This window comes from Nocardioides sp. YR527 (assembly GCF_900101045.1).
Taxonomy (GTDB): domain Bacteria; phylum Actinomycetota; class Actinomycetes; order Propionibacteriales; family Nocardioidaceae; genus Nocardioides.
Genome location: NZ_FNFN01000003.1, coordinates 220,386 through 334,942 on the forward strand (window position 1 = coordinate 220,386; position 114,557 = coordinate 334,942).

The window sequence follows — 114,557 nt, forward strand, 5'->3', positions numbered from 1 at the left end:
GGCCGACTACTGGGGCAAGCTGATGGACAACGGCACCAAGGTCGTCGACGGCTGGGACCAGGCCTACTACTCCGACTTCACCCAGGGCGGCGGGAAGGGGACGAGGCCGATCGTCCTCTCCTACGACTCCTCGCCGGCCTTCACCGTCAAGGACGGGGCGTCGACGACGAAGGCGCTGCTGGACACCTGCTTCCGTCAGGTCGAGTACGCCGGCGTGCTCGAGGGTGCCGACCACCCCGAGGGCGCCCAGGCGCTGATCGACTTCCTGCTCTCGGACAGCGTGCAGAAGGCCTTGCCGGAGAGCATGTACGTCTTCCCCGTCTCCTCCGGCGTCGAGCTGCCCGCCGACTGGGCGAAGTTCGCGCAGCAGCCCACCGAACCGCTCTCCGTCGAGCCCGATGAGATCGACGAGAACCGGGAAGCGTGGCTGGCGACCTGGAGCGACACGATCGCGCAGTGAGCTCCACCCGTCGTGCTGTGACCCGGCGAATCGCGACCCTGGTCGCGCTCGCCGCTCTCCCGGTGGCCGTGCTGGCGGTCTTCTTCGTCCTGCCGGTCGTGGGGATGGTGCAGCGCGGTCTGTTCTTCGAAGGGTCCTTCGATCCGTCGGTCGTGTCCAGGATCATCGGGCGCCCGGAGATCCAGCGGGCGCTCTGGTTCACGCTGTGGTCCTCGGGGCTGGCGACGGTGCTGAGCGTCGCGCTCGGACTGCCGGCCGCGTACGCGCTCTATCGGCTGAGCTTTCCGATGCAGCGGGTCATCCGGGCGGGGCTCCTGGTGCCGTTCGTACTTCCCACCGTCGTCGTCGGGGTCGCCTTCCGCGAGCTCATCGGCGAGGCTGGGCTGTTGGCCGGGTGGGGGCTCGACGGGACACCGACCGCGATCATCCTCGGTCTGGTCTTCTTCAACGCCTCGGTGGTGATCCGCGCGGTCGGGGCGGCCTGGGAGTCGCTCGACCCGCGTCCCGGTGAGGCCGCTGCCGCGCTGGGCGCCTCGCCTTCCCGGGTCCTGTTGACGATCACCCTGCCGGCGCTGCGGCCCGCGATCGTCTCCGCGGCGTCGGTGGTCTTCCTCTTCTGCGCCACCGCGTTCGGGATCGTGCTCACCCTCGGCGGGGTGCGCTACAACAGCATCGAGACCGAGATCTACAAGCTGACCTTCACCCTGTTCGACCTTCCGGGCGCCGCCGTGCTGTCGGTGCTCCAGCTGGTGGTCGTCGTCGGGTTGCTGGTCGTGGCCGGCCGGCTGCGCTCGGTGCCGGACCCCGCGCAGTCCCGGGTCGTCGTACGCCGCCGGCGGGTCTCGGTGCGAGACATCCCGGCCCTGTTGTCGACGTCGGTGCTGGTCCTGCTGGTCGCCGGTCCGCTGCTCGCCCTGCTGCTCGGGTCGCTGCGGGTCGAGGACCGGTGGAGCCTCGGGAACTACGGGGCTCTACAGACTCCCGGGTTCGATCCGCCGCTGCCGGTGCCGGCCACGACCGCGCTGTTGACCTCGCTGGCGGTCGCGGTGCAGGCCTCGTTGGTCGCGCTGGCCCTCGGGCTGCTGGTGGCCTTCGCGGTGACGCGTCGGTCCCGTTCCGTGGCCGAGCGGCGGGTGCGTTCCGTCCTGGACGGGCTGTTCATGGTGCCGCTCGGGGTCAGCGCCGTCACCCTGGGGCTCGGGCTCTACCTGACCCTCGGGTCGGCCCCGCTCGACTTCCGCGACGAGCCGTGGCTCGTGCCGTTGGCGCAGGCGCTGGTGGCGTTGCCCCTGGTGGTGAGGACGTTGGTGCCGGTCCTGGGGTCGGTCGACGACCGGCTGCGCCAGGCCGCCGCCGGGCTCGGCGCGGGGCCGTTGCGCGCGGTCATGACCGTGGACGTACCTGCCATCTGGAAGCCCCTCCTCGCCTCCTCCGGCTTCGCCTTCGCGGCGTCGCTCGGCGAGTTCGGTGCGACCTCCTTCCTCGTCCGCGAGGAGAACCCCACCCTCCCCGTCGTCATCCTCCGGCTGCTGTCCCGTCCGGGCTCGGACAACTACGGCATGGCTCTCGCCGCCGCCTGCGTCCTCGCCGCCGCCACCGCTGTCGTGATGCTCCTCGTCGAGCGTCTCCGCGTCCCTTCGATCGGAGCACTGTGATCCGAGAAGTCACCCCCGTCGGCCGAGGCGTCACGTACGTCGGCCGAGACGTCACGACCGTGCCAACTCGGCCGACCGGGCTGACGCTTCGGCAGGATCGAGGTTGCGATGCTGTCGCTGCGTGAGGTGTCGGTGGCGTACGACGGGAAGGCGGCCGTCTCGGACGTCAGCCTGGAGCTGGCGGACGGAGGGGTGCTGGCGCTGCTCGGGCCGTCGGGGTCGGGGAAGTCGACGCTGCTGCGGGCCGTGGCCGGGCTGGAGCCGGCGGCGGGGGAGATCAGCTGGGACGGGCGGTCGCTGCGTGGGGTGCCGACACACAAGCGTGGCTTCGCGCTGATGTTCCAGGACGGGCAGCTGTTTCCGCACCTCAGTGCCGCTGACAACGTCGCCTACGCGATGCGGTTGCGCCGCATCCCGGCCGCCGACCGTACGAAGAAGGTCGCCGACCTGCTGGAGCTCGTCGGCCTGGGTGGCTACCAGGACCGTCTGCCGGGCACGCTGAGCGGTGGCGAGCGACAACGGGTCGCGCTGGCGCGGGCGCTCGCGGTCGAACCGCGGCTGCTGCTCCTCGACGAGCCGCTCTCCGCGCTCGATGCCGGACTGAGGGAACGGCTCGCCGGCGACCTGCGGCGGATCCTGCACGAGGCGGGCACCACGGCGCTGATGGTCACCCACGACCAGGAGGAGGCCTTCGCGGTGGCCGACCGGATCGCACTCCTGCGAGACGGGCGCCTGGTGCAGGAGGGGACCCTGCGGGAGGTGTGGGCGAGGCCGACGGACACCTGGGCCGCCCTGTTCCTGGGCTACGCCCGGGTGCTCGAGGGACCGGCGGCGTACACGGTCCTGAAGGCCGCCGGGATGGCACCGGCCGGTGCGGTGGCGCTGCGCCGTTCTGCCTTCGTCGCCGATCCGGCCGGACCGCTCTCCGGCACCGTGGTCTCGGCCAGGGCGACGCCGGAGCAGCACCGGCTCGTCGTACGTCTCGATGACGTCGGTGAGGTCGATGCCGTCGCCGACTCGGCGCCGGCGCCGGGGGAGTCGGTCACGTTGAGGGTCGAGCCGAACAGGTTGGCCATCCCGGAATCGTCAGAGCAACCACCCGCCACTTAGAATTAGCGGCTATGTATCGCCGCGCTCAGATCTTCCTCGTCAGCAGCGCGCTGATCTTCGGCCTGATCGCAGTCGTGACCGCGCAGATCGTCGACAAGCGCATGCTCGACCCGGAGGGCTTCCTCGGACCGTCCTGGCTCCGCCTTCCCCTCCTCGTCGGAGCTGCGCTCCTCGTCGACCTGGTGCCACGCACGCTGTGGTTGGCGAAGTTCAGGTGGAAGGACATGGGGCCGATCTTCAAGGAGCGGGTCCGCACCCACTGGACCCGTGAGCGGCTGACGCTCGTGGCGATGGGCATCGTCTGCTTCTACCTGGTCTACGTCTGCTACCGGAACCTCAAGTCGTTCCTGCCGTTCGTGGTGCCGGAGACCTACGAGTTCGACCACGAGCTGCACCTGATCGACAAGGCGGTGCTCTTCGGCTCCGACCCGGCGATCCTGCTCCACGATCTGCTCGGCACCGGCTGGGTGGCGTGGTTCCTCTCCTACATCTACATGTGGTTCCTGCCGCTGGTGCCGTTCGCGGTCGCCGGCTGGCTGGTGTGGTCGCGCAACCTCGCCTACGGCTACTGGTTCGTGAGCTCGCAGTGCATCGCCTGGATCCTCGGCACGGTCTCCTACTACTGCCTGCCGACGGTCGGTCCGGGCCTGCAGTACCCCTATCTCTACGCCGATCTGCCGGACACGCCCGCCAGCAGCCTGATGGAGTCGCTGGTCTTCACCCGACAACACGTCCTCTTCGACGTCGACGCCAACGTCGTGCAGTCGGTCGGTGGCTTCGCCTCGCTGCACTGCGGCATCACCCTGCTGGTGGCGCTGATGATCCAGGCCACGATCAACAACAAGATCGCCCGCTGGGCCGGCTGGATCAACTTCGGGATCACCGTCGTGGCGACCGTCTACTTCGGCTGGCACTACCTCGCCGACGACATCGCGGGCTGCATGATCGCGCTCGTCGCCTACTACGTCGGTGGCCTGGTGGCCAACCAGAAGTTCCAGCGCAAGGGCGTGCGGCGGCTCATCCCCGAGTCCGACGAGATCGCCGAACGCGAGGCGAAGGTCGCCCACGAGCTGACCTGATCCCGGCCCGAGGCGACATAGGGTGGCGGCGTGAACGCCATCGATGCCGCTGCACTGACTTCACTTCTCGACGGGCGATATGCCGGGGTCCGACAGGACGTACGCAAGGCCCTGGCCGAGCGCGCCGACTTCCTCGACGAGGTCGAGGAGCTGCCTCGGGCCGAGTACCGGGAGCGGGTGCGCGAGACGCTTCTCGACGTCTCCGCGACCGGTCTGACCGGGCTCGGGTTTCCCAAGGAGTACGGCGGTGGCGGTGACGTCGGCGCCTCCATCGCCGCCTTCGAGGAGATGGCCGGCGGCGACCTGTCGCTGCTGGTGAAGTCGGGTGTGCAGTTCGGGCTCTTCGGCGGCGCGATCCTGCAGCTCGGCACGGCACGTCACCACGACCGCTACCTCGCCGACATCGTGTCCGGGCGCCTGCTCGGCTGCTTCGCGATGACCGAGCACGGCCACGGGTCCAACGTGGCCGCGGTGGGGACGGTGGCGACCTACGATCCGGCCACGGACGAGTTCGTCATCGAGACGACCCGCGAGGATGCGTACAAGGACTACATCGGCAACGCCGCGGCTCATGGCGAGCTCGCGGTCGTCTTCGCCCAGCTCGTGGTCGGGGGCGAGGAGCGTGGCGTCCACGCTCTCGTGGTGCCGATCCGCGTCTCCGGCGAGCCTGCGCCCGGGGTCAGGATCGCGGACGACGGACCCAAGATGGGGCTCAACGGCGTCGACAACGGACGGCTCTGGTTCTCGGGCGTGCGGGTGCCGCGTACGTCTCTGCTGAACCGCTTCGCGGACGTCACCGAGGCCGGCGAGTACGTCTCCGAGATCGAGTCCGCCGGGCGGCGCTTCTTCACCATGCTCGGCACACTCGTGCAGGGACGCGTCTCGGTCGGCGGGGCCGGGATCCGGGCCTCGGAGGTCGCGCTGACGATCGCGGTCCGCTACGCGCTGCGGCGCCGGCAGTTCGAGGCTTCCTCGGACGCCGAGGAGTCGCTGCTCCTCGACTACGGCCAGCACCAGCGGCGGCTGCTGCCGCTGGTCGCGCGGACCTATGCGCTGCGCTTCGCGCAGGAGGTCGTACGCGACGACCTGCACGACGTCTTCTCCGGCGTCACGACCTCCGAGCACGCCCGGCGCGAGCTCGAGTCGCGAGCGGCCGGCACCAAGGCCCTGGCGACCTGGCACGCGACCCGGACGATCCAGGAGTGCCGGGAGGCGTGCGGCGGGGCGGGCTACCTGGCCTCCAACCGGTTCGCGGCCCTGAAGGCCGACACCGACGTCTTCACGACCTTCGAGGGCGACAACACGGTGCTGCTGCAGCTGGTCGCCAAGGGGCTGCTCACCGGCTACTCGAGCGAGTTCGAGGAGATGGACCAGCTCGACCTCGTACGCTTCGTCGCCGGTCTCGCCGTCGAGACCGTCCTGGAGCGGACCGCCGTGCACAAGCTGCTCGAGCGGGTCCGCGACGTCGTTCCGATCGCGGGCGAGCGGGAGCCGGACATCCTCGACGCCGACTACCACCTGGCGATGCTCCGCTTCCGCGAGGAGCACATGCTCGCCGGCGTCGCCCGGCGCCTGCAGTCAGGCGTCAAGGCCGGGCGCGAGCCCGGGGCGGTCTTCTCGAGCGTGCAGGACCACGTCATCGGCGTCGCCCATGCGCACGTCGAGCGGCTGATCCACGAGGCGTTCCGGGAGAAGGTCCGCGGGCTGCCGTCGGGGGCCGTGCGGGATCTGATGGACACCGTCTGCGACCTCAGCGCCCTCTCGGTCATCGAGGCCGACCGCGCCTGGTTCATGGAGCACGGCCGCCTCTCCTCCGAGCGCTCGAAGGCCATCACCGCCGAGGTCAACCGCCTCTGCCGCCAGCTGCGCCCCGACGCGCGGCTGCTCGTCGACGGCTTCGGCGTGCCGGAGGAGCTGTTGCGGTCGGGGGATCTGATCGGCTGAGGGCGGCGGCGGGGCGGATGCTCACCGAGGTAACTCGGTTGGGTCGCACTGACTTCGCGGAGTTCCGCGAAGGCAGTGCTCGTTCGCCGAGTTACCTCGGTGAGCATCCACCCGCACATGGTGCAAGACGTGGGCCGCTGGCAATCCACAGGCGACGTTCGGGACCGGGTTATCCACAGCGAGTCCATTTGCGGTCGGAAATGTCAGTGCAGGGACGAAGCCTGGACGCATGGACCCACTACGAATCATCACCGCCGGCGAAGGCTTCTTCACACGCCGCGAAGCGAAGAACGCCGGCTACGCAGACCGCGAGATCACCGCGGTCGTCCGTCAGGGTGCATGGCATCGGATCAGGCGCGGTGCCTACGTGTTCGCCGACGAATGGGCAGCGCTCGACCCGGTCGGACGCCATCGAGTGCGAGCCCGAGCCGTGCAGCGTTCGCTGGGCGGCAAGATCGCGCTGAGCCACGTGTCCGGCATGGTCGCTCACGGGATCGACTTGTGGGGCGTCGACCTTGCCAAGGTGCATGTGACCAGGCTCGATGGTGCCGGAAGACCGCTCGAGGGAGACGTCGTCCATCACTTGGGTGCTGTCCGGGAGGACGAGATCGAGACACGCGACGGGCTGCGTACGCTGCCTGCGGTTCGATGCGTGCTGGAGACGAGCCTGCAGGCCAACGACGAGGTCACTCAGTGTCTCCTCGACGCCGGGCTCAGAGCGAAGGCATTCACGAAGGAGGAGCTGATCGTCGAATACGAGCGGATGAATCAGTGGCCCTTCAGCCACCCGCTCGGACTCGCTGTCACTCACGCGGATCCGGTATCGGGATCGATCGGGGAGTCGCGGTGTCTGTGGCTGTTCCGCATCGGAGGCCTGCCGCGCCCGGAGCTTCAGGTACCTGTCTATCGAGCGGACGGTTCACTGGTCGGCATCGTCGACTTCGCGTGGCCGCAGTTCCGGTTGTTCGGTGAGTTCGACGGCAAGGTGAAATACGGAAAGCTGCTCAAGCCTGGTCAGTCGCCCAGCGATGCAGTGTTCGAGGAGAAGGTGCGCGAGGACGAGATCCGAGAGATCACCGACTACGGTTTCGTGCGCGTCATCTGGGATGACCTGGACAGCCCCCGCCGGACGTTGGGTCGGTTCGAGTCCCGGATGCGGATGGCCGGCTGAGCCCCAGCGGGTGGTTGACTGGCGACGTGGCCAGGCTGATCCTCATCAACGGAATGCCCGGGGTGGGAAAGTCGACGCTTGCCAGGTGTTTCGCGGCCGACCATCCCGGCACACTGGTGTGTGACATCGACATCCTGCGCACCTACATCAGCGGGTGGCGAGAAGACTTCATCGGCGCCGGCGCACGGATCAGGCCGGCGGCGCTGGGGCTGATCCGGGGCTACCTGAGCGAGTCCGGCGACGTTGTGCTTCCGCAGTTGTTCGCCAGAGTCAGCGAGCTCCAACGCTTCGAGAGGGCGGCGAACGACGCCGGCGCCGAATTCGTGGAGGTCATGCTCGAGGCTGTCGAGGACGACGCTCTGAGCCGTTTCCACGCGCGCGACGACGGCAGCGATCCATGGCACCCGATCGTAAGAGAGATCGTCGCGGAGTCCGGTGGCGACGAGCACCTCCGGGCGTACGCTGCCGGGCTCACCGACCTGGTGGCACAACGCCCCGCGACCAAGGTCGTCCAGAGCATCGCGGGCGAGGTGGACGCGACGTACGCCTTCCTGCGCGCCGCGCTCGGTGAATGCTGACCGAGTTACCTCGGTAAACAGACACTGCCTTCGTGGAACTCCACGAAGGCAGTGCGACTCGACCGAGTTACCTCGGTCAACATCCGCGGCCCGACCGAGTTGCCTCGGTCAAGATCCAGTAGGACTCAGTGAGCGGTGTTCTTGAACCGGTCGATGGAGGCGGCGATCTCCGACTCCGCGGCAGCCTTGCCGACCCAGTCGGAGCCCTTGACGGACTTGCCGGGCTCGAGGTCCTTGTAGTGCTCGAAGAAGTGCTTGATCTCGTTGAGCGTCCACTCGTCGACGTCCGCGAGGTCCTGGATGTGATCGAAGCGGGGGTCGCAGGGGACGCAGAGGACCTTCTCGTCCTGGCCCTTCTCGTCTTCCATGACGTACATCGCGACCGGACGGGCCTCGACCAGCACGCCGGGGAAGAGCGGGTAAGGGGTGAGCACCAGCGCGTCGAGCGGGTCACCATCCCCACCGAGGGTGTCTTCGATGTAGCCGTAGTCTGCGGGGTACATCATGGAGGTGAACAGCACGCGGTCGAGTCGAAGCCGGTTCGACTCGTGGTCCACCTCGTACTTGTTGCGGGATCCCTTGGGGACCTCGATCAGTACGTCGAACTCCTGCGTCACTTCTGCCTCCAGACAAACCCAAAACGGAATGCCGGACAGTCTGACACCGATCGGCGCCAGATCCGGCATCGAGGAGGATATCCGTGGAGCCCCAGAGCGCGCCGAAGTGGCCTTCCGAGGAGCCCGAGGAGGGCCGCGGAAAGCTCGTGGTCGTGCTGCCGCTGGTGCTCGCGCTGCTGGTGGGGGCCGCGGCGGCGGCGTACGCCTTGGGGTGGGTCCGCTACGCCCGCGGCAACGTCGCGCCGACGCCACCGCCGGCCCAGCTGAGCATCGCGGAAGTCAGCCCCGCGGCGGTCGCGGGAGAGCAGACCAAGGCCCCGGGGAAGCCCGATCAGGCCGCGCTGGAGCAGGTGATGCGGGAGATGGTCCGCGACAAGCGGCTCGGCAAGCACCTCAAGGCGGCGATCGCGCCGCTCGAGGGTGCCCCGCTGGTCACCCACGGCACCGGGGCCGCGACCCCGGCGAGCGTCACGAAGGTGCTGACCAGCGTCGCGGTGCTCGAGGCGTACGGCCCGGAGCGCAGGTTCGAGACCAGCACCACGCTCGAGGGGAGCACCGTCACCCTCGTCGGCGGTGGTGACGCATCTCTCAGCAGCAACGACCTCGACACCCTCGCCGCCGAGACGGCCCGGGAGCTGGGCGCCACCAAGACGGTGAGACTCGCCTACGACGACAGTCTCTTCGACGGCCCGACGATCAGCCCGGCTTGGCGAGCGACCTATCTGGGTGGCGAGGTCGGCGGGATCACCGCGCTCTCCGTCGACCACGGCGGCTCGCAGGCGACCGGCTACAGCCGGGACCCCTCGAGGCAGGCCGCCGAGCAGTTCAGGAAGGCCCTTGCCAAGCACGGGATCAAGGTCGCCGGCAAGCCGACCAGGGGGACGAAGGCAGGCGCCCAGCTCGCCGTGCACCAGGGCGACACCCTCCGAGAGATCGTCGAGTACACGCTGCAGCACAGCGACAACCAGCTCGCCGAGATCCTCGCGCGCCACGTCGGCGTCGCGGAAGGAGCACCGACGTTCGACGGCTCGACGGCGGCGATCACAGCCACGCTGAAGGAGCTCGGCATCGACACCACCGGCCTGGTCCTCCGCGACGGCTCCGGCCTCTCCCGGCAGAACCTGATCCCGCCGACCCTGCTGGTGAGCACGCTCCAGACCGCAGCCAGGCCCAACCGTCCCGAGCTCGCGCCGGCGCTGACCGGCCTCCCGGTCGCCGGCTGGGTCGGCTCGCTCTCGCGGCGGTTCAACTTCGACGCCGAACCGGGTCGCGGCCGCGTCCGGGCGAAGACCGGCACCCTCACCGGAGTCTCCGGGCTCTCCGGCATCGCGGTCGACGCCCGCGGCACGCCGTTCGTCGTCGTACTCATGGCCGACGGGTTCAAGCCGGAGCAGACCCTGGACGTACGCGACGCCCTCGATGACGCGATGACGGCGGTCGCGACGTGTCGATGCTCGGCATAGGTCGGGTCGGCTACGGTCGTACGCATGACCCATCGTGCTGAGGACCCTGCCCCGTCCGGAGCGACCATGGTCGACTGGGACCTGGCCGTACGCCTCGGTGCGACGGTCGCCGGAGACGGCCCGATCGTCTCGCGCAGCGAGGCCCGGCACGCGGTCGAGGAGCTGCGCGCCGACGCCGCCAAGGCGACCGAGTTCGTACGCGCCTTCACCGGGCTGGACGCGCCGCGCGACACCGCGCCGGTCCTGGTGGTGGACCGAAGGGGCTGGATCCAGGCCAACGCCGACACCTTCGCCCACGTGATCTCGCCGGTGGTCGACCGGATCACGGCGAAGCGTGCCCCGGGTGCCCTCACCCAGGCGGTCGGCTCCAAGATCAGCGCGGCCGAGGTCGGCGGTCTGCTCGGTTTCATGTCCTCGAAGATCCTCGGCCAGTTCGACCCGTTCTTCGGGCCGTCGGGACGGCTGCTGCTGGTCGCGCCCAACGCCGTCCACGTCGAGCGTGAGCTCGGTCTGGACCCGACCGACTTCCGGCTGTGGGTCTGCCTCCACGAGGAGACCCACCGGGTCCAGTTCACCGCCAGCCCGTGGATGCGCGACCACCTCTTCGCCCAGATCGAGGGCCTCTCCGAAGCGATGGACCCGGCCTCGATCTTCGACGGTGGGATGCAGCGCGTCACCGATGCGCTCAAGGGCAACGGCAGCATCGTGGACGCGTTCGCCAAGCCCGAGCAGAAGGAGATCATCGACCGGGTCACCGGGATGATGTCGCTGCTCGAGGGCCATGCCGACGTGGTCATGGACGACGTCGGCCCCGGCGTGATCCCGAGCGTCACCACGATCCGCAAGGCCTTCAACAAGCGCCGCCAGGGCATCGGCGTCCTCGACCGCCTGCTGCGCCGCCTGCTCGGGCTGGAGGCCAAGATGGCGCAGTACCGCGACGGCGCGAAGTTCGTACGCCACGTGGTCGACCGGGTCGGCATGGAGGAGTTCAACGCCGTCTTCGTCGGCCCCGAGAACCTCCCGACCAAGGCCGAGATCGTCGAGCCGGACGCCTGGGTGTCCCGGGTCCTGTGAGTCCGGCTTGAGCCTGCACCCCTCCCTGGCAGCCGTACGCCGCCCCGTCCGTGCCACGCTCGAACGGCTCGAGCCGGGCGAGAAGGTGATCGTGGCCTGCTCCGGGGGAGCGGACTCCCTGGCGCTCGCATCCGCCGCGGTCTTCGAGGGTCACAAGCTCGGGCTGCACATCATCGGCGCGACCGTCGACCACGGGCTGCAGGAAGGCAGCCGGGCACAGGCCGCGAAGGTCGTCGGGCAGCTCGCCCAGATGGGTGTCGACGAGACCGTGACCGCGACGGTGGAGGTCAAGGCCGACGGCGAAGGTCCCGAGGCTGCGGCACGACAGGCCCGCTATGCCGTCCTCGACCAGCTCGCCGAGCGCCTCGGCGCGAGCGTGATCCTGCTCGGCCACACCCGTGACGACCAGGCCGAGACCGTGCTCCTGGGCCTGACCAGGGGATCGGGCGCGCGTAGCCTCTCCGGGATGCGAGCCGGGTTCGACCGCTACCGCAGGCCGCTCCTCGACACCACCAGGATCGACACCGAGACCGCCTGCCAGGTCGAGGGAATCGACATCTGGCAGGACCCGCACAACCGCGACTTCGCCTACACCCGCGCGCGCATCCGCCACCGGGTCCTGCCGACGCTCGAGGAGGACCTCGGGCCGGGGGTCGCCGCCGCGCTGGCCCGCACGGCCGAGCAACTCCGTGAGGACGCCGACTTCATCGACGACATCGCCGAGGCGATGCACCGCGAGCTCGGCGGATCCCTCCCGGTCGAGACCCTCGCCGGGTATCCGTCCGCCATCCGCACCAGGGTCCTCAGGATCGCGGCGCTCGAGGCCGGCAGCCCGCCCGCGGAGCTCACTCGCGAGCACGTCAAGGCCGTCGACGAGCTGATCACCGGCTGGCGCGGCCAGCGCTGGATCGACCTTCCCGGCCACCTGCGGGCGCGGCGTACGGGCTCCTTGATCGTCTTCGAATCGGGCCCGTTCACGGGGAGCATTTAGAGTGACGTTCATGGACACCGAGTACGTCGGCGACGACCTCGTGAAGACCCTGTTCACCCACGACGAGATCCAGGCGAAGGTCGAGGAGATGGCCCGCCGGATCGAGAAGGACTACGAGGGCGAGGAGCTGCTGATCGTCGGCGTCCTGCGTGGCGCGGTGATGATCATGGCCGATCTCGCCCGCGCCCTGAACCGCCACGTCGAGATGGACTGGATGGCGGTCTCCTCCTACGGCTCCGGCACGAAGTCGTCCGGCGTGGTGCGGATCCTGAAGGACCTCGACACCGACGTCACCGGCAAGCACGTGCTCGTCGTCGACGAGATCATCGACTCCGGCCTGACCCTGACCTGGCTGACCTCCAACCTCACCAGCCGCGGCCCGGCGAGCATCGAGATCGCCACCCTGCTCCGTAAGCCCGAGGCGGTCAGCATGCCGGTCGAGGTGAAGTACGTCGGCTGGGACATCCCCGACGAGTTCGTGGTCGGCTACGGCCTCGACTTCAACGAGAAGTACCGCAACCTGCGCGACATCTCGACCCTCGCGCCGCACATCTACAGCTGAGCCTCGGTCAGGGCGTGCTTTCGCTGACGGCGGAACCGCTCAGGTGGGTTCGGGCACGATTTGGCGTGTACCGTCGTTCTAAATGACGTGCGCGCTGCCCTGCGTGCATATCTGACCCCGTACCGGTTGAAAGAAGCCTGTGAAGCGCATATTCAAAGGTCCCTGGCTGTGGATCATCCTGGCAGTGCTCGGTGTGATCCTGGCGCTGCAGTACCTCGCCCCCCGCAACGGAGGCGACGAGATCACCACGAGCCAGCTGACGTCGTACATCCAGGACGACAAGGTCAAGGAGATCACGTTCGTCGACGGCGACCAGGAGATCAAGGCGACCCTGGTCAAGGGCACCCGTGATGGCGGCTCCGAGGTCACGACCTCGTGGGTCGATGGTGACCAGGAAGCGCTCATCGAGATGGTGCGCAAGACCCAGGCCGAGGGCGACAACCTCGAGAAGTTCAACTCCGAGGTCGCCAAGCCGTCCGTGCTCGGCTCGATCCTGAGCTTCCTGCTTCCGTTCGTGCTGATCATCGTGCTGTTCCTGTTCCTGATGAACTCGGTCCAGGGCGGTGGCGGTCGCGGGGTCATGCAGTTCGCCAAGTCCAAGGCGAAGTTGATCACCAAGGACATGCCGAAGACCACGTTCGCCGACGTCGCCGGTGCTGACGAGGCGGTCGAGGAGCTCCAGGAGATCAAGGAGTTCCTGCAGGAGCCCGCGAAGTTCCAGGCCGTCGGCGCCAAGATCCCCAAGGGCGTGCTGCTCTACGGCCAGCCGGGCACCGGTAAGACCCTGCTCGCGCGCGCCGTCGCGGGTGAGGCCGGTGTGCCGTTCTACTCGATCTCCGGTTCGGACTTCGTCGAGATGTTCGTCGGTGTCGGTGCGAGCCGTGTCCGCGACCTGTTCGAGCAGGCCAAGGAGAACGCCCCCGCCATCGTCTTCATCGACGAGATCGACGCCGTCGGCCGTCACCGCGGCGCCGGCATGGGCGGTGGCCACGACGAGCGTGAGCAGACGCTCAACCAGCTCCTCGTGGAGATGGACGGCTTCGACGTACGCGGCGGGGTCATCCTGATCGCGGCGACCAACCGTCCCGACGTGCTCGACCCGGCGCTGCTGCGCCCGGGCCGCTTCGACCGCCAGATCCAGGTGGACGCTCCCGACCTCGCCGGTCGCGAGAAGATCCTGCAGGTCCACGCCCGCGGCAAGCCGCTGGCCGGCGACATCGACCTCGACTCGGTCGCTCGCCGGACCCCCGGGTTCTCCGGTGCCGACCTGGCCAACGTGCTCAACGAGGCCGCGCTGCTGACCGCCCGCAGCGACCAGAAGCTGATCACCAACAAGGCGCTCGACGAGGCCATCGACCGGGTCATCGCCGGCCCGCAGAAGCGCACACGTCTGATGAGCGAGACCGAGAAGCTCATCACCGCCTACCACGAGGGTGGCCACGCGCTGGTCGCCGCGGCTCTGCCGGGCCCGGACGTGGTCCAGAAGATCACGATCCTGCCGCGTGGCAAGGCGCTGGGCTACAACCTGGTCATGCCCGACGACGACCAGTACTCGCAGACCCGGTCCTCGATGCTCAACAAGCTCTCCTACATGCTCGGCGGCCGTGCCGCGGAGGAGCTCATCTTCCACGACCCGACCACGGGTGCCGGCAACGACATCGAGAAGGCGACCAACCTCGCCCGCGCGATGGTCACCCAGTTCGGTATGACCGAGCGCCTCGGTGCGATCAAGCTCGGCGAGTCCAACGGGGAGCCGTTCCTGGGCCGCGACATCGGTCACCAGCGCAACTACTCCGAGGAGGTCGCCGCCGTCGTCGACGACGAGACCAAGAAGCTCCTCGCCACCGCGCACCAGGAGGCCTTCGACATCCTCGAGGAGAACCGCGACGTCCTCGACAACCTGGTGCTGCAGCTCCTCGAGAAGGAGACGCTCTCCAAGCACGAGGTCGCCGAGATCTTCGAGCCGCTGCGTCGCCGCGACCCGCGTCCGGCCTGGACCGGCTCCGACACCCGCCGCCCCTCCGACCGCCCGGCGGTCGAGATCCCGCGGTGGATCGTCGAGCGCGACAAGGAGAACCTCGCCAAGGCGATCCGCGCCGCCGGGAAGCAGTCCGGCGCCCAGGCCGGTGCCCAGTCAGCCAACGGTGTCGACCTCGCCAAGCCGGCCGAGGCCGGTTCGCCCGAGGGCACCCCGCCCGCCTGATACTGAGCACATGTCCGACAATTTCGATGACGTAGCGCCCGTCCATGTCCCCGAGCGGGACGTGGCGGACGTACCGGTGTTCGACCAGAAGCGGGCCGAGGCGGCCGTGCGTGAGCTGCTCTACGCGATCGGGGAGGACCCCGACCGCGAAGGGCTGCTCGAGACTCCCGCCCGGGTCGCCCGCGCCTACCAGGAGGTGACCCGCGGGCTGCACCAGACGCCCGAGGAGGTCCTCACCACGACCTTCGACCTCGGCCACGACGAGATGGTCCTGGTCCGCGACATCGAGCTGTGGTCGATGTGCGAGCACCACCTGGTGCCGTTCACCGGTGTCGCCCATGTCGGCTACATCCCGGCGAGCTCCGGCAAGATCACCGGCCTGTCCAAGCTGGCCCGGCTGGTCGACGTCTACGCCAAGCGGCCGCAGGTGCAGGAGCGGCTCACCACCCAGGTGGCCGACGCGCTCACCGAGATCCTCGAGGCGCGCGGCGTCATCGTGGTGATCGAGGCCGAGCACCTGTGCATGACGATGCGCGGCGTCAAGAAGGCCGGCGCCCGCACGATCACCAGTGCCGTACGCGGCACGATGCGCTCCAACGCCACCACCCGGGCCGAGGCCATGGCCCTGATCCGGGGCGGGACCCGCTAGGAGCGACCCAGCCGGCGGCGAACCCGTCGGACGAAGCCGCGCAGGCCCGCTCGCTCCTGGTGGCGAGCGAGGTCTGCGCGCAGCTCTTGGATCAGGGTCCGCTGGCGGTCCAGGCGGCCGGCCTGCCGTTCGATCCGGGCCTGCTGCTTGCGGGTGGTCGACTCGAGAGCCGCGATGCGCTTGGCCTGGCTCTTCGCCGACGCCGTGAGCTTCTTCGACAGCTCCTTCTCCCGCCGCTTCGCGGCGGTGTCGGCGTGCTCGGAGGCGATCTTGAGGGCGTGGATCCGATCCTCGATACGCCGGATGGCGTCCTCGCCCGACCCGCGGAGGGTGGCAACGGGTGCCGCCGGCTCCAGCGCGGCGAGCTCGGTGTCATACGTGGCAGCCGACTGGTCGGGCTGCGCGACGTTCGCCAGGCCGGCGTCGTCCAGGAACGCGGTCAGCCGCTTCCAGCCGTCGGCCAGGCGGTTGTGGAAGTCGGTGTAGTCGGCCGCCTGGTACAGCTCGTCGACGGTGGTCTCAGGCGTGATCGAGTCGAGCATCGTGTAGGGCAGGCCGTGGTAGTCGCACAGCTCCAGCACGCGTGAGTCGTGAGCGACGACCATGGCCGGAGTCCCGGCGAGCACCGCGGCGACGTTGCCGTGGATACGCGTGCCGAAGGCGAACCGCTGGGTCGCCAGGAACCGCATCCAGGATCCGGCGTCGAGGAACATCCGGGTCCGGTCCTCGGCGTAGAGCCGGTGGTCGCGGTCGATACCCATCTCGGGCTGACGGTGTCGTCCCCACTGGAGCATCGCGAAGTCGTGGTGGGTCTGGCCGACGTAGGTCATGCCCGGGTGCCGGTCGGCGAAGGCATCGACGTACGTCTCGAACCAGGGCGCGGTCAGCGGGCTCATCGAGACGGCGATCGGGTCCTCGTCGGCGATCGGGGTGGAGCGCTCGTCGCGGACGGTGAACTCGGGGCCGTTGAGGTAGATCGACGGACAGCCGATGATCTCGACGTGCTCGTCGCCGTAGCCGAGCCGCCGCAGGTAGGCGGCGGTGATCTCGCCGCGTACGCCGACCTTCGGGGACCGTTCGAGGACGCTGTTCATGAACCGGCGGTGGAGCGCGGCCAGCTCGTCGTCGGGAGCGGTGTCGAGGTCGTCGAGGGAGAGCTGCGCGCCCATGCCGACGATGGTGGTCGGGATCGTGAGCTGCTCGATGAAGGCAGTCAGCCGGGTCAGGGGACGGGTGAACTCCGGCCGGAGGGCGTTGGCCAACGGCACCACGAAGTGGTCGTACGCATCGTTGGTCGCGGCGACCTCGTCGGCGGTGAACGCGCGTCGCTCATGGGCGAAGCGGTTCGCGACGATCTCGGTGCCGGGCACGCTGAGGAGCCGGTGTGTGGAGTCGGCGAAGAGAAGGTTCCCGACGTTCGTGCCGTAGAACCCGATGCCCCACGCACGCGGGTCGCCCGCCTCGATCACGTCGAACGGGTCCCTCGCTGAGCGGAGCAGGATCTTGGCCACGATGCCTCCCTGGGTAAATGAGTCGGCGGGCAGCCTGGCTGAGTGCGCCCACCCGGTCAAGTCTGCCCTTCCGGCGTCGCCGGATAGGGTCGTGACGTGCAGGTCATGGGAATCGTCAACGTCACGCCCGACTCGTTCAGCGACGGCGGACGGTTCTTGGCGACCGATGACGCGGTGGCTCACGGTCGCGCGCTCCTGGCGCAAGGAGCCGACCTGCTCGACATCGGCGGAGAGTCGACCCGGCCAGGGGCGACCAGACCGCTGGTGGCCGATGAGCTGGCCCGGGTGGTGCCGGTCATCGAGACGCTGGCCGGAGAGGGGGCGACCCTCTCGGTCGACACGATGCGTCCCGAGGTCGCGGAGGCGGCCCTGAAGGCCGGGGCGAAGATCATCAACGACGTCTCGGGCGGTCTGGCCGACCCGGGGATCCTGAAGGTCGCGGCCGACCACGGTGCGACGTACGTCGTGATGCACTGGCGCGCGCACGGCGCGGAGATGCAGCACGAGGACCATCTCGTCTACGCCGACGGCGTCGTCGCGACGGTCAAGGCGGAGCTGGAGCAGCGGATCGAGGCGGCGCGGGCCGCCGGGATCCAGGACGACAACATCGTGGTCGACCCAGGGCTCGGCTTCTCCAAGACGGCCGACGACAACTGGCGGCTGCTGGCGGGCGTGGAGGAGTTCCACAAGCTCGGCTTCCCGGTGCTCATCGGGGCCAGCCGCAAGACCTTCCTCGGGCGCCTGCTGGCCGCGCCCGACGGCACGCTGCGTCCGGTGACCGAGCGTGAGAACGCTCACGATGCGATCACCGTCTTTCTCGCGCAACGCGGTGTCTGGGCCACGCGTGTTCATGACGTACGTGCCGCCAGGGACACCCTCGCGGCGGCAGCGAAGCTGGAGACGATTCGATGAACCACTCGATGAACATTGCGGAACCCGCGGACGAAATCCAGATCCTCGGTCTGGAGTGCTTCGGCCACCACGGAGTGTTCGACTTCGAGCGCCGCGAGGGGCAGAAGTTCATCATCGACCTGGTCATCGGCACCGATTCCCGCAAGGCCGCGGAGACGGACGACTTGCAAGACACCGTCGATTACGGAAGTCTCGCAATGGCGGTCAAGACAAATGTTGAGCGCGACCCGGTGGACCTCATCGAAACGCTTGCCCAGCGGATCGCGGACATCTGCCTTGCAGACATCCGCGCACTTTGGGTACGTGTTACGGTTCACAAACCGGGGGCGCCTATCGAAACGACGTTCAAAGACGTCACCCTGACGATCACCCGGAGGCAGAGCACGTGACAGAGGTACCCAACCCGTACATCATCGACGCCGACACGCTCACCGGGGAGATGCGGCCGATCCGGCGGGCGGTGCTGTCTCTGGGCTCCAATCTCGGGGACCGGTTGGCAAACTTGCAGGACGCGTTGAACACCCTCGCCGAGACCCCGGATGTCTGGGTGACCACGATCTCGCCGGTCTACGAGACCGAGCCGGTCGACTCGCCCGAGGATGCCGAGCTCTACCTCAACGCCATCGTCCTCGCCGACACCACGCTCACCCCGACGCGCCTGCTCGAGCGTGCGCTCACCATCGAAGACGCGTACGGACGCTCGCGCAGCGGCATCTTCAACGAGCCGCGCACGCTCGACATCGACGTCATCTCGGTCGGCGACAAGATCCTCGAGGAGGAGTCGCTGACGCTGCCGCACCCGCGTGCGCACCAGCGAGCCTTCGTGCTCAAGCCGTGGCTCGACCTGGAGCCGAGCGCCGATCTCCCCGGCGTGGGTCCGATCGCCGAGCTGCTGGAGCAGTCCGACCAGTCCGGGATCACCCGCCGCGACGACCTCGCCCTCGAGCTCTGAGCCGGATCTGAGCCGGATCTGAGCACAGCACCCGAGGACCCCGACCAGGGTCCGGAGAAGGATCCCGCCGACGACGAGCGCCGGCTCCACCCGATGTCGGGCGGAGCCATCACGGCGTGGGCCGTGATCGGGATCGTGGGTGGTTGGCTGGCTCACCCCGTGCTGGAGTCCTGGCGCGGGGTGGCCCCGGTCATCACCTGGGCGCAGCCGGTCGTGCTGATGCTGATCGCGGCGGCCCTGGGCGTGACCGCCTGGATCACCCACCGCCAGCTGCAGGTGCGCGGCGAACGCATCGAGGCTCATCAGGCGGTCAACCGGCTGGTGCTCGCCCGCGCCTGCACCTTGGTCGGAGCGCTCCTCGCCGGCGGCTATCTGGGGTACGCGGTGAGCTGGCTGGGCTACGACGCCAATACTGCAGCGGGGGAGCGGCTGGTGCGTTCGGCCCTCGCGGCCGTGGCCGGAACCGCGATCCTCATCGCCGCTCGACTCCTCGAACACGCGTGCCGGGTCCGCAAACGCGATGAAAACTAGCCGTACCGTGGAAGCATGCCTTCCCCATCCGCAACTTCAGTCACACGCAGGCGTCAGCGCAGCACACGCCTGACGGTTGCTGTAGGCCTGCTGGCGCTGGCCGCCGTCACGATCACCGCCGCGGTGGCCTCCGGGTCCTGGCTGGTTGTCGTGCTGGCTGCCGTTCTCGGGCTCGCCTGTGGCGCTGCCGCAACCAAGATCACCCACTCCGAGCTTCTCCAGACCCGCCGCGACTGGGCGCGTGACCGTGCCGAGCAGGCCCAGGCCTTCCGTGTCGAGTCCGAGAAGCGGGCGGAGGAGAACGCCGAGTTCCGCGAGCACATGGATGCCAAGCTCGCCGAGCGCGTCCAGGCCGTGGAGGAGCTCGAGGGCGCTCTGGCCGCCGCTCACCAGCGTGCCGCCGAGGCCGTCCGTCGCCGCGGCGAGGAGGCCCGCCGGGCCGCCCAGGCCGAGCTGCGCGGCGAACAGCTCGAGGCGAGGCTCCAGGCCGTCGAAGCGGATGCCGCGGAGGCGGCGATCCGGGTCGCCGAGCTGGAGTCCGAGCTCGACGCCGTACGTGCCGAGCTGGAGGCCGAGCGCACCAGCTGGACCGGGGCTCAGTCCGCCTGACCCCTGACCGACAAGCAGATGTACGAACGGTGACGGGATTCCAACAGTCGTCACCACGGTCCGCGTGGGCACGCCTGGAAATGCGCCGTGACGCTCAAACAGGTACTCCGGTGGGTAACTGCAGGGGCACTGGCTCGTTATGATTTCCTGGAACGGGTAACGCGTCTGTCGCGTCCCCTCGATCTCTGGTGATGCTGCGACAAGGGTCGTCGAAAGGGGAAGCCGGTGACGTTGATCGCCGAAAGGGCAGTCACGATCACTGATGGCCTCGACCACCTGCGCGACCTGATGACCACGTACGCCAAGAGGGCACCGGTGACCTCGGTCGCCGTGCTCGGGAATGCTCCTCTGGGCCCCAGTGATGCCCGGGCGCAGGCGATCGACGAATCCGACCTGGTCATCCGGGTCAACAGCTTCGTGCTGGACCTGCCCGGCGAACCGCGCGTCCAGGGGTCGCGGGCGGACGTGGTGCTCTGGAACCGGATCACCCGCACGACGCGGTTCACCTTCGACCGCTACCGCGAGCGTCTCTACCTCCTCGCGGAGCCGATGCGCTTCCACGGCCGTCCCGAGGTGTGGCCGATGTCCTGGCCGCCCGACCTGGGTTTCGTGCCCATCCCGAACGCCGAGGTGCTCCCTCGTATCGGCGACGAGCTCGACATCCCCTGGCGCGCCGAGAAGCTCGCCCCGACCACGGGGTTCACCGCCGCATGGCTGGCGGTCAATCTGTTCCCGGAGTCCGAGATCCGGCTCTCAGGGTTCTCGTTCATCGACAATCCCGGGCAGAGGGAGTGGACCTACCAGGTCGGCGGCACCTCGCCGGTGGGTCCGGAGCATCGGATCGAGGCAGAGGCGCGTGTCATGACTGACTGGCTCAAGGAGGAACGGGTGTCTCTATGGCGTTGAACCGACTGCGCGGCGAGGTCATCAGAAAGGTCAGGTCCGCCGCCGACGCGGAGAGGGTTCGGGCCGTGATCGAGGAGCTCCGTGCGATCACGGACCGGCAGCGCGTCCGCATCGCCGACCTCGAGCGCGAGCTCGCTCGGGTCAGCCCGCAGGTCGCGGCCCTCGAGGCGCGTCTGGAGACGCTGCGCGACGCCGTAGAGCGGGGCAACGTCGCGACGGGCGCTGCGGCCGGCGGCAACGCCGATACCGCCGCGGTCTGGGCTGAGATCCAGCGGCAGCAGGAGCAGATTCGCGCCCGCATCACCGCTGCCACGCGTTTCGAGGAGCGGCTCCGACGTCTCGAGGACGGCAACCGCGTTGGCTGAGAGTGCATCGCAGGCTGCGCTGAGTATCGTCATCCCGTTTCACAACGTCGAGCCCTACTTCCAGACCTGCTTGGAGTCGCTTCGGACACAGACCTTCTCGGACTTCGAGGTGGTCATGGTCGACGACGCGTCCACCGATGGATCCGCCGAGATCGCGGATCGGTTCGCATCGCGCGATCCCCGGTTCCGGGTGCTCCATTCGACGAAGGTCGGTGTCGGTGTCGCACGGAACATCGGTGTCGAGAACAGCAGGGGCGACCTGCTCGCCTTCGTGGACGCCGACGACTACGTGCCGGAGTACGCCTACCAGCTGATGACGGACACGTTGGCGCGTTCGGGGTCGGACTTCGTCGCCGGCAACGCCCGACGCTTCGACTCGGTGTCGGTCTGGCAGTCGTGGTCGCACCGCCGACCGTTCGTCACCACCCGCATCGCGACCCACTGCAGCCGCACCCACATCCTGGGCATCGATCGCTACATCTGGAACAAGGTCTACCGGCGCGACTTCTGGGACTCCGCCGGCCTCGGCTACCCGGACATGCTCTACGAGGACTACCCGGTCGCCCTCGCCGCACACATCCGCGCCCGGCAGGTCGACGTCCTCGCCGACCCGGTCTACTACTGGCGGCACCGCGACGGTGGTGAGGCGTCGATCACCCAGAGCCACTGGAACCTCGACAACCTCGGCGACCGCGTGCGTTCGGCCGAGATGCTGTTCGAGATGGTCGACGAGCACGCCCCCTACCTGGCCGACCTGGTGAAGTCACACCTCACGGCGACGGACGTCCAGGTGCTGGCGCGGTCCATCGAGGACCACCCGGCCGAGGAGTCCGGGCGAATCTTCGACCTCGCGGAGCGCTACCTGGCGCACATCGACGACCAGATCCTCGACCGGCAGGGACCGTTCGAGCGACTCGTGTTCGACCTGCTGAAGCGCCGTCGACGTGATGCGCTGTCGTCGTTGACCCGGTATCGAGCCGAGAACGGGACCCTGGCGCCGCTGGCCCGCCGCAGGGACGGTTGGTACGCGAAGCTCCCGTCCTTCGAGGACGCCTCCGTGGGCGTCCCGGACTCGGTGTTCCGCCTGGCCCCCGCGTACATGAAGGCCAAGGCGGTGGCGACCGAGGCCTGGTGGAGCGGTTCCCGCGTCATGGTCCGCGTCAACATCGGCGTCAACACCCTCCCGTTCGCGCCCCGGACACGCTTCAAGGTGTGGCTGCAGAGCCCCGCCGGCACCAAGATCCCGGTGGACCACGTCGCGCGGCCACGGACGATCCCGTTCGGCCAGGTGGACCGATCCACGCTCGAGCTGAGCATCGATCCGGCGCGGTTGGCGGGGGATCGCCAGTGGCGCCTCATGATCAGCATCCGCAACCGCGATGTCCGCGACGTCATCCAGGTTTCGACGTCGGGAGACGGTCGGGAGCGGTGGCAGGGCTGGCGGCGCATCGGCAACCGCTGGTGTCGCCCAGGACGCCTCCCCGGGGGCTTCGGGGTCACCGTTCGCGATCTCCCGGACGCCTGGGTGGATCACGCCACGGACCTCGGCGACGAGATCGAGGTCCGGGGCGCCTTCCGAGGCGCTCCTCCTGAGCATGCGGAGCTGACGCTCACCGACCGCAGCGGCTCGGTGGTGACCCACCCGCTGACGATCGGCGAGCGGGGCGAGCGAGGCATCACCCCGTGGCGGTTGACGGTGCCCGTCGAGGCTGTCCTCGAGAAGTCCGGACTGGACATGCCCATGGAGGAGATCGTGCCGACCCGGGTGAAGCTGTCCCGGAAGGGACGTACGTCTCCGCTACCGGTGCACCCGGACTTCCTCGGGTCTCGATCTCTGCTGAAGGGACGCGCGGTGAACGCCACCCGCGACCCGAACGGTTCCTTCGTGATCACCGCGACGCCCGACCGTCCCGTCGTTCACGACGCGTGGTGGCAGGGTGAGGACCTGATCCTGCGTGGTCCGGACGGTCCCCGGCTGGAGTCCACGGGAGCGGTGCTCCGGACCTGGCCGACCCCGGAGAAGCCTCTCGACGTCTCCCTGGACGTGACCGACCGCGACGGCGTCTTCCTGATCACCGTGCCGGCGGCCGTGTTGCGGAGCACTGCGGCCGAGCACGATGCGTGCGAGACGTCGCAGTGGTCGTTGCTGGACGGCCGCGACCACAAGCCGCTCGTCGTCGCCCGTGAGCTCTCCGAACGGGTGCCTCAGCCCACCGCTGACGAGGCGGCGAAGCTCGAGTTCGGCTGGTCGGACGAGATCCACCTGCGGCTCGCGCCGCGGGTGCCCACCGACGTGTGACCGGCTAGCGCCCGGCCACGCGTCGGATCGCGCGGAGAGCCCTTCTGAGCAGACGTGCCGCGGGCCGGACACCGGGGACGCGTCCGAAGCCGGCACGTGCCCGCCCGGGGACGGTTGAGGCGCGCCTGGCGACCCGGTTGACGGCCGGGGCCTGCCGAGCGCTCAGCTGGTCCTCCAGCTCCTTGATGCGATCGTTCAGCGCAGCGACGTCGCGTCGGGTCGCTGTGCGTACCTCGTGGGTCATCGTCTGACGCTGACGCATCTGCTGCTTGAACCAGGTCACCTGGCCTTGCAGCGCCTCGTTCTCGTCCATCAGCCTGCGAAGCTCGCCCGGATCGGCGTCCTGCGGAGCCTGCCGCGGCGCGACCACGGGTGTCATGCCGGTCGAGGCCAGCGACGACTCCCGCTGCTGACGCACCGTGCGTACGTCCGCCGGGGTCACCGCGACATCGATGGTCGCCGCGAGTAGGACGGTGAGCTCGTCGCGGCCGCGACCGGCGGGCCAGGGGTGGCGCCATCCCGCCGCGCAGATGAACGCGGCGAGCTCGTCCAGCAGCCCCAGGAGGATCTCGTCGGCGGACTCGCCGAGCTTCACCGTCGACTCGTGAACAGGGACGACGCGGCCGGCGTCGAGGCCGATCTCGTCGACCTGCAGACCGCACCATCGCTCGGGCGCATCGGCCACGGCCTCGCGCAGCAGGCGTACGTGGCGGCGAAGGCCCGAGGCGTCCCGGCGTGCCGAGTCGCGCATCGCTTCGACCAGCCAGGACCGCTCGGCGGCGGTCCAGGAGGTCTCGTCACCGGTCCGATCGACACCGACGACAGCCGGGATCGGGTCCAGGCCCCGCGTGACCAGCCAACCGCCGGCAGCAGCCTCGGCCCCCAACGTGTCGAGCGTCCGACCCAGAGCGGGCTGGACTTCGCGCAGCGTGGGGGTGTCGGAGGGTCGGCCGTGAGCGACCGCGAGCGCCACCGAACAGGCTTCGGGAGCCGCGGCCAAGGTCGGAGAACCGACGTCGGGCCACAGCGTGTAGCCGCGACCTGCGAACCGTGCGCTGGCGTCCGCGAGGCTCGACGGGTTCGCACGATCGTGGACGGGGAACGACCAGTCGGCATCCTCGTTCGAGGCCTCCGGGGCGACGGTCCTGAGCTGGGCGAGCGGCGATGCCGGGTTGGGAACGACCACCGCCAGCCGCGAGTCGGGTGTCGCCAGGCCGACGACGTGCTCGGCGATCGCGTGCCAGTCCGTCGGGGCCGCATCGATCGTGGCGACCCGCCCGAACCCGTCCAGCGCGAGCACGGCGTCGGCCGGCCGATCGGGGGTCCAGGAACGCAGATCGCCGCAGACGACATCGACAGCCCTGTCGGCGTACCGCTCGGAGACGAGCTTCGCGTCGGGATGTGTGCGGAGGACGACGGTCGTCGTCGCGGCTCGGCCTATGGCCGCATCGAGCAGCTCGAGGTCGTGCGGGCCGACGACGAGGAGGTGCGAGGCGTCGCTCGCCGTCGCGACGGCGAATCGGGTCAGGACCGGTCCGCGAGGGAGCGTACGAGCGCCGACCATGTCGGACCAGTCGTACATGTCTCCCGAGACGACGCTGTAGGCGCCGATCTTCGAGGGCGTGTCGGTGTCGTTCATGCTGTGATCTCCCATCCGAAGAGCGCGCGGAGCTCAGCGGGTGACGCCATGGCGTCCAGCCCGAGCTCACGCACGGTCGTGGCGCGTACTTCCTCTGCATCGGTCTCGACGCCATGGAACTCGGGGAACAGACGTCTGGCCTGGTCGTTCCCGTCCCTGACGCTGGCGTCCCTGACGTCGGCGAAGGTCATCGGGTCGCCGTAGACCGCGACCTCGGAACCGACCGACGCGCCGTAGAAGATGGCGGTGGTCAGGCGGTTCGACGCGACCCGACGGTGGCGGATCTGCTCCGCGTACTGCTTGTGCAGGAAGCGGATGTCGGTGCCCTGACGCAGCGTGCCGCGCTTGCCGTGGCAGATGACCCGGAAGCCGGCGTCCTCGTAGCGGCGCCGGATCTCGGGCATGTCGTACTCGATCCAGTAGAGACAGACGGTCACCGGGCCCTCCTCGGTGTCCAGGATCTCCGCGATCAGCCGGTCGTGGTCGCCGTTGATCTCACCGTGGTCCCAGGTGTGGAACGGGTAGAAGATCGTTCCCTCGCGCTCGTCGGCCGGAGGGACGGGCTCGACGTCCTTCTTGAGCTCGAGCAGGTAGTTCCAGGGAGCGCCGATCACCGCATAGTCGCGCCAGCCGACCGCCTGGCCCCGGCGCAGGTTCGCGTGGGACCAGACGAACTTGGGGAAGCCGTAGGGCGGCTCGTGGCCCGGGCCGAAGCCGTGCAGAAGGTTCCAGCCGTGCTGGAGCACACCCCAGATCGGGCGCGGCTGCTCGAACGGGAGTCCGCAGTACTCCGAGAGGATGTGGGCGTGTCCGTACCAGTGATTGCTCGTGTCCAAGTCTTCAATCTCCACGGTCTGGCGAACGGTGACCGTCCCGCCATAGAAGTGTAAGCATTCTCAGTCGGCCTTGACCGCGGCGACCAGCACCGAGGACCCGAAGGGCAGATCGAGTCGTGGCAGCAGCCGCTCGTCGATGCGGGTGGCGCCGAGCAGGACCTTCTCGATCCCGGGCGAGACCTCGGGCAGCGGTGCGACGCCGCCGTCGGGAAGCTGTCGGGCACGGGCCGTGCCGCGCTCCTTGACCCGGGTGACCAGGCGTTGAGCGGCGAACATCGGAAACGTACCCGTGAAGCCGTACGTCGCTCGCACGGGCGAGAGCCCGGCTGCCGTGATCGCCGCGACCGCCCGCCGCAGGGTGTAGCGCCGGTGGTGGTGGTTGTGGTCGTCGTGGCGGGTCCAGGCCCAGTTGTACGCCGGCACGGACATCAGGAAGCGGCCGCCGGGGGCGAGGACCCGCTCGATCTCGGCGAGAGCGGCGGCCTCGGGCTCGCAGTGCTCGATGACGTCGAAGGCCGCGACCACGTCGAAGGAGCCGTCGGCGAACGGCAGCCGGGTCGCGGAGCCGCACACGCCGCCGTCGGCGAGGCCACGCGGGTCGACGTCCAGCGAGACGTGGTGCTCGGCGGTGCCCTCGAGCCAGGTGACGCTGGGTCCGTCGGCACTGCCGACATCGAGGAGGCGGCGTGGGGTCCCGACGTACGGCTTCATGACGGTCTCGAGGATCCGGGTGCGCGCTCGGTACCACCAGTAGTCGCTCTGCGCGATCGAGGGAGAGCCGCCCGTCGTGCTGCCCGGCAGCGTGCCCGTTTCGGTCATCGGATGGAGATCTCGCTCACGTGCGTCGGAGGTGCGGAGGTACCAGCAGCGTAGGCCAGCGCGATCTCATCGGCGATGCGACGCACGCCGACGGAGAAGGGCGTTTGTGTCCGTTTGTCGAGCTCTGGCCAGACGACGCTGCGGACCCGCAGGTCGCGTGCCTGGCCGGGGGTGCCGGCTCCCGGGATGCGCAGCCGTGCCCGCCGTCTGAAGACCCGGTTGATCTCGCCGACGACAGCCGAGAGGGTCGTGCCGGTGCCGGTGGCCAGGATCTTGACGACGGCGTTCGACTCGGCACCCCCGGCGTGCTCGTGGAGACCGTCGAGGGCGTCGACGACCATCTCCGCGCAATCGCCGACATAGAGGTAGTCGCGGATGGTGTCGAAGGAGACCCAGACCGGCAGTGGCGTGCCGCGCAGCTGGGCCAGGCACAGCTGAGAGACGAGGCCTTGGGGCTTGGAGAGCTTCTGGCCGGGCCCGTAGAGGTTGGTGATCCGGCCGAGGAGCGACACCGATCCGGTCTCGGCGCAGAACGCGGTCAGGGCTTCCTCCATGGCCAGCTTGGCCCTGCCGTACGCCACCAGCGGACGAGGCTCGGAGTGCTCGGTGAACGGGGGATCGGCCGAACCGGCGTAGACGCCACCGACGGAGGACGCGAAGAAGAACGCGAGCCGGGTCGTGGGCCGCAGGGCAGAACGCAGGTCATCGAGTACGCCGCGGAAGAGCGCCACCTCGGTCTCGAGCTCGTCAGCCGGGGTGGCCACCACACCTGCGCCGGCACACCAGGCGATGTTGACCCGCCCGTCCGGCGAGGAGTCGACGAAGGCGGTGAGGTCAGATCTCAGGACGGCGCGGGCGGCGACCGGGTCGTGCCAGGGCACCCTCACCGTACGCACGGACACCCCGGAGCGCTCGAGCGCGCTGCAGACGTGGCGGCCGAGCAGACCGCCACCACCGACGACGAGCGTGGGCGGTCCGGATGGGGACGGGTCCGCCGGTCGAGCCGCGAGGCCGCCCTCGACACGCCTCCGCCTAGCGGCTCCGACGGCTCGACCAGCGGGGGCTTGGACGTCGGTCACTCGGGCTGACCCGGCTGGGGCGTCTCGCGAAGCGGGCCGTTCGCGGGGTCGCTGACGATGACGTAGAGCGGCTTGCCCATGGCCATGTTGACGGAGACACCGAGGTATTCGGCGATCACTCCGAGGGTGAGCATGATGGTGCCGGAGCAGACCAGCACGGCCGCCATCAACGAGGTCCAGCCCTGGACCGGGACCCCGCCGGCCAGACGAGCGACGACCAGCACGACCGCGAGGACGATGCCGGCGGCGGCGAGCAGGGCTCCGCAGATGCTGACCGCCCGCAGCAGACGGGTGCCGCCGGTGAGCACCATCCGCCAGAAGTGGGACATCAAGGAGCGGTAGTTGTAGCCGGAGGGCCGCTCGCCCTCCTCGCGCAGCTCCACCGGGCACGTCGCCACGTCCGAGATCACCCAGCTCAGCGCGACGTCCAGGTAGACCCCGTTGGCGGCGTAGGCGGACACGCTGCGGCCGTACTCGCCCAGGATCAGCCGGAAGCTGTTGAACTGCCGGGCGCTGCCACCGGGCATGAGGCGGTCGATGACGACCTTCGAGCCGCGCGAGGTCAGGTTGCGCAGCGGACCGTGCGGCGCCGCGTTGGTGGGGCGGGCGTAGACGAGGGCGGCGCGCTCCCTGAGCGCGGTGTCGAGCATCGGCCGGATGTACGCGGGGTCGTGCTGGCCGTCCTCGTCCATCGTGACGATCCAGTCCGAGCCCGAGGAGGCCAAGCCGGCGAGGGTCGCGGCGTGCTGGCCGAAGTTGCGGCTCAGCCAGATCGGGCGAACGATGTCGTACTTCTCGGCGAGCTGCCGGATGGCGAGATCGGACGCGTCCGGGCCATGGTCGTGGACCAGGAGGATCTCGGTGACACGTCCCTGGTGCCCGTCCGGAGTGACGAACGGTTCCGCGAGGTCGGTGACCTCGCTCACCACTTCCGGAAGCGTCTCGGCACCGCGGTAGACCGGGATGACGACGGAGACGGTGTGGGTGAGGGACATCGCTAGGAAAATAGCGCATCCGGAGGGGCTTCGGTGTACTCCGTGTAGGCGTTTTGTTGGCATGATCGCCCGCGTGACTGCAGACCCGGCAACCGTAGGCGCCGCACCTGACGCGAAGCCTTCCTCGGACCGCACGCTCTCGGACGGTGTCTTCTCCGCAGGCTCCTGGTCCGGGCTGCTCCCGGGCGTGCTGGTCGTGGGCGTGACGCTGGTGCTCGCGATCCGCGTCGCCGGGGTCGACCTCGGCGACGCGCTGCTCTTCACCGGGTACGTCCTGGCGTTCCTCACCTTCCCGGGCACCGTGGTGTGGCGAGCGGTCGCCAAGCCGGGACCGAGCCTCGGCAACGACCTGGTGCTCGGCACGATTCTCGGGCTCGTCCTCGAGGCTCCGCTCTACGTGCTGTTGCGGCTCTTCGATCTCACCCACCTGATCTACGGGTATCCGGTCGCGGTGCTCCTCGGCGCGTTGCTGGTCGTCCGCCGCCGCCGACGGGCCGGTCCGGTGGTGATCGGGCGGGCGAGCCTGTGGTCGTGGGCAGGTGCGGCGGTGGCGTGCGTACAGATCCTTCTGGTGGCGAACCAGGTGTGGTCACAGCGACCGGTCGACGCCCTGCGGGCGCCGTACGTCGACGAGCCCTTCCACCTTGCGATCGCAGGCGATCTGCTGCACCACTTTCCCGCCCAGATGCCGTGGGTGGACGGCACCCCGCTCTTCTACCACTGGCTCGTCTACGTCCACCTGGCGTCGGCAGCGACGGTCACGCACATCGAGCTCATCGTGCTCATGCGCAGCATGTCGATCGCGCTGCTCGTCCTGCTCGCGGTCGGTGGAGCGTACGCCGCGGCCACTCGTCTCACGGGACGGAAGTGGACCGGGTTCGTCGCTGCCCTCGTCCTCGCGACGGGGGCGACCCCCGACTTCTTCGGCTGGACCAGTCTGGTCAGCCCCGCGCAGCTGGCCTTCGACTCCGTGACCCGCGCGTTCGACAGCCCGACGCACGCGTTGGTGATCCCGCTCCAGATGGTCCTGATGGTGCTGGTCCTGGAGATGATCCGGCGCGAGCGGTGGCGTTGGGGGCCGTGGTTGCTGACCGTGGTCGTCATGGTCGCTGTGGCCGGCGCGAAGTCTTCCGCCCTGCCGACGATCATCGCCGGCCTGTTCCTGGCGCTGGTGATCTCGGCCGTGCTGCGTCGCATGCGGATGGTCCGCACCCTCGGCGTCCTGCTCGGATCGGCTCTCGCTGTCTTCCTGGTCGCCCAGCAGCTGTTCTACGGCGGCGGCACCCGGGCGACCGGGATCGATCTCAACGGGAGCACCGTCCAGCGGCTGGGAATCCTGATGCTGCCGGAGGGCGAGACCCTGCCCGGGTCCGCGCCGTTGGCGATCTGGGTGTCCTTCACGGTCGGGTTCGTCCTCCTCGCGGTGCCGGTGATCGTGGCCCTGGTGCGTGGCGGCTGGCGACGGCCCGACTTCTTGTTCCTGGCAGGCACCTCGGCAGCCGGTGCCGGCGCGTTCATGGTCCTGAGCCATCCGGCGCTGAGCCAGGCCTACTTCCTCCTGGGCGCCAGCGGGTTCCTCGCCGTGGTCATGGCCGTCTCGTTGTCGGACATCGTCCCCGTCGACCTGTCGTTGCGCGACGGCGCCCGGATCGTCGGCTGCGCCGCTCTCGGCTGGCTCGTGGTCGTGGCCGTGAGACTGATGGTCGGCAGCGAGATGCCGGCCAGCAGGGAGGTCTTCACGCCGACGTTGCTGACCCAGCTCGCCATCGGCCTGCTCGTGCTCGCGGTGGCGGTCGCCGTCGTGCTCGTGTACGCCAGGCCCTCGACGATCGCGATGCTCCCGGCTGTCGTGGCGTTGATGCTGGGGGTCGTGCTCGCCGGGGCACCGCAGACCGTCGCTCTCGCAGTCACCGGCCCTTCGGTTCCTCGGGCTGCCGCGACCGACATCATCGGTCCGGGTGGGGTCGCGGCCGCACGGTTCGTCCGCGAGCACTCCCCGACCGATGACCTGATCGCGACCAACGCGCATTGCATCGGGCTGCCCGTGCCCGACTGCGACCGCCGGAACTTCTGGATCGCGGCGTACGCCGAGCGGCGGGTCCTGGTCGAGGGGTGGGCCTACATCGACCCGCTCGTGGTCGGGCTGCCGTCCACGGATCTCAACAACTCGGCCTACCTACCCTTCTGGGACCCAGAGCTGCTCGAGGCCAACGACGCGGCGATCACGCACCCGTCACCGGAGACGATCGCCACGCTGCGCGACGAGCACGGGGTCGACTGGCTCGTCGTCGACCGCCGCTACCAGGCCGATCTCCCGGGCCTACGCCGCGAGCTCGGCCAGCCGCGCTTCAAAGGTGGGCTGTATTCCGTGTTCGACCTGCGTTAGGTGCGGGGGCCGGTCAACGGCGCAGGAGGCGACGGAGCCGGCCCCGCTGTGAGGCCTCCGCCTCCCGCCGACGGGCGCGGGCGTCCTCGACTTCCTGCTGGATCTCCTCCGGAATCGTGTGCAGGCCCTGCATGACCAGCTTCACGACCTGCATCACCTCATCGCCCGGGATCTCGGAGTAGTCGCCGATGTTGTAGTCGGGGAAGGTGCTCTGCTCGATCATCTCGGTGAAGGAGAAGCCGCCGAGCTTGCCGATGAGCAGGTTGTCGTCGCGATAGTCGTCGAGAAGCTCCTGGCGGAACTCGGAGGTCATGTAGACCGCGCTGGAGTCGTTCCAGCCGAGCTGGGTGGCCCTGGTGACGAACTCCCCTCGGAGGATCTGGATCCACCTCAGCCGGGTGGCCTTCCAGGAGTCGACACCTCGGAGCCGGCCACGCATCGGTGCCGCCGCCACGATCGGCGCCAGGTGGCGCGCGGTCTCGACGGTCCGCCAGCCGGATCCGACATTGCTCGAACCGGCCCCGCTGCCCTGGATCGGGAGCTCGCACGTACGGAGGAAGTCCGCGACGGCGTTCCCGTCGAGGAGCTCCTTGCGGATGAAGGGGCGAAGCCGGAGGTCGACGTCGGGGATGGCGGTGGTGATGGTGTCCGCGAACTCTCCGTAGCGCAGGAAGCTCATGTCGAGCGGTGACCAGTCGCGGAACTCCTCGAAGGGGAGATCGACCAGCTCGGCGTGCTCGGGCCGCATCACCATCAGCCGCTCGACGTAGAAGGCGTTGTAGAAGGTGGCCTGATCGCGAACGTAGTGGACCCAACGGACCTTCGCGTCCGCCTGACGCGCGTAGTCGGCGATCGCGCTGATGTGCTCGGGCTTGAGCAGCGAGAACGACTCGCACGAGATCACCGTGGTCTCGGCGCTGCCGGAGGCGATCGACTCGACGAGCTGCTCCCAGGTGCCGAGGGCGGGCGAGAAGAGCACCTCGCCGAGGAGCTGGGAGTAGAGGTTCTGGTGCTGGACGCTGTGCGTGCCTCGACCGATCGTCGGGTAGGCGACCTCGGGCGGCAGCGTGCCCTCGCGGTTCGCGCGGGCAAGGAAGGTCTGGATCGCCGTGCTCCCGGTCTTGAACGTGCCGGAATGGACGATCAGAGTCTTCTGCATGCACCGCTCCAAGTGTCGCTGCTGGGATGGGTGCGGCGCGACGTCCCGCGTGGCACGAATCTTACCCGCCGGGGCTTATTGGCCGAGCTTCTTCTGCTCGATCTGAGCGTTGATCGCCACCAGCTCGGGATGGGTCTCCAGGAGGGCGACGAGACCACTGGTGTCGAGACGGTGGGCGTCGTGCTCCTCGATGAGGATCTGCAGCAGCCGCAGGTCCTCGGGGGTGTCGAGGGTGATCCGGTACGCCGAGGCGTCCCGCTCCCACGGCAGGTTGAGCGCGGGCCGGGCCTCGTCGGTGTAGAGCCACGGGGTGACGTGCTCGCGGTGGGGCGTCTCGGTCGCGAGCTCGTCGGCCTCCAGCAGCGCCGTCGCAGAGAAGACCTCGAAGTCGAGGCCTCGTGGGTAGGTGCGCTCCAGGGCGTTGCTGGCATAGAGCGCGGGATCGTCGGCAGCGACCCAGGCGTCGATGCCGCGGCGTACGACCTCACCGTCGATCAACGGGCAGTCGCTGGTCACCCGGACGACGACGTCGGGCTCGAACTCCCGCACCGCCAGCGCGAAGCGCGACAGCACGTCGGGCTCGCTGCCACGGACGACGTCGGCGCCGAGCTTGTCGGCCAGGACGGCGACGGGGTCGTCATCGACGTTGGTGGTGGTCGCGACGATCACCTGGAGCCCGGCCGCGGTGAGCCGGGCCAGGTGATGCTCGAGCATGGTGACGCCCGCCGCCTCCCGCAGCACCTTGCCGGGGAGGCGGGTGCTGGTCATGCGGGCCTGGGTGATGACCGCGGTCTTCACAGGACTCCGACCAGCGTCTCGACGACCTGGTCGACCTGGTCGTCGGTCAGGTCCGGGTACAGCGGCAGGGACAGCTCCTCGGCGTAGAACGCCTCCGCGTTCGGGCACATCCCGCGCCGGTAGCCCAGGTCGGCGTAGACCGGATGCCAGTAGACCGGGATGTAGTTGACCTGTACGCCGATGCCGGCCGCGCGCATCTTCTCGAACACCTCGCGCCGACGGTCCTCGAGGACACGCACCGGATAGAGGTGCCAGGCCGGGTCGACGCCGTCGCGCTGGACCGGCAGCCGCAGCCCGTCGACGTCGGCGAGCGCGGCGTTGTAGCGGGCGGTGATCTCCGCGCGCCGCTGCTTGAACCCGGCCAGCCGTTTGAGCTGGGAGAGGCCGAAGGCGCACTGCAGGTCGGTGAGCCGGTAGTTGAGCCCGAACTCGTGGACCTCCTGGTGCCAGGGCCCCTCGTCCTTGATCCGGAACCGGTCCGCGTCGCGCATGAGCCCCACGAAGTGGAACTCGTGGGCCCGCTGCGCGACGGCGGCCTCCTTGGCGACGACCGCGCCGCCCTCGGCGGTGGTGAGGTTCTTGGTCGGGAAGAACGAGAGCGTGGTCAGGTCGGCCAGGTCTCCGACCGGGCGCCCGCCGGAGAATCCACCGATCGAATGGGCGGCATCGCCGAGGGTCAGCGCGCCGACCCGGTCGGCGATCGGCTGCAGAGCGGCGTAGTCGGCCGGATGGCCCGCGTAGTCGACGGCGGCGATCACCTTGGTGCGGTCGGTGACGAGCGCGTCGACCGCGGCCGGGTCGAGGAGGGCGGTGTCCTCCTCGATGTCGGCGAAGACGACCTTCGCGCCGAGCAGCGAGGCGCCCGACGCGGTCGCGACGAACGTCATCGGGGTGGTGACGACCTCGTCGCCGGCACTCACCCCGGCGGCGGCGTACGCGATGTGGAGGGCGGCGGTGCCGGAGGTGCACGAGACCGCCCGGTGCCCACCGGCCAGGTCGGAGAGCGCCTGCTCGAACGCGGCGACGGTCGGCCCGGTGGTGAGCCAGTCGCCACGCAGGATCGCGGTGACTGCCTCGATGTCCTCCTCGGAGACCGACTGGCGGCCGTAGGGCAGCACTAGATCCCCGACTCCAGAACCTTGCGGAGGTCCTCGGCGTCGTACCAGATGTCGTTCTTGTCCGAGGCGCAGTGGAAGCCGTCGGGCACCGGGACGGCGTCCATGATCGGCTTGTAGCCCCACTGCGGGTTCTCGGGCTCGATCACGTAGTACTTCCCGTCGCGGATGCTGACCGCGCGGCGGCCCTCCTCCGGGCTGATCATCTCCTCGTGGAGCTTCTCGCCGGGGCGGAGTCCGATGTCGACCAGCTTGGCCCCGGGCGCGACCGCTTCTGCCAGGTCGACGACCTTGTGGGAGGGGATGTGCGGGACGAGCAATTCGCCGCCCTGCATGATCTCGAAGGTGTCGAGCACCATCTGCACCGCTTGCGGCAGCGTGATCAGGAACCGGGTGCACCGCATGTCGGTGATCCCGAGGGCCTCGCCGCGCTCGGCCATCGCCTTCCACTTCGGGATGATCGAACCGCGCGAGCCGGTCACGTTGCCGTAGCGCACCACGGAGAACCGGGTCTCGTAGGAGGAGGCGTAGTTGTTGCCGAGGATGAAGATCTTGTCGGCCGTCAGCTTGGTCGCGCCGTAGAGGTTGATCGGCGAGGAGGCCTTGTCCGTCGAGAGCGCGACGACCTTCTTGACGCCGGCGTCGATGGAGGCCTCGACGACGTTCTGCGAGCCCAGGACGTTGGTCTTGATGAACTCGAAGGGGTTGTACTCCCCGGTGTCGACCTGCTTGAGCGCCGCGGCGTGCACGACGTAGTCGACGCCGTGGAGCGCCCGGTGCAGGCGGTCGCGGTCGCGGATGTCGCCGATGAACCAGCGAAGCCTCGGGTCGTTGCCGAACAGCTGACGGCACTCGTACTGCTTCAGCTCGTCACGCGAGAAGACGATCACGCGCCGCGGGTCGAGGTTGTCCAGGACGTGGCGGATGAACGCCTTTCCGAACGAACCGGTCCCACCGGTGACCAGGATGCTGGCGCCGTCGAGAGGATGACTGTTCGAGGTGGAGTCTCGGACTTCCGAATTGGGCACGGTCACAGGGATGCTCTCTACTCTGGGCCTCACTGGTGCGCCAACGAGACGGGGCGCAAAAGGTGACACATGCCGTGCCGTCCGCCGAAACGGACGAATCCGAGAGGTTGCGCATACATGTCCGTGAGATCGGTCGAGGCCGAAGGTCTGTGCGTGGCCATGGTGTGCGATGCCGGCCCCGATGTCGGCATCGGGCACGTCATGCGCTGCCTGGCCCTCGGCGAGGAGCTCGTCGCCCGAGGGGTACGCGTCGTGATGGTCGCGGACCTTGATCGGGTGCCGTGGGCCGTGGAGCAGGTGCGGCGCCGCGGGATCGAGATCGCGTCGCCGGAACCGGGCGATGTTCGCGACGTTCTCGCCCGCCTCGAGCCGTCGTCGGCGGTCGTCGACTCCTATCTCCTCCCGGCTTCGGTCTACGCCGACCTGAGGGATCGCTGGCCGCTGCTGGCGCTCACCGACGGCGACCCGCGCGGACGGGCCGCCGACCTGTACCTGGACCAGAACCTCGGCGCGGAGGCCTCCACCTGGGCACTCCCCGAGGGGTCCAGGCATCTCGGTGGGCTCGACTACGCCCAGCAGCGACGTGAGATCGTCCGGCAGCGTCCGAGCGCGCCCAAGGCCGCCGCCGACGAGCACACGCCCCTGCGAGTGCTGGCGTTCTTCGGTGGAACCGACGCCTTCGGCGTCTCCCCGCGAGTCGTGCGCCTGGTCGCGCGAGCGGGGATCGCCGTGGAGCTGACCGCCGTCGCGGCCACCGCGGAGCTGGCCGAGGAGATCGCCGGCATCGTGCCGGCGCCGGGCCAGGCCGTCCACGTGATCGGGCCGACCGACACCCTGGCCGAGCTCGTCGCCGACTCGGACGTCGTCCTCAGCGCCGCCGGGACCTCCGCCTGGGAGCTCTTCTGTCTCGGCGCGGCGGTCGGGTTCGTCTGCGTCGCCGACAACCAGAAGGACGCGTACGTCCGGATGGACCAGGAACAGCTCGCCGTCGGGATCGCCACCCTGGCCGAGCTCGACGGCGACTCCGCGGACGCCGTGGCTCGGATGCGCGGCCTCCTGAGTGACGTACGCCTGCGGGAGCGGCTGCGCGCCGCCTGCTGGGCAATGGTCGACGGCCGAGGGCCGGAGCACGTCGCCGATGCTCTGCTCTCCCTGGTCCAAGCCCGCCGAGTCGGCGCGTCCTGACCACAAGCCGCGCCGAGTCGGCTCGTCATGACGAGCCGACTCGGCGTTGGGTCAGACCAGGTCCCAGCTCAGAGGTGTGCCGGCGGCGGCGTCCTGGGTGAATTGACGACCGAGGACGATGTCGATGTCGGCCGGCGGGAGGCCGTCGGCTGGACGTACGGATCGGACGTTGTCGGGGGAGACTTTCTCCCCGGCCTTCACGTCGCGGGTGACGAAGAGCGAGCGGCGGAATCGCAGGCCCTCGCGCTCGGCCGACTTCGGGCCGATCCGGGCCTCGCCGAGCGCCTGCCAGGCGATCCGCGTCTCGCTGACCAGCGAAGCGAACTCGTCCGGCTCCAGGGAGAAGTCGGAGTCGACGGCACCGTCCTCGCGGGAGAGCGTGAGGTGCTTCTCGATCACGCACGCGCCGAGCGCGACGGCCGCGACCGAGGCGCCGATACCGAGGGTGTGGTCGGAGAGGCCGACGGCGACGTCGAGCCCGTCGCGCAGCACCGGGATCCCGCGGAGGTTGGAGGCCTCCGGAGGAGCCGGGTAGGACGCGGTGCAGGCCAGCACGACGAGGTCGTCGTTGCCGGTCGCCCGTGCCGTACGCACCGCCGCGTCGATCTCGGCGAGCGTCGCCGTGCCGGTGGAGATGATCGTCGGCAACCCGGTCTCGGCGATCGCGCGGACCAGCGGCAGGTCGGTGATCTCGGAGGAGGCCGACTTCAGCATCGGTACGCCGAGCCCGACCAGGAAGTCGACCGCGGTCGGGTCGAACGCGGCGCTGAACGGCACCATCCCGAGCTCGCTCGCCAGGGAGAAGATCGGCTCGTGCCAGTCCCACGGCGTGTGCGCCTCCTCGTAGAGCTCGTGGAGGCGGCGGTTCGGCCACAGCGGGTGGTCCGCCGAGAGCCGGAAGGCGGGGGTGTCGACGTCCAGGGTGATGGTGTCGGCGGTGTAGGTCTGGATCTTGAGCGCGTGCGCACCGGCCTCGCCCGCGGCCCGCACGATGTCGAGCGCCCGTTCCAGGTCACCACCGTGGTTGCCGGACATCTCCGCGATCACGAACGGCTCGTGGTCGGGACCGATCGTGCGGTCCCCGACGGTGATCTCGTGGTGGGTCATCGGGCCACCTCCGTAGCGCGAGCGCCAGAGTACGGACGCGGCCCGATGAAAGATCTGATGGTCGCTCGCTGACGCTCGCTCATTACTGCTCCTTGCCGGAACGTCGGGTGGGTCGGTCCTCGCGGCGCAGGCTGACCGGGATGGCGGTCACCAGGCCGTCGTCGGTGGTCTGCTCGTAGGGCTCGCCCTCGGTGAACCCGAGCCGGCGGTTCATGGCGCGGACGGCCTCGTTGTGGGGGAGCACCTCGCCCTCGAGAAGGTCGATGTCGAGACCGTCGGGCTCGGGGGAGAAGGCGTACGCCACGGCCTCACGCATGATCTTGGTCCAGGCGAGCAGCGCGGTGCCGTCCGCGGTGGTGCCGTCGTGGTCGAGGTAGAAACCCCAGGACGCCGACCGGGCGCCCGGATCGTGGTCGAAGAAGGTCACCACGCCGAGCGGGCGGCCGGCGTACTCGAACATCAGCACGCGGCGCGACGGGTCCTGAGCGACCCGGGACCACCAGGCGGCGTGCTCCTCGGCGGTGATCAGGTGCTGGTTGATGCTCACCGAGCGGTTCGCGTCCTGGTTGCGCCAGGCGAGCATGTTCGGCAGATCGGCGTCGGTCGCCCGTCTCAACATCGGTCTCCTCAGACGTCAGGGGATGCGCCCTGACGTTATATGGTCCGAGGCCATGGAGACTCTTGACCGACCGGCGGTCCGCAAGCTCATGGGCGAGGTGCTGGCCGTGCAGGGGAAGACCCTGCCCGCTGACGACACCGCGAAGCTGGCCGACATCGGCTTCCGCTCCCTCGACTTCTCCGAGCTCGCGCTCCGGGTCGAGGACGAGATCGGCGACGAGCTCAACTTCGAGGCGGCCGGACTGCGCTCGATCGAGACGATCGGAGACGTGCTCGACCTGCTCGTGGAGATCCAGGGGCAGTGATCGCCGACAACCTCGTCGTCGATGCCCGGACGGGGAGGCGAGCGACCTGGGGTGAGCTCGTCCGGCATGCCGACCCACGGCCGGAGCCGACGGCCCATGCGGTGGAGCACAGCGTCGATGCGCTGCCGGCGGTCGCCGCTCTGAAGGACGGCGGCGAGCTCCTCGTCGTCGCCGCGGGACGGCTCGACGAGTCGCTGGCCGAGGAACTGCGTACGGACGGCTTCGACCTCGTCGCCGGCGACGACGTCCAGGCCGCGACCAGCCCCCGGGCGGCCGAGGACGGCAGGGTCTGGTTGCTCACCTCCGGGTCGACCGGCCGCCCCAAGCGGGTCGGTCACACCCTGGCGTCGCTCTCGACCGTGACCGGCGAGCTGGCGCCGCGCACCTGGCTGTGCCCCTACTCGCCCGGCACCTACGCGTGGTGGCAGGTGGTCACGCTGGGGCTGGGCGTGCCCGGTCAGGAACTGGTCCTCGTCGACCCTGCCGACCTGGACGACTGGGTGACGCCAGCGCTCGAGCACGGCGTCACCGCCGTGTCCGGGACCCCGACGTTCTGGCGACGTACGTTGATGCGTCACGGCGCCGAGCTGCGGAAGCTCGCGCTCGAGCAGGTCACGCTCGGTGGTGAACCGGTCGACCAGGCGGTGCTGTCCCAGCTCGGCGAGGCCTTCCCGGACGCGCGCGTGTCCTGGATCTACGCCTCCTCCGAGGTCGGTGCCTCGATCGTCGTCCACGACGGTCGCGCGGGCTTTCCGACGCAGTGGCTCGACCGCGACGTCCCCGGTCGTCCGCGACTGTCAGTGGTCGACGGCGAGCTGGTGATCACCTCGCCCCATCACGGCACCGACGCCTCGGGTGCGGAGATGACCGGCGCCGTACGCACCGGCGATGCCGCCCGCATCGAGGACGGCCGGGTCCTGGTCACCGGTCGCCTGGACCGCGACGAGCTCAACGTCGGCGGCTCCAAGGTGTCGGCCGGTGCCGTACGCGACCTGCTTCAGTCCCATCCCGCGATCGCTTGGGCGGCCGTGCGCGGCCGGAAGGCGCCCCTGGTCGGGACCATGGTCGTCGCCGACGTGGTCGCCAGCCAGGACTCGGGCGTGACCGCCGACGACCTGACCCGTTGGGCTGCCGAGCGACTGCCCGAGTACGCCGTGCCGCGGCGCATCAAGATGCTTGCCGAGATCCCGGCCAAGGAGACCCTGAAGAGCGATGTCTGACTTCGATCCGTTCCCGCCCGTATCCGTCGTGCTGGTCTCCGGTGCCTCGCGCGGCCTCGGTCTCGCCATCGTCACCGACCTGCTCGAGCGCGGGGTGAAGGTCGCGGCCTTCGCGCGCACGGTGACCCCCGAGCTCGAGGCGCTGGCCTCGAAGTACCCCGAGGACACCCAGTTCGGCTCGGTCGACGTGACCGACGAGAAGGCGGCCCAGGCGTTCGTCAAGGAGGTCGAGGCGAGGCTCGGCGTCATCGACGGACTGGTCAACAACGCCGCGATCGGGCAGGACTCGCTGCATGTGCACACCTCGTCGGACCGGATCGCGCAGATCATCGAGACCAACCTGACCGCGCCCCTGGTGCTGACCCGGTTCGTGCTGCGGCGCCTGATCGGCAAGGGCCTGAAGGGCCGGGTCGTCAACGTCACCTCGATCTGTGGACAGCGTGGCTACCAGGGCCTGGTGGCCTACTCGGCCACCAAGGGAGGTCTCGACGCAGCGACCCGCTCGCTGGCCCGCGAGCTCGGTGGCCGGGTGCTGGTCAACTCGGTCGCTCCCGGGTTCTTCGCCTCGGAGATGTCCGCGGTGCTCGGTGCGAACCAGCTCGAGTCGATCGCGCGGCGTACGCCCTCGGGTGCGATGACCACACCCGAGGACGTCGTGCCGACCGTCCGGATGCTGCTGCTCGAGCAGACCAACATCAACGGTCAGTCGATCGTCATCGACGGCGGCGGCTCGATCTGATGCCCGGCGGCCGACTCCTGGTCGGCAGCGATGCCGAGCTCGCCGGCTATCGCGCCCGCAGCCACCTCCACGACGGCCGGGTGGTCGCCTGGGCGGGTTCCTACGACACGCCGGTGGCGGTCGACGCCGAGGTGGAGCGTACGGTCCCGGAGGCCCTCGCGAGGCGGTTCGGCACCGCTGGGTTCTGGGAGCGATGGACCCGGGCGGAGTGCCTCGTGAAGCTCACCGGCCGCGGCGTCGTCGACATCGTGGCCCTGATGGCCGACGACGACCCTGATCGGCACGACCGAACCGGTGCGGGGGTGTGCCTGAGCACCGCACGTCTGCCGGGCGACATCGTGGTCTCGATCGGCAGAATCCATGGCGAAGGTCACCCACGGGGTATCGGCCGGAGTGCGGGAGACTGTTCGTTCGCCTGTAACCTCTGAGTTCGATCAGATTCGCGGGAGCGTCGACTCGAGACGCCTTCGAACCGAGAGGGATTGTGCATGGGTCAGGGAATCGTCGACGTCCTGCGTCGCGCCGAACGAAGGATGCCTCAGGGTGTCCGTCGACTGGCTCGTGACGCCGGGCATCGCGTTCTCGGGCACGAGCGCGGCGCGCTGGTCTCGGTCGTGGTGACGGTGACCGACCAGGACAAGCAGTACCTGGCCGAGTCGCTCCTCTCCGTGCGCGAGCAGACCCATACGTCCCTCGAGATCCTGATCGCGCCCTACGGCCAGGCCAGCGTGGTGAGCGACCAGATCCTCGCCGACCTCCCCGACGACTACCGCCTGCGGCTGCTGGACAGCTCCGCGACACAGGCCGAGGCGCGCGACCGCGGTGGTCGCGCGGCGCGGGGAGCCTACGTCTGCTTCCTGCTCGCCGCCGACCTCCTCACCCCGAACGCGATGCGTACGCTGGTCACCTCCCTGGAGGGCAGCGGGTCGGATCTCGCGGTCGGTCGCATCGAGAGCCGCCAGCGGCTCTCCCCGCCGGTGGTGCCGGCCTACGACCTCGTGCACGCCGAGAACCGCTCCGGCCTCACCCTCGACGAGTTCCCGGTGGCGCTGAGTGACGTCGGGGTGAGCAACCGGCTCTTCCGCACCTCGTTCTGGCGCCGGCAGGGCTTCAGCTTCGGTGGCCGTGGCGGCGCCGACGCGGTCGGCTTCGACGGCTACCTGAAGGCCAACCGCTTCGACGTGGTCACGGCGCCGGTGTGCGTGGACATGGACCGCGCCGACGGCACCCCGGTCGAGCAGCTCCACGACCAGACCCTCGGGATGGAGAAGTGGATCGAGCAGACCCGGTCGACGTGGGTCGCGATCGGCGAGCTCGCCTCGGGCCTGCGTGACCACTGGGCGCTCGGCGGGCTGGCCGGCCGTGCCAACACCATCCTCGGTGACGTCGAGCGGATGAGCGCGGAGCAGTGGACCGCCCTGCGCGACCTCGTCGTCGAGATCGAGCGCGACGTCGCTCCGGAGGTGTGGCTCAAGCTCCCGGTCGAGGTGCGGGCCCGGCTGACCCATCTCATCGCCGACCAGCGCGAGGAGCTGACCGCGTTCGTCGCGTCGCGCTGGTTCGAGCGCGGCAACCTGCGTACGCGGGTCGCCGGCGGCCAGGTCCACGGGATCTTCCCCGACACGGACCTGCCCACGGCCGTGACCACGCTCAACGAGCACGAGACCCCGGCGCGGGTGCTGGTGCGGGACGTACGTCCGCTCGACTCCGACCGGGTCGTGGTCGACCTGGTGGCGCGGATCGAGCTCGTCGACCTCGCCGAGACGACCCCGTTCTTCACCGCACGCCTGGTGCCGGACCTCGTCGGTGCCGACGACGAGGACGGGGTCGCGAGCGACCCCGACACGGTGCTACCCGACCCGATCGACCTGACCGTCACGCCACGGCGCGACGAGCAGGCCAACATGACCATCGGTCACAAGTATCAGGACTACCGCGCCGGCGGGTGTCGCACCGAGATCGACCTCACCCGGCTCTCCGCCGGGCGCTGGCACCTCGAGGTCACCGTCGGCGTCGACGGTGTCGTCCGCACCACCAGCGAGGTCCAGATCGACACCCGCGGCCCGGCGGGCAACCTGGCCACGCGCTACCGCCCCCGGGTCCACACCTCCGCCGGCCTGTCCGTGGGCTGCGACCGCTTCGAGGACCAGCTCAGCTTCCGTGCCGTCCCGACGACGACCACCACCACCGTGGAGAAGGTGCGGGTCGAGGGCCGGAGCATCTCGTTCACCCTCGCCGGCCAGCTTCCGCAGGCCGTGCGGGCGATCGGTGGCGGCGTACGCATCGAGGCGCCCGTCAAGGACGCCACGGTCACCCTCAGCCTCCCCGCCCACGGAGCCGTCGAGCCGGGGGCACCCGCCGCCTGGCGGCTGGAGACCCTCCAGGACGGCACCTCGGGCCGGATCGTCTGGACCGACGCGGTCGGAGAGCCGTGGACCGGCCAACGCGGCGGCAGCGTGCTGGCCTCGCGAGACGGCCGGGGCTACGCCCAGGTCATCGAGGTGGCCGACACCGTCGCGATCGACCGCGTCGAGCTCGGCGACGGCCGGATCACCGTGCGGGGCGAGTGGCTCAGCTCGATCCCGAAGCACGCCCGGCTGACCCTCTCCGGCTCGCGGCACAGCGAGACCGTCAAGATCGACACCGGCGATGGCAGCACTGCCGAGTTCGAGGTCGTCTTCACGCTGCGCTGGGACGAGTGGGGCCTGGGCGAGTCCGTCCTACCCAGCGGCATCTACCAGTTCCAGCTCACCTGCGGGGCCAAGCGCAGCGGCAACGTACGCCACACCGCCGCGTTCCTCGAGCACCAGGCCGAGTTCCAGACCAGTGACGAGGTCCGGCTGCGTCCGGTCAACGGCAACGGCCCGGGAGTCACCCTGCAGCCGCCGATCCCCGTCGACCACGCCGGCAGCTACGCCCACAACCTCGCCCGCGAGCGCGTCCTGGCGGCCGAGGAGCCGATCGACGAGTCCGCGGTCTACCTCTCGACCTACGCCGGTTCGACCGGCACCGACTCGCAGCTCGCGATCCACGAGCACCTGCGTCGCACCCGGCCCGACCTCACCCTCTTCTGGGGTGTCGCCGACCACGCCTCCAGGGTCCCCGAGGGCGGCATCGCGGTCGTGCTGCAGAGCCCGGAGTGGTACCGGGTCATCGGCACCGCGAAATACCTCGTGCAGAACATCGACTTCGACCGCTGGTGGAAGAAGCGGGAGGGACAGCGCTTCCTGCAGACCTTCCACGGCTACCCGGCCAAGTCGATGGGTCTGCGGATGTGGCGCGCGAAGATGTTCTCGCCGCTTCGCTGCGAGGCCGAGCTGGACCGTACGACCGCCGGGTGGGACCTGATCCTCACCCCGACGCCGGAGATGGACCGCTACTACCGCGAGGAGTACGCCTACGACGGCCCGATCCACAGCGAGGGCTATCCGCGCGACGACGCGCTGGTCGGCCCGTCGGCTGCGGAGGACCGCGAGCGCACGCGCACCCTGCTCGGCATCGGCCCCCACCAGAAGGTGGTCCTCTACGCCCCGACCTGGCGCGACCACCTGGCGCTGAACTACCGCTCGGCGAAGATGGTCGAGCACCTCGACGTGGTCGCGGCCAGCGAAGCCCTGGGCGACGAGTACGTCATCCTGCTGCGCGGTCACCGGTTCAACTCCAAGGGCAGCGAGCGCAGCGAGCGCACCGCCCGGATCATCGACGTCACCGACTACCCGGAGATCAACGACCTGATCCTGGCCTCCGACGCGGCGGTGCTCGACTACTCCAGCCTGCGCTTCGACTTCGCCCTCACCGGGCGGCCGATGGTGTTCCTGGTGCCGGACCTGTCCGACTACACGGGCGGCATCCGCGGCTTCCTCTACGACTACGCCGACACCGCCCCCGGGCCGATGCTCGACACCGCCGAGGAGGTCGTCGCCGCCCTGTCCGACCTGGACCGGCTCGAGGCGGAGCACCGCGACCGGATCGCGGAGTTCAACGCCAAGTACCAGTACACCCAGGACGGCAAGGCGACCGAGCGGGTCGTCGAGACCTTCTTCGACAAGCCCAGCTTCGACAAGCCCTGATCGGGATCCACAAATCAACGATGGCGCCGCCCCCGTAGGGGCGGCGCCATCGCTTTCCAGCTAGATCACGGCAGCCGGGCGAGAGCCGGCTTGACCACCGAGGTCTTGTCGGGGATCGCGTTCCAGCGCTCCGGGAGGACCGCGCGGTGCGGGCCGACCTCGAGGAGGACCACGTTGCGGTAGGTCATCCCGTACGTCTCGACATAGGGCGCCAGCGAGGTGAGCAGGTCCTTCGCACGCCACTGAGCGGCGTCGAGCACGAGCACGTCGGTGTCGAAGGCGTCGAAGTCGAAGGCGTGCCGCTGGTGGCCGTCACGACGCAGGTCGGCCGCCTCGGTGGTGCGCTCGGCCTGCTTGTTGGCGGCGGCGTGGATCTGCTGGAAACCGCTGACCGCACGGGTGCCGACGACGTCGGCGGCAGCCAGCAGGTTGCCCTGCAGGTCGGTGTCGGCCAGCCCGGCGATGTCCTCGGTCAGCACGGCGGAGACCGGGAGGACGACGAGCTTGTCGACGTCGGGGAGCAGGTCGGCGACCACGAGCCGCTCGACCTGGCCGATCGGGAGCGTGCTGCCGTCGGGCTGCTTGATGCCGTCGAAGCCGGACACGTCCAGCGCGCTGAGCGTGATCCCCGGCCGGGCGAGCTCGTCGAGCCGCAGGTCGGTGCCGCCGGTGTGGACCCACAGGTGGACCGGACGGGACGAGTAGGCGGCGATGGACTTGATCAGCCGGCGCAGCTTCGGGCGCTGCTTCGGGCGGGCCGAGACGGCGACGTGGATCGCGTCGGCCGGGACCTGCTCCGGGGTGCTGACCGGGTTGCTGCGTACGTCCTCGGCGATCGAGCTGACCAGCTCGCCCACCTTGCGGGCACCGGCCCGGCGCTCACGGGCGATCTCGACGTCGGCGGCGTTCATCTCGCGCCACTGCGTGTAGACCTCCTCGACGCTCGCGCCCGAGAAGATCTTGGTGAGGATCGTCTCGAGCCGGTCGTTCATGCCCTCCCGGATGCCGTCGAACTCGTCCGGCGTGAGCGGGTTGAGCCCCGCGAAGCGCGGGTCGGAGAGGTTCTTGGGGCGGAAGTCGATGTCGATGCCGATGCTGCGACCGGGCAGGTAGCAGTGCAGGCGGCTGGTGACCAGCTTCTGGTGGTCGCGACGGTAGCCCTCGAGCATCGAGATCGCGTCGTCGATGTTCTGCACGAACGGCCGGAACCGGACCTCGTCGAGGCCACCCTGGGCGTAGGTCGGGGCGCCCTCGGGGATGGAGCCGTCGAAGACGTCGACGTAGCCGACCGGCGCGTCCGGGCCGGGGAGCTCCTCGGCGTCCGGGAAGACCGTCGAGACCGTGGTGGTGAGGCAGCCGGAGAAGAAGGCGGGCACACCGACGGAGAGCAGGATGTCGACGGTCGTCCAGTCGCGGCAGCCGATCGGGGCGTACTTCTTCAGGTACTCGATCGTCTCGTCGGTCATCATCGCGCGGGTGCTGCAGTGGAACGAGACGAAGATCGGGCGCAGGTTCTTGTGGAACGGCATCCCGTAGCGCATCTCGAAGATGGGGTGCATGTACCACCCGAAGCCGAGCATCCAGGTGTCCTTCGGGACCGGCTGGTACATCGACGCGTCGCGCTGCAGGGTCATCAGCTGGACCTTGGCGGACAGGCCCTCGCGGACGCGCTCGGGGCGGACCCGGTCGCGCAGCCGGTTGGCCAGGTCGTCGAGCTCGGACTCGCCGGTGAACTCGAGGTCCTTGTGGCGCACCACGTGGCCGAGGGAGGCGACGGTCTGGACGTGGTCGCCGATGTTGGCCGAGGCACGGGAGCGACCGGGGTGGCCGTAGTCGACGACGGCGTAGGAGACGGTGCCCTCCGGCGCGGCCGGGGCGTCGGGCTCGTCGTTGTCGGCCGCCACCCACGAGCGCAGCCAGTCACGGCTCTCGACGGTCCACTTGGTGTCGCCGTTGGTGCCGTCGCCGACGGCCTCGTCGAGCCGGGCGTAGAGGCTGCGGGCCAGCTCCTGGTCGCCGAAGCCGAAGACGCGGCTGGTCATCGCGAGCCACGCGCGCCCCGGGACGTACGCAGCGCCGGACTCGGCGAGGTCGCGCAGGGTCGCGCGGGTCGCGTCGGGGTCGACGTGGAGGCCGGACATGACGTACTCGTCGGCGGCCTTGGCGGCCCACTCCTCGACCGGGATGCCCTGGAAGAGGGCCCAGGCGCGCTCGTAGAAGCCGCCACCGGCGGCGTTCACGGCACCGTCGAGGTCAGCAGCGACGACGAGCGGCTCGACCTCGATGGAGATCGGCGCCGGCTTGCCGGCCGAGTCCGCGGCCTGCGGTGCGCCCTCCGAGATGGACGGGACGCGAGCGGTCAGGCTCTGACGCAGGCGCTCGGGAAGCAGCTGGCGAGCGAGTCGTCGAGCTGGGCTGGCCATGGGACTCCTTCATTGATGGTTCGACGCAGTGTCGTCGGGCGGAGCCGCGATGTTCGCGGTCCGTTCACACGTTTCCCCCTATGATCCAGGCCGGATATCCTGCCCGAAGAATCGGCAATCCCCAAAGACGCCGACTAATCTCTGCGCATGCCGATCCCCAACCCCCACGAGCAGGTCGCGTTCCCCGAGGGCCGCTACCTCACGATGTGCAACGAGATCGCGACCAAGTTCGGTGGACAGACGCGGGCGATGATCATGCGCAACCGCCTGATCACCCAGCACACCGGGATCCCGACCACGCTGCTGACCACCGAGTCGAAGCCCGTCTACGACGAGGTGCGCGAGGTGCTGCGCGAGTCGGGCCAGCTGGTCGAGGGCATGGACCTCCTCAACCTCTACGAGTGGTACCGCCACAACACCCCGACCGACGCGCCGGACGAGTCCGTGGCCGCGCTCGGGGGCCGGCTGGCCGAGGTCGCCGGCACGACCACCTCGGACGTGCTCCACCCCGACGGCACCGTCTACTACACCGCCCACTCGCAGTCCGGGAAGGACCTGGCGCGCGACTACCGTCGCACCGACGGGTCGATCTACCTGCGGGCGCCGGGTCCGGGTGCCCCGGCCGCGTCCCGGGTGCCCTACATCCTCACCGACGCCGAGGGGCTCCCGATCCGGTCGTGGGAGACCGTGGGCGGCTGGCTGTGGCACTGGCTCGAGCTTCTCGCCGGTGACGCCGAGCGGGTCTTCTTCGTGACCGACTCCCGGTTCGCGCTGCGCGACGTCATGCCCCGCCAGGACGACCGCTTCTACTTCCTCCACCTCATGCACAACAACCATGTCGTGAAGGAGCGGCGCTGGAACTCCCAGCTCTCGGGCAAGTACGCGCCGCTGCTCGACAACATCCACGAGTACGACGCCCTGGTCAACCTGACCCATCGTCAGTCCGAGCACCTCGCGATGCGTTACGGCTCGACCTCGCACCGGTTCGTCGTGCCCAACCCGGTCGAGCTGCCGGAGCTGCCCGAGACGATGCCCGAGCGGGAGCCGGCGACGTTCGTCACCGTCGCCCGCCTCGAGCCGCAGAAGCGCCTCGAGCACGCCATCAAGGCCTTCGCGAAGGTGATCGAGAAGCGGCCCGAGGCCAAGTTCCAGATCTACGGCGACGGCAAGCTCTACAAGCCGCTCGCGGACCTGATCGAGACCCTCGACGTCGGCAAGAACGTCCAGCTCATGGGTCACGACCCGCGAGCGAAGGAAGCGCTGCTGCACGCCACCGGCTTCATCATGACCAGCGTCAACGAGGGCTACCCCCTCGCCACCCTCGAGTCGCTCTCCTTCGGCTGCCCGGTGATCAGCTACGACATCAACTACGGTCCGCGCGAGCAGATCGCCGACGGTGTCGACGGCTTCATCGTCGAGGCCGAGGACATCGACGCGGTCGCCGAGCGCTGCATCCAGATGATCGACGACCCGGCGAAGGTGGCCGAGATGTCCCGCAAGGCCCTGGAGAAGGCGAGCAAGCACGACTGGCGCGCGTTCCTCGAGGACTGGCGGGTCGCCTTCGAGGGTGCGGTCGCGCAGCGGCCGGGCCGGATCGAGAAGGCACGTGCCCGGCTCGACGTGCACGCCCTCGGCTGGGCGCGCCCGATGCCCGAGGGCGTCGCGACCCGCCTGCCGGGTCCGGCCGGCCGGTTGGGTCGCACCCAGGCGAGCTCGGCCGCCTTCCGTGACTCCCGTACGCTCCGCTTCGACGCCACGCTCAACGTGATGGGCGAGTGGCCGAAGGGCGTGATGGCCGACCGCATCGTCACCCTCGACGCCGTGTGCAACGAGACCGGCGAGGTGGCCGCGCTGCCGCTCGACGTCTCACCCGGGGGCCGGGGCGAGTTCCGGCTCGCCTCCAGGTTCGACCTCGCGGAGGTCTTCGAGGAGTTCTCCGAGGACGCGCGCAACCTCGACCTGCGGCTCCGGTTCACCGTCCACAACTGGAACTGGCAGACCAGGCTCGGCCGGCCCCGCGAGGTCCGCCCGAACTTCGAGGTGTCGTTCGGCCCGAACGACGTGCTTCACCTGCAGCGGCGCTGACCGGCGGTCGTCAGGATCCAGCCGTGCGGACGACGTGGAGCTTCGTACGCCGCTCCAGCCGGAAGCCGGGACGGTCCTTGAAGTACTCGTCGACCGCGTCGCGGCACCCGCTGTAGTGGAAGTAGTCGTCGAGCACGATCCGTCCACCCACGACCAGGTGAGGGGCGATCCGCTCGAGGCAGGTCATCGTCGACTCGTACCAGTCGCCGTCGAGGTGGGCGAAGGCGACCGGCTCGTCGATCTTCAGCGTGTCCTGGAACAGGCCCTGGACCAGCTCGACGCTGTGCTGCGCCGGGTCGATCCCGTGCCTGGTGAATGAGTCGCTCACCTCGTCGTAGAGGTTGTCGCGGTAGCCGTAGTAGGTCTCCCCGCCGATCCCCTTCGAGGTGCCGCTGACGATCTTCCGATAGCGCTTGTGCACGTCCTCGCCGTCGCGCTCGGACGGCTCCGGGATCATCCCGAAGACGTCGTAGACCCGCATCGGCCGCTTCGGGTCCTTCGCCGCCGCCATCACGATCGCGGAGCCGCCCAGCGCCGCCCCGGTCTCGATGATCAGCCCGGGCCGGTCCTGGATGTCGGCCTCCAGCACCTGGCGGGCGAGCACCTGCAGGTTCTCGGGCTTGAGGTAGGTGAGGTGCTCGGCGCGGACGGCGTCGAGGACGGTGCTGACCTCGGCGGGGAGTACGAGGTCGACCAGTGGGTCGCGTACGGACTCCCGGGTGCGTACGGTCTCCGTCCTCAGCCTCTCGAGCTCGGCCTGGAGCTCCGCGGTGGTCGGAGATGTCTTCGTCTCGGTCTCGGGCCGCTTCGTCGCGGGCCGCGTGCCGTCGGCGGGCTTGCGTGCGACCACGACGTAGTTCTTCGGCATCCCTCGCTCGAGGCGGCGACCGGAGACCTCCAGCCGCGCGTAGAGGCGGCTGAGGTGGACGGCGAGCTTCTGGTTGAGGAGCACGATCGGGGCGACGTAGGCGAGCTTCCAGCGCAGGCCCCGCCCGCTGAGCTCGCCTGTGCTCGCGGGGAGGTTCTTCGCCATCATCTGGTAGCTGTAGGCGACCGTGCCGAAATAGCCCTCGAGCCAGTTCATCCGGGCGATCTCGAAGCCTGCCTCCTCGAACATCTTCCGCAGCGAGAACTGGGTGTAGCGGAAGAAGTCGTAGGGCTTCTGGTGCTCGGCGAAGAACAGCGGCGCGGAGAGGAAGATCCGCCCGCCCGGCTTGAGCACGCGGTAGAGCTCGGCGATGGCCTTCTCCGGCTCTGGCACGTGCTCGAGGACCTGGTTGCAGATCACCCGGTCGAAGCTGCCGTCATCGACCGGGATGTCGGTGATGTCGCAGACGTAGTCGAGGGGAGCGTACGCCGAGCTCAGCTGGGCGAAGTCGGCCGCCTCGTAGCGGGCGTGCTTGAACAGTTTCCGGTAGGGCGATCGGCCCGCACCGGCGTCGAGCACACGCATGCCGCGCTTGGTGCCCTTGGCGAAGCGCGCCATCTCCTGGCGGAGACGTACGCGGGATGGATTGATGTGCTGGGGCTGAACCGTTCTACCGCGATCCTGCCGGGCTCTGGGCCACATGGAGCGACATTAGCGCCCCTGAAGCGGAGTCTCCCGTAAACCACGCAAGACGGCGTCGCGCACCGGGTCGTGGAGGCGGCGCTCGACGAGGTAGTGGAGCGCGATGGCCAGCACGAGGGCGGTCGAGACGGCAGCTGCCAGGACGACGTACTCGTCGTACTGGCCGTGGAACATGTCGATCACCCAGAACGCGAACTGCGCGTGGATCAGGTAGAGCGGGTACGTCAGCGCCCCGAGCGTCGTCAGGAAGCGCGCCTCCACCCGGCCCAGCGGGCCGGCCGAGACCAGCCAGACGAGCGCCGCGAACCCCACGATCGCCCAGCCGGTGACCACCGGCGAGACCGTGGCGCCGACGAGCTCGGTCGCGCGGTCGGCGTACTCGGTGGCCTGGCGGATGCCGAGGATGACGTTGTAGGCCACCGCGAGCCAGGCGATGAACGAGTTGCCGAACCGGTAGATGAGGAACAGCGCCATGCCCATCGCGAAGAACGGGGCGTACTCGGCGAACAGGAGCGAGTTGAGCATCCCGGAATCGGTCGCCCGGGCGATCTGGGCCAGCAGCGGCCACAGGAAGACCACCGCGATGACCCGCTGCTTGGTGATCCCGACGAGCAGGAAGACCCCGATCAGCAGGTAGAACTTGAGCTCGATCCAGAGCGTCCAGAAGGCACCCTGGGCGCTGAGTACGTCCCAGGCGTCCTGCGTCATCGTCATGTTGATCAGGCCGCCGACGAATCCCTGGTCGCGGCCGCCCTTCCAGTAGGCCTGGAGGACCAGCGTGATGATGACCGCGACCCAGTAGGCCGGGAAAAGCCGGGCGACCCGGGAGGAGACGAACCGGGGCAGGTCGCGACCCCACGCGGTCATCAGGATCACGAAGCCGCTGATGATGAAGAAGAGCTCCACGCCGAGGTAGCCGTAGCGGGTGACGTGGTTGAGGGTCGGGAAGACCTCCCGGGGGTCGAGGCCCCAGTACGGGGTCGCGATGCCGGTGAGGTGGTAGCCCACGACGACCGCTGCCGCGATGAAGCGGAGCGCGTCCAGCGCGCCGAGCCGGGAGCGGCGTACGGCCTTCTTCGGTGCGGGCGCGGGTGCGGAGGCGGGGGCCGTGTCCTCGGAGACGGTGGGAGCGCTGGTCATCGGGTCAGTTCCCCGCCGCGGCGTCCAGGGCCTCCTGGATCGGGTCGATGCGGCGCAGGTCGATGACGTGGCCGGTGCTCGACGCGATCAGGGTGTCCAGCGACGCCCGCGCGACCGCCTTCGACTCCAGGAGCGTGTGGGACGGCTCCTGGCCGAACGCCTTGGTGCGCATCGGGGTGGCGGTGCGCTCGGGGTTGATCGCGTTGACGCGTACGCCCTGGTCGGCCCACTCGTCGGCGAGGGCCTGGGTCAGGTTGACCGTGGCCGCTTTCGCGGAGGAGTAGAGCGCGTAGCCGCGGCGACCGCGGGTGTAGGAGCTCGAGGTGAAGAAGAGCAGCGAGCCCTTCGCCCGGGCGAGGTAGGGGAAGAACTCCTGGGCGATCAGGACCGGCGCGATGTAGTTGATCTCGGTCGCGTTGTAGATCGTCTCCTCCGAGACGGTGGCGAGCTCGCCGCGCGGCAGCACACCGGCCGTGTTGACCACGAAGTCGATCGAGCCGAAGCGCTTGCCGGCGTCGGCCGCCGCGGCGACGATGTCGGCCCGCTTGGCGACGTCGGTGCTGGTGGCCGAGCGGCTGTAGGAGGCGACGTTGGCGCCGTAGGACTCGGCCAGCTCCGCGATGTCGGCGCCGATGCCGTAGCTGCCGCCGAAGACGACCATGTTCTTGCCCTCGAGGGCGGCCCGGTAGTCGGCCTCGGCCTTCTGCGGGAACTGCTGGTGAGCGGTGAGCTGGAAGAGCTTGTCGGCGATGTAGACGTCGATCGGCTCGGTGACCTTCATGTTCTGCTCGTGACCGTCGACCACCCAGATCTTGGTGTCGGGCAGGTACTTCAGCACGACGCTGCAGTCGTCGGTCGCCTTGAACTCCGGGTCCTGGTCGGCGATCTCGTAGGCCCGCTTCAGGGTCGAGGCGAGGAAGGCCTGCGGGGTCTGGCCGCGACGCAGCCGCGAGCGGTCCGGGATCTGCGAGATGGTGTTGTCGTCGTTGAGCTCGATGATCGTGTCCGCGGACGGGATGGCCACGTCGACGGCCTGGTAGGTCACCAGCGCCTTGAAGCAGTCGGTGATCACGTCCTCGCTGAGCAGCGGACGTACGGCGTCGTGGAGGAGCACGTTGCAGTCCTCGCCCTCGGGGAGGGCGGCCAGGGCGCGCTTGGTCGTCTCGTTGCGGGTGTCGGCGCCCTCGAGGATCTTGGAGACCTTCGGGTAGCGGCCGTCGCGGGTCATCGCGTGCACGGCGTCGAGGTGGCCGGGGGCCATCAGGATGATGATCTCGTCGATCTGCGGGTGGCGGTCGAGCACGCCGAGGGTGTGCTCCATGATCGGCATCCCGGCGATCTTGATGAGCTGCTTCGGGATGTCGAGACCCACGCGGGAGCCCACACCGCCGGCAAGCAGCACGGCAACGTTACGAAGCACTGAACTCTGACCCTTTGATAGATGACGAGGAGGGGTGGATTGTTCCATGATGCGCGCTGCGGACTCCAATGCTGGGGGCGAGGCGATACCGAGCCGTTGGTTCAGCGTGTGGTCCATCCGCGGTCTCGGCGGGTGTGATGGCAGTCACGTCGACTTGATGTTTCGGAAGAGTGACCGGCGGCGTACCTTTGTTTCGTCTCGGTCACGGTGGCCGAGCAGGCAGGCACAACGTCTGGTACCCATCCCGGCTCCGCTCACACGGGGGAGTGGTCGGAGGGACTGGAACGAAAGGTCTACAACCATGAACCCACTCAGGGTGGGCGTCGTCGGCGCGGGTCGCGTCGGGGCCGTCCTTGCAGCAGCCCTCAGGTCCGCCGGTCATGAGATCGTCGCGGTCGCCGGGGAGTCCGACGCCTCTCGCGGGCGCATCGCCTCGCTTCTCCCGGGTGTCCCGGTCGAGAAGCCGACCGCCGTCGCTCGCGCGTGCGACCTCCTTCTCCTCACCGTCCCCGACGACATGCTCGGCAACGTCGTCAAGACGATGACCGACGCCGGCGCGATCCGGCCCGGGATGTACGTCGCGCACACCTCCGGCCGCCACGGCCTGGCGATCCTCGAGCCGGCCGCCGCGATCGGCGCCCACGTGATGGCCGTCCACCCGGCGATGACCTTCTCCGGCACCTCGGTCGACCTCGCCCGCCTCTCCGGCTGCGTCTTCGGGCTCACTGCCGCGACCCCTGCCGACCGGGCCTTCGCCGAGTCGCTGGTGCTCGACCTCGGCGGGAAGCCGATGTGGGTGCCCGAGGAGATGCGGACGCTCTACCACGCCGGGCTCGCCCACGGCGCGAACCACCTGGTCACCCTGGTCACCGAGGCGATGGAGATCCTCGCCGCCGCCGGCGCCACCGACCCCGCGGGCACCCTGCGGCCGCTGCTGACGGCCGCCCTCGACAACGCCCTGGACCACGGCGACGCGGCGTTGACCGGCCCGATCGTCCGCGGCGACGCCGGCACGGTGGCCGCCCACCTCGACGACATCCGCACCAACGCTCCGCAGACCCTGGCGTCGTACGTCTCGATGGCGCGGGCCACGCTCGACCGGGCCGTCTCGGACGGACGGCTGCTGCCCATCCGGGCGCTCAAGATCAAGAACCTGCTCGACGAGGCGGATCGGGCTGCCGTGCAGCCGCTGCCGCGTCCGATCCACACCTGGAACCAGTGATGAGCCTCCTCGCAAGCACTCGTGAGGAGCTGGCCAAGCTCCTCGACTCCGCCCGCCGTGAAGGTGCGAGCATCGGGTTCGTACCCACGATGGGCGCGCTCCACGAGGGGCACGCGTCGCTGATGCGCGTCGCCCGCGAGCGGGTCGGCGGAGGCCCTGTCGTGGTGTCGATCTTCGTCAACCCGCTGCAGTTCGGCGCGGGCGAGGACCTCGACCGCTACCCGCGCACGCTCGAGGCGGACCTGGAGGTCTGTGAGCGGGAGGGCGTCGACGTCGTCTTCGCGCCGTCGGTGGACGAGGTCTACCCCGGTGGGGACCCGCAGGTCACGGTCGCTCCCGGACCGCTCGCCGACGTGCTCGAGGGCAAGACCCGACCGGGCCACTTCGGTGGTGTGCTCACCGTCGTCGCGAAGCTGTTCGGGCTGGTGAAGCCCGACGTCGCCGTCTTCGGCGAGAAGGACTACCAGCAGCTCGCCCTGATCCGCCGGATGTCGGCCGACCTGTGCCTCGGCGTCGACGTCGTCGGCGCACCTACGCAGCGCGAGGCCGACGGCCTGGCCCTCTCCTCGCGCAACCGCTACCTCTCGCCGGAGCAGCGGGAGGAGGCAACGACCCTGTCGCGTGCGCTCTACGCCGCGCAGCGCGAGGCTGCCCACGGGGTCGAGGCCGCGCTCCAGGCGGCCCGCGCCGAGCTGCGCCGGGCCAAGGGGGCCGACGTGGACTACCTCGTGGTCACCGACCCCGCGCTCGCGGAGCTGTCCACCCACCCGGAGCCGGCCACCGAAGCCCGGATCCTCATCGCCGCCCGGGTCGGCACGACCCGACTCATCGACAACATGAGCCTCACGATCGGAGCATCCCGATGACTCGTCTGCGCACCATGATGACCGGCAAGATCCACCGCGCCACGGTCACCCAGGCAGACCTCCACTACGTCGGCTCGGTCACCGTCGACGCCGACCTCCTCGACGCCGCGGACATCCTCCCCGGCGAGCTGGTCTCCATCGTCGACATCACCAACGGTGCCCGCCTGGAGACCTACACGATCGCGGGCGAGCGCGGCAGCGGCGTACTCGGTATCAACGGCGCCGCCGCCCATCTGGTCCATCCGGGAGACCTGGTCATCCTCATCGCGTACGCGCAGATGACCACCGAGGAGGCGAAGGCCTTCGAGCCGCACGTCGTCCACGTCGACGGGGCCAACCACATCGTCGCGCTCGGCTCCGACCGGAGCGAGCCGGTTCCAGGAACCGACCAGATGCGTGGACCGCTCGTTCTCACGCAGTAGCGTGCGGCTATGAACATGCAGCTGCTCTCCGCCCGCGATCCGGGCTGGACCGAGTGGGCGGACGTGATCGTGGTGGGCTCGGGGATCGCCGGACTGACCGCGGCACTGCGGCTGAAGGACCAGGTCGAGCGGGTCGCCGTCGTCACCAAGGACGAGCTCAAGGCAGGGTCGACGCAATGGGCCCAGGGCGGAATCGCTGCGGCTCTCGGCGAGGGTGACACCCCGGCTCAGCACGAGGTCGACACCCTCGTGGCCGGCGCCGGCGCGTGCGACCTGGAGGCCGTACGCGTCCTGGTCGGCGAGGGCGCCGAGGCGGTCCGTGAGCTGATCGAGTGGGGCGCCGACTTCGACAAGGACCCGGACGGCAACCTGTCGCTCACCCGCGAGGGCGGCCACCGCCGCGACCGGATCGCGCATGCCGACGGCGACGCGACCGGTGCCGAGATCCAGCGCGCGCTGATGGAGGCGGTCCGGCGGGCTCCCGAGATCCTGGTCTTCGAGCACGCCATGGTCGTCGACCTGCTGACCGCCACCGACGGCGGCGTGGCGGGCCTGACCATCCACGTGATGGGCGAGGGCGATGCCGACGGCGTCGGGATCGTGCGTACTCGGGCAGTGGTCCTCGCCTCGGGCGGCCTCGGCCAGGTCTTCTCCCAGACCACCAACCCCGCCGTCGCCACCGCCGACGGGATGGCGATCGCGCTGCGGGCCGGTGCGACGCTGCGCGACCTGGAGTTCGTCCAGTTCCACCCCACGGTGATGTACCTCGGTGAGGACTCCCGCGGCCAGCAGCCGCTGATCTCCGAGGCCGTACGCGGCGAGGGCGCCTTCCTGGTGGACTGGGACGGGGCTCGGCTCATGGAGGGCGTGCACGAGCTCCGCGACCTGGCTCCGCGCGACATCGTCTCCAAGGCGATCATGAAGCGGATGCTCGAGACCGGCCACCCCAACATGTGGCTCGACGCCCGCCACCTCGGTCGTGAGTTCTGGGAGAGGCGGTTCCCCAACATCCTCGCCTCCTGCAAGCAGCACGGCGTCGACCCCTCCGTCGACCTGATCCCAGTCGCCCCGGCGTGCCACTACGCCTCGGGCGGCGTACGCACCGACCTGTGGGGCCGTTCGGACGTGCCCGGGCTCTACGCCACCGGCGAGGTCGCCTGCAGCGGCGTCCACGGCGCCAACCGGCTCGCCTCCAACTCGCTGCTCGAAGGGCTGGTCTTCTCGCGGCGGATCGCCGAGGTCCTGCCCGGCGAGCTGCGCCAGTTGGAGGATCCGGCCCCCGGCCTCGGCGCCGGGCGCCCGCTCGTCCCGGGCGCGGCGCTCAAGCAGCTGCAGGAGACGATGACGACCAAGGTCGGAGTCCTCCGCAACGCGACCGGCCTCGCCGAGGCGATCGACGAGCTCGAGCAGCTCGGTGACACCCCGGCGACCGAGATCGACCCAGCCGCCTGGGAGGCGACCAACCTGCTGACCGTCTCGCTCGCGCTGGCGAAGTCGGCGCTGCTGCGAGAGGAGACCCGCGGGTCCCACTGGCGCGAAGACTTCGCCGAGCGTGACGACGCCGGGTTCGCCGGCCATTTCGACCTGAGACTCCGGGACGGCGAGACTGTCGCCAGCTTCACCCCGGCCCCGGCGACAGACCCGAAGACCACAACCATGGCAGGAGCCTGATGACCATCCGACGCGTGCCCTTCGACGAGATCCCGCAGTCGCTGCGCGACGAGCTGACCAAGGCCGGCCTGGACGCCGGCGAGGTCTACGACGCCGTTGAGCTCGCTCTCGACGAGGACCTGCCCACGTCCGCACCCGGTGAGATGCCCAGCGAGGACGTCACCTCGGTGGCGACCATCGCCCCCGACTCGACCGGGATCGGCGTCTTCGCCGCTCGGGAGGACGGCGTCGTGGCCGGCCTCGGCGTGGCCGAGCTCGTCTTCGCGTACGTCATGGGTGACTCGGTCACGGTGACCGACCGCGTCAAGGACGGCTCCAAGGTGAAGGCCGGGGACGTCATCATGCGGATCGCCGGGCCGACCCGCGGGCTGCTGACCGCGGAGCGTACGGCGCTCAACTACGCCTCCCACCTCTCCGGCGTCGCCACCGGTGTCGCGGCCTGGACTGAAGCCTTGGAGGGCACCGGCGCGCAGGTCCTCGACACCCGCAAGACCCTTCCGGGCTTCAGGTCCCTGGAGAAGTACGCCGTGCGCTGCGGCGGCGGTGCCAACCACCGGATGTCGCTCTCCGACATGGCGCTGGTCAAGGACAACCACATCGTCGCCGCCGGTGGCGCGGTGCAGGCCTACGAGGCCGTGAAGTTCGCCTACCCGGACGTGCCGATCGAGGTCGAGGTGACCACGCTCGAGGAGCTCGAGGCGCTGCTCGCCGCCGGTTGCGGCCGGATCATGCTCGACAACATGTCGACCACGACGATGAAGGAGGCCGTCGAGATCACCGCCGGACGTGCCGTGCTCGAGGCCTCCGGTGGGCTGACCCTCGACCGGGCTCGCGAGGTCGCCGAGACCGGTGTCGACTATCTCTCCGTCGGTGCGCTGACCCACTCGGTGAAGGTCTTCGACATCGGCTTCGACCTGTCCGAGGGCTGAGGCCACCCGCCATGTCCCTGCTCGCCGTCAACATCGGTAACAGCCACACGGGTCTCGGGCTGATCGCCGATGGCGTGGTGTCCGCGGAATGGAAGGTCTCCACGCTCGAGCACCGCACCGCCGACGAATGGTGGGCACTGCTGCGGGGGACCATGGGTGATTCGTTGGTGGCGGGCGTCTCCGGTGTCGTGGTGTGTGCGACGGTGCCCTCGGTCCTGCACGAGTGGCGCGAGATGATCGCCCGCCATCTCGACTCGGTCGAGAGCGTCGTGGTCGAGCCGGGCGTACGCTCCGGCATCCCGATCCTCATGGACAACCCGCGCGAGGTCGGCACCGACCGGATCGCCAACGCCGTCGCGGCCGTGGCGCTCCACGGTGGTCCGGTGATCGTGGTCGACTTCCGTGGCACGGCGACGACCTTCGACGTGGTCAACGCCGCCGGACAGTACGTCGGTGGCGCGATCCTGCCCGGGATCGAGCTGTCGCTGGAGGCACTGGGGCGGCGTGGTGCGCAGCTGCGCAAGGTCGAGCTCGCTCGGCCGCGGTCGGTGATCGCCAAGAACACGGTCGAAGCGCTGCAGTCCGGAATGGTCTACGGAGTCGCCGCGCAGGTCGAGGGTCTGGTCGCTCGGATCATCGCCGAGCTGGGTGTCTCCGCCGACGAAGTGACGGTGATTGCGACCGGCTATCTGGCGGAGTTCGTTCTCGACGAGAGTAAATGTTTCTCGTTGCATTCTCCGTGGCTGACGATGCAAGGACTGGAACTCATATTCCAGCGAAATGCCATTCGTTAGTCATTTCAGTATGGCGACCTGTTGATTCATCCGGATCGTATGTAATGCTATGGGCATCTCGCTTTACGGCGATGGCGATATTCGACCCGTTTCCGGGTGAAGAGCAGTGAAGGTAGGAACATGGCTAAGAAGGTTCAGATCATCCTCGAGGATGACATCGATGGCTCGGAAGCTGCGGAGACGGTGTCTTTTGCCCTGGACGGCACGTCCTACGAGATTGATCTCAGCGATGCCAATGCGGCAAAGCTTCGTGATTCTCTCGCGCTCTTCGTCGGTCACGCCCAGAAGGTGAGCGGCCGTCGCGGCGGTGCCAAGAAGGCGCCCGCCGCCGGTGGCTCTACCCCGAAGGTGATGCGCGAGTGGGGGAAGGCCAACGGTTACACCGTTCCCGACCGCGGTCGCATTCCGGCCGAGGTCCGTGCGGCTTTCGAAGCGGCTCACTGACAAACTGGTCTGACCGCACCGAACGTCCGGCTGCCGCGCCCTCCGGGGCGCGGCAGCCGCCTTTTGTGTGAGGTCGGCTCTGCAGAGGCGTCTGTCCGGCCTACGGAACGCGTGTTCGCTCTCAGCGCACGGATCGCGTTGTGTTGTCGGGAACGCGTAGGCTGTCTGCGGGGTTGAATCTTGGTGACGCCCCAGAATTCTTAGGAGAGATGCGTACATGTTCGAGCGGTTCACTGACCGAGCCCGCCGGGTGGTCGTGCTGGCCCAGGAAGAGGCCCGCATGCTCTCCCACAACTACATCGGGACCGAGCACATCCTGCTCGGCCTGATCCACGAGGGCGAAGGCGTCGCTGCCAAGGCCCTCGAGTCCCTCGACATCTCGCTCGAGGCGGTGCGCAACCAGGTCGAGGAGATCATCGGCCAGGGCCAGCAGGCACCGTCCGGGCACATCCCGTTCACGCCGCGTGCCAAGAAGGTGCTCGAGCTGTCCCTGCGCGAGGCGCTGCAGCTCGGTCACTCCTACATCGGCACCGAGCACATCCTGCTCGGCCTCATCCGCGAGGGTGAGGGCGTCGCCGCCCAGGTGCTGCAGAAGCTCGGCGCCGACCTCAACCGGGTCCGCCAGCAGGTCATCCAGCTGCTCTCGGGATTCCAGGGCAAGGAGGGTCAGGCCGGCACCTCCGGCGCCACCGCGTCGACCGGCACCACCTCGACCGAGGCGCCGTCCTCCAGCCTCGTGCTCGACCAGTTCGGCCGCAACCTGACCCAGGACGCCCGCGAGGGCAAGCTCGACCCGATCATCGGTCGCGAAGGCCAGATCGAGCGCGTGATGCAGGTGCTGTCGAGGCGTACGAAGAACAACCCGGTCCTGATCGGCGAGCCCGGCGTCGGCAAGACGTCGATCGTCGAGGGGCTGGCCCAGGACATCGTCAAGGGCAACGTCCCCGAGACGCTCAAGGACAAGCAGATCTACACGCTCGACCTGGGCGCGCTGGTGGCGGGTTCGCGTTACCGCGGTGACTTCGAGGAGCGCCTGAAGAAGGTGCTCAAGGAGATCAAGACCCGCGGCGACATCGTGCTGTTCATCGACGAGATCCACACGCTCGTCGGTGCCGGTGCGGCCGAGGGCGCGATCGACGCGGCGAGCATCCTGAAGCCGATGCTGGCTCGCGGTGAGCTGCAGACCATCGGTGCGACGACGCTGGACGAATACCGGAAGTACCTCGAGAAGGACGCCGCTCTCGAGCGTCGTTTCCAGCCGATCCAGGTTCCGGAGCCGACGATCGCGGTCGCGATCGAGATGCTCAAGGGCATCCGCGACCGTTACGAGGCCCACCACCGGGTCACGATCACCGACGAGGCCCTGGTCGCTGCGGTCACCATGGCCGACCGCTACATCTCCGACCGGTTCCTGCCGGACAAGGCGATCGACCTGATCGACGAGGCCGGCTCGCGCCTGCGCATCCGCCGGATGACGGCCCCCGCCGACCTGCGGGAGTACGACGACAAGATCGCCGACGTGCGCCAGCGCAAGGAGGCCGCGATCGACGGCCAGGACTTCGAGGCGGCGGCCCGTCTGCGCGATGAGGAGAAGCAGCTCATCGCCAAGAAGGCCGAGCGTGAGAAGGCTTGGCGTGCCGGCGACATGGACGAGGTCGCCGAGGTGGATGAGGAGCTCATCGCCGAGGTCCTCGCCGTCGCGACCGGGATCCCGATCGTGCAGGTCAACGAGGAGGAGTCCGCGCGACTGCTGCGTATGGAGGACGAGCTCCACAAGCGCGTCATCGGCCAGGACGAGGCGGTCAAGGCCCTGTCCCGTGCCATCCGACGCACCCGTGCCGGCCTGAAGGACCCGAAGCGCCCCGGCGGTTCGTTCATCTTCGCCGGTCCCTCCGGTGTCGGTAAGACCTGGCTGTCCAAGACGCTCGCCGAGTTCCTCTTCGGCGACGAGGACGCGCTGATCCAGCTCGACATGTCGGAGTTCGGCGAGAAGCACACCGTCTCGCGGCTCTTCGGTTCGCCTCCGGGCTACGTCGGCTACGAGGAGGGTGGCCAGCTCACCGAGAAGGTGCGCCGCAAGCCGTTCTCCGTGGTCCTCTTCGACGAGGTCGAGAAGGCCCACCCGGACATCTTCAACTCGCTGCTGCAGATCCTGGAGGAAGGTCGCCTGACCGACTCCCAGGGCCGCGTGGTCGACTTCAAGAACACCGTCATCATCATGACCACCAACCTCGGCACGAGGGACATCGCGAAGTCGGTCAACCTGGGCTTCTCCCAGGCCAGCGACGCCGCGGGCTCCTACGACCGGATGAAGGCCAAGGTCTCCGACGAGCTCAAGCAGCACTTCCGGCCTGAGTTCCTCAACCGTGTCGACGAGGTCATCGTGTTCCCGCCGCTGTCGCAGGAGCAGATCATCGCGATGGTCGACAACATGATCGCGGCCGTCGAGATCCGTCTCAAGGACCGCGACATGGGCATCGAGCTCACCACGGCGGCGAAGAAGGTGCTCGCCGAGCGCGGCTTCGACCCGGTCCTGGGTGCTCGACCGCTGCGCCGCACGGTCCAGCGCGAGCTCGAGGACGTGCTCGCCGAGAAGATGCTCTACGGCGACATCGGCCCCGGTGAGATCGTGCTGGTCGACGTCGACGGCGAGGGTCCTGCCGCGCAGTTCACCTTCACGGGCCAGAAGCGCTCCGTCGTCCCGGACGTACCTCCGCTGGAGGGTGCGACCGTCTCCGATATCGAGCTCCCCGACCAGGACGAGCCGACCAACATCGAGAAGCCCATGCCGGATTCCGAGTAGTCCGACAAAAGCAACAAAGCAGCGCCCCGGCCGTAGTGGCCGGGGCGCTGCCTTTTCCGAGTAGGCAGAATTGGCGGCCGAGTCGTTAGTTGTGGCGGACGAAAGTAGAGTTTCGTCCGCCATTTCTGCGGTTTCGGCGGCTGGTTAGGGGAGGGCGAAGAAGTCCGGTTCCACCTCGGTGGCCAGATTGTCTTTCAGGAGGCCTTCCAGGGCACGTTGTCGCTGGGTTTCGTCGGACCAGACGACGTCGAGACGGCTGCGGTGGACGGGGGAGTCGGCGTCGCGGAGAACGGCCATCAGGCGGCCGCGGCACTGGCGGTCGGTGCCGGCCCAGGTCTGGACCTTACGAGGAGGGCCGTCGTATGCCGGGTGGCCGGCGGCGCGCCAGGCGCACTGGTCCGCGACCGGGCATCGGGCGCAGGACGGGTTGGCCGCGGTGCAGACGAGGGCGCCGAGCTCCATGACCGCGACCGACCAGGTGGCGGCGGTCGGCTCGTCCGGCGGGAGTACGCCGGCGGCGAGCTCGCGCTCGGCCTTGTTCACCGACTGTGCGGGGAACTCGACGCCGCTCAGCGTCCGGGCGAAGACGCGGCGTACGTTCGTGTCGAGGACCACGTGCCGCTTGCCGTAGGCGAAGGTCGCGATCGCGGCCGCGGTGTAGTCGCCGACACCGGGGAGCGCGATGAGCTCGTCGTAGGAGTCCGGCACCTCGCCGTCGTGATCCCCGACGATCGCGGTGGCGGCCGCGTGCAGCCGCAGGGCCCGGCGGGGGTAGCCGAGGCGGCCCCAGGCGCGTACGGCCTCTCCGGTCGGCTCGGCGGCCAGGTCGGCCGGCGTCGGCCAGCGTTCCATCCAGGCCTCGTGGACCGGGAGTACGCGGGAGACCGGGGTCTGCTGGAGCATGAACTCGCTGACCATCACCGACCACGGAGTCGCGGTCGCGGAGCGCCATGGGAGGTCGCGGGCGTTGGCGTCGTACCAGTCCAGGACGGCGTCGTGGAGAACTGTCACACCCAGATTGTGCCGTGCGACAGGTATTGCCACGGAGTGGCACCCCGAAACCTGCACACCGAATCATTACGGTGTCGCCTATGGCCCGTGCGAGAAGGACTGGAGGACGGCTACCGGCCTCGGTCTACTGGCGCCGGCGGCTTGCGGTGTTCAGTATCGTCCTGCTCCTGATCGTCGGGATCTCGCGGTTCTTCATCAACGGTTCCGACGAGCCGGACGACACCGCAACGCCCGTGGCCGACGAACCGACGGCGACCGTGACGGTCACGCCGACACCCAGTGCGAAGCCGTCGAAGGAAGCAGGCAACGCGGGCGGCAACAAGCCCGACAAGCCCAAGAAGCCGCAGAGCAGCGCGCCGCCGGAGCCGACCGGCGAGTGCTCGCCCTCCGACATCGTCGTCGAGCCGGCCGTCACCGACGCCTACTCCTACGACAACGTCACCATCCCGCTGCAGCTGCGCACCGTGAAGTCGTCTGCGTGCACCTGGAAGCTGTCCGCGGACGCGCTCCAGGTGCGGATCTCGCAGAAGGGCGGCGACCTGGTCTGGTCGACGGTCGACTGCCCCAAGGCCGTGCCGACCAGGGAGATCGTCGCACGCCGCGACGTCGTCACCACGCTGCCCCTGACCTGGAGCGGCCGACGTGTCGTCGCGGGCGAGTGCACCGGTCACGGCCCGTGGGTGAAGCCGAACTTCTTCGTGATCGTCGCCGCCGCCCTCGGTGGCGAACCGTCATCGGCCACCTTCGGCCTCTACAAGCCGGGCACCGCCCTGTCGCGTACGGAACCCGACTCCCCGGCCAACTAGCCGCCGAGGCGTCACCCCCGTCGGCCGAGACGTCACCTGCGTCGGCCGAGACGTCGCTCGCGTCGGCCGAGACGCCACTGGCTGCCGACTCGGCCGACGTACCTGACGTTTCGGCCGACCTGGCTGACGCCTCGGCAGGGTCAGACGTAGCGCTCGAGGATGGTGGACTCGGCGAGGCGGGAGAGGCCTTCGCGTACGGAGCGGGCGCGGAGCTCGCCGACGCCTTCGACGGCCTGGAGGTCGTCGACGCTGGCGGAGAGGAGCTTCTGGAGTGTGCCGAAGTGGTCGACGAGGCGGTCGACGACGGCGGGTGGGAGGCGGGGGACCTTGGCGAGGAGGCGGTAGCCGCGTGGGGCTACGGCGCCATCCAACGCGTCCGAGGTGGTCAGGCCCAGGACCCGGGCGGTGGCGGCGGGGTCGACGAGCTCGGCGGAGTTGAGCGCCTCGAGCTCGGCCAGCAGCTCCTCGGGCGAACGCGCGCGCCTGCCGCGGGGGAGGTAGTCGCGGATGACCATCTCGCGCTCGGCGTCGACGCCGGTGATGAGCTCCTCGAGCTGGAGGGACAGCAGCCGGCCGTCGGTGCCGAGCTCGAGCACGTAGTCCTCGATCTCGCGGGCGATGCGGGTGACCATCTCCAGACGCTGGGCGACGACGGCCACGTCGCGCACGGTCACCAGATCCTCGATCTCGAGCGCCGACAGGGTCGAGGCCACCTCGTCGAGGCGCAGCTTGTAGCGCTCCAGGGTCGCCAGCGCCTGGTTGGCGCGGGAGAGGATCTGGCCGGAGTCCTCCAGGACGTGGCGGGTCTCCCCGACGTACGCAGCGATGATCTGCATCGACTGGGACACCGAGATCACCGGGTGACCGGTCTGCTTCGCGACCCGGTCGGCGGTGCGGTGCCGGGTGCCGGTCTCGGTCGAGGGGATGGTGTGGTCGGGCATCAGGTGGACGGCGGCCTGCACGATGCGGCTCAGCGAGTCGTCGACGATGATCGCCCCGTCCATCTTGGCGAGCTCACGCAGGCCGGTGGAGGTGAACGGCACCTCGAGGGTGAAGCCACCGGTCGCTATCTCATCGACCATCTTGTCGTGACCGAGCACGATCAGCGCGCCGGTGCGGCCGCGAAGGATGCGTTCGAGCCCGTCACGCAGCGGTGTCCCGGGCGCGATCAGAGCGAGCGTCTCGCGCAGTCGGATGGAGTCCGCGGTGCGGTCGGCGGGCACGGGATTCCTTTCGGAGTGGGATGGGGTGATTCTAGCCGTGGATCCAACCGTAACGCCGAGAACGTTCGGCCACGAGTCACCAAGCCGATCACACCAAGCGTAGGAATTCCAGCGCGGCACTGATGCTGTGCACCTCAAAGACACGCATCCCGTCGACTTCGCGCTCATTCGGACGGTTGGGCACTGGCGCCCCTGGGTCCGCCGGGACGACGGCGACGGTGAACCCGAGCCGCGCAGCCTCGGAGAGTCGCTGGTCGAGATCTCGCACCCGACGCAGCTCGCCGGCGAGACCGATCTCGCCGAGCGCGACCACCCCGCGTGGCGTCGGTGTGCCGGTGTGGCTCGAGGCGACCGCGAGCGCCATGGCCAGGTCGGCGGCCGGATCGCTGATCCGGGCCCCGCCGACGGTCGAGGCGAACACGTCGCGACCGGAGAGGCCGACCTTCGCGTGCCGTTGCAGCACGGCGAGGATCATCGCGAGCCGGGAGCCGTCCAACCCCGAGGTCGTACGCTTCGCCCGTTCCTCCGCGCCCAGCACGGTCAGCGCCTGGATCTCGGCGAGCAGCGGCCGGCGACCCTCCATCGTCACGGTGACGCACGTGCCGGGGACCGAGACGTGATGGGTCTCCACGAAGAGTCCCGAGGGGTCGGTGACCGCCACGATGCCGTCCGAGGACAGGTCGAAGCAGCCCACCTCGTCGACCGGGCCGAAGCGGTTCTTCATCGCCCGCACCATCCGGAACCGTGAGTCGCGCGCGCCCTCGAAGTGGAGGACCACGTCGACCAGGTGCTCCAGCACCCGCGGCCCGGCGATCGCCCCGTCCTTGGTCACGTGGCCGACCACGACGGTCGTGATGTTGCGGGTCTTGGCCACCCGGATCAGCGCCGCCGCCACCTCGCGCACCTGGGTCACGCCACCGGGAACGCCTTCGACGCCGGAGGCGCCGATGGTCTGCACGGAGTCGACCACGATCAGGTCGGGCCGGGTCTCCTCGATGTGGGTGAGCACGGCACCGAGATCCGTCTCGGCGGCGAGGTAGAGCTCGTCCTGGATCGCGTTGGTCCGGTCGGCCCGGAGACGCACCTGCGAGGCGGACTCCTCGCCGGTCACGTACAGCGCCCGGCGCCCGTAGCGAGCCGTCTGTGCCGCCACCTCCAGCAGCAGCGTCGACTTCCCGACACCCGGCTCGCCGGCCAGCAGGATCGCCGCTCCCGGCACCAGCCCGCCGCCGAGGACCCGGTCGAGCTCCGGCACTCCCGACGTACGCCGTTCCGACTCGGTCACCGACACGGTCCCGATCGGCACCGCCGCGGTCGAGACGGGGGCCGCCTGCGTACGTCCGATCGGGGTGGCCGCCTCGGCGACCGAACCCCACGCCTGGCACTCGCCACAGCGACCGACCCACTTCCCGGTCTCCCAGCCGCACTCGGAGCAGCGGTAGGTGGCGCGTTTGGACGAACGAGCGGTAGCCATGGCCAGCAACCTAGAGCACGGCACCGACATTCGAGCCTGCGTCGCCGCGAGGAACGAGCGGGGGCGCAACGGGAGAAGGTCGAGCGAGCGCAGCCGGGTGAGCGAAGCGAACCCGCGAAGCGGGTCGAGACCGACATAGGGGCGAAAGCATCCCAAGCGACCAGCAGTCGTTACCATGGCTTGGAACGATCCAGAGTTCCACGTCGGCATCAAGGGAGGCAGAGCGTGGCGGTGCCGCGTTCCGGCGGTCATATCTCGGCCGCTCCGCCGACGCTGGCGGACGTCGCTGAGCTGGCCGGCGTGTCCCGCCAGACGGTCTCCAACGCGGTCAACAACCCCGATCTGCTGCGCGCCGACACCTTGGCCAGGGTGCAGGACGCGATCGACAAGCTGGGCTACCAGCCCAACCGCGCCGCCCGGAGCCTCCGGACCAGAGCGAGCCATCTGATCGGCCTGCGGATGCCCGCCCTCCAGGAGGGCACGGCCAACGCGATGATGGACCGGTTCGTGCACACCTTCGTCGAGGCCGCGGCCGAGACCGGCTACCACGTACTCCTCTTCTACGGTGACCCCGCCGACCCGCTCGACGGCTACGACGAGCTGCTCCGGTCGACCGCGGTCGACGCGTTCGTCGTGACCGACACCCACCTCGGCGGACAGCAGACGACCTGGCTGCAGTCCCGGCGAGCAAGATTCGTCTCCTTCGGGCGTCCGTGGACCCAGCCCGACGCCAAGCATCCCTGGGTCGACGTCGACCTCGCCTACGGCGCCGAGATCGCCACGGAGCACCTGATCGAGCGCGGTCACTCGAAGATCGCCTGGATCGGCTGGCACAAGGACTCGCTCCTCGGTGAGGAGCGACGAAGCGGCTGGATCCACGCGATGCACACCCACGGCCTCTCGACCACCGGCCTGGCCTCGCGCACCGAGGACTCGATCGGCTCGGGCAAGGCCGCCGCCGACGCGATCCTCGACGAGACCGAGCCCACCGCGCTCGTCTGCGCCTCCGACACGCTCGCGATGGGCGTGCTCCACTCCCTGTTCGAAAGAAGGCTCCGCCTCGGTGAGGACATCGCGGTCGTGGGCTTCGACGACTCCCAGGTCGCGCAGACGGTGCCGCCGGGCATCACGTCCGTACGTCCTCCGCTTGAGGAGGCCGCGCGCGAGCTGGTCAAGGCGCTCGAGGAGCTGCTCGCCACCCCGTCCTACGCCGCGCCCGGCGTGATGCTGAAACCCGTCCTGACGGTGCGAGGGTCTTCATAGAAGAGCCGATCCGCGCGACGATGGCCTCATGGGAACTGAGAACATCGTCGTCATCGGTGCTGGTCTCGCGGCGGTCAGCGCCATCGAAGCGCTTCGCGACGAGGGGTACGCCGGCAGCCTGACCCTGGTGGGGAAGGAGCCGGAGCTGCCCTACGAACGACCGCAGCTCTCCAAGGACTTCCTCTCCGGCGCCAAGGAGTTCAAGCTCTCCCACGACGAGGCGTGGTTCGCCGAGAAGGACGTCACCGTCCTCACCGGCACCACCGCGACCGCCCTGAACCTGGACGCTGGGACCGTCACGCTCGACAACGGCGATGAGCTCTCCTTCGGAACGCTGCTCCTGGCGACCGGCGCCGAGCCGAAGACGCCCCCGATCCCCGGCATCGTGAATGCGACGACCCTCCGCACCGTCGAGGACGCCCGCCGTCTCAAGGACGCGATCGACCCCGGCACCAGGGTCGTCGCGGTCGGTGGTGGCTGGATCGGGCTCGAGGTCGCCGCTTCGGTGACCGCGCTCGGCGGGAAGGCGGTCGTGCTCGAGGCGGCCGCGCAGCCGCTCCTCAACGTCCTCGGCCCGGTCCTCGCCGAGCATGTCGCCGACCTCCACGTCCGCCATGGCGTCGAGATCCACTCCGGGACGACCGTCGAGTCGATCGAGCCGGGAGCCGTACGCACCAGCGAAGGCGAGATCCCCGCCGACATCGTCCTGGTCGCGGTCGGTGCGGCACCGGCCACGGCGCTGGCTGCTGACGCCGGCCTCGAGGTCGGCGACGGCATCGTGGTCGACGAGCGGCTGCGTACGTCTGATCCTCGGGTCTTCGCGGCGGGCGACGTCGCGCTCGCGAAGCACACCGTGCTCGGCCCGCTGCGGGTCGAGCACTGGGACAACGCGATCAAGCAGGGCCGGCTGGCGGCCCGGTCGATGCTGGGCAAGGACGGCGCCTACGACTGGCAGCCCTACTTCTTCACCGACCAGTTCGAGTTCTCGATGGAGTACGTCGGCCGTTCCGCGCCCGAGGACGAGGTGCTGCTCCGTGGCGACACCGAGGGTGACGAGTTCATCGCCTACTGGCAGCGCGGCCGGACCGTCACCGCCGGGATGAACGTCGGGATCTGGGACGTCAACGACAGGCTCCGCGAGCTGGTCGGGACCGATGCCGATCCCGACCAGCTCACCGATCTGTCCTGATCAGGGCCTCAGAAGCACTGCGAGGCGCTGTGGAACACGCTCGACTGGATGCCGAGGTGGATGTGGTCGCTGTGGTCGGGGTAGCCCGGCCCGAGCACCTGCGGGAACGACTGGCGTGAGGCACGCGCGATGCCGCACATGGTCGTCGCGCTGCTGCCGGGCACCAGATCCATGGCCCGGCCGTAGAGGTGGTTGCTGTTGGAGGCGCCGCCGACGGCGTCGTTGCACGCCCTCGAGCGGTAGGCCGAGGTCACCCGCAGCGGGTTGTCGCCGAGCCGGTGCCGGATGGCCTCGGCCCGCCACATCGCCTGCATGAGGTTGGCCTTGACCTGGGCGACCGTCACCCCGGAGATCGGCGTGGGCCAGCCGCCGTAGCAGACGTCGTCGACCTCGCTCCAGGCGAAGTGGATCGGGGTGCAGTCGTCGTCCTGGAGTGCGTAGATCTTGTTGAACGTGTTCGTCCCCGCGACCCCGTCGGCCGAGAGGCCGTAGGCGGCCTGGAAGTTGCGGACCGCGGTGGTCGTCGCCGGGCCGTAGGACCCGTCGATCGAGAAGATCGTGCCGGAGGCCGCCCATCCGGCGACGCGGATCTGCAGCTGGGTGACCGCGTTGCCCGTGGACCCCTGCTGCAGGGTGCCGCTCCAGGTGTAGCAGGCGTCGGCGTGGGCGGGGGCGGCCGTGGAGGTGATGGCGACCAGGCTGGTCGCCAACGTGACGAGGAGAGAACCGATGACCGTGCCGAGGCGACGCCCGGGACGTGATGTGAGGCGCATCTGTGGAGCTCCTTATCTTTCCGAGAGGTCCGAGAGGACCCGAGTCGCTCCCTAGAGTGGCCTTCTTTGACGTCGTGTACTTGGATTTCGCGTGAATGTAATCACCAGGGAATGAGGCCGGCGTCCTCGAAGTAACCGCCGGTCGGGCCGTCGTCGGGCAGGGTCGCGAGGCTGATCGCGATCCGGGCGCCCTCCTCGGGAGTGCGTACGCCGCGGAAGCCGTTCAGGTCGGTGGCCACGAACCCGGGGCAGCCGAGGTTGATCAGGATGTTCGTGTCACGCAGCTCCTTGGCGTACTGGATCGTGACGGCGTTGAGGTAGGTCTTCGTCGGGCTGTACGCCCCCGAGATCGGCCCCACGGCCAGCGGGTCGTCCGACGCCGTCTGCCGGGCGAGGGAGCCGACGCCGCTCGACATGTTGACGATCCGCGGCGAGGCGGAGCGCCGGAGCAGCGGCAGCATCGCGTTGATGACCCGGACCACTCCGAAGACGTTGGTCTCGACCGCGACCCGCATCTGGTCGATCGAGACCTCGGTCGGGTTCTGCGGCATGCCGCCGGTGACACCGGCGTTGTTGACGAGTACGTCCAGGCGGCCGTGCTCCTCCTCGATCAGCCGGGCCGCGGCCGCGACGCCGGCGTCGTCGGTCACGTCCAACGGCACCCCGAAGGCGTCGACGCCGTTGGCCCGCAGCTTCTCCACCGCGGCCTCCCTGCGGCCGTCGTCGCGGGCGCCGACACCGACCTTCCAGCCGCGTGCGCCGAGGCCCGCGGCGATCTCGTAGCCGATTCCCTTGTTGGCGCCGGTGACCAGCGCGATCGTCTTTTCGCTCATGTCGTCCAGCCTGGCCAGCGACCGCGGAACACTCCAATATCACCTCGGTGGCCGCCTATACCGCTCAGGTATGTTTCCTGGTCGGAGTAGGGTTGAAGCCATGGAGACCCGGGAGCTTCGCTACTTCGTCGCGGTCGCCGAGGAGTTGCACTTCAGCCGCGCGGCGGCGCGTCTCGGGATCGCCCAGCCGCCGCTGTCGCGCGCGATCAGCCAGCTCGAGCGACGCCTCGGTGGGCCGCTTCTGGAGCGCAACAGCCGCGGCGTCTCGCTGACCGATGCCGGCCGGGTGCTCCTGGCCGAGGCTCGGACCGCGCTCGACGCGGTCGATGCCGCCGAGCGCCGCACCCGCCGGGCCGCGGGAAGCGACGACGAGCCCGGGCTGGTCCTCGTCTCGAAGGCCGGCGCCGCGACCGAGCTGCTGACCAAGCTGCTGGACGCGTACGCCGCCGAGCCCGGTTCGGTGAAGGTCGAGGTCACCCTCTGCGGCATCGGAGAGCAGGGGCCGCACCTGCGCGACGGCCGTGCCGACGTGGCACTCCTGCATCGGCCCTTCGACTCGACCGACGGGCTCGACAGCGAGGACCTGGTCACCGAGGGACAGGTCGCGGTGCTGCCCTCCGGCCATCCGTGGGCGACCCGTTCACACCTGCGGCTGCCCGACCTCGACGACATCCCCGACGTCCCGCCGATGCGCTGGCCGTCGGGCGGCAAGACCGGCGGTGCCGGTCCGGAGGTCCGCGACTCGACGCAGCTCTACCAGCTGATCGGGCTCGGCCGGGCGTACGCGGTCCTGCCGGAGTCCGCGCGTGCCGAGCAGCACCACGGCATCGCCACCGTCCCGGTACTCGACGCTCCCGAGGTCACCACGGTCATCGCCTGGCCGCCGCACAGCCGCTCGCTCGCCCTGGCCGCCCTCGTCCGGACCGCGACCCGGCTCTAGCCCTGCTGATCAGAAGGTCTTCCGCCAGAGGTTGACGGCGTAGTCGACGTACGTCCCCTCGTGCTCCGCCAGGATCGCGGCGGCCGTGGCGGGGTCGAACTCGATGCGTACGACCGACTCCAGGTCCGCGCGGGAGGCGAACGACCAGTCCATCTCGACGGGGACCCGCGTCCAGCCGTGCATCGACCAGAACCGCTCCTGCTCCTCCGGCGGCGGGACCTTCGGGTAGCCGCGGCGGAACCACGCGCCGAAGCTCGACCGGGAGCCGTCGTTGTCGATCACCATCGCCACACCGCCGCGTCGCATCACCCGGTCGAGCTCGCCCAGCCCCGGCTCGGAGCCCGGGCCGAAGAAGTAGGCCCAGCGGGCGTGCATCACGTCGACGGAGGCCGACGGCAGCGGGAGCTGCTGCGCGATCCCGTTGTGGACGGTGACGTTCGGGAGTCGCTTCGTACGCCGCCGGGCCAACGTCACCAGATCCGGATGGGGCTCGATGCCGGTGACGCTGCGGGCGGTCTCGGCGAACTTCGGCAGGTAGAAGCCGGTCCCGCAGCCCAGGTCGAGCACGTCGCGCTCGGCCCACGGCGCGGTCTCGGCCATGGCGGCCCAGAGCCGCCCGTGCGGGTCGAGGGCGCGGTTCTCGATCTCGTACGTCGCGGTGTGGTTCCAGATGTTCGGGCTCGGGATCGCGCCCGTCGCCCCGGGCAGGTCGACCCTGCTCAGATCCGAACCTCGCCGCGCGGCGTCACGAACTTGGCGGCCAGCAGGCCGGGGGTACCGTGCTCGGCGACCCAGTCGATGTGGACGTTCTCGGCGGGCTTGCCGGTCCACGGGTCGACCCGCTCCTTCAGCTCATCGCCGAGGTAGTCCTTGACCCGCTCGGGGTCGCCGGAGATCTCCAGGTCGGTGAGGGTGATGTCGGAGCCGGCGTTGCCGGGGTGGAGGTCGGGAGTCTCCCACTTGATGAAGTAGGGGAGCTGCGGGTCGGCGATCAGGCCGTTGATGCCGATCTGCTGCCAGTGGAGCTCGCGACCGTCGGGGAGGTGACGGTTGCCGGGAACCGCCTTGCGGCCGAGCCGCTCCTCGATCGGGGTCATGTCGTCGACGCCGATCACGAAGCCGATCCAGCCGCCACCCAGGGCGGAGCGGGCCTTGACGGCCTGCCCGAACGGGGCCTTGTCGCTGGCCGGGTGCTCGAGTGCCTCGACGACCTCGAGGTAGAGGCCGCCGCGCATCGGGAGGATGTAGTTGCGGGTGCCGAAGCGGGGGTGCACGCCGCCGTCGACGAACTCCTGGCCGAGCAGCTCGCCGAGCTGCTTGGCGGTCTGTACCAAGCCATCGGGTCCTGCAGCGTACGAAACATGGTCCAGGCGCATGTAACGATTCTGAACTCTCGCTGAGAGAGAGACCAATCCAGGGTCACTATCTCTTGATGTCGAGATACACCCTGGGGTTCTGTCTCGGTCAGCGCGGGCTGGCGGGATGGAGGGCCAGGGCCGACCTCGACCGGATGTGCGCCTCGCAATGGCGGACGAGCTCGGCGTACGCCGCCTTGCCCATCAGCTCGGTCAGCTCGGCCTGGTTGGTGAGGTAGACGGGCTCCACGGCCACGTGGGCCTCGGTGTTGCCGGAGCAGTACCAGTCCAGGTCATGGCCGCCCGGACCCCAGCCGCGCCGGTCGTACTCCGTGATCGTCACCTCGGTGTAGGTCGTCCCGTCGGTGAGCTCGACGTCGCGGAACGTACGCCGGATCGGCAGCTGCCAGCACACGTCCGGCTTCGTCTCGAAGTGCTCGCGGCCCTCGGCCTGGGCGAGGATATGGAGCGCGCAGCCGGCGCCGCCGGGGAAGTCAGGGCGGTTGGCCAGCACGCACGACTCCTGCCCACGGAAGTCGCTCACCCGGGTCTTGCGCTCGCCCTCGTCGTCGAGCTCGACCCAGTCGTCGGTCTGCACCTCGCGACCGGGGTGCTGCTCCCACAGGTCAGGGGTCAGCTTGCCGACGAACCCCGCCGTCCGGGCCTCGTCCTCCTCGTCCGCGAAGTGCGCTCCCAGCGTGCAGCACCCCACGTCCGGCGAGCTCGTGAACATCCCCGGGCAGCCGTTGCCGAAGATGCAGGAGTACGCCGACGTCAACCAGGTCAGGTCACATCGCATCCGCTCGTCGGTGTCGTCGGGATTGACGAACTCCACCCACGCACGCGGGAAATCCAGGGGTACCTCAGGCACCTCGCAAGCCTACGTTGCCGAGAGCACGCAGCCAGCATGGCTGCGCTCTGAGTACGCGACGCCGGTAACGTCGGTCTGCGCATCCTCAGGCGTACCAGACGTAGATTGGGCGCGCAGTCCGCATGTGAGGCGGCGTAAGGAGTCCTCGTGAGTCGAGTGGTCGCATTGTCGTGGGCAGACGTTGACCACCTGAGGTGGGGAGAAGTCGCGGCATTCAACGTCCATAAGGCCGATCTGACGGCTGCTGGGCTCACGTTCGAACTCGTGGATTTCGATGGTCTTCAGGTCGAAGTCGCTGCCTTTCAAGTGGCGTCGGGTGAGGTCGCGATGATCGGTAGCGGCGACAACTCACCCAGCCTTCTCAGCCTCGCGGTCGCTGCCGATGCAGTCTCGACCCCAGAGGACTTCATGGTTGCTCTTGGCGTCGGGTTCGAATGGTCGGAGTGGCAGCCCTTGCGTTGACTCCGCTACTGAAGTGCCTGGGTGACTGCTGAGCCTGAGGTGCGGACGGCTACGGCAGAGGGTCCAGCTTTGTGAAACTTTCACAAGGCTGGCGTCGATGGGTGCTCTACTACGAAGGCGATCAGTCTCAGGATCGCCCACTGGCTGCAAGCCGAGCGAAGGGTGTCGTGATGGGCGTCGAATCCGCCGTGTATCAGCTTGTTCCTGCCGCCGGAACCTCTGATGCGTACGTCTCAGCTCTGCTGGACATCGGTGCTGAGAGGCGAGGAGAGCATTACCTGGTGCTGCGAGGGCGGTGTCATTGGATCGACCCGGAGGTCGACATGCCTGCCCCCTCGGTTGGGATACGAGTGTCGTTCACCAACCCGGCTGATGTTGTCTCCGAGATTAGTCAACTGTTCGACGCCTTCGCCCGTGTGGGCACGGCGAAGATCTTCGACCCCACGGGGAAGAGGCGATTCGGCATCGAAGACGGCACGTTGGTTGAGGAGTTGCTCGCGGACTTCGTTCGCCGGCGCGAGGTGTTTCAGCGGTACTTCGGGCCATTCGAGGCTGCTGTCAGTGCCCAAGACGTCTTCAGACTGATGCGCGAACGCTCGGCAGACTCCTGACGTGATTAGGCCCACGGACCGAGCTTCTCGGGGTTGCGTACGGCCCAGATGCGGGTGATGCGACCGTCGGCGATGTCGAAGGCGTAGACGGAGATGGTGGCGCCGTCGAGCTGTCCGATCAGGCCGGGCTGACCGTTGACCACGCATTCCTGCAGCGTCACCGCCGGGGCGCGGCCGGCGATCTCCATCCAGGCGTCGGCGATCCGCTCGGCGCCGCTGATCGGTTCGAGGAAGGCCAGGGCCAGGCCGCCGCCGTCGGCGGTGGCGACCGCCGACGGGTCGAGGAGTCCGACGAGAGCCTCGATGTCGCGGGACTCCCACGCCTCCTTGAAGCCTCGGACCAGGTCGGCACGCTCGGCGATCGACGGGTCCCGGGAGGTGTCGATGCGGCGGCGTGCGCTGGAGGCGAGCTGGCGACAGGCGGCCGGAGTGCGTCCGACGACGTCGGCGATCTCGTTGAAGGTGTAGCGGAAGATGTCGTGCAGGACGAAGGAGACCCGCTCGGCGGGGGTCATCGAGTCGAGCACCACCAGGAAGGCCATGCTGATCGACTCGTCGAGGGTGACCCGGTCGGCGGGGTCGGCAGGCGCCGACTCGGTTCCGTCGAGCCAGCCGCCGGGCACCGGCTCCGGGATCCAGTCGCCGACGTACTGCTCCCGCCGGGCGCGCGCCGAGCCGAGCAGATCGAGGCAGATCCGGCTGGCGACCGTCGTCATCCAGGCGCCGGGGTTCTCGATCGCGTCCCGTTGCCGGTCGGAGAGGGCGTACCAGCGGGTGTAGGTCTCCTGCGTCACGTCCTCGGCCTCGGCGAGCGAGCCGAGCAGACGGTAGGCGAGGTTGATCAGCTGGCGGCGTTCGCCGATCACCTCGGCGAGGTGCGGGTCGGTCATGGCGGCTCCTTCGGTCTGCATGTCTACAACCGATCCGACGAAACAGCGACCCGATCTGTGAGACCCGCCTGACATTCCGTACGCCTGCTTCGTCGGAGGGGCGACAGACCCACGACAGCTACAAAGGACTCCGGAACATGATCAAGATCGGCATCATCCTCGGCAGCACCCGTCCCAACCGCAACGGCTCGCAGGTCGCCCACTGGGTCCATGACCTCGCCTCCCGCCGTGACGACGCGACCTTCGAGCTCATCGATCTGCGCGACCATCCGCTCCCGCACCTGGACGAGGCCGTGCCGCCGATGTTCGGGCCCTCGGCCAACCAGCACACCCGCGACTGGGCCGAGCGGATCGCCCCGTTCGACGGGTTCGTGATCGTCACTCCGGAGTACAACGGCGGCATGCCCGGGGTCCTGAAGAACGCCATCGACCACGCCTGCGCGGAGTGGACGAACAAGGCGGTCGGGTTCGTCTCGTACGGGGTCAGCGGCGGCGCTCGCGCGGTCGCCCAGCTGCGTACGGTGTGCGGCACGCTGGGCATGGCCGATGTGAGCCGTCCGGTGGAGCTCTCGCTGTTCACCGACTTCGAGAACCACACCACCTTCGTGCCCGGCGACCGGCACGCAGTCGCGCTGACCGCCACGCTCGACCAGGTCGTCTCGTGGAGCACTGTGCTCGCGCCGCTGCGCGAGGACACCCTCGTCGGCGCCGAGGCAGGTCGGTCATGAGCGCGGTCGCCGCGGAGGAGGCCGCGATCCGGCAGCAGATCGGGAAGGTCATCGAGGGGCTGCGCACCAAGGATCTCGACGTCCTCCGGGAGCCGTACGCCCCCGACGTGGTCTCCTTCGACGTCGAGCCGCCGCTCCAGCACGTCGGGATCGACGCGAAGCTCGCGAACTGGGCGAGGGTCTTCGAGGTCTTCGAGAAGGTGGACTACGAGCTCCGGGACCTGACCCTCACCATCGGTGGGGACGTGGCGTTCGGGTACGCCTTCGGCCGGCTCAGCGGAACCATGAAGAACGGGGTCGCGACGACCGGGATGTGGGTCCGGGTCACCTACGGGCTGCGCCGGATCGACGGCATCTGGAGGATCGTCCACGACCAGGTCTCGGTGCCGTTCGACATCCTCAGCGGCACCGGGGTGACAGACCTCGAACCGTGACGGAGATGACGTCTCGGGGATTCCGGACGGGCGGGGCCGGCGGCGTACTCTTGTAGGTGCGAAGCGACTGCTTCGTATCCATCGTGTATCACCTCGCGCTGGCCCCGCCGGCGGACCAAGGCGGCACAGAGCCGCGGTTCGCAGCGGGAGGTCGAAAGAGATGTCAGAGCAGCGCGAGCAGAGTCTGGTGCGCGCCGTCGGAGGGACGTACTTCCCGCTCGCGCTGGTCGCGCGGATGCCGTACGCGATGATGGTCGTCGGCGTGCTGACGCTGGTCGTCGCGGGCCGCGACTCGCTGGCGCTCGGGGGTCTGAACTCGGCGATGGTCGGGATCGGCGCCGCGACGTGCGGCCCGCTTCTCGGTGCCGCCGTCGACCGGTTCGGCCAGCGCCGTGTGCTGCTAGTGATCAGCGTCGCCAGCAGCGCGGCGCTGGGCGCGATGGCCTGGGTGGTCTACAGCCCGCTGCCGGACGCGGCCGTGCTCGCGGTGGCGTTCCTGGTCGGTGCGACCGCGCCTCAGATCGCGCCGCTGTCGCGGTCCCGGCTGGTGGCGATCATCTCGGCGTGCATCGCGCCGGCACGCCGCGTCCGGGTGCTCGACTCGACGATGGCCTACGAGTCGGCGGCCGACGAGATCGTCTTCATCGTCGGCCCGGTCGTCGCGGGCGTCCTCGCCGTCGCGATCGACCCGTGGGCCCCGGTCGTCGCCGCGGCCGCCCTCACCCTCGTCTTCGTCTCCGCCTTCGCGCTCCACCCCAGCGCCGAGTCGGCGCAGGCCGCTGCCGGACGTACGCCGGCTGCAGGCTCCGTGCGAGAGCTCGCCCGTCCGGGTGTGGTCGTCATCGTGGTCGGCATCCTCGGCGTCGGCCTCTTCTTCGGCTCGATGCTCACCTCGCTGACCGCGTTCATGGGCGACCACGGGCGTCCCGAGGAGGCGGGCCTGGTCTACGCCGCGATGGGCGTCGGGTCGGCCGCGCTGGCGCTCGGCGTCGCCCTCTTCCCGGCGGGCTTCACCTCGGCCGCGCGCTGGCTGGTCTTCGGCGGGGTCATGCTCGTCGGCGCGCTGGCGCTGCCCGGGGTGTCCTCGGTGACCGGGATGGTGCTCGCGCTGCTCGTCGTCGGCCTCGGGATCGGGCCGACCCTGGTCACCCAGTACGGCCTCGGTGCCCGTCGCAGCCCGGTCGGCCGGTCCGCCACCGTGATGACCATGCTCGGCTCCGCGGTGATCCTCGGCCAGTCGCTGGCCTCCGCGATCACCGGGAACGTCGCGGAGCGCTGGGGCACCGAGGCGGCGCTCGTCCTGCCGGCCGTCGCCGCGCTCGTGGTCGTCGTCGCCGGGGTCGTCAACGCCCGGATCGGAGAGCACTCCGCGCCCGTCACAGCCAGTCCCGAGCGCGCCACGGCTACGGCCGGCCGCTGAGCGCTTCAGCGACCCGTCGCTTCAGCGCGGGCAGGACGTCGGTGACGAACCACGGGTTGCGGGACTGCCAGCGGAAGTTCAGCGGTGAGGGGTGGACGAGCGGGAACCGATCCGGCAGATAGTCGCGGAAGCCGCGTACGCGCTCGGTCAGCGAGCTCTTCCCGCCGAGGTAGTGACGCTGCGCGTAGTCGCCGACGACCAGGCTGAGACTGACCTGTGGCATCAGCGACAGCAGGCGAGGGTGCCACCTCGGCGCGAAGTCGGGTCGCGGCGGCAGGTCGCCGGTCGCGCCCTTGCCGGGGTAGTAGAAGTCCATCGGCAGGATCGCGAAGGCCGCCGGGTCGCGGAAGGTGGCCTCGTCGACGCCGAGCCACTCGACGAGGCGCTGCCCGCTCGCGTCGTTCCAGGGAATCCCGCTCTGCTGAGCCTTGATGCCCGGCGCCTGACCGATGATCAGGCACCGGGCGTCCGGATGAGCCACGTAGAGCGGCTCGTATCCGGCCTCGACGGCCCACGCGTTGCTCGGATGGGCTGCGATCTCCCGGCGGATCCGGTCGAGTTCCTTCATGACGTCATCCTCCTGCGTATCTCTTGCTGGGAGAGGAGTTCCGCGTGGGGGACGGCGAGCCACTAAAGTCGAACCCATGCGTTTGGGAGTACTCGACATCGGATCGAACACGGGACACCTGCTCGTGGTCGACGCCCACGGCGGGGCGGCCCCGTTGCCGGCGTACTCCTTCAAGCAGCCGTTGCGGCTGGCTGAGCACCTCGACGAGGCCGGAGATGTGACCGAGGCCGGGATCGAGGCGCTGACGGCCTTCACCCGCGAATCGGTGGCGGTCGCGGAGGAGAAGGGCGTCTCGGAGATGTTGGCGTTCGCGACCTCGGCGGTACGCGATGCCGGCAACTCGCAGCAGGTGCTCGACCGCGTACATGCCGAGACCGGGGTCGAGATCGAGGTCCTGCCCGGCGACGACGAGGCGCGGCTGACCTTCCTGGCCGTACGCCGCTGGTTCGGCTGGTCCGCCGGACGGCTCGCCGTCTTCGACATCGGCGGCGGTTCGCTGGAGATCGCGGCCGGTCTCGACGAGCAGCCGTACGTCGCCTGGTCGCTGCCGCTGGGAGCCGGCCGGCTCGCGCGCAGCTACTTCGGTGACCGTCCGACGGAGGAGGAGATGCGGGAGCTGCGTAGGACGATCCGCGCCTCGATCGCCGAGGACGCGGGCAAGATACTGCGCGACGGCAAGCCGGACATGGCGGTGGCGACCTCGAAGACGTTCCGCTCGCTGGCACGCATCTGCGGAGCCGCGCCGAGCGGCGAGGGTCTGCGGGTGCGCCGCCAGCTGCCCTTGGCCGAGCTGCGCGAGTGGATCCCGAAGCTGCTGGAGATGTCGCTCGAGGAGCTCTCCGAGCTGCCCGGGGTCAGTCCGTCACGGGCCCATCAGATCGTGCCCGGTGCGCTGGTCGCCGAGGCGTGCCTCGACATCTTCGATCTGCCTGCGTTCGAGATCTGCCCGTGGGCGCTGCGTGAGGGCCTGATCCTCGACCGTCTCGACCACCTGTCCTTCATCGGCAGTTCCAATCCTGGAAGGTCCGACTAGGAGGCCCGCGATGATCTCGCTGTCGACGTCCTCTACCTTTCCCGAGTCGACCGCCCACGCCTTCGCGTACGCCGCGGAGGTGGGCTACGACGGGGTCGAGATCATGGTCGGCATCGACGCGCTGTCGCAGCAGACCCATGCGGTCAAGCAGCTCGCCGAGCACCACGGCCTGCCGATCGTCGCGATCCACGCGCCGACGCTGCTGTTCACCCAACAGGTGTGGGGCTTCGAGCCTTGGGGGAAGCTCGAGCGGTCGGCCGAGATGGCCACCGAGGTCGGTGCAGGGGTGGTGGTCGTACATCCGCCGTTCCGCTGGCAGCGCGAGTACGCGGCCGGGTTCGTGGAGGGGATCGCCACCCTGGAGCGCACGACCGGTCTGCGGTTCGCGGTCGAGAACATGTACCCGTGGCGGGCGGCCAAGCGCTCGACGCCGATGTACCTGCCCCACTGGGACCCCTCGACCGAGGAGTACGCCAACACCACCATCGATCTCTCCCACGCCGCGATCGCCGGCGACGACGTGATCGAGATGGCGAAGCGGCTCGGCCCGCGGCTGCGGCACATCCACCTCACCGATGGCACCGGCTCGGCCAAGGACGAGCATCTCGTCCCCGGCCGCGGCCACATGGGCGCCGACCGCTTCCTGCGCCATCTCGCCGCCTCCGGCTTCGACGGCGAGATCGTGCTGGAGATCAGCACCCGCCGCGCCCACTCCCGTGAGGAGCGCGTCGCCGACCTCCGCGAGTCGCTCGAGTTCGCGCGCAAGCACTTCCAGTCCTGATGCCACGCCTCGACCAGCGGCGGCGGCTCAGTCGCGGGCGGCGAGCCAGGACCAGGTGAGCGAGGTCAGGGCGAGGAGGAGGACCGCGGTGGCGACGCCCCACCAGCCGACGACGTACGCATAGCCCAGCAGCCAGCCGAAGAGGCTCGAGCCGCCGTAGTAGAAGAGGTTGTAGAGGGCGCTGGCCTGGGCCTTGCCGACCTTCGCGCGGGCGCCGACCCACCCCGACGCGACGCCGTGGGCACCGAAGAAGCCGGTGGTGAGGACGACGAGGCCGGTCAGGACCATCGCGAGGTTGTCGGGGAAGGTCATCACGACGCCGACGATCGTGATGACGACGCAGGTCAGCATGACCTTTCGCCGCCCGTGGGTGGCGGCCAGGCGGCCCGCGACCGACGAGGAGACGGTGCCACCGAGATAGGCGAAGAAGATCTGGCTCGAGATCGCCACCGGCAGCCCGAAGGGCTCGCGCTCGAGGCGGAACCCCAGATAGTTGTACGTCGCCACGAACCCGCCCATCAGCAGCGCTGCCTGCCCGTAGAGGACGAGCATGCCCGGGTCGCGGAGGTTGGCCAGCACCCCCTCGCGTACCGACGTCGTCGGCCTGCCGGCCGGTCGGACCCAGCCCTGCGCGCGCGGGATCAGGGTGATCGCGATGACCGCGGCGATCGCCGAGAGGACACCGCCGGCGGTGACGCCCAGGCGCCAGCCGCCGAGGTCGGCGAACGGGCCGGTGATGACCCGGCCGAGGAGACCGCCGACGGTGGTGCCGGAGATGTAGATGGCAGCGGCGAGGCTGACGTGGCGTACGTGGATCTCCTCGGCCAGATAGGCGACCGCGAGGGCGGGAACGCCGCCGAGCGCGAGACCTTCGAGGCTGCGCAGGACGAGGAGCGTGGTGAAGCCGGGGGCGAGCGGGGTGAGCAGGCCGAGGACGAGGGAGATCGAGAGCGCGATCTTCATCGCCGGCGCCCGGCCGATGCGGTCGGCGACCCACGACCAGCCGAGGACGCTGACCGCGAGGCCGAGGGTCGCGGTGGAGACGGTGAGCGCGGCGGAGGCCTCGTTGACCTCGAGCGCGTGCGCGACGGTCGGCAGGATGCCCTGGGTGGAGTACATCTGCCCGAAGGTCGCGATCCCGGCGGCGAAGAGGCCGATCAGGATCCGGCGGTAGCCGCTGCTCCCGGCATCGTGCCCGACCCAGGGGCGGGTCAGGGAGGCATCGACGGACATCGTTCTCACGGTAAAGCAGGTGTTGTGGGTGGGTGAAGCCACGGCGTACGTGAGATATCTCTACTCTGGGGGCGATGTCCGCGCTCTCCGATCGACTCTCGACGCGCCTCGTCGGCGTCGACGTGGCGCGGTGCCTGGCGTTGCTGGGGATGATGGCGACGCACGTGCTCGACCCGGTCGACGCGTCCGGGGAGCTGACCAGGATCCAGGCCGTCGCCGGGGGCCGGTCCGCGGCGCTCTTCGCGGTGCTCGCCGGGGTCAGCCTGGCGCTGATGACCGGGCGTCAGGAGCCTGTGCGGGGGCAGGTGCTCGCGAGCCGGTCGCTGGGACTGGTCGCGCGGGCCGTGCTGATCGGCGCGCTCGGGCTGGTGCTCGGGTCGCTCGGCACCAACATCGCGATCATCCTGACCTACTACGGGATGCTGTTCCTGCTCGCGATCCCGTTCCTCGGGCTGCGTGCGCGGTGGTTGTGGCTGCTCGGTGTGGTGTGGATCGTCGTCGGGCCGCTGTTGTCGCAGGTCGTCCGGCCTTTGCTGCCGGCGCGGCAGTTCTCCAGCCCGGATCCGGCCCAGCTGCTGGAGCCGGGTCGGCTGCTCGCCGAGCTGCTCTTCACCGGCTACTACCCGGCCGTCCCGTGGCTGGCGTACGTGCTGATCGGGATGGCCATCGGCCGGCTCGACCTACGCAACCGGCTCGTGGTCACGATGCTCTGGACCGGCGGCGTCATCATCTCCGTCTCGGCCACCTGGCTCTCGGACAGACTGGTCCGGCTGCCGTCGGTGGCCGAGGTGCTGCTGCGTACCTATCCCGGGCTGGACATCGACGGTGCGCTGACCGCGATGAGCCACGGTCTCTACGGGCAGACGCCGGTCGACGGTGGCTGGCAGTGGCTGCTGGTCGTGGCGCCGCACTCGACCACGCCGTTCGACCTCGCGCAGACGATCGGCAGCTCGATGTTCGTCATCGGGGCGTGCCAGATGATCGCGCTGCGGCTGCCGGACCGGTGGCGCACCGGGATGGCGGTGCTGTTCGGCGCCGGCACGATGACCCTCACCCTCTACACGCTGCATGTGGTGATGAAGACCGATGCCGTCTGGCCGCGGGAGACGCCCGACACGTACGTCTTCCATGTGCTGGTCGTGATGGGGATCGGCGCGCTCGTCACCGCGTGGGGTCGATCGGGGCCGCTCGAATGGCTCGTCGGGCGCCCCGCGGCCTGGCTGCGGAGGACGGAGCCCCGCCCCGAGCTGTCGTCGTCGGGTTAGCGTGCTTCCATGAGCACCACGGCACCGCGGCGAGGGCGCAGACCCGGTTCGCCGGACACGCGGGCGGCGATCCTGGCGGTGGCGCGGCAGCGCTTCGCGCAGCAGGGGTACGCCGCGACCTCCGTCCGCGGGATCGCGACCGCCGCCGGTGTCGACTCCGCTCTGGTGCACCACTACTTCGGTACCAAGGAGGACCTCTTCGTCGCCTCGCTGGAGCTGCGGGTCGATCCACGAGACGTCGTTCCCGTGATCGCCGCTGGTGGCCGCGACGAGGTGGGGGAGCGGCTCATACGCATGCTCCTGAGCATCTGGGACGACGAGGAGTCCCGGCTCCCGTTGATGGCGTTGATGCGCAGCGCTTTCGAACCGGAGGGGAAGGCGCTGGTGCCGGATGCCTTCGGCCGGCTGATCCTGGCGCCGGTCGGCGAGGCACTCGAGCTCGATGAACCCGAGCGGCGGATCACGTTGGTGGCCTCGCAGCTGGTCGGGCTCGTCGCGCTGCGCTACGTGGCCCGGATCGAGCCGCTCGCGTCGGCTCCGGTGGACACGCTGGTGGCCACGTACGCGCCGGTGGTCCAGGGCTATCTGACCGGGCCTTTGCCGTAGTCCTCTTGCGTGCTGTGCCCCGCCGTGCCACATTTCATCATGTGATGAATAACGTGGTGGAGGCATCCGGTCTCCGAGTCGTGCGCGGGAAGAAAGAGGTGCTCCACGGCCTCGACTTCTCGATCCGGGCAGGTGAGGTCACCGGCTTGCTCGGGCCGTCAGGGTGCGGCAAGACGACGCTGATGCGGGCCCTGGTCGGCGTACAGGCGAAGGTCACCGGCTCTCTCACCGTCCTCGGTCTGCCGGCGGGCTCGGCGGCGCTGCGCCCGCGGATCGGCTACGTCACGCAGGCGGCCAGCGTCTACGACGACCTGACGGTCGCCGAGAACCTGAGGTTCTTCACCCGGGTGCTCGGCGCGCCGATGTCGTCGGTCTCCGAAGCCATCGAGACTGTCGACCTCGTCGACCACAAGGACCAGGTCGTACGCGATCTCTCCGGTGGCCAGCGCTCGCGGGTCGGGCTCGCCGCCGCATTGCTCGGGTCGCCGGACCTGCTGGTGCTCGACGAGCCGACGGTCGGGCTCGACCCGGTGCTCCGCGAGCAGTTGTGGGGCACCTTCCGGGACCTGGCCGCCGCGGGTGCGGCGGTCATCGTCTCCAGCCATGTGATGGACGAGGCCGATCGCTGCGACCGGCTGCTGCTGATGCGCGACGGTGCCTTCCTCGCCGACGGCAGCCCGGCGGAGATCAAGCAGAAGGCGAGCGCCGACGACATCGAGCATGCCTTCCTGACGCTGGTGAGGGGAACGGCACGATGAGCCTTCGACGAACCCTGGCCGTGGCCGGGCGGGTGCTCGCCCAGATCCGGCGCGACCATCGCACCCTGGTGATGCTGGTTGTCCTGCCGACGCTGCTGATGACGCTGCTGTGGTGGATGTACGAGGAGTCGCCGGTCCCGATCTTCGACCGGATCGGTCCGGCCCTGCTGGCGATCTTCCCGTTCATCGTGATGTTCCTGGTCACCTCGGTGACCACGCTGCGCGAACGCTCGTCGGGGACGCTCGAACGGCTGCTGGCGATGCCGCTGGGCAAGGGCGACTTCCTGCTCGGCTATGCGCTGGCCTTCGGGCTGCTCGCCGCGGTCCAGTCCGGCGTGGCGGTCGGCGTCAGCGTGGGCCTGCTCGGGCTGGAGATCAGCGGCTCGGTCGCCCTGCTCGTGGTCGTCGCGATCGTCGACGCCGTCCTCGGTACCGCGCTCGGCCTGCTCGTCTCGGCCTTCGCCACCACCGAGTTCCAGGCCGTGCAGTTCATGCCGGCGATCGTCGTCCCGCAGATCCTGCTCTGCGGCCTGCTCGTACCGCGCGAGTCACTGCCGACGGTCCTCGAGGCCATCTCCGACGTCCTCCCGCTCTCCTACGCCGTCGATGCGATGACCCACCTCGTCACCTCCACCGACACCGGCGAGGTCTGGACCGACCTGGCCGTCGTCGCCGGGTTCGTCGTGGCCGGCCTCGCCCTCGGCTCGGCGACGCTGCGGCGGCGTACTCCCTGACTGCCGAGGCGTCAGCCCCGTCGGCCGAGGCGTCAGCCCCGTCGGCCGAGGCGTCAGCCCCGTCGGCCGAGGCGTCAGCCCCGTCGGCCGAGGCGTCAGCCCCGTCGGCCGAGGCGTCGCTCGCGCTGGCCGACTTGGCAGCGCGGTGACATGTCGGCCGACCGCAGCGACGCCTCGGCCGACGTAGGTGACGCCTCGGCCGGATCGGGTTGTGAGGTGGTGAGAGGAAGTTGACGGAAGGGGTACGGGGAGCCGGTCGGGGTGAAACGTTGACGCCGGAATGTAGAGGTCGCCAGTCCCCGACCCGAAACGGTGTGAGTACGCGTGACCGACACCCACTGTCCTTACTGCAGCTTGCAGTGCGGGATGACCCTTTCACGCAAAGGGCCCCGTCTGGAGGTCAGTGAGCGATCGTTCCCAGTGAACGAGGGTGCTCTGTGTCGCAAGGGGTGGACGGCGGCCGGGCTGCGCGGCAGTCGCGAGCGGCTGACGACGCCGATGGTGCGCGACCGGGTGACGGGGGAGTGGAGCGCGGCGACGTGGGACGAGGCGCTCGACCTGATCGCCTCTCGGCTCGAAGCCCTCCGGGACGAGCACGGCGCCGACGCCAACGCCGTCTTCGGTGGCGGCGGGCTGACCAACGAGAAGGCGTACCAGCTCGGGAAGTTCGCCCGGGTCGCCCTCGGCACCTCCCAGATCGACTACAACGGCCGCTGGTGCATGTCCTCGGCGGCGTCGGCCGGCAACCAGGCCTTCGGGGTCGACCGCGGCCTGCCGTTCCCGCTGGCCGACATCGAGCAGACCGACGTCTGCGTGCTCGTCGGCTCCAACCTCGCCGAGACGATGCCGCCGGCGGCCCGCCACCTCGACCGGCTGCGCGAGAACGGCGGCAAGGTCGTCGTCATCGACCCGAGGCTGACCCCGACCGGTGAGCGCGCCGACCTCTTCCTCCAGCCGGTACCCGGCACCGACCTGCCCCTCGCGCTCGGCGTCCTGCACCTGCTCGACGCGGCCGGCGCGGTCGACGAGGACTACATCGCCGAGCGGACCACGGGCTTCGAGGACGTACGCCGCTCCGTGGCCGCCTGGTGGCCGGAGATGGTCGAGCGGGTCAGCGGCGTCGAGGCGAGCCAGGTCCGCGAGCTCGCCGCCCTGCTGGCGAACGCGGAGAAGGTGACGGTCCTGACCGCCCGCGGTGCCGAGCAGCACGCCCAGGGCACCGCCACCGTCCTGGCCTGGCTCAACGTCGCGCTGGCGCTCGGCATGCCCGGGAAGGCGTACGCCGGCTACGGCTGCCTGACCGGTCAGGGCAACGGCCAGGGTGGCCGCGAGCACGGCCAGAAGGCCGACCAGCTCCCGGGCTACCGGATGATCGACGACCCGGCGGCCCGCGCGCACGTCGCCAAGGTCTGGGGCGTCGACGCGGCGTCCATCCCCGGCAAGGGCCGCTCCGCCTACGAGCTGCTCGACGCGCTCGGCACCCCCAAGGGCCCCAAGAGCCTGCTCGTGTTCGGCTCCAACATCGTCGTCTCCGCCCCCAACGCCACCCACATCGCGTCGCGACTGGCAGACCTCGACCTGCTGGTCGTCGCCGACATGGTGATGAGCGAGACCGCCGCGCTGGCGGACGTGGTCCTCCCGGTGACCCAGTGGGCCGAGGAGACCGGCACCATGACCAACCTCGAGGGCCGGGTCATCCTGCGCAACCAGGCGATCAGCGCCCCGGACGGGGTCAAGAACGACCTCGACATCATCACCGGTCTCGCCACCCGCCTCGGTGCCGCCTCGACCTGGCCGACCGACCCGGCCACGATCTTCGACGAGCTCCGTGCGGCCTCGCAGGGCGGCAAGGCCGACTACAGCGGCATCACCTACGACCGGATCCGCGACGAGGACGGCGTCTTCTGGCCCTGCCCGGAGGGCAGCGAGGGCACCCCGCGGATGTTCGCCGAGGACTTCTTCCACGCCGACGGCCGGGCCCGCTTCATCGACGTCGCCCACCGTGGCCCGGCCGAGGCGCCGACCGCCGACTACCCGCTCCACCTGACCACCGGCCGGGTCCTCGCGCAGTACCAGTCCGGTGCCCAGACCCGGCGGATCAAGGACCTTCCCGACGACGGCGCGTTCGTCGAGCTCCACCCGCTGCTGGCCGACCGGGTCGGCGCCCACGACGGCGACCCGGTGGTCGTACGCACCCCCCGCGGCGAGATGAAGGCGCCTGCGCGGATCGTCACCACGATCCGCCCGGACACCGTCTTCGTGCCGTTCCACTGGGTCGGCGCCAACAAGCTCACCAACGATGCCCTTGACCCGTCGAGCCGGATGCCCGAGTTCAAGGTCTGCGCCGCGGCGGTGAGCGCATGAGTTCCGATTTCGTCGGTCGAGGGCCACTTCGTTCAGGCCCTCGCGAAGCGAGCGTGTCGAGACCAACACAGTCGCGCACGAACCGTGTTGGTCTCGACACGGATTCGCTCGTACCTCGCGAATCCGGCTCGACCAGCTGCGGGAAGATCGTCATCATCGGTGGCGGCATGGCGGCGGCGCGGCTCGTCGAAGGGCTGGTCGCGCGTGGCCTCGGCCCGCAGACGACCGTGCTCGCGGAGGAGCAGCACGCTCCGTACAACCGGATCCTTCTCTCCGCCGTGCTCGAGGGCACCCACCGTCCCGGGGCACTCGCGCTGCGGGAGAAGCAGTGGTACGCCGACAGGGGAGTCGACCTCCGCCTGAACAGCCTCGTCGTCGACATCCACCGGGACACCAAGACGGTCGAGCTCGCCGACCGGACGACGGTCCCCTACGACGCCGTCGTGCTGGCGACGGGGGCCATCCCGACCCTGCCGCCGATCCGCGGCGTCGTGCGGATGGACGGCTCGCTGGACCCGCGGGTGCAGGCGTTCCGCAGTCTCGACGACTGCGCGCGCCTGCTCGACACCTTGCACGACCACCCGCGCAGCGCGGTGATCGTCGGCGGCGGTCTGCTCGGTCTCCAGGTCGCCCGCGCCCTGGCGGTCCGCGGCATCGAGACCGAGATCGTCGAGGGCCGCGACCACCTGCTCAGCAGCCAGGTCGACGCGTCGGCCGGCAAGGTGCTCAAGCGGTCGATGGCCAAGCTCGGCACCCAGGTCTACCTCGGCGCCCGCGCGACCAGGCTGACCGACGAGGGGCTCAAGCTCGACAACGGCTACACCCTCGAGACCGACCTGGTGGTGCTCACCGCGGGCGGACGGCCGCGCGCCAACCTCGCCCGCCGCGCCGAGCTCACCGTCAACCGCGGCATCGTCGTCGACGACCAGCTCCGCAGCGTCGACGACCCGGACGTGTACGCGATCGGCGACTGCGCCGAGCACGACGGCAACGTGACCGGCTTCGTCTCCCCGGCCTGGGAGCAGGCCGGCGTCCTCGCCGACGTCCTCGCCGGCGACGAGGCGGCCTACCAGGGGCATCGCGTCGTCGCCCGGCTCCGCGCCACCGACCTCGACGTCTGTGTCCTCGGCTCCCCGGAGGACGAGGCGGGTGAGGTCGTCGAGATCGCGAACCCGATCAAGGGCACCCACCGCAAGCTCGTCGTACGCGACGGCCGCATCGTCGCCGGCGCCCTCGTCGGTGACCTGAGCCGGGTCGGCCTGATCACCCAGGCCTTCGACCGGCAGACGGTGCTCGGCGAGCACGAGGCGGGGCAGCTGCTGCTGCCCGAGCCCTCCAAGAGTCCGCGTCCGGAGCTCCCCGACGACGCGGAGGTCTGCGCCTGCGCCGGTGTCAGCGCCGGCCGGATCCGGGCGTGCCGGTCCCTCGAGGACGTACGCGAGACCACCCGCGCCACCACCGGCTGCGGTGGCTGCGCGCCGACCGTACGTCAGCTCCTGGCCACCCGGCCCAGTGGCAGTCAGCTCAGTGCAACGCAGCTCAGTCTGGAAGGAACTACGTGATGAGCCCTCACCTCCGCAAGAAGGTCGTCGTCGTCGGCCACGGCATGGTCGGTCACCGCTTCGTGACCGCCGCGATCGAGCGCGGTCTCACCGAGACCCACGACATCGTGGTGTTCGGTGAGGAGCCGCGCCCGGCGTACGACCGGGTCGCCCTCACCAGCTTCTTCGAGGTCGGCGCCGAGGCACTCTCCTTCCTCCCCTCCGGCGTCTACGAGGACCCGCGGGTCACGCTGCGCACCAGCACGAGCGTCGTCGAGATCGACATCGCCGCCCAGACGGTGATGCTGGCCGACGGCGAGGAGATGGCGTACGACGAGCTGGTGCTCGCCACCGGAGCGGCGCCGTTCGTGCCGCCGGTGCCGGGTTCGGAGCTCGGGAACGTCTTCGTCTACCGCACCATCGAGGACCTCGAGGCGATCCGCGAGGCCGCCAAGACCGCGAAGGCCGGGGCCGTGATCGGCGGCGGTCTGCTCGGTCTGGAGGCCGCCAACGCGCTGCACCAGCTCGGCGTCAAGACCCACGTCGTCGAGATGAACCCGCGGCTGATGTCCGTGCAGATCGACGAGGCCGGCGGCCGCGTGCTCGGTAAGCACATCACCGATCTCGGCCTCACCGTTCACACCGGCGTGATGACGGAATCGATCTCGCCGGACGCCGTTGCCGAGATCTCGGTCGTCGACGAGGACGAGGGTGGCGTGCTCGACGGCAAGGTCAGCGCGCTGAGGTTCAAGGATGTCGAGGAGCCGCTGCCGGTCGACATGATCGTCTTCTCGGCCGGTATCCGGCCGCGCGACGCGCTCGCCCGGGCCGCCGGCCTGGACCTTGCCGAGCGCGGCGGCGTGCTGGTCGACGAGCAGTGCCGGTCCTCCGACCCGCACGTGTGGGCGGTCGGCGAGTGCGCCGCGCCCGGCGGGAGGATGTACGGCCTGGTGGCCCCCGGCTACGACATGGCCGAGGTCGTCGCCGACGCCCTCCTGGGCGGCCAGGGCACCTTCACCGGTGCTGACATGTCGACGAAGCTGAAGCTGCTCGGTGTCGACGTGGCGAGCTTCGGCGACGCGCACGGCACCACCCCGGACTGCCTGGAGCTGACCTACTCCGACGCCGTCGCCGGTGTCTACAAGAAGCTGGTGATCAGCGAGGACGGCACCCGCCTGCTCGGCGGTGTGCTCGTCGGCGATGCGAGCGCGTACGGCCTGCTCCGCCCGATGGTCGCCTCGGGCATGACGCTTCCGGAGAACCCGGAGGAGCTGATCCTCCCCCAGTCCAGTGGCGGTGGGGGAGGCATTCAGCTTCCGCCCGAGGCGCAGATCTGCTCGTGCAACAACGTCACCCGCGGTGACATCGAGGCGGCCGTCGACAACGGCTGCGAGAGCGCGGCGGAGGTCACCAAGGAGACCAAGGCCGGCTCGACCTGTGGGTCCTGCAAGGTGCAGGTGAAGAAGATCGTCGAGGACTACTTCACCGCCCAGGGCAAGACCGTCGACACGAGCCTGTGCGAGCACTTCGCGATGACCCGCGCCGAGCTCTTCGACGTGGTCCTGATCCACGGCTACAAGACCTTCGACCAGATCATCGAGGCCCACGGCACCGGCCGCGGCTGCGACCTGTGCAAGCCTGCCGTCGCGTCGATCCTGGCCAGCCAGCTCAACGGGCACGTCCTGGCCAAGGAGAACCGCAAGCTCCAGGACACCAACGACGCCTACCTGGCCAACCTCCAGAAGAACGGCTCCTACTCGGTCGTCCCGCGCATCCCCGGTGGCGAGATCACGCCCGAGGGCCTGATCGTGATCGGTGAGGTGGCCAAGGACTTCGGGCTCTACACCAAGATCACCGGCGGCCAGCGCATCGACATGTTCGGTGCCCGGATGGAGGATCTGCCCGCGATCTGGAAGCGCCTGGTCGACGCCGGGTTCGAGTCCGGCCACGCGTACGGGAAATCCCTGCGCACCGTGAAGTCCTGCGTCGGCTCGACATGGTGTCGCTACGGCGTCCAGGACTCCGTCGGCCTTGCGATCATGCTGGAGACCCGCTACCGCGGGCTGCGCTCGCCGCACAAGCTCAAGGGTGGCGTCTCCGGCTGCGCCCGCGAGTGCGCGGAGGCCCGCGGCAAGGACTTCGGCGTCATCGCCACCGAGAAGGGCTGGAACCTGTACGTCGGGGGCAACGGTGGCGCCATCCCGGCCCACGCCCAGCTGCTCGCCGGTGACCTGAGCACCGAGGAGCTGGTCAGCTACCTCGACCGCTTCCTGATGTACTACGTACGCACCGCCGACCGCCTCCAGCGCACCTCGACCTGGATCGACTCCCTCGACGGTGGCCTGGACCGGGTGCGCGAGGTCGTGGTCGACGACGTCCTCGGCCTGGGCACCGAGCTCGAGGCCGCGATGGCGCACCACACCGAGACGTACTTCGACGAGTGGAAGGCCACGCTCGAGGACCCGGAGAAGCTGCGCCGGTTCGTCTCGTTCGTCAACGCCCCCGACATCCCGGACCCCAACATCTCCTTCGGATCCACCCGCGGCCAGATCGTCCCGGAGGTCGGCGAGGAGCCTGCAGCTGTCGGCCCGGTCTCGCTCGGTGCCTCGATCCCTGTCGGAATGCCCACCCTCGAGGAGACCCGATGACCGAGACCCAGACCCAGACCGTGACCTACATCGCCGTCTGCCGCCTCGACGACATCGACCCGGAGACGGGCATCGCCGCGCTGGTGCGCGGGGAGGCCGTCGCCGTCTTCCGGACCCTCGACGACCGGGTCTTCGCGTTGTCGAACTTCGACCCGTACGGCCACGCCTCGGTCCTCGCCCGCGGGATCCTCGGAACGCGTGGTGAGGTGCCGTTCGTGGCCTCGCCGCTGCTCAAGCAGCCGTTCTCGCTGGAGAGCGGTCAGTGCCTCGACGATCCGTCGGTGTCGGTCGCGACCTACGAGGTCGAGGTCGTCGACGGAGAGATCCGGGTCGGCGCCCGGCGACACGGTACGGGATGAGTGGACGACACCCCGCGGGCCGGGAGTTGGCGCCGTTCGCAATCTCCTCGATCTGGGCACGCACTGGCTGACACACTTGCGCTCCTGTGGACAGGAGCAGGGCATGGAGTCCCCACCGACGTCTCCACCGGAGCGTGAGCAGCGCTTCCGGGAGATCTATGAGGCAACGTACGTCGACCTGCTCCGCTTCGTGCGCAGGCGCGTTCATCCATCCCAAGCCGAGGATGTCGTCGGCGAAGCGATGCTGGTCGCCTGGCGTCGCCTCGATGATCTCCCGACCGACCTGTCCGCGGCACGCGCCTGGATCTTCGGCGTTGCCAGGAACACCATCCAGAACGCCCGACGCCGCGAGGAGAGGCACGCGGCCGTCGCGGTCCGGATCGCCGAGGCTCCGCCCGACCCTGGTGACCATCCCGACCTGGTAGCCCATCGGATCGACCTGGCGGCAGCCTGGCCACTGCTGAGCGCCACCTCCCAGGAAGCGATCGCGCTGTCGGTCCTCGACGGGCTCTCCGCCCCGGAGGCTGCCGTCGTGCTGGGCATCTCGGCCACCGCCTTCCGATTGCGGCTCTCCCGTGCCCGGCGCGCGCTGCGGCGCCACGTCCTCGCCGCCACGAGCGATGACCTACCGGACGACCAGCCTGACCTCGAGAGGAGCCTGCGATGAGCAAGCACCCCGCAGACCTGACCAGCACTGCCCTGCGCGACCTCGATCCGGCAAGAGCCGCAGAACTCACCGAGACGGAGCGTCAGTACGCCGAGACCGTGTTCGCGCGCATCGTCGCCACTCCTACCGACGACCCGGTACCGACGGAGCCGACACGGCCTGCTCGACGACGACTGCTTCTGATCCCGGTTGGCCTCGCCGCGGCCGGCGTCCTCCCGGCTCTGCTGCTCGGTGGGAGCTCCGCCTTCGCGTCATGGACACCCAGGCCGGAGCCGCTCAGCGCCACCGAAGGCGCCGCCGCTGCCACGACCTGTCGTGACCGTATGGGACTGTCCGATGAGGCAGACCGGGTTCTGATCGCCGAGCGGCGCGGTGGCTGGACCTATGTGCTTGTCTCCGGTCCGCAGGAGGAGGGCTCGTGCCTGATGCTCAACGACGTCGTGGGGAAGACCGGTTCGGCCACGGTCGGTCACCTCTTGGGGGGTGGCGGGGTGGTCGACTACGAGACACCGAAGCCGGCTCCCGATCGGATCGACGAGTTCGACAGCATCGTGAGCTCGTACAACGCCCGGCCGTGGTGGTGGTTCAGCGAACCCGAGTTCTGGGGCCTGGCCGGAGGCTATGTGGGCAGCGATGTCGTCGGTGTCACCGTGCACACGCCCGCCGGTCTCGACGTGGAGGCGTCGGTCGCCAACGGCCGCTTCGCCGCCTGGTTTCCCGGAGGCGATCGGGTCGACCCCGAAGACGACGCCTGGACCACCGATGCGTGGACCTACACCCTGACCCTCCGTGACGGCACCACGCGATCCGCCACCGGCTGACCCGAGGAGCGCCCGCAGCCCGAAGTGGTTGGCTCACGCTGTGAGCGAGGTTCTGTGAGCACGTGAGGGAAAGTTTCCCCTGACGAACGGGCGGGAGACGTACGCCGAAATCCGGCTGCCGCACGGTGGGACCATGGAGGCGATCTACGATGCCGATGTGGACAGTGGCGCGCTGAGCGGCTTCCGTGTCGGCGTGACCGCGGCGCGGAAGGCCGAGGAGCAGATCAACCTGCTCGAGAGGCGGGGAGCACATGTGGTGTGGGCCCCCGCGCTCTCGGTCGACCCCAACCGGGTCGACGCCGGTGCGCTGCGTGCGGTGACCGAGCAGATCATCGGCCAGAAGATCGACATGTTCCTGGCCACGACCGGTATCGGGACCCGTGCGTGGTTCGACGCCGCGGAGGAGTGGGGCCTGCTCGACCGGCTCCTCGAGACGCTCGGCGGCGCTGAGATCCTGGCACGCGGCCCGAAGTCGGTGGGTGCGATCCGGCGGCGCGGGCTGCGGGAGCTGTGGGCGCCGGAGTCGGAGGAGTTCGACGACGTCCTGGAGCACCTGCGCGGACGCGACCTGACCGGCAAGCGGATCGTGGTGCAGGAGCACGGACAGTCGCTGTCGATGGTCGTGCACGCCCTGACCCGCCAGGGCGCCGAGGTCATCAACGTGGTCGTCTACCGGGTCGAGTCGGCCGCGGACCCCGAGCCGATGTTCCGGCTGGTCGAGGCGTTGTCCGACGGCGAGCTGGACGCGGTCACCTTCACCTCCGCTCCCGCCGTGGCCGCGTTCATGCAGGCCGCCGGTTCGGTCGGGCTACGTGACGAGGTCGTGGCGGCGTTCCAGGCCGATGTGGTCGCGGCGTGCGTCGGTCCGGTGACCGCGGCGGCCTTCGAGATGTGGGGCGTGCCGACGATGGTCCCCGACCGCTCCCGCACCGCCGCCATGGTCAAGATGCTCGAGACCGAGCTGCCGCTGCGGCGTTCCGGGCTGCTCATCGAGCTCTCCGGTGGCCACCAGCTGCTGCTCCACGACGACGCGGTCATCCTCGACGGTGCCGAGGTCAAGCTCTCCCCGGCCCCCGCCGCCGTCCTGGGCGCGCTCGTCGCCAACCCCGGCAACGTCGTCTCCCGGCAGGCCCTGCTCGCAATGCTCCCCTCCGGCACCGCCGGATCCGAGCACGCGGTCGAGATGGCAGTCGCAAGGCTCCGCTCAGCCCTGGGGACGAAAACGATCCAGACGGTGGTCAAACGCGGCTACCGCCTGGCGGTGGCGGAATGAGCCGGCCAGAACCCCGCATGTGCGGGGAAGTGACCAGCCGTGCGACGGCCGGCGGCGCGATTTCCGTGCATGTGCGGGGAAGTGGTCGGCGATGACGCGGCTCGTGGTCGTCGCGCATGGCACCCGGCAGCTGCTCGGCAACGCGGTCGCCTCGATCATCGCCAAGCGCGCCGGTCGGGTGCTCGGGATGGAGTCGAAGGCTGCGTACGTCGAGCTCTGCGATCCGCTGCTGACCGACGTCCTGGCCGACGGCCAGCCGTCGGTCGTGGTCCCGCTGCTGCTCTCGACCGGCTACCACATCAAGGTCGACCTGCCGCAGGCCGCCGAAGGGCTGCCGGTGGCGATGGGTCGCGCGCTCGGCCCGGATCCGCTCCTCGCCTCCGCGCAGGTCTCGCGGCTGGTCGCCGCGGGTGTCTCGCCTGGTCATCCGGTGGTTCTGGTTGCGGCCGGCTCCAACGACCCGTCGGCCCGTGCCGACATCGCGGCGGCCGGTCTGATGCTGGCCGAGGCCTGGGGCGGCCCGGTCCGGGTCGCCACCGTCTCCGGCTCCGGCGCCCCGGCCCTCGACGAGGTCGTACGCCCCGGCGACGCCGTCTCGCCCTACCTGCTCGCGCCCGGCTTCTTCTCCGACCTGGTCCGCTGCCGCTCCGAAGCCGCCGGCGCCGAGGTCGTCGCCGACGTCATCGGCCCCCACCCCGACGTGGTCGAGCTGGTCGTACGCCGCGCCGCGACGCTCCTTGCCACACGCGACACTGACGACGCCAAGGTCGGCTGACCCACTGCCACGCTGGTCGAGCCGCCGGAGCCGCTATGCGACCGAGCGAAGCGACACGCTCAGCCGCAGGCGGCCTCGCGGCTCGACCAGCGGGGTTTGCTCAGGTCGTGTAGTCGGCGTTGATGCGGATGTAGCCGTCGGTGAGGTCGCAGCCGTAGACCGTGAACGCGCCCGACGCGATCCCGAGGTCGACCTCGATCGAGACCTCGTCCCCCGACAGATAAGTCGACAAATCGGCCAATAGATTTGCCGAGACCTGGACCGGGTAGGTCTCGGTGCCGCCGAAGGCGATGCGTACGTGCTCGGGGGAGATGTCGGTCTCCTCGTGGAGCTTGCCGATGGCCATGGCGACGCGGCCCCAGTTGGGGTCGGCGCCGTGGACGGCGGTCTTGACCAGAGGCGAGTTGACGATGGCCTTGCCGACCCGCTTGGCCTGGGCGTCGTCGCGGGCGCCGCTGACCGAGACCGTGATCAGCTTGGACGCGCCCTCCCCGTCGGAGGCGATCTTCTTCACCAGCGCGAGCGCGGCGTCGTAGAGAGCGGCCTCGAACTCACCCAGGTCGACGGTGCCGGCCGTTCCGGAGGCGAAGATCGCGGCGGTGTCGGAGGTCGAGGTGTCGGTGTCGATCGAGACCGCGTTGTAGGTGCGGTCGACGACCCGGCGGAAGACCGCGTCGAGCTCGGCGGCGGGCACCGCGGCGTCGGTGAAGAAGTAGGTCAGCATCGTGGCCATGTCGGGCTCGAGCATCCCGACGCCCTTCGCGATCCCGGTGATCGTCGCTGCGTCCTCACCGGAGCCGACGGTCCGGGTCTCGATCTTGGCGATCGTGTCGGTCGTCATGATCGCCGCCGCGGCGGCGTCGAAGTCGGCGTCGGTACCGGTCCCGGCGAGCTTCTCGAGAGCGGGCGTGAGCACCTCCATCGGGTACTGCACGCCGATCACGCCCGTCGAGGCGACCAGCAGCTCCTCGGGGCGGACGCCGACGACCTCGGCCGCCAGGCGGCGTACCTCCAGGGCGTTGGCCTCGCCCGTCGGGCCGGTCGCCACGTTGGCGTTCTTCGAGATGGTCACCATCCCCCGGAACGCCGCGAGGTCCGAGGCTCTGGAGAGCAGCACCGAGGCGCCGGCGAAGCGGGATCGGGTGAAGACCGCTGCGCTCGTGACCGGGCCCGAGGGGGCGGCGACGACGGCGAAGTCGTCAGCGCCTTCCTTGAGACCGAGGTTGGCGGTGACTCCGACGAATCCGGCTGGTTGAGGCATGCGAACAGCCTAGGCTGTGTTCGACGGGCTGGGTCGGAGCGGGCTGCGCCCTATGTCCGCACCCACGCGAACGCGGCGGCTTCGAGGATCATCCAGGACCGGAGTACGCGGCCCACGAACGTGATCGCGACGAAGAGCATCAGGTTGGCCTTGAGCGTGCCGTAGACCACGGCCAGGATCGCCAGCGGAGGGAGCCCGCTGAGCGCGGCCACCGCGAGCAGCCCGCCCGCGTAGGCGGGTCGGCCCTGTGTACGTCGCTCCCACTTCTCCATCCGCTGCTGCCACTTCTCGCACGCCATCTTCTTGCGGACGAAGGGGAGGGAGGTGGTGCCGTGACCTGCGTAGTACCAGACGACCTTGGAGCTGGTCTGGCCGATTCCCGCCACCAGGGCGAGCACCAGGGCGGAGAAGGTCAGGTTCGAGGCAGCCACCGCGAGGTAGGTCTCGAAGTTGATGACGGGGAAGAGCCCTCCGGTGAAGGAGGCGGCGAAGGTCCCGAGAATGAGGTCCATCAGGCGACCTCTGGACCGCTCAGGAATTGAAACAATTCAACGTCAGTGTGTTGGGGGATCACCCGCGAAACCTTAGATGTAATCCGTGTCACGATGCGACATCGGCGTCACATCCACATTACGGACCGCTCACCGAAATGAGGCGTTTCTCACTTAAACATGGGGGTCACAAGGGTCTCAGGACCGGCTATCGGAACATCGCCTGCAGTTGGATCGATCAATTGTCCAGGCCCGTGATCGATGACCCACTCTGGTGCACGGTACCCCGGTTGGAGGCCTCTTCAACTGGGGTAACGTGCCTGCAATCGGCGAAACTTTTGAAGGGTGTCGGAATGGTTGACGTGGACAAGGTCCTCGATGAGGCGGGGCTGACGAATCCTCATGTTCGGGAGTACGTCTCCTACTGGGCAGGGGTGACCGGAGCCGAGCAGATCGAGGTTGTCAGCGCAGCCGACGACGAGCGGCTCCTCCAGGAGTCCCTCGCAGCGGGTGAGCTTCTCCCGGTCACGGGCGGCCGCTACTACAGCCGTTCCTACCGTAAGGACACCGCGCGCTCCGAGGAGCGCACAGTGGTCGCCACCTCCAACCCGGAGGACAAGGGCGTCTACAACAACTGGAAGCCTGCTGACGAGACCGTCAAGACGCTCACCGAGCGGATGACCGGCGCCTCGGCGGGCAAGACGATGTACGTCATCCCCTACCTGATGGCTCCGGCCGGCTCGCCGCTCGAGGCCTACGCCGCGGGTGTCGAGCTCACCGACAGCCGTCCGGTGGTGCAGCAGATGATCCGGATGGCGCGCGTCGGCATCGACTACATCAACGACCTCGCCGACCCGAGCTCCTTCGTCCGTGCGGTGCACGTGACCGGTGACCTGCCCAACCTCGGGCAGGGGACCGACAAGGACCAGCGCCTCTTCGCGACGGTCGCCGACCAGCGTACGATCCTCCACTTCGGCTCCTCCTACGGCGGCAACGCGCTGCTGGGCAAGATCGCCCACGGGCTGCGCCAGGCCTGCTACGACGGCCGCGCCTCCGGCAAGTTCCTGGCCGAGCAGTTCCTGCTGCTGGGCATCAAGGACAAGGAGAGCGGCGAGGAGTTCCACGTCGTCGGTGGCTTCCCGTCCGCCTCCGGCAAGACCAACCTCTCGATGACGCTCTCGCCCGACGCCCTCGGTGAGCGTTACGAGGTCACCTTCTACGGCGACGACATCGCCTGGATCTGGGTCGGCGAGGACGGCAAGCTCTACGCCTTCAACCCGGAGAACGGCGTCTTCGGCGTCGCCAAGGACACCAACGAGAAGACCAACCCGGGTGCCGTTCAGGCGGTCCTGCCGGGCTCGGGCGCGATCTTCACCAACGTCGCCTACAACGAGAAGACCCAGGAGGTCTGGTGGGAGGGGCTCACCAAGCACCACCCGGACGACCTCGACGGCTGGATCGACTGGAAGGGCGAGCGCATCGCCGACCGGATCGACGACGAGCTGGGCGAGCCCTGGGCCCACCCCAACTCCCGCTTCACCACGCCGATCTCGCAGGTGCCCAACGCAGCCCCCGACTTCGACGACGCGGCCGGCGTGCCGGTCGACGCGATCATCTTCGGTGGCCGCACCCGTGACCGCGAGCCGCTGATCCGCGCGATCACCGATGTCGCCGAGGGCGTCTACGACGGTCTCACCCTGGGTGCCGAGGCGACCGCCGCGGCCGACGGCCTCGAGGGCGTGCTGCGCTACGACCCGATGTCGATGCGTCCGTTCCTCGCCTACGAGGAGGGCGACTACGCCCGCCACTGGCTGAAGATCATCGGCGAGGCGACCGACAAGCCGGTCTTCGCCCACGTCAACTGGTTCCAGCGCGACTCCGAGGACGGTCACTTCCTGTGGCCCGGCTACCGCGAGAACGTGCGCGCGCTGCTGTGGCTGCTGCAGTTCAAGAAGGGTGAGGTCAAGGGCCAGCAGAGCCCCGTCGGCGTCATCCCGACCGAGGACGAGCTCGACCTGCGCGGCCTCGACCTGCCGCAGGCCGACCTCGACCGGATCCTCTCCCTCGACCTGGCTCGCTGGAAGCAGGAGATGGGCTTCCGCGAGGAGCACCTCAAGCAGTTCAAGCTGCCGGAGGAGATCTGGGAGGCGCACAGGCGCGTCGCTGCTGCCATCGACGAGGCCGCTCAGGCCTGATCGAGACCACAGTCGGGGCGGCGTACGGAATTCTTTCCGTACGCCGCCCCTGTTGTTTCCGTCTGCGTCCGTTTCCTACGGGAAGATGAACTTTGCTCGTATCTGGAACAGATGCCCGGCCAGACATTTACGTAGCCGATGTCGCGCACCTAAGGTTCCTGCCCGTGACGATCCCCTTGAGCCAGCCGCTTCGTGCGGCCTCGATCACCGAGGCGTACGCGCGGTTCTGGAAGAAGTACGCGACATTCTCGGGTCGCGCCAGCCGCACCGAGCTGCTCTGGCCGATGCTCGTGAACCTTCTGATGCTCATCGTCCTCGTGCTGGCGCGAAACGAGGTGGTGAGCCTCGTGGTCGGTCTCTACGGGCTGGTGGCGTTCCTGCCGACCATCGCGCTCGGCGCGAGGCGGCTCCACGACATCAACCGCTCCGGGTGGTGGCAGCTGATCCTGGTCGTACCTGTGATCGGTGACATCGTCCTCGCGGTGCTCTGGTTGACCTTCCCCAGCCCCGAGGGCGTCAAGTACGACCTGGCCGCATGAGCGGACGTAAGATTCCCCTAGTTGTTCTCGGGGTTGTCCCGGAATGGCAGGCTATTGGCATGAAGTCCCTCGCAGGAGCCGCGGCGAAGCGGCTCGCCTACGAGACCGTTGGGTGGCTGCTCGTGGTCGCCGGTATCGCCGCGATGGTGTTGCCGGGGCCAGGTCTGCTGATGCTCTTCGGTGGGCTGGCTGTGCTCTCCCGCCAGTACGCCTGGGCTCGCCGCTACGTCGAGCCGGTCCGCCTCCGCGCCCTCCGCGGGGCCGCCGAGGGCGTCGAGACCTGGCCGCGCATCGTGGCCTCGACCCTGGGGGCGCTCTCCATCGGTGCCGTCGGCGTCGTCTTCCTGGTCAACCCGCCCGCGCCCCACTGGTGGCCCCTGGAGGCGTCCTTCTGGCTCCTGGGTGGCGACTGGACCGGTGTCACGCTGCTGGGGTCGTGCATCATCGCCCTCGTCATCCTGGGCTACTCCTACCACCGCTTCCACGGCCACCCCGATGCCCGCCACCAGCTCGACGAGGACATCGAGCACACGGGCGAGATGAACAAGGTCGCCTGACGGCCACCTGAAGGTCGTCAGCCGGAGGTCATCCGGAAGTCGTACGCAGGCGGCACCGGCTCGCCGGGATGAACGGCGAGCCAGAGGGTGTCCAAGGCAGCCTCGCCCTCGCGGAGGTTGTCGACCGTGATGCCTTCGTCGAGAAGTCTGCGTACCCGGTCGAGGTCGCCCACGGCGAGCGCCGCTTGAGCGGTGCACAGTCGGATCCGACCGTGCTCACGGTCCGGGTCTGCGAGAGCGGCGATCACCTCGAGTGCTTCGGTGTGGCGGTCGGAGGCGATCAGCGCCTGGAGCAGCTCGATGGTGAGCTCGCGCAGATCGGGACGGAGGCGGTGGGCCTCGAGCAGGAGGTCCGCAGCAGGTGGGTCCGCCGGTTCGGCAAGGTGCGCGAGGGCGCGCAGGGCCCAGGGGTTGGGATGGTCGGCGACCGACCGCTCCAGGACCTCACGCGCTCCACGGCGGTCATCGTCGGCCAGTCGGAGCAGGCCGAGGTGGTAGCACGCGTGCCAGTCGTCGGCCGAGGCCTCCAGCAGCTCGCGCCAGTGCGTACCGAGGACCGGAGCCGCGGGCGGGTCGCTGATCGGCAGCCGGCCGCGCTGCAGCAGATCGAGCCAGGGCTGCTGATCTTCACCGCAGTCCCCGAACGGACGCAGCGGGTCCGCCGGCACGGTGCCGGCCGCGACCTCGAGCGCACCCCACCCGGACCCGCGGGCGAGCAGGTCTGCGGGCGGTGCGAAGCGTCCTGCCTCGCCGAGCGCGTCGTCCAGCTCGACCCGCGGGACGAGCATCTCGACCGCCTCGTTCACGGCCGCCCGAGCCGAGGCCCACGAGCCGTGCACCCGCTCGGGGTCGACCTCGAGCAGGCCGAACGCCTCGGCCCACTCCCAGGTCTCGCCGCCGGGCAGCGCGAGGTGCTCGAGCTGCGTACGTGCCAGGCCGGCCTGGATCTCGATGTAGGCAGCGTCCGGTCCGGACAGCCACTCCTGCCACCGCTGCCCGCCTGCACCGGTGCCCCACTGGAAGAGCTTGCGGCCGACGAGTCGGTCGGTGGATGTCTGGACGAGCCCGCGGCCGTCGCCGTCGAGCGCGGCGATCCAGCGGCGCTCGTCTCCCGGGACGTCCATGAAGAAGTCGGCCGCCTGCGGGAACGTCGCCGGATAGCTCTGGTCGCCGCCCGCCGTCTGCGGAAAGTCGATCAGCCTCAGCTGCTCCGCGTAGTCGAAATGGAAGGCCTGCTCGGCCGGTGCTACGACACGTACGTCTGGGCCCTGGGGCACCGCGATGTTCGTCCACCAGTAGACGGGCGTCGGGCTCGGCGCCGGGTTGTGGAGCGAGACGTGCACCAGCAGCACCGGGGAGCCGGCGGGCAACCAGGCGTCGATCGTGACCACGACCCGCCGCATCCGCTCCAGCTCGTACATCCGCAGGACCGGGGTGCCGTCCGGCGCGGTCAGTCTCACGGCGTGCAGCGGGGAGCAGGTGAGTGGCCAGTGCCCCGTGGCACCGAGGTTCCACTCCACCCCGCCGGCCAGCCAGGCGTCGCGCAGGGCCAGGTTGGCGGGCTGCAGGATGGGGTTGCGGTGCAGTAGCTCCCGGCCCGACGGCCGGTGCACCAGCGACCACAGCCGCCCACCGTAGCCGGGCAGGAAGGTCGCGGAAAGCAGCTCGTTCTCCAGCACCAGGCTCGGCAGATCGCGCAGGCCGCATCGGCGGGTGTAGGAGTCCTGGCCGGTGTAGGGCAGCAAGGTGCTCGGCCGGCCGTACTCGAGGTTGGCCGCCATGTCCGGATAAGGCGCGGCGCCGGGCTCGAACCCCGGCCGGGGTACGCCGTGCAGCAACGGCAGCAGCCCGTCGATCGGGTCCTCGGCGCCCTCGATCGAGAGCCGAACCATCCTCAGCGTGGTCATCGCGACCATCCAACCAGGCTGAGGCCGCTGCCACTCCGGACAATGCGAAACCGCCGGCCTCCTCCGCGGTGGTGGGCCGTGGAGGAGGCCGGCGATTCAGCGAGCGCTGTTCTACGAGGGCTTGCGGCCGTTCTTGTCGGCGCTGGAGGCGTCGTCCTGGGGTGTGTTCGGAGTCCAGCCCCGGGACGCGTTGGGGTCCAGGACGTCGCTCGCGGTCTCGGTCCAGTCGTCGCTGTAGTCGGCCTGCCAGTCCTGATCCTGGCCGTTCCGCTTGTCGTCCTTCTTGCCGCCCCGGCCGCCGGCACCGCCGGCTCCACCGCGTCCTGCTCGGCTGCCCGCTCCGGTCGGACCGCCTCGGCCGCCCCGTCCGCCGGCGCCTCGGGCACCCGCACCTGCGCCGGCTCCGCGTACACCGGCTCCGCGTGCACCAGCGCCGGCTCCGGCACCCGCGCGGGCACCGGCAGCGCCGGCCCTGGCGGCCGCAGACCTCGACGTCGCGCTGGCTGTCGCTGCCTTCGCAGACGCCCCGGACGAGAACTTGCTGGCAAGCGCCTTCGCCACACCAGCACTGAGCAGAGCCCCGCCACCAGCGATCGCCAGCGCGGCCATCCCGCCGCTTCCGCCGGCCATCGGCGCGAGGCCGTCAGCAGTCTCGACCATCGCGTACGACGTCGAGGGCGCGGGTGTGCCGTCGGCGTTGATCCACTGGCCGTCGCGCAGTTCTGGCTTGTTCTCGGCCAAGTGCGCCTCGATGTTGGCCTTCTCCTGAGCGATGAGATCATGGCCCATTCCGCCGGGATAGAGGGTGCCGGAGTTGTACTGCGTCATCCGTGCGCGAGATGCAGCGACCTCGCTGTACGAACCAGGGGATGACGGGCTTACCGGCTTGCTGCTGCTCTCCGTGTTCGGCTCGTCGGTAATCTCACGGACCGGGGGCTCGGCGGTGTAGTTGGCACGGTCGATCTGCTTGATCTCCTCCGCTGCGGCCCGCTCTGCATCGGCGATTGCTTGCTCTCGTGCGGCGTGCGCGGCACGGTCATCCTGGAGCGCCTTCTGGTTCCGGGCCGCCTGGGCAGTGTCAACGCCGGGGCCGGACTGGGCGTATTGGGGAGACGAGGAGTCTGGGGCCGGGCCGTGGTTGGCGGGGAGGGAGGCTTCAAGTTGCTTGTGCGCGTCCTGGGCGCGCTGCGTAGTGTTCTGAGCCGAAGTCAGAGCCTCGATAGCGGCATTGAGCTGGTTGACTTTGGTGTTCAGCTTCTCCGAAGCGGTGCGGAAAGCCCGTGTGGCTGCTTCGGTGGTAAACGACGTCTCCTCGAATGCTTCAGGCAGTTTGCCACTTGCAAGCTCCAGGTCACGGCTGGCGTCCAGCATGACCTGGCGAGCCTGAATCCAGTCTTTGAGCCTGGCTCTGACCTCTTCGGGATTCGCGGTGGCGACGTACTCCTTCAAGATGACCATCATGGGGCCCTTGACGACGCCACCACCCGTAGCGATTGCGTTCATCCTCAGCCCTCCTTGTCTTGACCGAACTCGGAACGCGATGCGATCTCTTGCAAAGCATCGGGAGACAACGGGAAGAACGGCAACTGGATGCCCGGCATGTCCGGGCGGTCATCCTTCACCAGGTTCTCGAAGAAGGGCTTGCGGATCAGGACAACCGCGTCGTCCATCAGACGGCGGAAATCGGCCCGGGCATCCTCGTCGGCGTCCTTAACTGCGCGTACCGCGCTGTCCAACCCGTCGACGAACTTGATCAGAGCGTCCGACGTCTCCGACAGTGTCGAGTTGATCCGCTCTGTCGCTAGATTCACGAGCCCAGCTAGTGAATCCGCAGTCTGGCTGCCTCCGAGGTGCCCAGTAGCCGGTTTGTCGACATGAACCTTGTCCACGTCGACCTTGGAGTCGATGAGCACCTGCTTGATCTTGTTGACCAAGGTCTCGTCGACTCCGCTTGATTGTGGACCTGCCATGTCGGCCTCCCCGAGGGTGTGTGCATGCGGTGCCCAAAGTGTAAACACGATGCCTCTGATCGTCACGGCCAATGACTCTCGCCTCGAGCCACTATCCTCTGCGGCATGACTGGATCTCGGACGGGGCTCTCCCGATCCCTCACCGCAATCGCCGTGTCGGCCATCACCGCTATGGTGCTTTGCTCCTGTGGTGGAGGGGACGATCCCTCCGGACCTGACGCATCATCCCCGCCAAGTAGCCCGGAGGCATCGGAGTCAACGACCGCGCCTAGTGGCGGTGGTGGGACAGCAGAGATCAATGGCGCCACGCTCACGGCTCCGGCGGGCTGGGAGGTCGAGTTCGAGGACTCGAGTTACGTACTCAGCGCGCCAGCCGATGGTCATCCGACTGGCTTGGGGACCTTCAACGCAGATGTCACCCTCGCTTCCGATGTCAACGAGCTCGCGGAGGCCGCAATGCCGGGCATCAAGGAGTTGTTTCCAGACGCTGAGCGCCTCAAGGACGTGACGTACGGAGGCACCGTGTTCTTCCACCTTCGCGGATCCAGCGACACCGAGGTGTATGACCTCTACGGTGCTGTGGTGGGTGAATCTGAGGCGGAGGTTGCTTGGTCGTTCAACCCCGAGTGGGTCACACGCGATGAAGCTGACGAGTTCATCAACCAAGTGATGCCCTCGTTCAAGTTCGAGGGCTGACCGATGTCAGCCCTCAAGCGGCGGGCTTCGAGGCAGGCGCCTGAACGACTTCAGTAGCTAGGCGGCCGAGTCCAAGGATCTGCTGTCGGCGGTCACCGATAGGTTGCGGTCTGTGGTCGTACATCTGCACCGCGCGCCGCGGACCGATCTGCTCGCCGACTCGCTCGGCGAGCAGTTGTCGGTGCCGTTGGGGGACCCGTTCGCGACGGAGGTCGTGGTGGTGCCGGCGCGGGGGGTGGAGCGGTGGTTGTCGCAGCGGCTCTCGCATCGGCTGGGGGCTGCTGACGGGCGTGAGGACGGGATCTGTGCGGGGGTCGATTTCAGGTCTCCCTGGTCACTGTTCGCCGAGGTCGAGGGGACGGGGGACGAGGATCCCTGGGCGCCGGAGTCGCTGACCTGGCCGGTGCTGGCGGCGATCGACGCCTCGCTGGACGAGCCCTGGGCCAAGCCGCTAGCGCTGCATCTGGGGCACGGGGATGCGACGGAGGAAAGCGTACGTCGGCGGGGAAGGCGGCTGGCGCTGGCGAGGCGGCTGGCGCGGTTGTTCGCTGCGTACGCGGACCAGCGGCCGACCGTGGTATCCGACTGGGCCGCAGGAAACGACAGCGACGGGCTCGGGGCCGAGATCGCGGAGGACCTGGCGTGGCAGCCGCCGTTGTGGCGGGCCGTCGCCGGGTTGGTCGGTGGGCCGACGCCGGTGGAGCGGCAGGCAGCGACGATAGCGCGGCTGAAGGAGGCGCCGGGGGAGTTCGAGCTGCCGGAGCGGATCTCGTTGTTCGGGCACACCCGGCTCTCGGCGACCGACATCGAGCTCGTCGCGGCGCTGGGGGAGCACCGGGAGGTGCACCTGTGGCTTCCGCACCCCTCCGAGGAGCTGTGGACGGCGCTCGCCGGGCTGGACGGGACGGTGGCGCGTACGGCGGACCGGTCGCACGACGAAGTCGGGCATCCATTGCTGGCGACGCTGGGGCGGGATACGCGGGAGCTGCAGCGCGGACTTGTGGGACTCGCATCTGAGAGCGACTGTGTTGGTTTCGACACGCCTTCGCCTAGCGGCTCCGGCCGCTCAACCAGCGGGGGCCGGCTGCTCGGGTGGCTGCAGGAGGACATCCGGGGCAATACGGTCGGAGAAGCGGCCGCGCGGGTGCTCGAGCCGGCGGATCGCTCGATCCAGGTGCATGCCTGCCACGGCGAGGCGCGGCAGGTGGAGGTGCTGCGCGAGGTGCTGCTGGGGCTGCTCGAGGACGACCCGACGCTGGAGCCGCGGGACGTCCTGGTGATGTGCCCCGACATCGAGACCTTCGCGCCGCTGATCGAGGCCGGGTTCGGGCTGGGGGAGATGACCGGCGAGACCGGACACCCCGCTCACCGCCTGCGGGTGAAGCTGGCGGACCGGTCGTTGACGCGTACGAACCCACTCCTGGACGTGGCCACCAGACTGCTCGACCTGGCCGGCGGGCGGGCGGGGGTGAGCGACGTACTCGATCTTGCTCATCTCGATCCGGTGCGACGCCGGTTCGGGCTCAACGACGACGCTCTGGAGCAGCTCGAGGACTGGGCCAAGGACGCCGGGATCAGGTGGGGCTTCGACGCGGAGCACCGCGAGCCCTTCGGGCTGGAGACGTACGTCGCCAACACCTGGCGCTTCGGGATGGACCGGATCCTCACCGGGGTGGCGATGTCCGAGGACTCGGCGACCTGGCTGGATACCACGCTGCCGTTGGACGACGTGGGAAGTGGAAGCGTCGAGCTGGCGGGCAAGTTCGCCGAGCTCGTCGATCGGCTGGAGCAGGTGACCGACGAACTGGCCGGGGTGCATCCGCTGAAGCACTGGCTCGAGGTGATCGAGGACGGTGTCGCCGCGTTGACGTCGGTCTCGACCAACGACGAGTGGCAGTCGGGCCAGGTGACCAGGGAGCTGTCTCGGGTGCGTGAGGCCGCAGCGGGGCATGAGGTCGACGAGCTGCGACTCCCGGACGTGCGCGCGCTCCTGGGGGCGCGGTTGGCCGGGCGGGCGACGCGTGCCAACTTCCGCACCGGCACGCTGACGGTGTCCACGCTGGTGCCGATGCGCTCGGTGCCTCATCGCGTGGTCTGCCTGCTCGGCATGGACGACGGGGTGTTTCCCAGGGTCGGGATCACCGACGGCGACGACCTGCTGGCCCGCGACCCGCAGACCGGCGAGCGCGACCTGCGCAGCGAGGACCGGCAGCTGTTCCTCGACGCGCTGCTGGCGGCGACCGAGACGCTGGTGGTCACCTACACGGGCGCCAACGAGTACTCTGGCCAGCCGCGGCCGCCCGCGGTGCCGCTCGGCGAGCTGCTGGACGCCTTGGACGCGACCGCTGTCACCGCAGATGGGACGCCGGTCTCGAGGGAGATCACGACCAGACACCCGCTGCAGCCGTTCGACCCGCGCAACCTGACGCCCGGGGCGCTGGTGGCCGGACACTCCTTCTCCTTCGACAGGGCCGCCGAGGCCGGCGCCCTTGCCGCGGTGTCCGACCGCGTGGAGCCACCGGAGTTCCTGCCCGCGCCGCTGGCGCCGGCCGCCGCCGGAGACCTGACGCTCGAGGAGCTGCTGGCCTTCTACCGCGCTCCCGTGCGCGCATTCTTCCGCGACCGGCTGGACCTGGCGCTGCCGCGCGACGACGACCCGCTCTCCGACGGTCTGCCGGTCGAGCTCGACGGCCTGGGCCAGTGGTCGGTGGGCGACCGGATGCTCCACGACCTGCTCGCCGGGATGTCGGAGGAGCAGGCGACCCAGCAGGAGTGGCGACGTGGCGTACTGCCTCCGAAGTGGCTCGGCTGGCGCATCCTCACCGACGTGATCACCAAGGCGAAGCCGATCGCGGCCGAAGCGCTGCGGGTGCGGCAGGCGGGCATCTCCACCGGACAGGCGCGGGCAGTCGACGTCGAGGTCGATCTCGGTGACGGGCGGCGCCTGACCGGCACCGTCCCACAGGTCTACGGCGACCGGCTCGCTCCGGTGACGTACTCCCGGCTGGGCGCCAAGCAGCGGATCGAGTCGTGGGTGCAGCTGGTCGCGCTGGCCGCCTCCGACGAGGACCGCGCCTGGAGCGCCTGGACGCTGGGACGGCCGGGCAACTCCCGGTCGCGTACGCCGTTCGGGCTCTCTCAGCTCGGGCCGCTCGACCACACCGCCGTCGACGTGCTCCGTGACCTGGTGCGGTTGCGCGACCGCGGGCTCGCCGCACCGCTGCCGCTGCCGCTGAAGACCTCGCTCACCTACGCGCGCCAGCGGCGGACCCAGGCCGGCATCGACGACGCGCTCTACAAGGCCGGCTGGGAGTGGAACGACGGGCGGTTCGAGGGCGAGGAGTCCGACGTGGAGCAGGTGCGGGCTTGGGGCAAGGGATCCGGGGTCCCGGGTCTGAGCGACCCGCCGGAGGTCGGCGAGGAGTTCGACGGGGAGACGTCCCGCTTCGGCGCGCTCGCGATGCGGGTCTGGTCGCCGCTGCTCAAGGCCGAGCAGGGGAGCTGGTGACCATGACGCCGTTCGACCTGACCGGTCCCCTCCCGACCGGCACGACCCTGATCGAGGCCTCGGCCGGCACCGGGAAGACCTTCACCATCGGCGCCCTGGTCACCCGTTACGTCGTCGAGGGCGAGGCGACGCTCGACGAGATCCTGGCGATCACCTTCGGCCGCGCTGCCTCCCAGGAGCTGCGCGACCGGGTGCGCTCCCACCTGGTCGAGGCCGAGCGAGCCTTCGCGGCCGCCGTCGCCGGGCAGCGTCCGACCCCGCTCGACGCCCACCTCGAGCTGCTGCTGGATGTGTCCGACGACGAGATCCGGGTACGCCATGAGCGCGTGCGCGACGCGCTCGCCTCCTTCGACGGGGCGACGATCGCGACGACCCACCAGTTCTGCCAGCTCGTCCTGCGGTCGCTGGGCGTAGCCGGTGACACCGATGCCGGCGCCGAGCTGGTCGAGTCGCTCGACGAGCTGGTCGTAGAGGTCGTCGACGACCTCTACCTGAAGTGGTTCGGCGAGGCCCGGGAGCGACCGCCGTTCGACCGCGACGACGCGCTGGGCCTGGCGCGCACCGCCGTCGAGGACCCGCAGTCGGTGCTGGCCCCCGCGCCTTCCGAGGATCCGGTGGCGGGTGCGCGGGTGCGTTTCGCCGAGGCGGTCCGGGACGAGGTCGACCGGCGCAAGCAGATGCGCGGCGTGCTCTCCTACGACGACCTGCTCTCCCGGCTCGCCTCGGCGCTGGCCGACTCATCGGCTCCGGCCCGGGCGCGGATGCGACAGCGCTGGCGGATCGTCCTGGTCGACGAGTTCCAGGACACCGACCCGGTGCAGTGGCAGGTGCTGTCGCGCGCCTTCGAGGGCCACGCCACCTTGGTGCTCATCGGTGACCCGAAGCAGGCGATCTACGCCTTCCGCGGCGGTGACGTCTTCACCTATCTGACGGCGGCCCGGTCGGCCGAGACGCAGGCGACGCTCGACACCAACTGGCGCAGCGACGCGCCGCTGGTCGAGCGGCTCCAGGTGGTCCTACGGGGCGCGGCTCTGGGCTCGCCCGAGATCGTCGTCCACGACGTGAAGGCTCACCACGCGGGGTCAAGGTTGGCCGGTGCCCCGAACCCGGCGCCGTTCCGGATCCGCCGGGTCGGCCGCAGCGGCTTCAAGCTCACCCGCGGCAAGATGATCACCGCCGGCGACGCGCGCACCCACATCGCCCGCGACCTCGCCGGCGACATCGCCGCGCTGCTCGGCTCGGGCGCCACGTGGTGCGATCGACCGGTCCAGGCAGGGGACGTCGCGGTCATCGTCGCGATCCGCTCCCACGGGCTGCTGGTCCAGCGCGTGCTGCAGGAGCACGGCATCCCGGCGGTGATGGCAGGCGGCGGTGACGTCTTCCTGACGCCCGCCGGCGAGGACTGGCTCGCGCTGCTGCAGGCGCTCGACTCGCCCCACCGGACCCCGCTGGTGCGGGCGGCCGGGCTGAGCGTGTTCTTCGGCTACACCGCGACCGAGCTCGACGCGGGTGGCGAGGCACTGACCTCGCGCATCGCCGACACGCTACGCGGCTGGGCGCTGCTGCTGCGAGGCCGCGGTGTCGCCGCCCTGATCGAGGCGGCGGAGGAGCGCGGGCTCACCGCGCGGGTGCTGCGGCGCACCGACGGGGACCGGCTGCTCACCGACGTACGTCATCTGGGGCAGCTGCTCCACGACATCTCCGTGCGGGACTCGCTTGGGCTGCCGGCGCTGTTGGCCTGGTTCCGCGACGAGCGGCGGCGCTCTGCCGCGGCCGAGCGGCCGCGGCGGCTCGACTCGGACGCCGCGGCGGTGCAGATCGTGACGGTGCACGGGTCGAAGGGGCTGCAGTACCCGATCGTCTACCTGCCCTTCGCCTACGACTTCTTCGTGCGCGACCCCGAGGTCGCCCGGTTCCACGACGCCTCGGGGCAGCGGACGATCGATGTCACCCGGACCGGTGCACAGTGGGCACAGCATCTGGCGCGGCACCAGGCCGAGGAGCTGGGGGAGGAGCTTCGAGATCTGTACGTCGCGCTGACCCGGGCGCAGTCCCAGGTCGTCGCGTGGTGGGCGCCGACCGCCAACACCGCCACCGGCGGACTGCACCGGCTGCTGTTCGGGCGTGGTCCTGGCCAAGCGGCGGTTCCTGACAACGTCGCCGTGCCGAGCGACGAGGACGCGGCGAGTCTGCTGAGCAACGTCGCGCGCCACGGCGGTCCGGTCGCCGAGGAAGCGGTGCCGGTGACAGCCACGCAACCGGTGCGAGAAGCGCCGCCCGGCAGGATCGCCGCGAGGCGGTTCACCCGCGAGGTGGACGCGGAGTGGCGGCGTACGTCCTACTCGGGGCTCATCCGGGTCGACGAGGGCGTCGCGGCGACATCGGAGCCGGAGGTCGAGGGCAAGGACGACGAGCCCATCGCCGAGGACGCTGATCTCGTCGAGACCCCCGCGCAGGAGGAGCACCTCTCGCCGATGGCCGAGCTGCCCAAGGGGGCCGGCTTCGGGTCGCTGGTCCACGCGGTCCTGGAACACACCGACCCGCAGGCCCCGGACCTGGGTGAAGAGCTGTTGACGAGGACCCGCGAGCAGCTCCGCTGGTGGCCGGTTCCGGCCTCCGCCGAGGATCTCGCGACCGGGATCCTGCCGCTCAACCTGACCTCGCTCGGCCCGCTGGCCGACGGCCTGACGTTGGCCGAGATCCCGTTGCGCGACCGCCTGCGCGAGCTCGACTTCGAGATCCCGCTCGCCGGCGGCGACAGCCTCGGCGCACCGGACGTACGTCTGCGCGACCTCGCTCCGTTGCTGCGGGCGCACCTTCCGGCGGACGACCCGATGGTGACGTACGCGGACCGGCTGGAGGCTCCGCCGCTGGGGGACCAGTCGCTGCGGGGCTATCTGACCGGCTCGGTGGACGTGGTGCTGCGCCTGCCGAGTAGAACCGCCTCGGGCTCCGCTTCGGCAGACGGCCGGTTCGTGGTGGTCGACTACAAGACCAACTTCCTGGGCGTCGAGGCGATGGACTACACCCAGCCGAAGCTCGCCGAGGCGATGCTGCACTCCCACTACCCGCTGCAGGCGCTGCTCTACTCGGCGGTCGTGCACCGCTTCCTGCGCTGGCGGCTGCCGGGCTATGACCCGGAGACTCATCTCGGTGGCGTGCTCTATCTCTACGTGCGCGGGATGCTCGGCCCGGACACCCCTGTCGTCGACGGCATCCCGACCGGCGTCTTCACCTGGCAGCCGCCCGCCTCCCTGGCGGTGGCGCTGTCCGACCTGCTGGACGGAGGGACCGCATGATCGAGCGCTGGGAGTCCGAGGACCCCTTCGACGCACGCCTGGCCCGGTCCGCGACCGGCCTGCTCGCGTCGTTCAACCGCGAGGGCGTACTGACCGCGGCCGACGTACATGTCGCGACCCGCGCCGCCGCGCTCGCCGGAGAACAGCGCGACGAGGTGCGGCTGGCGGTGGCGCTGGCGGTCCGTGCGGTCCGGCACGGGTCGGTCTGCGTCGACCTGGCCGCGCTGCGGGAGACCGAGGAGACGCTGCCCTGGCCGGCGGCAGCCGGCTGGCTGGAGGCGGTGGCCGACAGTCCGTTGGCAGAGCAGTCCCTGGTGCAGGTCGCGGACGGCCTGCTCTATCTCGACCGTTATCACCGCGAGGAGGGCCAGGTACGCGACGACCTGCTCGCCCGACTGGCCTCGCCGCGCCCCGTGGCCGATGCGGCCCTGCTGGAGGCGACCGCGGCCCGGCTCTTCCCGGGCGAGGGCTACGCCGAGCAGCGGGCCGCCGCGCTCGCCGCCGCCCGACAGTCGACGACGGTGCTCACCGGCGGACCCGGCACCGGCAAGACGACGACTGTGGCTGGGCTGCTGGCACTGCTCGCCGAGCAGTCCTCGGTCCCGCTGCGGGTCGCGCTGACCGCGCCGACCGGCAAGGCGGCCGCGCGACTGCAGGAGGCGGTGGAGGGAGCGCAACGGGCGCCGCAGTTCACCGCCGTCGACCGTTCCCGGCTCGACGGCCTGACCGCGTCGACGCTGCACCGGCTGCTCGGCTGGCGCCCCGGCTCCTCGACCCGGTTCAAGCACCACCGCACCAACCGGCTTCCGCATGACGTGATCGTCGTCGACGAGACGAGCATGGTGTCCTTGACGATGATGGCCCGGCTCCTCGAAGCCGTACGTCCGGAGGCGCGGCTGATCCTCGTCGGTGACCCCGACCAGCTCGCCAGCGTCGAGGCCGGGGCGGTGCTCTCCGACCTCGTCGCGGGCCTGGCGGTCCGCGAGCCCGACGCCGTCGCCGCCCTCCGCACCACCCATCGATTCGGCGGTGCGATCGGCGCCCTCGCCGAGGCGCTACGAGTCGGCGACGCCGACGCGGCGCTCGACGTGCTGAAGTCGGACGACGACGCTGTCGAGCTCATCGACCCCGCCGACGAGCCCGCGATGGCGAGCGTCGAGCGTGGCCTGGTCACTCACGCTGTCGCCCTCCACGAGGCTGCGCTCGCGGGAGATGCGGAAGGCTGCGTACGGATGCTCGACGAGTCGCGCCTCCTCTGCGCCCACCGTGACGGCCCCTGGGGCGTCGCCCACTGGAACCGGCAGATCGAGCGCGGCCTCGCCGAGACCACAGGCGAGGCGCTCGGTATCGGCTGGGGTCACGAGTGGTATCCGGGCCGACCGGTCCTCGTCACCGCCAACGACTACGGCCTGGGTCTCTTCAACGGCGATACGGGTGTCACCTATCAGGATGCCGCCGGCGACCTCCGCGTCGCGATCGCGGGCGGTGCGACGTACGCGCCCTCACGCCTCGGCGACATCGAGACCCTGCACGCGATGACCGTCCACAAGTCCCAGGGCAGCCAGGCCAGGTCCGTCACCGTCCTGCTCCCGCCCGACGACTCGCCGCTGCTCACCCGCGAGCTGTTCTACACCGCGGTCACTCGGGCCCAGGAGCGGGTACGCATCGTCGGCACCCCCGACGCCGTCGCCGCCGCGATCACCCATCGCGCCCAGCGCGCCTCCGGCCTCCGCCAGCGCCTCGGGCACTGAGCCGCGTCAGGACCGCGCGATCGAGGTGGCGAGGGAGGCGAGGTGGCCGAGGCGGGCCAGCTCGGAGTCGAGGAAGTCGGGGCCGCCGCGGCGGCCGATGATGACGATCTCGTTACCGTCGATGCGGGCGCCGGCGAACATGTTCT

The 114,557-nt window shown here is 69.6% G+C and carries 101 protein-coding genes and 1 pseudogene (2 of these 102 cut by a window edge); 68 read left to right on the forward strand and 34 right to left on the reverse strand.

Annotated features, from left to right (window positions below; genetic code table 11):
- From BLT25_RS09665 to BLT25_RS09695, 8 genes and pseudogenes are all read left to right on the forward strand, one after another.
- Positions 1-460, forward strand: partial view of a thiamine ABC transporter substrate-binding protein gene (locus BLT25_RS09665; protein ID WP_256328526.1) — the 3' portion only. Its footprint begins 620 nt before the window's first position; 460 of the gene's 1,080 nt are visible here — the last part of the coding sequence; the start codon falls outside the window, past its left edge; its stop codon occupies positions 458-460.
- Positions 457-2,115: an ABC transporter permease gene (locus tag BLT25_RS09670; RefSeq protein ID WP_256328527.1), complete on the forward strand. Its 1,659-nt coding sequence runs from the start codon at positions 457-459 to the stop codon at positions 2,113-2,115. The genes BLT25_RS09665 and BLT25_RS09670 overlap by 4 nt, the downstream gene beginning before the upstream one ends.
- Positions 2,116-2,223: 108 nt before the next feature.
- Entirely contained in the window at positions 2,224-3,225 is a 1,002-nt protein-coding gene (locus BLT25_RS09675) for an ABC transporter ATP-binding protein (protein WP_091044902.1), read from the forward strand.
- An 11-nt stretch (positions 3,226-3,236) separates the two neighbouring features.
- Positions 3,237-4,304, forward strand: a complete 1,068-nt coding sequence (locus BLT25_RS09680) for a phosphatase PAP2 family protein (RefSeq protein WP_091044904.1) — start codon at positions 3,237-3,239, stop codon at positions 4,302-4,304.
- Between the two features lie 30 nt (positions 4,305-4,334).
- On the forward strand, positions 4,335-6,248 hold the full coding sequence (locus BLT25_RS09685) for an acyl-CoA dehydrogenase family protein (RefSeq protein ID WP_091044906.1): 1,914 nt from the start codon (positions 4,335-4,337) through the stop codon (positions 6,246-6,248).
- Between the two features lie 229 nt (positions 6,249-6,477).
- Positions 6,478-6,612 (forward strand): annotated as a pseudogene (locus BLT25_RS30685) (type IV toxin-antitoxin system AbiEi family antitoxin domain-containing protein); the annotation flags it as partial.
- A 3-nt stretch (positions 6,613-6,615) separates the two neighbouring features.
- Complete coding sequence (locus tag BLT25_RS09690; RefSeq protein ID WP_143033696.1) at positions 6,616-7,419, forward strand: hypothetical protein; 804 nt, start codon at positions 6,616-6,618, stop codon at positions 7,417-7,419.
- A 26-nt stretch (positions 7,420-7,445) separates the two neighbouring features.
- The gene (locus tag BLT25_RS09695) at positions 7,446-7,997 is read left to right on the forward strand and encodes a P-loop nucleotide/nucleoside kinase family protein (protein WP_091044909.1); all 552 of its coding nucleotides are present in this window, start codon (positions 7,446-7,448) and stop codon (positions 7,995-7,997) included.
- Between the two features lie 125 nt (positions 7,998-8,122).
- Here BLT25_RS09695 and BLT25_RS09700 read toward each other — a convergent pair whose 3' ends face one another.
- A complete protein-coding gene (locus BLT25_RS09700) occupies positions 8,123-8,614 on the reverse strand; it encodes an inorganic diphosphatase (protein ID WP_091044911.1) in 492 nt (163 codons plus the stop codon).
- Between the two features lie 83 nt (positions 8,615-8,697).
- On the opposite strand from BLT25_RS09700, the gene dacB reads away from it, so the two are divergent.
- From dacB to folE, 6 genes are all read left to right on the forward strand, one after another.
- Positions 8,698-10,077 (forward strand): D-alanyl-D-alanine carboxypeptidase/D-alanyl-D-alanine endopeptidase, encoded by a 1,380-nt coding sequence (gene dacB, locus BLT25_RS09705; protein WP_091044913.1) that lies wholly within the window; start codon positions 8,698-8,700, stop codon positions 10,075-10,077.
- A 24-nt stretch (positions 10,078-10,101) separates the two neighbouring features.
- Positions 10,102-11,151 carry a zinc-dependent metalloprotease gene (locus tag BLT25_RS09710; RefSeq protein WP_256328528.1) on the forward strand — a complete coding sequence of 350 codons (1,050 nt, stop codon included), beginning with the start codon at positions 10,102-10,104 and terminating at the stop codon, positions 11,149-11,151.
- A 7-nt stretch (positions 11,152-11,158) separates the two neighbouring features.
- Entirely contained in the window at positions 11,159-12,142 is a 984-nt protein-coding gene (gene tilS / locus BLT25_RS09715) for a tRNA lysidine(34) synthetase TilS (protein WP_091044916.1), read from the forward strand.
- 10 nt (positions 12,143-12,152) lie between these two features.
- Positions 12,153-12,704, forward strand: a complete 552-nt coding sequence (gene hpt / locus BLT25_RS09720) for a hypoxanthine phosphoribosyltransferase (RefSeq protein ID WP_091046204.1) — start codon at positions 12,153-12,155, stop codon at positions 12,702-12,704.
- A gap of 139 nt (positions 12,705-12,843) precedes the next feature.
- Positions 12,844-14,907 carry an ATP-dependent zinc metalloprotease FtsH gene (ftsH, locus tag BLT25_RS09725; protein ID WP_091044918.1) on the forward strand — a complete coding sequence of 688 codons (2,064 nt, stop codon included), beginning with the start codon at positions 12,844-12,846 and terminating at the stop codon, positions 14,905-14,907.
- Positions 14,908-14,917: 10 nt separating this feature from the next.
- A complete protein-coding gene (folE, locus tag BLT25_RS09730; protein ID WP_218131293.1) occupies positions 14,918-15,556 on the forward strand; it encodes a GTP cyclohydrolase I FolE in 639 nt (212 codons plus the stop codon).
- Here folE and BLT25_RS09735 read toward each other — a convergent pair.
- Positions 15,553-17,067 carry a polysaccharide pyruvyl transferase family protein gene (locus BLT25_RS09735; RefSeq protein ID WP_176883757.1) on the reverse strand — a complete coding sequence of 505 codons (1,515 nt, stop codon included), beginning with the start codon at positions 17,065-17,067 and terminating at the stop codon, positions 15,553-15,555. The two genes, folE and BLT25_RS09735, sit on opposite strands and share 4 nt — an antisense overlap.
- A 105-nt stretch (positions 17,068-17,172) precedes the next feature.
- Here BLT25_RS09735 and folP point away from each other — a divergent pair, with 105 nt between their 5' ends.
- The 8 genes from folP (at position 17,173) to BLT25_RS09770 (ending at position 23,641) form a co-directional block, all read left to right on the forward strand.
- The gene (gene folP / locus BLT25_RS09740; protein ID WP_091044922.1) at positions 17,173-17,979 is read left to right on the forward strand and encodes a dihydropteroate synthase; all 807 of its coding nucleotides are present in this window, start codon (positions 17,173-17,175) and stop codon (positions 17,977-17,979) included.
- On the forward strand, positions 17,976-18,368 hold the full coding sequence (gene folB, locus BLT25_RS09745; protein ID WP_256328529.1) for a dihydroneopterin aldolase: 393 nt from the start codon (positions 17,976-17,978) through the stop codon (positions 18,366-18,368). The genes folP and folB overlap by 4 nt, the downstream gene beginning before the upstream one ends.
- Positions 18,365-18,931, forward strand: a complete 567-nt coding sequence (folK, locus tag BLT25_RS09750; RefSeq protein WP_091044924.1) for a 2-amino-4-hydroxy-6-hydroxymethyldihydropteridine diphosphokinase — start codon at positions 18,365-18,367, stop codon at positions 18,929-18,931. The genes folB and folK overlap by 4 nt, the downstream gene beginning before the upstream one ends.
- 93 nt (positions 18,932-19,024) lie before the next feature.
- Positions 19,025-19,462, forward strand: a complete 438-nt coding sequence (locus BLT25_RS09755; protein WP_091044926.1) for a DUF3180 domain-containing protein — start codon at positions 19,025-19,027, stop codon at positions 19,460-19,462.
- Positions 19,463-19,477: 15 nt separating this feature from the next.
- Positions 19,478-20,071 (forward strand): hypothetical protein, encoded by a 594-nt coding sequence (locus BLT25_RS09760; RefSeq protein WP_091044927.1) that lies wholly within the window; start codon positions 19,478-19,480, stop codon positions 20,069-20,071.
- Between the two features lie 225 nt (positions 20,072-20,296).
- Entirely contained in the window at positions 20,297-20,977 is a 681-nt protein-coding gene (locus BLT25_RS09765; RefSeq protein WP_218131294.1) for a hypothetical protein, read from the forward strand.
- On the forward strand, positions 20,968-21,342 hold the full coding sequence (locus BLT25_RS29830) for a hypothetical protein (protein WP_176883759.1): 375 nt from the start codon (positions 20,968-20,970) through the stop codon (positions 21,340-21,342). The genes BLT25_RS09765 and BLT25_RS29830 overlap by 10 nt, the downstream gene beginning before the upstream one ends.
- Positions 21,335-23,641, forward strand: coding sequence for a glycosyltransferase family 2 protein (locus BLT25_RS09770; protein WP_176883761.1), 2,307 nt, complete (start codon positions 21,335-21,337; stop codon positions 23,639-23,641). The genes BLT25_RS29830 and BLT25_RS09770 overlap by 8 nt, the downstream gene beginning before the upstream one ends.
- Before the next feature lie 4 nt (positions 23,642-23,645).
- On the opposite strand, the gene BLT25_RS09775 is transcribed toward BLT25_RS09770, so the two are convergent.
- Genes BLT25_RS09775 through BLT25_RS09795 form a run of 5 tightly spaced genes read right to left on the reverse strand, consistent with a single transcriptional unit; the run spans position 23,646 to position 29,009 of the window.
- A complete protein-coding gene (locus tag BLT25_RS09775; protein WP_091044931.1) occupies positions 23,646-25,280 on the reverse strand; it encodes a hypothetical protein in 1,635 nt (544 codons plus the stop codon).
- Positions 25,277-26,116 carry a hypothetical protein gene (locus BLT25_RS09780; protein WP_091044933.1) on the reverse strand — a complete coding sequence of 280 codons (840 nt, stop codon included), beginning with the start codon at positions 26,114-26,116 and terminating at the stop codon, positions 25,277-25,279. The genes BLT25_RS09775 and BLT25_RS09780 overlap by 4 nt, the downstream gene beginning before the upstream one ends.
- 60 nt (positions 26,117-26,176) lie before the next feature.
- Positions 26,177-26,935, reverse strand: coding sequence for a class I SAM-dependent methyltransferase (locus BLT25_RS09785; RefSeq protein ID WP_091044935.1), 759 nt, complete (start codon positions 26,933-26,935; stop codon positions 26,177-26,179).
- Positions 26,932-28,014 carry an NAD-dependent epimerase/dehydratase family protein gene (locus tag BLT25_RS09790; protein WP_091044938.1) on the reverse strand — a complete coding sequence of 361 codons (1,083 nt, stop codon included), beginning with the start codon at positions 28,012-28,014 and terminating at the stop codon, positions 26,932-26,934. The genes BLT25_RS09785 and BLT25_RS09790 overlap by 4 nt, the downstream gene beginning before the upstream one ends.
- Positions 28,011-29,009 (reverse strand): glycosyltransferase, encoded by a 999-nt coding sequence (locus tag BLT25_RS09795; RefSeq protein WP_091044940.1) that lies wholly within the window; start codon positions 29,007-29,009, stop codon positions 28,011-28,013. The genes BLT25_RS09790 and BLT25_RS09795 overlap by 4 nt, the downstream gene beginning before the upstream one ends.
- A gap of 73 nt (positions 29,010-29,082) precedes the next feature.
- Here BLT25_RS09795 and BLT25_RS09800 point away from each other — a divergent pair, with 73 nt between their 5' ends.
- Positions 29,083-31,395: a hypothetical protein gene (locus BLT25_RS09800; RefSeq protein ID WP_143033697.1), complete on the forward strand. Its 2,313-nt coding sequence runs from the start codon at positions 29,083-29,085 to the stop codon at positions 31,393-31,395.
- A 13-nt stretch (positions 31,396-31,408) separates the two neighbouring features.
- Here the strand turns inward: BLT25_RS09800 and BLT25_RS09805 are convergent, their stop codons facing one another.
- The 4 genes from BLT25_RS09805 to pseB form a co-directional block, all read right to left on the reverse strand.
- Entirely contained in the window at positions 31,409-32,554 is a 1,146-nt protein-coding gene (locus tag BLT25_RS09805) for a hypothetical protein (protein WP_091044943.1), read from the reverse strand.
- A gap of 75 nt (positions 32,555-32,629) precedes the next feature.
- Entirely contained in the window at positions 32,630-33,352 is a 723-nt protein-coding gene (locus tag BLT25_RS09810; RefSeq protein ID WP_091044944.1) for a cytidylyltransferase domain-containing protein, read from the reverse strand.
- Positions 33,349-34,470: a DegT/DnrJ/EryC1/StrS family aminotransferase gene (locus tag BLT25_RS09815; protein ID WP_091044945.1), complete on the reverse strand. Its 1,122-nt coding sequence runs from the start codon at positions 34,468-34,470 to the stop codon at positions 33,349-33,351. Before BLT25_RS09815 ends, BLT25_RS09810 begins: the two co-directional genes overlap by 4 nt.
- Positions 34,470-35,495, reverse strand: coding sequence for a UDP-N-acetylglucosamine 4,6-dehydratase (inverting) (gene pseB / locus BLT25_RS09820; RefSeq protein ID WP_091046213.1), 1,026 nt, complete (start codon positions 35,493-35,495; stop codon positions 34,470-34,472). Before pseB ends, BLT25_RS09815 begins: the two co-directional genes overlap by 1 nt.
- Positions 35,496-35,612: 117 nt before the next feature.
- Between pseB and BLT25_RS09825 the strand changes: the two genes are divergently transcribed.
- A complete protein-coding gene (locus BLT25_RS09825; RefSeq protein ID WP_091044947.1) occupies positions 35,613-36,680 on the forward strand; it encodes a PseG/SpsG family protein in 1,068 nt (355 codons plus the stop codon).
- Between the two features lie 51 nt (positions 36,681-36,731).
- Here BLT25_RS09825 and pseI read toward each other — a convergent pair whose 3' ends face one another.
- Positions 36,732-37,787 (reverse strand): pseudaminic acid synthase, encoded by a 1,056-nt coding sequence (pseI, locus tag BLT25_RS09830; protein WP_091044948.1) that lies wholly within the window; start codon positions 37,785-37,787, stop codon positions 36,732-36,734.
- An 82-nt stretch (positions 37,788-37,869) separates the two neighbouring features.
- Entirely contained in the window at positions 37,870-38,406 is a 537-nt protein-coding gene (locus BLT25_RS09835; RefSeq protein ID WP_091044950.1) for a GNAT family N-acetyltransferase, read from the reverse strand.
- A 52-nt stretch (positions 38,407-38,458) separates the two neighbouring features.
- Here BLT25_RS09835 and BLT25_RS09840 point away from each other — a divergent pair, with 52 nt between their 5' ends.
- From BLT25_RS09840 to BLT25_RS09860, 5 genes are read left to right on the forward strand one after another with little or no spacing between them, the layout of a single operon-like run.
- The gene (locus tag BLT25_RS09840) at positions 38,459-38,710 is read left to right on the forward strand and encodes a phosphopantetheine-binding protein (protein WP_008354901.1); all 252 of its coding nucleotides are present in this window, start codon (positions 38,459-38,461) and stop codon (positions 38,708-38,710) included.
- Complete coding sequence (locus BLT25_RS09845; protein WP_091044952.1) at positions 38,707-39,930, forward strand: AMP-binding protein; 1,224 nt, start codon at positions 38,707-38,709, stop codon at positions 39,928-39,930. The genes BLT25_RS09840 and BLT25_RS09845 overlap by 4 nt, the downstream gene beginning before the upstream one ends.
- The gene (locus BLT25_RS09850) at positions 39,923-40,669 is read left to right on the forward strand and encodes an SDR family NAD(P)-dependent oxidoreductase (RefSeq protein WP_091044954.1); all 747 of its coding nucleotides are present in this window, start codon (positions 39,923-39,925) and stop codon (positions 40,667-40,669) included. The genes BLT25_RS09845 and BLT25_RS09850 overlap by 8 nt, the downstream gene beginning before the upstream one ends.
- A complete protein-coding gene (locus BLT25_RS09855; RefSeq protein ID WP_091044958.1) occupies positions 40,669-41,097 on the forward strand; it encodes a 4'-phosphopantetheinyl transferase family protein in 429 nt (142 codons plus the stop codon). Before BLT25_RS09850 ends, BLT25_RS09855 begins: the two co-directional genes overlap by 1 nt.
- Before the next feature lie 60 nt (positions 41,098-41,157).
- Positions 41,158-44,739: a bifunctional glycosyltransferase/CDP-glycerol:glycerophosphate glycerophosphotransferase gene (locus tag BLT25_RS09860; protein ID WP_091044961.1), complete on the forward strand. Its 3,582-nt coding sequence runs from the start codon at positions 41,158-41,160 to the stop codon at positions 44,737-44,739.
- Positions 44,740-44,804: 65 nt separating this feature from the next.
- Here BLT25_RS09860 and BLT25_RS09865 read toward each other — a convergent pair whose 3' ends face one another.
- Entirely contained in the window at positions 44,805-47,162 is a 2,358-nt protein-coding gene (locus BLT25_RS09865) for a hypothetical protein (protein ID WP_091044963.1), read from the reverse strand.
- 147 nt (positions 47,163-47,309) lie between these two features.
- Here BLT25_RS09865 and BLT25_RS09870 point away from each other — a divergent pair, with 147 nt between their 5' ends.
- Positions 47,310-49,247 (forward strand): glycosyltransferase, encoded by a 1,938-nt coding sequence (locus tag BLT25_RS09870; protein WP_091044972.1) that lies wholly within the window; start codon positions 47,310-47,312, stop codon positions 49,245-49,247.
- A 10-nt stretch (positions 49,248-49,257) separates the two neighbouring features.
- On the opposite strand, the gene BLT25_RS09875 is transcribed toward BLT25_RS09870, so the two are convergent.
- From BLT25_RS09875 to BLT25_RS09885, 3 genes are read right to left on the reverse strand one after another with little or no spacing between them, the layout of a single operon-like run.
- A complete protein-coding gene (locus BLT25_RS09875) occupies positions 49,258-50,817 on the reverse strand; it encodes a class I SAM-dependent methyltransferase (protein ID WP_091044976.1) in 1,560 nt (519 codons plus the stop codon).
- 9 nt (positions 50,818-50,826) lie between these two features.
- Positions 50,827-51,957, reverse strand: coding sequence for an acyltransferase family protein (locus tag BLT25_RS09880; RefSeq protein WP_091044977.1), 1,131 nt, complete (start codon positions 51,955-51,957; stop codon positions 50,827-50,829).
- A 4-nt stretch (positions 51,958-51,961) separates the two neighbouring features.
- The gene (locus BLT25_RS09885; protein WP_256328530.1) at positions 51,962-53,377 is read right to left on the reverse strand and encodes a bifunctional cytidylyltransferase/SDR family oxidoreductase; all 1,416 of its coding nucleotides are present in this window, start codon (positions 53,375-53,377) and stop codon (positions 51,962-51,964) included.
- A 301-nt stretch (positions 53,378-53,678) separates the two neighbouring features.
- On the opposite strand from BLT25_RS09885, the gene BLT25_RS09890 reads away from it, so the two are divergent.
- The 8 genes from BLT25_RS09890 (at position 53,679) to BLT25_RS09925 (ending at position 62,528) form a co-directional block, all read left to right on the forward strand.
- Positions 53,679-54,599, forward strand: coding sequence for a Rossmann-like and DUF2520 domain-containing protein (locus BLT25_RS09890; RefSeq protein WP_091044983.1), 921 nt, complete (start codon positions 53,679-53,681; stop codon positions 54,597-54,599).
- A complete protein-coding gene (gene panC, locus BLT25_RS09895) occupies positions 54,599-55,465 on the forward strand; it encodes a pantoate--beta-alanine ligase (protein ID WP_091044985.1) in 867 nt (288 codons plus the stop codon). Before BLT25_RS09890 ends, panC begins: the two co-directional genes overlap by 1 nt.
- Positions 55,462-55,887 (forward strand): aspartate 1-decarboxylase, encoded by a 426-nt coding sequence (gene panD, locus BLT25_RS09900; RefSeq protein WP_176883766.1) that lies wholly within the window; start codon positions 55,462-55,464, stop codon positions 55,885-55,887. Before panC ends, panD begins: the two co-directional genes overlap by 4 nt.
- A gap of 9 nt (positions 55,888-55,896) precedes the next feature.
- Positions 55,897-57,558: an L-aspartate oxidase gene (locus tag BLT25_RS09905; RefSeq protein WP_091044987.1), complete on the forward strand. Its 1,662-nt coding sequence runs from the start codon at positions 55,897-55,899 to the stop codon at positions 57,556-57,558.
- Positions 57,558-58,487, forward strand: a complete 930-nt coding sequence (gene nadC / locus BLT25_RS09910) for a carboxylating nicotinate-nucleotide diphosphorylase (RefSeq protein ID WP_091044988.1) — start codon at positions 57,558-57,560, stop codon at positions 58,485-58,487. The genes BLT25_RS09905 and nadC overlap by 1 nt, the downstream gene beginning before the upstream one ends.
- 11 nt (positions 58,488-58,498) lie before the next feature.
- Positions 58,499-59,281, forward strand: coding sequence for a type III pantothenate kinase (locus BLT25_RS09915; protein WP_091044990.1), 783 nt, complete (start codon positions 58,499-58,501; stop codon positions 59,279-59,281).
- Positions 59,282-59,401: 120 nt separating this feature from the next.
- On the forward strand, positions 59,402-59,725 hold the full coding sequence (locus BLT25_RS09920; RefSeq protein ID WP_091044993.1) for a histone-like nucleoid-structuring protein Lsr2: 324 nt from the start codon (positions 59,402-59,404) through the stop codon (positions 59,723-59,725).
- 217 nt (positions 59,726-59,942) lie between these two features.
- Positions 59,943-62,528, forward strand: a complete 2,586-nt coding sequence (locus BLT25_RS09925; RefSeq protein WP_091044995.1) for an ATP-dependent Clp protease ATP-binding subunit — start codon at positions 59,943-59,945, stop codon at positions 62,526-62,528.
- Positions 62,529-62,672: 144 nt separating this feature from the next.
- On the opposite strand, the gene BLT25_RS09930 is transcribed toward BLT25_RS09925, so the two are convergent.
- Entirely contained in the window at positions 62,673-63,545 is an 873-nt protein-coding gene (locus BLT25_RS09930) for an HhH-GPD family protein (RefSeq protein ID WP_371113336.1), read from the reverse strand.
- 140 nt (positions 63,546-63,685) lie between these two features.
- Here BLT25_RS09930 and BLT25_RS09935 point away from each other — a divergent pair, with 140 nt between their 5' ends.
- A complete protein-coding gene (locus BLT25_RS09935; RefSeq protein ID WP_091045000.1) occupies positions 63,686-64,345 on the forward strand; it encodes a hypothetical protein in 660 nt (219 codons plus the stop codon).
- Between the two features lie 140 nt (positions 64,346-64,485).
- Here the strand turns inward: BLT25_RS09935 and disA are convergent, their stop codons facing one another.
- Both disA and radA read right to left on the reverse strand, forming a co-directional pair.
- On the reverse strand, positions 64,486-65,568 hold the full coding sequence (gene disA / locus BLT25_RS09940) for a DNA integrity scanning diadenylate cyclase DisA (protein ID WP_091045003.1): 1,083 nt from the start codon (positions 65,566-65,568) through the stop codon (positions 64,486-64,488).
- An 88-nt stretch (positions 65,569-65,656) separates the two neighbouring features.
- Positions 65,657-67,042, reverse strand: coding sequence for a DNA repair protein RadA (radA, locus tag BLT25_RS09945; RefSeq protein WP_091045006.1), 1,386 nt, complete (start codon positions 67,040-67,042; stop codon positions 65,657-65,659).
- 225 nt (positions 67,043-67,267) lie between these two features.
- Between radA and BLT25_RS09950 the strand changes: the two genes are divergently transcribed.
- On the forward strand, positions 67,268-68,305 hold the full coding sequence (locus BLT25_RS09950) for a LacI family DNA-binding transcriptional regulator (protein ID WP_091045009.1): 1,038 nt from the start codon (positions 67,268-67,270) through the stop codon (positions 68,303-68,305).
- A 28-nt stretch (positions 68,306-68,333) separates the two neighbouring features.
- Positions 68,334-69,494, forward strand: coding sequence for an NAD(P)/FAD-dependent oxidoreductase (locus BLT25_RS09955; protein ID WP_091045012.1), 1,161 nt, complete (start codon positions 68,334-68,336; stop codon positions 69,492-69,494).
- An 8-nt stretch (positions 69,495-69,502) separates the two neighbouring features.
- Here the strand turns inward: BLT25_RS09955 and BLT25_RS09960 are convergent, their stop codons facing one another.
- Positions 69,503-70,267 (reverse strand): M15 family metallopeptidase, encoded by a 765-nt coding sequence (locus tag BLT25_RS09960; RefSeq protein WP_091045014.1) that lies wholly within the window; start codon positions 70,265-70,267, stop codon positions 69,503-69,505.
- A 101-nt stretch (positions 70,268-70,368) separates the two neighbouring features.
- Complete coding sequence (locus tag BLT25_RS09965) at positions 70,369-71,100, reverse strand: SDR family oxidoreductase (protein ID WP_091045015.1); 732 nt, start codon at positions 71,098-71,100, stop codon at positions 70,369-70,371.
- Positions 71,101-71,200: 100 nt separating this feature from the next.
- Between BLT25_RS09965 and BLT25_RS09970 the strand changes: the two genes are divergently transcribed.
- Entirely contained in the window at positions 71,201-72,040 is an 840-nt protein-coding gene (locus tag BLT25_RS09970) for a LysR family transcriptional regulator (protein ID WP_091045017.1), read from the forward strand.
- A gap of 9 nt (positions 72,041-72,049) precedes the next feature.
- On the opposite strand, the gene BLT25_RS09975 is transcribed toward BLT25_RS09970, so the two are convergent.
- From BLT25_RS09975 to BLT25_RS09985, 3 genes are all read right to left on the reverse strand, one after another.
- Positions 72,050-72,640 (reverse strand): class I SAM-dependent methyltransferase, encoded by a 591-nt coding sequence (locus BLT25_RS09975; protein WP_256328532.1) that lies wholly within the window; start codon positions 72,638-72,640, stop codon positions 72,050-72,052.
- Between the two features lie 119 nt (positions 72,641-72,759).
- Complete coding sequence (locus BLT25_RS09980) at positions 72,760-73,416, reverse strand: VOC family protein (RefSeq protein ID WP_091045019.1); 657 nt, start codon at positions 73,414-73,416, stop codon at positions 72,760-72,762.
- Positions 73,417-73,504: 88 nt separating this feature from the next.
- Positions 73,505-74,266: a DUF3109 family protein gene (locus BLT25_RS09985; RefSeq protein ID WP_091045020.1), complete on the reverse strand. Its 762-nt coding sequence runs from the start codon at positions 74,264-74,266 to the stop codon at positions 73,505-73,507.
- Positions 74,267-74,413: 147 nt separating this feature from the next.
- Here BLT25_RS09985 and BLT25_RS09990 point away from each other — a divergent pair, with 147 nt between their 5' ends.
- Positions 74,414-74,728 (forward strand): hypothetical protein, encoded by a 315-nt coding sequence (locus BLT25_RS09990; RefSeq protein ID WP_143033698.1) that lies wholly within the window; start codon positions 74,414-74,416, stop codon positions 74,726-74,728.
- Between the two features lie 170 nt (positions 74,729-74,898).
- Positions 74,899-75,339 carry a hypothetical protein gene (locus BLT25_RS09995; RefSeq protein ID WP_143033699.1) on the forward strand — a complete coding sequence of 147 codons (441 nt, stop codon included), beginning with the start codon at positions 74,899-74,901 and terminating at the stop codon, positions 75,337-75,339.
- A 5-nt stretch (positions 75,340-75,344) separates the two neighbouring features.
- Here the strand turns inward: BLT25_RS09995 and sigJ are convergent, their stop codons facing one another.
- A complete protein-coding gene (sigJ, locus tag BLT25_RS10000; protein WP_091045026.1) occupies positions 75,345-76,229 on the reverse strand; it encodes an RNA polymerase sigma factor SigJ in 885 nt (294 codons plus the stop codon).
- 137 nt (positions 76,230-76,366) lie between these two features.
- Here sigJ and BLT25_RS10005 point away from each other — a divergent pair, with 137 nt between their 5' ends.
- From BLT25_RS10005 to BLT25_RS10015, 3 genes are all read left to right on the forward strand, one after another.
- Positions 76,367-76,957 carry an NADPH-dependent FMN reductase gene (locus BLT25_RS10005; RefSeq protein ID WP_091045028.1) on the forward strand — a complete coding sequence of 197 codons (591 nt, stop codon included), beginning with the start codon at positions 76,367-76,369 and terminating at the stop codon, positions 76,955-76,957.
- Complete coding sequence (locus BLT25_RS10010; protein ID WP_091045030.1) at positions 76,954-77,391, forward strand: YybH family protein; 438 nt, start codon at positions 76,954-76,956, stop codon at positions 77,389-77,391. Before BLT25_RS10005 ends, BLT25_RS10010 begins: the two co-directional genes overlap by 4 nt.
- Before the next feature lie 160 nt (positions 77,392-77,551).
- The gene (locus BLT25_RS10015; protein ID WP_091045031.1) at positions 77,552-78,811 is read left to right on the forward strand and encodes an MFS transporter; all 1,260 of its coding nucleotides are present in this window, start codon (positions 77,552-77,554) and stop codon (positions 78,809-78,811) included.
- Here the strand turns inward: BLT25_RS10015 and BLT25_RS10020 are convergent.
- A complete protein-coding gene (locus tag BLT25_RS10020; RefSeq protein ID WP_091045033.1) occupies positions 78,795-79,379 on the reverse strand; it encodes a uracil-DNA glycosylase family protein in 585 nt (194 codons plus the stop codon). The genes BLT25_RS10015 and BLT25_RS10020 overlap by 17 nt on opposite strands.
- 76 nt (positions 79,380-79,455) lie before the next feature.
- Here BLT25_RS10020 and BLT25_RS10025 point away from each other — a divergent pair, with 76 nt between their 5' ends.
- Entirely contained in the window at positions 79,456-80,412 is a 957-nt protein-coding gene (locus tag BLT25_RS10025) for a Ppx/GppA family phosphatase (RefSeq protein WP_091045036.1), read from the forward strand.
- A gap of 10 nt (positions 80,413-80,422) precedes the next feature.
- The gene (locus BLT25_RS10030; RefSeq protein ID WP_091045039.1) at positions 80,423-81,193 is read left to right on the forward strand and encodes a sugar phosphate isomerase/epimerase family protein; all 771 of its coding nucleotides are present in this window, start codon (positions 80,423-80,425) and stop codon (positions 81,191-81,193) included.
- Between the two features lie 27 nt (positions 81,194-81,220).
- On the opposite strand, the gene BLT25_RS10035 is transcribed toward BLT25_RS10030, so the two are convergent.
- Positions 81,221-82,426, reverse strand: a complete 1,206-nt coding sequence (locus BLT25_RS10035) for an MFS transporter (protein ID WP_091045041.1) — start codon at positions 82,424-82,426, stop codon at positions 81,221-81,223.
- Between the two features lie 74 nt (positions 82,427-82,500).
- On the opposite strand from BLT25_RS10035, the gene BLT25_RS10040 reads away from it, so the two are divergent.
- From BLT25_RS10040 to BLT25_RS10095, 12 genes are all read left to right on the forward strand, one after another.
- The gene (locus tag BLT25_RS10040) at positions 82,501-83,691 is read left to right on the forward strand and encodes a heparan-alpha-glucosaminide N-acetyltransferase domain-containing protein (protein WP_091045044.1); all 1,191 of its coding nucleotides are present in this window, start codon (positions 82,501-82,503) and stop codon (positions 83,689-83,691) included.
- 9 nt (positions 83,692-83,700) lie between these two features.
- On the forward strand, positions 83,701-84,297 hold the full coding sequence (locus tag BLT25_RS10045; RefSeq protein WP_091045046.1) for a TetR/AcrR family transcriptional regulator: 597 nt from the start codon (positions 83,701-83,703) through the stop codon (positions 84,295-84,297).
- A 44-nt stretch (positions 84,298-84,341) separates the two neighbouring features.
- A complete protein-coding gene (ccmA, locus tag BLT25_RS10050; protein ID WP_091045049.1) occupies positions 84,342-85,055 on the forward strand; it encodes a heme ABC exporter ATP-binding protein CcmA in 714 nt (237 codons plus the stop codon).
- Entirely contained in the window at positions 85,052-85,789 is a 738-nt protein-coding gene (locus BLT25_RS10055; protein WP_091045052.1) for an ABC transporter permease, read from the forward strand. Before ccmA ends, BLT25_RS10055 begins: the two co-directional genes overlap by 4 nt.
- Positions 85,790-86,113: 324 nt before the next feature.
- Positions 86,114-88,153 carry a molybdopterin oxidoreductase family protein gene (locus BLT25_RS10060; RefSeq protein ID WP_091045055.1) on the forward strand — a complete coding sequence of 680 codons (2,040 nt, stop codon included), beginning with the start codon at positions 86,114-86,116 and terminating at the stop codon, positions 88,151-88,153.
- Between the two features lie 53 nt (positions 88,154-88,206).
- Positions 88,207-89,715, forward strand: coding sequence for an FAD-dependent oxidoreductase (locus BLT25_RS10065; RefSeq protein ID WP_256328533.1), 1,509 nt, complete (start codon positions 88,207-88,209; stop codon positions 89,713-89,715).
- Positions 89,715-92,342: a nitrite reductase large subunit NirB gene (nirB, locus tag BLT25_RS10070; RefSeq protein WP_091045061.1), complete on the forward strand. Its 2,628-nt coding sequence runs from the start codon at positions 89,715-89,717 to the stop codon at positions 92,340-92,342. The genes BLT25_RS10065 and nirB overlap by 1 nt, the downstream gene beginning before the upstream one ends.
- On the forward strand, positions 92,339-92,701 hold the full coding sequence (gene nirD, locus BLT25_RS10075; protein WP_091045062.1) for a nitrite reductase small subunit NirD: 363 nt from the start codon (positions 92,339-92,341) through the stop codon (positions 92,699-92,701). Before nirB ends, nirD begins: the two co-directional genes overlap by 4 nt.
- Positions 92,702-92,804: 103 nt before the next feature.
- Positions 92,805-93,368, forward strand: coding sequence for an RNA polymerase sigma factor (locus BLT25_RS10080; RefSeq protein WP_091045065.1), 564 nt, complete (start codon positions 92,805-92,807; stop codon positions 93,366-93,368).
- Entirely contained in the window at positions 93,365-94,189 is an 825-nt protein-coding gene (locus BLT25_RS10085) for a hypothetical protein (RefSeq protein ID WP_091045068.1), read from the forward strand. The genes BLT25_RS10080 and BLT25_RS10085 overlap by 4 nt, the downstream gene beginning before the upstream one ends.
- A 133-nt stretch (positions 94,190-94,322) precedes the next feature.
- Complete coding sequence (locus tag BLT25_RS10090) at positions 94,323-95,462, forward strand: uroporphyrinogen-III synthase (protein ID WP_091045071.1); 1,140 nt, start codon at positions 94,323-94,325, stop codon at positions 95,460-95,462.
- 91 nt (positions 95,463-95,553) lie between these two features.
- Positions 95,554-96,237, forward strand: coding sequence for a sirohydrochlorin chelatase (locus tag BLT25_RS10095; RefSeq protein WP_091045074.1), 684 nt, complete (start codon positions 95,554-95,556; stop codon positions 96,235-96,237).
- Positions 96,238-96,337: 100 nt separating this feature from the next.
- Here BLT25_RS10095 and argJ read toward each other — a convergent pair whose 3' ends face one another.
- Both argJ and BLT25_RS10105 read right to left on the reverse strand, forming a co-directional pair.
- A complete protein-coding gene (gene argJ, locus BLT25_RS10100) occupies positions 96,338-97,498 on the reverse strand; it encodes a bifunctional glutamate N-acetyltransferase/amino-acid acetyltransferase ArgJ (RefSeq protein ID WP_091045077.1) in 1,161 nt (386 codons plus the stop codon).
- 50 nt (positions 97,499-97,548) lie between these two features.
- Positions 97,549-98,010, reverse strand: a complete 462-nt coding sequence (locus BLT25_RS10105) for a hypothetical protein (protein WP_091045080.1) — start codon at positions 98,008-98,010, stop codon at positions 97,549-97,551.
- A gap of 332 nt (positions 98,011-98,342) precedes the next feature.
- Here BLT25_RS10105 and BLT25_RS10110 point away from each other — a divergent pair, with 332 nt between their 5' ends.
- The 3 genes from BLT25_RS10110 (at position 98,343) to BLT25_RS10120 (ending at position 101,280) form a co-directional block, all read left to right on the forward strand.
- The gene (locus BLT25_RS10110) at positions 98,343-100,184 is read left to right on the forward strand and encodes a phosphoenolpyruvate carboxykinase (GTP) (RefSeq protein WP_091045083.1); all 1,842 of its coding nucleotides are present in this window, start codon (positions 98,343-98,345) and stop codon (positions 100,182-100,184) included.
- Between the two features lie 164 nt (positions 100,185-100,348).
- Entirely contained in the window at positions 100,349-100,723 is a 375-nt protein-coding gene (locus tag BLT25_RS10115; RefSeq protein WP_218131295.1) for a DUF805 domain-containing protein, read from the forward strand.
- Between the two features lie 59 nt (positions 100,724-100,782).
- Positions 100,783-101,280, forward strand: coding sequence for a PGPGW domain-containing protein (locus BLT25_RS10120; RefSeq protein WP_091045085.1), 498 nt, complete (start codon positions 100,783-100,785; stop codon positions 101,278-101,280).
- 17 nt (positions 101,281-101,297) lie between these two features.
- Here BLT25_RS10120 and BLT25_RS10125 read toward each other — a convergent pair whose 3' ends face one another.
- The 3 genes from BLT25_RS10125 to BLT25_RS10135 all read right to left on the reverse strand — a co-directional run bounded on the left by BLT25_RS10125 (position 101,298) and on the right by BLT25_RS10135 (position 105,229).
- The gene (locus BLT25_RS10125) at positions 101,298-103,187 is read right to left on the reverse strand and encodes a DUF5107 domain-containing protein (protein ID WP_218131296.1); all 1,890 of its coding nucleotides are present in this window, start codon (positions 103,185-103,187) and stop codon (positions 101,298-101,300) included.
- Between the two features lie 111 nt (positions 103,188-103,298).
- Positions 103,299-104,690, reverse strand: coding sequence for a hypothetical protein (locus tag BLT25_RS29835; RefSeq protein ID WP_176883768.1), 1,392 nt, complete (start codon positions 104,688-104,690; stop codon positions 103,299-103,301).
- A 2-nt stretch (positions 104,691-104,692) separates the two neighbouring features.
- Positions 104,693-105,229, reverse strand: coding sequence for a hypothetical protein (locus tag BLT25_RS10135; RefSeq protein WP_176883770.1), 537 nt, complete (start codon positions 105,227-105,229; stop codon positions 104,693-104,695).
- Between the two features lie 33 nt (positions 105,230-105,262).
- Between BLT25_RS10135 and BLT25_RS29480 the strand changes: the two genes are divergently transcribed.
- The 4 genes from BLT25_RS29480 (at position 105,263) to recD (ending at position 114,411) form a co-directional block, all read left to right on the forward strand.
- Positions 105,263-105,853, forward strand: a complete 591-nt coding sequence (locus BLT25_RS29480) for a hypothetical protein (RefSeq protein ID WP_143033702.1) — start codon at positions 105,263-105,265, stop codon at positions 105,851-105,853.
- Positions 105,854-105,965: 112 nt separating this feature from the next.
- Complete coding sequence (recC, locus tag BLT25_RS10145) at positions 105,966-109,361, forward strand: exodeoxyribonuclease V subunit gamma (RefSeq protein WP_091045096.1); 3,396 nt, start codon at positions 105,966-105,968, stop codon at positions 109,359-109,361.
- 2 nt (positions 109,362-109,363) lie between these two features.
- The gene (locus BLT25_RS10150) at positions 109,364-112,660 is read left to right on the forward strand and encodes a UvrD-helicase domain-containing protein (RefSeq protein ID WP_091045099.1); all 3,297 of its coding nucleotides are present in this window, start codon (positions 109,364-109,366) and stop codon (positions 112,658-112,660) included.
- Positions 112,657-114,411: an exodeoxyribonuclease V subunit alpha gene (recD, locus tag BLT25_RS10155; protein ID WP_091045101.1), complete on the forward strand. Its 1,755-nt coding sequence runs from the start codon at positions 112,657-112,659 to the stop codon at positions 114,409-114,411. The genes BLT25_RS10150 and recD overlap by 4 nt, the downstream gene beginning before the upstream one ends.
- 6 nt (positions 114,412-114,417) lie before the next feature.
- Here the strand turns inward: recD and BLT25_RS10160 are convergent, their stop codons facing one another.
- Positions 114,418-114,557, reverse strand: the end of a protein-coding gene (locus tag BLT25_RS10160) for an ACT domain-containing protein (protein WP_371113337.1). Its footprint extends 463 nt past the window's final position; 140 of the gene's 603 nt are visible here — the last part of the coding sequence; its start codon lies off the right edge, out of view — the gene reads right to left on this strand; the stop codon is at positions 114,418-114,420.

What these genes read in the sequence shown, in the direction of transcription:
- argJ (WP_091045077.1), bottom strand. Translation starts at nt 97,498, where the DNA reads ATGCCTCAACCAGCCGGATTCGTCGGAGTCACCGCCAACCTCGGTCTC.
- BLT25_RS09975 (WP_256328532.1), bottom strand. Translation starts at nt 72,640, where the DNA reads ATGGCCGAGACCGCGCCGTGGGCCGAGCGCGACGTGCTCGACCTGGGC.
- nirD (WP_091045062.1), top strand. Translation starts at nt 92,339, where the DNA reads ATGACCGAGACCCAGACCCAGACCGTGACCTACATCGCCGTCTGCCGC.
- BLT25_RS09860 (WP_091044961.1), top strand. Translation starts at nt 41,158, where the DNA reads ATGGGTCAGGGAATCGTCGACGTCCTGCGTCGCGCCGAACGAAGGATG.
- BLT25_RS10025 (WP_091045036.1), top strand. Translation starts at nt 79,456, where the DNA reads ATGCGTTTGGGAGTACTCGACATCGGATCGAACACGGGACACCTGCTC.
- panD (WP_176883766.1), top strand. Translation starts at nt 55,462, where the DNA reads ATGACTCGTCTGCGCACCATGATGACCGGCAAGATCCACCGCGCCACG.
- BLT25_RS10080 (WP_091045065.1), top strand. Translation starts at nt 92,805, where the DNA reads ATGGAGTCCCCACCGACGTCTCCACCGGAGCGTGAGCAGCGCTTCCGG.
- BLT25_RS10015 (WP_091045031.1), top strand. Translation starts at nt 77,552, where the DNA reads ATGTCAGAGCAGCGCGAGCAGAGTCTGGTGCGCGCCGTCGGAGGGACG.
- nirB (WP_091045061.1), top strand. Translation starts at nt 89,715, where the DNA reads ATGAGCCCTCACCTCCGCAAGAAGGTCGTCGTCGTCGGCCACGGCATG.
- BLT25_RS09875 (WP_091044976.1), bottom strand. Translation starts at nt 50,817, where the DNA reads ATGTGGCCCAGAGCCCGGCAGGATCGCGGTAGAACGGTTCAGCCCCAG.
- BLT25_RS09760 (WP_091044927.1), top strand. Translation starts at nt 19,478, where the DNA reads ATGCCTTCCCCATCCGCAACTTCAGTCACACGCAGGCGTCAGCGCAGC.
- folP (WP_091044922.1), top strand. Translation starts at nt 17,173, where the DNA reads ATGGGAATCGTCAACGTCACGCCCGACTCGTTCAGCGACGGCGGACGG.
- BLT25_RS09855 (WP_091044958.1), top strand. Translation starts at nt 40,669, where the DNA reads ATGCCCGGCGGCCGACTCCTGGTCGGCAGCGATGCCGAGCTCGCCGGC.
- nadC (WP_091044988.1), top strand. Translation starts at nt 57,558, where the DNA reads ATGACCATCCGACGCGTGCCCTTCGACGAGATCCCGCAGTCGCTGCGC.
- BLT25_RS10005 (WP_091045028.1), top strand. Translation starts at nt 76,367, where the DNA reads ATGATCAAGATCGGCATCATCCTCGGCAGCACCCGTCCCAACCGCAAC.
- BLT25_RS10150 (WP_091045099.1), top strand. Translation starts at nt 109,364, where the DNA reads ATGACGCCGTTCGACCTGACCGGTCCCCTCCCGACCGGCACGACCCTG.
- BLT25_RS09775 (WP_091044931.1), bottom strand. Translation starts at nt 25,280, where the DNA reads ATGAACGACACCGACACGCCCTCGAAGATCGGCGCCTACAGCGTCGTC.
- BLT25_RS09980 (WP_091045019.1), bottom strand. Translation starts at nt 73,416, where the DNA reads ATGCGCCTGGACCATGTTTCGTACGCTGCAGGACCCGATGGCTTGGTA.
- BLT25_RS09865 (WP_091044963.1), bottom strand. Translation starts at nt 47,162, where the DNA reads ATGGCCAGCCCAGCTCGACGACTCGCTCGCCAGCTGCTTCCCGAGCGC.
- BLT25_RS29835 (WP_176883768.1), bottom strand. Translation starts at nt 104,690, where the DNA reads ATGAACGCAATCGCTACGGGTGGTGGCGTCGTCAAGGGCCCCATGATG.
- BLT25_RS10125 (WP_218131296.1), bottom strand. Translation starts at nt 103,187, where the DNA reads ATGACCACGCTGAGGATGGTTCGGCTCTCGATCGAGGGCGCCGAGGAC.
- BLT25_RS09925 (WP_091044995.1), top strand. Translation starts at nt 59,943, where the DNA reads ATGTTCGAGCGGTTCACTGACCGAGCCCGCCGGGTGGTCGTGCTGGCC.
- BLT25_RS09840 (WP_008354901.1), top strand. Translation starts at nt 38,459, where the DNA reads ATGGAGACTCTTGACCGACCGGCGGTCCGCAAGCTCATGGGCGAGGTG.
- BLT25_RS10010 (WP_091045030.1), top strand. Translation starts at nt 76,954, where the DNA reads ATGAGCGCGGTCGCCGCGGAGGAGGCCGCGATCCGGCAGCAGATCGGG.
- BLT25_RS09970 (WP_091045017.1), top strand. Translation starts at nt 71,201, where the DNA reads ATGGAGACCCGGGAGCTTCGCTACTTCGTCGCGGTCGCCGAGGAGTTG.
- BLT25_RS10090 (WP_091045071.1), top strand. Translation starts at nt 94,323, where the DNA reads ATGGAGGCGATCTACGATGCCGATGTGGACAGTGGCGCGCTGAGCGGC.
- BLT25_RS09835 (WP_091044950.1), bottom strand. Translation starts at nt 38,406, where the DNA reads ATGTTGAGACGGGCGACCGACGCCGATCTGCCGAACATGCTCGCCTGG.
- sigJ (WP_091045026.1), bottom strand. Translation starts at nt 76,229, where the DNA reads ATGACCGACCCGCACCTCGCCGAGGTGATCGGCGAACGCCGCCAGCTG.
- BLT25_RS09870 (WP_091044972.1), top strand. Translation starts at nt 47,310, where the DNA reads ATGCCGATCCCCAACCCCCACGAGCAGGTCGCGTTCCCCGAGGGCCGC.
- BLT25_RS09675 (WP_091044902.1), top strand. Translation starts at nt 2,224, where the DNA reads ATGCTGTCGCTGCGTGAGGTGTCGGTGGCGTACGACGGGAAGGCGGCC.
- BLT25_RS09795 (WP_091044940.1), bottom strand. Translation starts at nt 29,009, where the DNA reads ATGTCCCTCACCCACACCGTCTCCGTCGTCATCCCGGTCTACCGCGGT.
- BLT25_RS09805 (WP_091044943.1), bottom strand. Translation starts at nt 32,554, where the DNA reads ATGCAGAAGACTCTGATCGTCCATTCCGGCACGTTCAAGACCGGGAGC.
- BLT25_RS09955 (WP_091045012.1), top strand. Translation starts at nt 68,334, where the DNA reads ATGGGAACTGAGAACATCGTCGTCATCGGTGCTGGTCTCGCGGCGGTC.
- ccmA (WP_091045049.1), top strand. Translation starts at nt 84,342, where the DNA reads ATGAATAACGTGGTGGAGGCATCCGGTCTCCGAGTCGTGCGCGGGAAG.
- BLT25_RS10105 (WP_091045080.1), bottom strand. Translation starts at nt 98,010, where the DNA reads ATGGACCTCATTCTCGGGACCTTCGCCGCCTCCTTCACCGGAGGGCTC.
- BLT25_RS10040 (WP_091045044.1), top strand. Translation starts at nt 82,501, where the DNA reads ATGTCCGCGCTCTCCGATCGACTCTCGACGCGCCTCGTCGGCGTCGAC.
- BLT25_RS10055 (WP_091045052.1), top strand. Translation starts at nt 85,052, where the DNA reads ATGAGCCTTCGACGAACCCTGGCCGTGGCCGGGCGGGTGCTCGCCCAG.
- BLT25_RS10120 (WP_091045085.1), top strand. Translation starts at nt 100,783, where the DNA reads ATGAAGTCCCTCGCAGGAGCCGCGGCGAAGCGGCTCGCCTACGAGACC.
- BLT25_RS09850 (WP_091044954.1), top strand. Translation starts at nt 39,923, where the DNA reads ATGTCTGACTTCGATCCGTTCCCGCCCGTATCCGTCGTGCTGGTCTCC.
- panC (WP_091044985.1), top strand. Translation starts at nt 54,599, where the DNA reads ATGAGCCTCCTCGCAAGCACTCGTGAGGAGCTGGCCAAGCTCCTCGAC.
- BLT25_RS10035 (WP_091045041.1), bottom strand. Translation starts at nt 82,426, where the DNA reads ATGTCCGTCGATGCCTCCCTGACCCGCCCCTGGGTCGGGCACGATGCC.
- BLT25_RS09905 (WP_091044987.1), top strand. Translation starts at nt 55,897, where the DNA reads ATGAACATGCAGCTGCTCTCCGCCCGCGATCCGGGCTGGACCGAGTGG.
- BLT25_RS09755 (WP_091044926.1), top strand. Translation starts at nt 19,025, where the DNA reads ATGTCGGGCGGAGCCATCACGGCGTGGGCCGTGATCGGGATCGTGGGT.
- BLT25_RS09995 (WP_143033699.1), top strand. Translation starts at nt 74,899, where the DNA reads ATGGGCGTCGAATCCGCCGTGTATCAGCTTGTTCCTGCCGCCGGAACC.
- folE (WP_218131293.1), top strand. Translation starts at nt 14,918, where the DNA reads ATGTCCGACAATTTCGATGACGTAGCGCCCGTCCATGTCCCCGAGCGG.
- pseI (WP_091044948.1), bottom strand. Translation starts at nt 37,787, where the DNA reads ATGACCCACCACGAGATCACCGTCGGGGACCGCACGATCGGTCCCGAC.
- BLT25_RS09710 (WP_256328528.1), top strand. Translation starts at nt 10,102, where the DNA reads ATGACCCATCGTGCTGAGGACCCTGCCCCGTCCGGAGCGACCATGGTC.
- BLT25_RS10095 (WP_091045074.1), top strand. Translation starts at nt 95,554, where the DNA reads ATGACGCGGCTCGTGGTCGTCGCGCATGGCACCCGGCAGCTGCTCGGC.
- hpt (WP_091046204.1), top strand. Translation starts at nt 12,153, where the DNA reads ATGGACACCGAGTACGTCGGCGACGACCTCGTGAAGACCCTGTTCACC.
- BLT25_RS10045 (WP_091045046.1), top strand. Translation starts at nt 83,701, where the DNA reads ATGAGCACCACGGCACCGCGGCGAGGGCGCAGACCCGGTTCGCCGGAC.
- BLT25_RS29830 (WP_176883759.1), top strand. Translation starts at nt 20,968, where the DNA reads ATGGCGTTGAACCGACTGCGCGGCGAGGTCATCAGAAAGGTCAGGTCC.
- BLT25_RS09880 (WP_091044977.1), bottom strand. Translation starts at nt 51,957, where the DNA reads ATGACCAGCGCTCCCACCGTCTCCGAGGACACGGCCCCCGCCTCCGCA.
- BLT25_RS10110 (WP_091045083.1), top strand. Translation starts at nt 98,343, where the DNA reads ATGGTTGACGTGGACAAGGTCCTCGATGAGGCGGGGCTGACGAATCCT.
- BLT25_RS09915 (WP_091044990.1), top strand. Translation starts at nt 58,499, where the DNA reads ATGTCCCTGCTCGCCGTCAACATCGGTAACAGCCACACGGGTCTCGGG.
- BLT25_RS09920 (WP_091044993.1), top strand. Translation starts at nt 59,402, where the DNA reads ATGGCTAAGAAGGTTCAGATCATCCTCGAGGATGACATCGATGGCTCG.
- BLT25_RS09960 (WP_091045014.1), bottom strand. Translation starts at nt 70,267, where the DNA reads ATGCGCCTCACATCACGTCCCGGGCGTCGCCTCGGCACGGTCATCGGT.
- BLT25_RS29480 (WP_143033702.1), top strand. Translation starts at nt 105,263, where the DNA reads ATGACTGGATCTCGGACGGGGCTCTCCCGATCCCTCACCGCAATCGCC.
- BLT25_RS09890 (WP_091044983.1), top strand. Translation starts at nt 53,679, where the DNA reads ATGAACCCACTCAGGGTGGGCGTCGTCGGCGCGGGTCGCGTCGGGGCC.
- BLT25_RS10030 (WP_091045039.1), top strand. Translation starts at nt 80,423, where the DNA reads ATGATCTCGCTGTCGACGTCCTCTACCTTTCCCGAGTCGACCGCCCAC.
- BLT25_RS09785 (WP_091044935.1), bottom strand. Translation starts at nt 26,935, where the DNA reads ATGACCGAAACGGGCACGCTGCCGGGCAGCACGACGGGCGGCTCTCCC.
- folB (WP_256328529.1), top strand. Translation starts at nt 17,976, where the DNA reads ATGAACCACTCGATGAACATTGCGGAACCCGCGGACGAAATCCAGATC.
- BLT25_RS09680 (WP_091044904.1), top strand. Translation starts at nt 3,237, where the DNA reads ATGTATCGCCGCGCTCAGATCTTCCTCGTCAGCAGCGCGCTGATCTTC.
- BLT25_RS10020 (WP_091045033.1), bottom strand. Translation starts at nt 79,379, where the DNA reads ATGAAGGAACTCGACCGGATCCGCCGGGAGATCGCAGCCCATCCGAGC.
- BLT25_RS09965 (WP_091045015.1), bottom strand. Translation starts at nt 71,100, where the DNA reads ATGAGCGAAAAGACGATCGCGCTGGTCACCGGCGCCAACAAGGGAATC.
- recD (WP_091045101.1), top strand. Translation starts at nt 112,657, where the DNA reads ATGATCGAGCGCTGGGAGTCCGAGGACCCCTTCGACGCACGCCTGGCC.
- BLT25_RS09825 (WP_091044947.1), top strand. Translation starts at nt 35,613, where the DNA reads ATGTCCGTGAGATCGGTCGAGGCCGAAGGTCTGTGCGTGGCCATGGTG.
- BLT25_RS10085 (WP_091045068.1), top strand. Translation starts at nt 93,365, where the DNA reads ATGAGCAAGCACCCCGCAGACCTGACCAGCACTGCCCTGCGCGACCTC.
- radA (WP_091045006.1), bottom strand. Translation starts at nt 67,042, where the DNA reads ATGGCTACCGCTCGTTCGTCCAAACGCGCCACCTACCGCTGCTCCGAG.